Here is a 112,244-nt window from a genome sequence, read left to right as displayed (position 1 = left end):
AGATCTTCGTCTTCTTCATCCTGACGGTCGCGGCGGCCGAGTCGGCCATCGGGCTGGCGCTGCTGGTGCTGCTGTTCCGCAACAAGTCGAACATCAACGTCGACGAGCTGAATGCGCTGAAGGGCTGAAGAAGGTTTACTCATGAGCGCTACTCTTTCCGCATCCACCCTGCTGGCCGTCCCGCTGGCGCCCCTGGTCGGCGCCGTCGTCGCCGGCCTGTTCGGCACGAAGTTCGGCGGCAACCACATCGGCCGCCGCGTCACCCATTCGCTGACCATCCTCGGCGTGCTGGTGTCCTTCATCATCTCGGCGATGACGCTCAACAGCGTGGTCAACGACGGTGCCCGCTTCAACGCCACCATCTACGAATGGATGACGGTCGGCGGCCTCAAGATGGAAGTCGGCTTCCTGATCGACGGCCTGACCGCGATGATGATGTGCGTCGTGACCTTCGTGTCGCTGATGGTCCACATCTACACCATCGGCTACATGCAGGAGGATGACGGCTACAACCGCTTCTTCGCCTACATCTCGCTCTTCACCTTCTCGATGCTGATGCTCGTCATGAGCAACAACATGCTCCAGCTGTTCTTCGGCTGGGAGGCGGTGGGCCTGGTGTCCTACCTGCTGATCGGCTTCTGGTACAACCGGCCGACCGCGATCTTCGCCAACATGAAGGCCTTCGTGGTCAACCGGGTCGGCGACTTCGGCTTCATCCTGGGCATCGGCCTGCTGGCCGCCTACGCCGGTTCGCTGAACTACGGCGAAGTCTTCGCCAAGGCCGACGCGCTCGCCAAGCTGAGCTTCCCGGGCACCGAGTGGATGCTCCTCACGGTGGCCTGCATCTGCCTGTTCATCGGCGCCATGGGCAAGAGCGCGCAGTTCCCGCTGCACGTCTGGCTGCCCGACTCGATGGAAGGCCCGACCCCGATCTCCGCCCTGATCCACGCCGCGACCATGGTCACGGCCGGCATCTTCATGGTGGCGCGGATGTCGCCGCTGTTCGAACTGAGCGACACGGCGCTGAGCTTCATCCTCGTGATCGGCGGCATCACCGCGCTGTTCATGGGTTTCCTGGGCGTCATCCAGAACGACATCAAGCGCGTGGTGGCCTATTCCACGCTGTCGCAGCTCGGCTACATGACCGTGGCACTCGGCGCCTCGGCCTATTCGGTGGCCGTGTTCCACCTGATGACGCACGCCTTCTTCAAGGCGCTGCTGTTCCTCGGCGCCGGCTCGGTGATCATCGGCATGCACCACAACCAGGACATGCGCTGGATGGGCAACGTGCGCAAGTACATGCCGATCACCTGGATCACCTCGCTGGTGGGCTCGCTGGCGCTGATCGGGACGCCGTTCTTCTCGGGCTTCTATTCGAAGGACAGCATCATCGAAGCGGTGCACGAGAGCCACCTGTGGGGGTCGGGCTTCGCCTACTTCGCGGTGCTGGCGAGCGTGTTCGTCACCGCGCTCTATTCGTTCCGCATGTATTTCATGGTGTTCCACGGCAAGGAGCGCTTCGACCAGAACCCGGACGCGCACCACGACGACCACGGTCACGGCCACGACGACCATCACGAGCCGCACGAGTCGCCGTGGGTGGTCTGGGTGCCGCTGGTCGCGCTGGCGATCCCGTCGGTCGTGATCGGCTTCATGACGATCGAGCCGTTGCTTTTCGGCGAGTTCTTCAAGGGTGCGATCTACGTCGACGCAAGCAAGCATGAAGCCATGAAGGAACTGGCCGAGGCTTTCCACGGTCCGGTGGCGATGGCCCTCCACGGCCTGACGGCAGCGCCGTTCTGGCTCGCACTCGCCGGTGTCGTGGTGGCCTGGTACCTGTACCTGGTCAACCCGGCCCTGCCGGCCGCGATCAAGCGCGCCTTCGGCCCGATCTACACCCTGCTCGAGAACAAGTACTACATGGACTGGTTCAACGAGAACGTCATTGCCCGCGCCACCCGCGCCCTCGGCACCGGCCTCTGGAAGGGCGGCGACCAGGGGATCATCGACGGCGGCATCGTCAACGGCTCATGGAAGCTGGTCGGCCGCATCGCAGGTGCGGTGCGCTGGCTGCAGACGGGCTTTATCTATCACTACGCTTTCTCGATGCTGATCGGCATCTTCGTCCTGATGTCGTACTTCGTCTGGTTCAAGCGGTAAGCGGCTCTCTGGAGAAAAACAAAAATGGGTTTGTTGAGCCTTGCCATCTGGATGCCGATCGCCTTCGGCGTCGTGCTGTTGGCCTTCGGTCGGGATGAACACGCCAGGGGCGTGCGCTGGGCCGCGCTGATCGGTTCGGTCGCGAGCTTCCTGGTCACCTTGCCGCTCTGGTCACGATTCCAGAACGGCACCGCAGCGATGCAGTTCGTCGAGAAGGCGCCCTGGATCCAGCGCTTCAATATCAGCTACCACGTCGGCCTGGACGGCATCTCGTTCTGGCTGGTGCTGCTGACCGCCTTCATCACCGTGATCGTCGTGATCTCGGCCTGGGAGGTCATCACCGAGCGCGTGAACCAGTACATGGGCGCCTTCCTGATCCTCTCGGGGCTCATGATCGGCACCTTCTCGGCGCTCGACGGCATCCTGTTCTACACCTTCTTCGAAGCCACCCTGATCCCGATGTACCTGATCATCGGCATCTGGGGCGGTCCGAACAAGATCTACGCGGCCTTCAAGTTCTTCATCTATACCCTCCTCGGCTCGCTGCTGATGCTGGTCGCCCTGATCTACCTGTACAACAAGTCGGGCGGCAGCTTCGACATCCTGACCTGGCACCAGCTGCCGCTGTCGGGCCAGGCGCAGACCTTCCTGTTCTTCGCCTTCTTCTCGGCCTTCGCGGTCAAGGTGCCGATGTGGCCGGTCCACACGTGGTTGCCCGACGTGCACGTCGAGGCGCCCACCGGCGGCTCCGCGGTGCTGGCGGCGATCATGCTGAAGCTCGGCGCCTACGGCTTCCTGCGCTTCTCGATGCCGATCGCACCTGACGCCTCGCACGAATGGGCCTGGCTCATGATCGCGCTGTCGCTGATCGCGGTGATCTACGTCGGGCTGGTGGCGCTGGTGCAGCAGGACATGAAGAAGCTGGTGGCCTATTCGTCGGTGGCCCACATGGGCTTCGTGACGCTCGGCTTCTTCATCTTCAACGAACTCGGCGTGGCCGGCGGCATTGTCCAGATGATTGCCCACGGCTTCGTCTCGGGCGCGATGTTCCTTTGCATCGGCGTGCTCTACGACCGCGTGCATTCGCGCCAGATCGCCGACTACGGCGGCGTGGTCAACACCATGCCCAAGTTCGCCGCCTTCGCGCTGCTGTTCGCGATGGCCAACTGCGGCCTGCCGGCCACCGCTGGTTTCGTCGGCGAGTGGATGGTGATCCTCGGCGCGGTCAAGGCCAACTTCTGGCTCGGCCTCGGTGCCGCGACCGCGCTGATCTTCGGCGCCGCCTACACGCTGTGGATGTACAAGCGGGTCTACCTGGGATCGGTCGGCAACGACCACGTCAAGGAACTCAGCGACATCAACGCGCGTGAATTCCTGATGCTGGCGCTGCTGGCGATCGCCGTGCTGTGGATGGGCCTCTATCCGAAGCCCTTCACCGATGTGATGAATGCCTCCGTGGACGGGCTGCTGCAGCACGTGTCCATCTCCAAGCTGCCCAAGCTGCCGTAAGAAACAAGATGATTGACAAACTCAGCTGGATGACGATCTACCCCGAGGTAGTGCTGCTGATCATGACCTGCGTGATCGCGCTGCTCGATCTCGCCTCGACCAGCCCGCGCCGCACCGGCACCTACATCCTGACCCTGCTCACGCTCGCGATCGTCGCGGTGCTGACCGGCTTCAACGCCTCCCTGGGCAAGACCATCTACGGCTTCGGCGGCATGGTGGTGAGCGACCCGATGGGCAACTGGCTCAAGTGCTTCGCGACCCTGGCGCTGATGGTGACGCTGGTGTACGGCCGGCCCTACGCGGGCGACCGCGGCATGCTGCAGGGCGGCGAGTTGTTCACGATGAGCCTGCTGGCGCTGCTGGGCATGTTCGTCATGATGTCGGGCAGCAACTTCCTGCTGATCTATCTCGGCCTCGAACTGCTGACGCTCTCCAGCTATGCGCTGGTGGCGCTGCGCCGCGACAACGCGGTCGCCAGCGAAGCCGCCATGAAGTACTTCGTGCTCGGTGCAATGGCCAGCGGCTTCCTGCTCTACGGCCTGTCGATGATGTACGGCGCCACCGGCTCGCTCGACATCAACGAGGTGTTCAAGGCGATCGCCAGCCGCCAGGTGAACCACCAGGTGCTGGTGTTCGGCCTGGTCTTCATCGTCGCCGGCCTGGCCTTCAAGGTCGGTGCCGCCCCTTTCCACATGTGGGTGCCCGACGTCTACCAGGGCGCGCCGACCGCGATCACGCTGATGATCGGCGCCGCGCCCGAACTGGCCGCCTTCGCGATCATCATCCGCCTGCTGGTCGAAGGTCTGCTGCCGCTGGCGATCGACTGGCAGCAGATGCTGGCGCTGCTGGCCATCGCGTCGCTGCTGGTCGGCAACCTGGCGGCGATCGCCCAGACCAACCTCAAGCGCATGCTGGCCTACTCGACCATCGCGCAGATGGGCTTCATGCTGCTCGGCCTGGTGGCGGGCGTGGTCAACGGCAACACCTACAACGCCCAGTTCGCCTACAGCGCGGCGATGTTCTACATCATCACCTACGTGCTGACCACGCTGGCGAGCTTCGGCATCATCCTGCTGCTGGCGCGCGAAGGCTTCGAGAGCGAGGAGATCACCGACCTGGCCGGCCTCAACCAGCGCAGTCCGCTGTATGCCGGCGTGATGGCGATCGCCATGTTCTCGCTGGCCGGCATTCCGCCACTGGTCGGCTTCTATGCCAAGCTGGCGGTGCTGCAGGCGCTGATCGCCTCCGGCCAGGGCATCTACATCGGCCTCGCGGTGTTCGCGGTCGTGATGTCGCTGATCGGCGCGTTCTACTACATCCGCGTGGTCAAGGTCATGTACTTCGACGCCCCGGTCACCGCGAGCACCGTCTCGGCGCCGCGCGACGTGCGCACCGTGCTGACGGTCAACGGCGCCCTCATCCTGATCCTCGGCATCCTGCCGGGCGGCCTCATGACGCTGTGCGCGAACGCGATCGTGGCCACGCTGGCCACCTGAGCGCGACGTGTCCCAGAGCGCGTCGGTCTGGATGGTGCTGGGGCTCGCGCTGCTGGCGGCCAACCTGCCGTTCCTGAACGAGCGCCTGCTGGGCCTGGTCCCGCTGGCGGGGCGCACCAAGTCGCTGGCCATCCGGCTGGCCGAACTGGTGCTGCTCTATGCTGTCGTCGGCGCTGTCGGGCTGCTGTTCGAGCGGCGGGTCGGGCAGATCGCGCCGCAGGGCTGGGAGTTCTACGCCGTGACGGCGGCGCTGTTCATCGTGCTGGCCTTTCCCGGCTTCACGTGGCGCTACCTCATGAAGCATCGCCACGCGCACTGAATCAAATGCCCCCACGCTCATCACTTCGTGTATCGCTGCCCTCCGAGGGGGCGCTCAGCGCCCTTCGGGCGGCCGGGCGGGCGCTGCTGACATGACCGACAAGCACCTCAAGGAAGAATGCACCGCCAGCGTAGAGCTGTTCAAGGGCAACTTCCTGCATGCCAAGCGCGACACGGTGCGCCTGCCGGACGGCCATGCCGCGACCCGCGAGTACGTGGTGCATCCGGGCGCGGTGGTCGTGATCCCGCTGCTCGACGACGGCCGGCTGGTGCTCGAGCGCCAGTACCGCTACCCGATCGGCCATGTCATGACCGAATTCCCCGCCGGCAAGCTCGATGCCGGCGAGGACCCGCTGCTGTGCGGCCAGCGCGAGCTGGCCGAGGAGACCGGCTACACGGCCCGCGAATGGGCTCGTGCCGGCGCCATGCACCTGGCGGTCGCCTATTCGACCGAGATCATCCATGTCTATTTCGCGCGCGGCCTGACGCTGGGCGACCGGCAGCTCGACCATGGCGAGTTCCTGGACGTCATCACGGCGACGCCCGAGCAACTGCTGGACTGGTGCCGCGACGGCACGGTGTCGGACGCCAAGACGCTGACCTGCACGCTCTGGCTGCAGAACGTCTTGTCGGGCGCATGGGTGCTCGACTGGCACAGCGCGTCGTCGCCCAACGGCCGATAATCGGCGCATGAAGGTCCTCAACCTCCAGTGTGCCCATGGTCACGGCTTCGAGGGGTGGTTTGCGTCGCAGGACGCGTTCGACACCCAGCTCGCCGACGGCCTGGTGGAATGCCCGATGTGCGGCAACACGGCGATCACCAAGCTGCTGGCTGCGCCGCGGCTGAACCTCGGCAATGCCCGGCCGCCGGCGGAAGCCGCGCCGGCCAGGCTGCCGGCCGCCGATTCGCCCGAGGCGCGCTGGCTGCGCGCGGTGCGCGAGGTGATTTCCCAGACCGAGGATGTCGGCGAGCGTTTCGTCGACGAAGCCCGCAAGATGCACTACGGAGAGGCCGAGGAGCGCGGCATTCGCGGCCAGGCGACGCCCGAACAGGCACGCTCGCTGGCCGACGAAGGCATTCCGGTGTTCACGCTGCCGCTACCGGCAGCCCTCAAGGAGACGCTGCAGTAGCCTGCGGCGCTCAGGCGGGCTGGGGTTCCGCCGCGAATTGCAGCGCTGCCAGCCGCGCGTAGACCCCGTTCTGCGCCACCAGCGCCGCGTGCGTTCCCTGTTCGACGATGCCGCCGTGGTCCAGCACCACGATGCGGTCGGCCTTCTGCACCGTCGCCAGGCGGTGGGCGATGACCAGCGTGGTGCGGCCCGTCATGGCTGATTCGAGGGCAGCCTGCACCATCCGTTCGCTTTCGGCGTCGAGCGCGCTGGTCGCTTCGTCGAGCAGCAGCAGCGGCGGGTTCTTGAGCATCGCGCGGGCGATCGCGATGCGCTGGCGCTGGCCGCCCGACAGCCGCACGCCGCGCTCGCCCAGGAAGGTGTCGTAGCCCTCGGGCAGGGCCCGCAGGAAACCGTCGGCGAAGGCGGCACGGGCGGCGGCGTGGACTTCCTCGACGCTGGCATCGGGCCGGCCGTAGCGGATGTTCTCGAGCGCGCTGGCGGAGAAGATCACCGCATCCTGTGGCACCAGGCCGATGCGGGCGCGCAAGGCCTCCAGAGACAGCGCCGCCAGCGGCGTGCCGTCGAGCGTGATCCGGCCGGACTGGGGGTCGTAGTAGCGCAGCAGCAGTTGGAACACCGTGCTCTTGCCGGCGCCGCTCGATCCGACCAGGGCCACGGTCTCGCCGGGGGCGATCCGCAGGTCGAAGTCGCGCAGCGCCGGGGTCCCGGGCCGGGAAGGGTAGTGGAAGCCGACGCCCTCCAGCGACAAGGCGCTGCCGGCGGCCGGGACCGGCGCCTGGGCCGGCTGGGCTGGCGACACGATCACCGGCCTGGCGTGCAGCAGTTCCATCAGGCGCTCGGTGGCGCCGGCGGCCCGCAGCAGGTCGCCGTAGACCTCGCCGAGCACCGCGGCGGCACTCGCCAGGATGATCACGTAGACCACCGTCTGCCCCAGGTGGCCGGCCGTGATGTCGCCGCGCAGCACCGCCTGCGTGCCTTGGTAGAGGCCCCAGAGCAGCGCCGCCGAGGTGGCGATGATGATGAAGGCCACCAGCACCGAGCGCGCGCGCGTGCGGCGCACGGCGGTGCGGAAGGCGCTGTCGGTGGAGGCGTCGAAGCGGGCCGCCTCGCGGGCCTCGGCGGTGTAGCTCTGCACCACGGGGATCGCGTTCAGCACTTCGGCGGCGATCGCACTGGAGTCGGCCACCCGGTCCTGGCTGGCCCGCGAGAGCTTGCGCACGCGGCGGCCGAACCACATGCTGGGCAGCACCACCAGCACCAGGATGCCCAGCACCTGGACCATCACGTAGGGATTGGTCCAGACCAGGATGGACAGGGCGCCCACGCCCATGACCGCGTTGCGCAGCCCCATGCTGAGCGAGGAGCCGACCACGGTCTGGACCAGTGTCGTGTCGGCGGTCAGGCGCGACAGGACCTCGCCGGTCTGGGTGGTCTCGAAGAACACCGGGCTCTGGCGCAGCACATGGGCATAGACCGCGTTGCGCAGGTCGGCCGTGACACGCTCGCCGAGCCAGCTGACGGTGTAGAAGCGGGCCGCCGAGAACAGCCCCAGCGCCACCGCGACCGCGAACAGGGCGACGAAATGCTCGCGCAGCGCCATCGTCTGCGCACCTTTGTCGGGGTTGGCCAGGCCGCCGTCGATCAGGCTGCGCAGGGCGATCGGGAACACCAGCGTGGTCGCCGCGGCCAGGACCAGGAACACCACCGCCAGGACGATCTGGGTGCGATAGGGGCGCAGGAAGGGCGCCAGGCCCGACAAGGATTTCGGCGATCCTTTGGCGGGCGAAGGGGAAGAGGAGGCCATATCCCGAGCATTCTAGCGAACCGTTGCCCCACCAAAAGCCGCCTTGACAGTAATTGCCGAGGCAATTAATATGCGGGTATGTCCGAATCCCAGACCCCCGAAGCGCGCCCCGCGCTGCCTTCGCCCGGCGAATTGCCGGAGGTCACGGCTTTCTACAAGGCCGAGAACTACCGCGCGGAAGAAAGCATCGGCTACATGATGCGCCGCATCCTGAGCGCGGTGGCCCAGTCGGTGGAGCTTCGCATGTGCGATCCCGGACCGACCTATCCGCAGTGGGTGCCGCTGCACAAGCTGCACATGGGCAAGGTCACGACGGTGGCCGAACTGGCGCGCGAATGCGAACTCGACACCGGCGCCATGACCCGCCTGCTCGACCGCCTGGAGGCCAAGGGCCTGTGCCGCCGGGTGCGCTCGGTGGCAGACCGCCGCGTGGTCCATATCGAACTCACCGACGAAGGCCGCGCGGCGGCCCGCGAGGTGCCCGAAATACTCAGCCATGTGCAGAACGAGCACCTGGCTGGCTTCAGCAACGAGGAGTGGGAGCAACTCAAGGGCTACCTGCGCCGGATCCTCGACAACGCACAGGCCCTGTCGGCCCGTGGGGACAAGAAAAATGACTCGACTCCTTCCTGAGGGCGCCCTGCGCCGTACCAGCGCCATCGCCGCCGCCGTGCTGGCGCTGGCCGTCGCGGGCTGCGCCGACATGGGCGCCACCGCCTCGAGCCCCAAGATGCAGACCGCGGAGAGCCTCGGCCTGACTGCGGCGCCCGCTGCCCAGGCGGCGCCGGCGCTCGACAGCCAATGGTGGCTGGCCTTCGGCGATCCGCAGCTCAATGCGATGGTCGACCAAGCGATCGCGGGCAATCCCAGCCTGCAGGTCGCCCTGGCCCGGCTGGCGCGCGCGCAGGCCTCGGTGACGTACACCGAGGCCGCCGACAAGCCGCAATTCAACGGCGGCCTCGATCTCACGCGCCAGAAGTTCAGCGACAACTACATCTACCCGGCACCGCTGGGCGGCTCGGTGCAGGAGAGCGGCAATCTCCAGTTGAGCGGCAGCTGGGAGATCGATTTCTTCGGCAAGAACCGCACTGCGCTCGACACGGCGCTGGGCACCGCGAACGCCGCGGCCGCCGAAGCCGATGCTGCCCGGGTGCTGCTCGCCAGCAACGTCGCGCGCAGCTACGTGCAATGGGCGCGGCTGAACGACCGGATGGTGGTCGCCCAGCGCGCGCTGGCGCAGCGCGAAGAACTGCTGAAGCTGGTGCGCGACCGCGTGTCGGCCGGGCTCGACACGCGGCTGCAGCTGAAGCAGAGCGAGAGCAGCGTGCCCGAAGCACGCCAGCAGATCGAAGCCCTGAACGAACAGATCGCGATCGCGCAGCACGCGCTCGACGCGCTGGTGGCCAAGCCCGGAGCCACCCAGGCGCTGACACCCCCGCGCCTCGGCAACTTCAAGAACCTGGCGCTGCAGCAGAGCATTCCGGCCGACCTGCTGGGCCGGCGCGCCGACATCGCCGCCGCGCGCTGGCGCGTCGAGGCCGCGACCAGCGACGTCGCCAACGCCAAGACCCAGTTCTATCCGAACGTCAACCTGATCGCCTTCGCCGGCTTCCAGAGCATCGGCTTCGACAGCCTGCTGAAGTCGGGCAGCCAGCAGTGGGGCGTGGGCCCCGCGATCCGGCTGCCGATCTTCGAAGGCGGCCGCCTGCGCGCCAACCTGCGCGGCAAGTCGGCCGACCTCGACGCCGCGATCGACAGCTACAACGTCACTGTCATCGATGCGGTGCGCGATGTCGCCGACCAGCTCTCGAGCGTGCTGTACGTGGCGCGCCAGCAGGCCCAGCAGAAAGAGGCGCAGGATGCGGCCGAGGCGGCCTACGACATCGGCCTGCAGCGCTACAGCGCCGGACTCGGCAACTACCTGGACGTGCTGACGGCCGAAGTCACCGTGCTGGCGCAGCGCCGCGACGGCGTCGACCTCGCTGCCCGTGCGCTCGAGAACCAGGTCGGCCTGGCGCGCGCCCTGGGTGGCGGCTGGCAGCCGTCGGACACCACCACAGCCGCCGCCGCTCCCGCGCCCCGGCATCCCTGAACACTCCCGAACGAACGCTCCGAATCCGAAAGACACTGTCATGGAAAACAGCAACAACACCCCGAACGCTGCGTCTGTCGAACCCGTGGCCCAGGCCCCCGCCGCGAGCAACAAGCGCCGCCGCGCGCTGACCACGCTGGCCTCCGTCGTGGTCGTGGCCGGTGCCGCCTGGGGCGGCTACGAGTGGCTGGTCGCGAGCCACTACGAATCGACCGACAACGCCTACGTGCAGGGCAACGTGATCCAGATCACGCCGCAGATCAGCGGCACCGTGATGGCGATCATGGCCGACGACACCGACCTGGTGAAGGCCGGCCAGCCGCTGGTGCAGCTCGACCCGTCGGATGCCAAGGTGGCGTTCGAGCAGGCCGAGGCGGCGCTGGCCCAGGCGGTGCGCCAGGCGCGCACCCTGTATGGCAACAACGCGTCGCTGGCGGCCCAGGTCACGCTGCGCCAGGCCGACATCGCGCGCGCGCAGAGCGACATCGCCCGCGCCCAGGACGACCTCAAGCGCCGCCAGGCCCTGGCCGGCAACGGGGCGGTGTCGAAAGAAGAACTGAACCACTCCGAGACCGCGCTGGCCAACGCCAAGAGCCAGCTGGCGTCGGCCCAGGCCGCGGTGCTGTCGGCGCGCGAGCAGCTGACCACCAACCAGTCGCTGACCGACGGCACGCCGGTGGAGCGCCATCCGAGCGTGCTCGCGGCGGCGGCCAAGGTGCGCGAGGCCTACCTGGCCACCCAGCGCGTCGCGATGCCGGCGCCGGTCGAAGGCTATGTCGCCAAGCGCACCGTGCAGCTCGGCCAGCGCGTGGCCGCAGGCACGCCGATGATGTCGATCGTGCCGCTGAACCAGGTCTGGGTCGATGCCAACTTCAAGGAAGTGCAGCTGCGCAACATCCGCATCGACCAGCCCGTGAAGCTCACGGCCGACCTGTACGGCAAGAAGGTCGAGTACGACGGCCGCGTGGCCGGCCTCGGCGTCGGCACCGGTTCGGCCTTCGCGCTGCTGCCGGCGCAGAACGCCACCGGCAACTGGATCAAGGTGGTGCAGCGGGTGCCGGTGCGCATCGCGCTCGATGCCGAGCAGCTCAAGGCCAACCCGCTGCGGGTCGGCCTGTCGATGGACGCCGAGATCGACGTCTCGAAGAAGGACGGCAAGTCGCTGGCCGATGCGCCGCGCGGCAGTGCCCTGATCCAGACCCAGGTCTACAGCCAGCTCGACAGCGGCGCCGACGCCGTGGTCCAGCGCATCATCGCCGCCAACCTCGGCCATGAGCCGGCGCCCAAGCCGCCGGCGGCCAGCAGCCTGCCGGTGTCGCCGATCTCCTCGCAGGCTCATCCGGGCTGATCGGGCGACCGCGCGCGATGTCGAACGCCACCGCTTCCACGCCGGTCCAGCCGCTCGAGGGCTCCGCCCGCGTCTGGGGAACCATCGCGCTCTCGGCCGCGACCTTCATGAACGTGCTCGACACGTCGATCGCCAACGTGTCGCTGCCGGCCATCGCCGGCGATCTCGGCGTCAGCTCGACGCAGGGCACCTGGGTCATCACCAGTTTCGCGGTGGCCAACGCCATCGCGGTGCCGCTCACGGGCTGGCTCACGCAGCGCTTCGGCCAGGTGCGCCTGTTCATGGCGAGCGTGCTGCTGTTCATCATCAGCTCCTGGCTCTGCGGCCTGGCGCCCAACATGACGATGCTGATCGCCTTCCGGGCGCTGCAGGGTTTCGTCGCCGGGCCGATGATCCCGCTGTCGCAGACGCTGCTGCTGTCGAGCTATCCGCGGGCCAAGGCTGGCCTGGCTATGGCGATGTGGTCGATGACCACGCTGGTTGCGCCGGTGATGGGGCCGCTGCTCGGTGGCTGGATCACCGACAACATCTCGTGGCCCTGGATCTTCTACATCAACATTCCGGTCGGTCTGGCGGCCGCGGGCATCACCTGGGCCATCTACCGCAAGCGCGAGAGCGCCACGCGCAAGGTGCCGATCGACGGCATCGGGCTGGCATTGCTGGTGGTCTGGGTCGGCGCGATGCAGCTGATGCTCGACAAGGGCAAGGAGCTCGACTGGTTCCACTCGGCGGTGATCCTGACCTTGGCCGTGGTCGCCCTGGTCGGCTTCGCGTTCTTCCTGATCTGGGAGCTGACCGACAAGCACCCGGTGGTCGACCTGTCGCTGTTCAAGCGCCGCAACTTCTGGTCGGGCGCCTTCGCGACGGCGGTGGCCTATGGCCTCTTCTTCGGCAACGTGGTGATCCTGCCCCTTTGGCTGCAGCAGTACATGGGCTACACGGCGACGCAGGCCGGCATGATCATGGCGCCGGTGGGCATGCTGGCGATCATCTTCTCGCCGATCGTCGGGCTCACGGTCGGCAAGGTCGACCCGCGCCGCTATGCGACCTTCTCGTTCCTGGTGTTCGCGCTGGTGCTGTGGATGCGCTCGAACTTCAACACCCAGGCCGACTTCTGGACCATCATGATCCCGACCATCATCCAGGGCGTGGCGATGGCGTTCTTCTTCATCCCGCTGGTGACCATCACCTTGTCGGGCCTGCCGCCCGACCGCATTCCCGCCGCCTCCGGCCTGTCGAACTTCCTGCGCATCACCGCGGGCGCGATCGGCACCTCGGCCGCGACCACGCTGTGGGAGAACCGCGCCGCGCTGCACCACGCGCAGCTGGTGGAGTCGGTCAACACCGGCAGCTCCGCCGCCAACAGCGCGATCGCCAACTTCGCCGCCAGCGGATTCAGTGCCGACCAGGTGTTGGGGCAGATCAATCGCCTGGTCGACCAGCAGTCCTTCATGCTGGCTTCGAACGACGTGTTCTACGGCTCGGCGATGCTGTTCTTGTTCCTGATCCCGCTGGTCTGGCTCGCCAAGCCGGCGAAGGGAACCGGCGCGTCGGACGCGGCGGCAGGCGCCCACTGATTCCGGGCCGGCGCGGCCCGGCCTCAGGTTGCGTTGCAGCATAGGCATTTGCCCCAGTAGGCAAGTTTTGCCGCCGCTGCAAACAATGCGGTCCGCGCAGCCATGGTGGTGCGCTCAGATGGACCGCATGACCGATTTTTTCTGCCAGACAACGGGTGACCGCGCGAGATGAGCGACATCATTCTCGAGACACGCCAGCTCACCAAGGAATTCAAGGGTTTCACCGCGGTCAGCAAGGTCGACCTCCAGGTCGTCAGAGGGTCGATCCACGCGTTGATCGGCCCCAACGGTGCCGGCAAGACCACCTGCTTCAACCTGCTGACCAAGTTCCTGGAGCCGACCTCCGGCACCATCCTGTTCAACGGCCAGGACATCACCAGCGAGCGCCCGGCGCAGATCGCACGGCGCGGCATCATCCGGTCGTTCCAGATCTCGGCTGTGTTCCCGCACCTGACATTGCTCGAGAACGTGCGTCTCGGGCTGCAGCGCGCACTGGGCACTTCCTACCATTTCTGGAAGAGCGAGAGGTCGCTCAAGCCGCTCGATGCCCGGGCTCGCGTGCTGCTGGCCGAAGTCGGCCTCGAGGACATGGCCGACGAGCTGACCGTGAACCTTCCCTATGGCCGCAAGCGTGCGCTCGAGATCGCGACCACGCTGGCGATGGAGCCCGAGCTGATGCTGCTCGACGAACCCACCCAGGGCATGGGCCACGAGGACGTGCACCGCGTCGCCGAGCTCATCAAGCGGGTCTCGGCCGGCCGCACCATCCTGATGGTGGAGCACAACATGAGCGTGGTCTCGACCATCGCCGACACGATCACGGTGCTGCAGCGCGGCGCCGTGCTGGCCGAGGGGCCGTACGCCGAGGTGTCGCGCAACCCGCAGGTGATGGAAGCCTACATGGGCACCACCGACGGCCAACTGCAGGGAGCCCATTGATATGGCCCCTACGCTCCTCACTTCGTGTAGTTCGCTGCCCCCCGAGGGGGCGCGTGCCCCCCTTGGGGCGGCCCGGCGGGAGGCACCATGACAACCCCCGCACTCGAAATCAAGGACCTGCAGGCCTGGTACGGCGAATCGCACGTGCTGCACGGCGTCGACATGGTGGTGCAGCCGGGCGAGGTGGTCACGCTACTGGGCCGCAACGGTGCCGGCCGCACCACCACCATGCGCGCCGTTCTCGGCCTCACCGGCGCCCGCAAGGGCAGCATCAAGGTCAACGGCACCGAGACGATCCACATGCCGACGCACCGCATCGCGCACCAGGGCATCGGCTACTGCCCCGAGGAGCGCGGCATCTTCGCCAGCCTGTCGTGCGAAGAAAACCTGCTCTTGCCGCCGGTGCTCAAGAGCGCCGACAAGGGCATGTCGGTGGACGAGATCTACGCCATGTTCCCGAATCTCGCGGAGCGCCGCCACAGCCAGGGCACGCGGCTGTCGGGCGGCGAGCAGCAGATGCTGGCGGTGGCGCGCATCCTGCGCACCGGCGCCCGGCTGCTGCTGCTCGACGAGATCTCCGAAGGCCTGGCGCCGGTGATCGTGCAGGCGCTGGCCCGCATGATCCACACGTTGCGCGGCAAGGGCTACACGGTGGTCATGGTCGAGCAGAACTTCCGCTTCGCGGCGCCGCTGGCCGATCGCTTCTACGTGATGGAGCACGGTCGCATCGTCGAGAAGTTCGGCGCCTCCGAACTCGAAGCCAAGATGCCGGTGCTCAACGAGCTGCTCGGCGTCTGATCCCACTTTTTTCTCAACCTGTTGATGAACGGAGAACTCTCATGAAGAACCAGTTCAGCGCCATGACCTTGGCCGTCGCCGCGACAGCGCTCGCCTGCGGCGCCGCCCATGCCCAGGACAAGGTCAAGATCGGCTTCGTCACCGACATGTCGAGCCTCTATGCCGATATCGAAGGCAAGAACGGCGCGCTCGCCATCCAGATGGCGATCGACGACTTCGGCGGCAAGGTGCTGGGCCAGCCGATCGAGCTGCTCACCGCTGACCACCAGAACAAGGCCGACATCGCGGCCTCGAAAGCGCGCGAGTGGATCGACACCAACGGCGTGACGATGGTCTTCGGCGGCACCAACTCCGGCACCGCGCTGGCAACCGCCAAGGTGGCGCAGGAAAAGAAGCGAATCTATTTCAACAATGGCGCCGCCACCTCGGCGCTGACCAACGAGCAATGCAGCCCGTATACGGTGCACTACGCCTACGACACGGTGGCGCTGGCCAAGGGCACTGGCGGCGCGGTGGTCGACCGGGGCGGCAAGAGCTGGTTCTTCCTGACTGCCGACTACGCCTTCGGCCATGCGCTCGAAGCCGACACCACGGCTGTGATCAAGGCCAAGGGTGGCAGCGTGGTGGGCGCGGTGCGGGCGCCGCTCAATGCCTCTGACTTCTCGTCCTTCCTGCTGCAGGCGCAGAACTCGAAGGCGCAGATCCTGGGCCTGGCCAATGCCGGTGGCGACACCATCAACTCGATCAAGGCGGCGAAGGAATTCGGCATCGGCAAGACCATGAAGACGGCGGGCCTGCTGATCTTCCTGAGCGACATCCACAGCCTGGGCCTGAAGAACACCGAAGGCCTGCTCCACACCACCAGTTGGTACTGGGACCTGAACGAAGACACGCGCAAGTTCTCGAAGCGCTTCTTCGACAAGACCAAGCGCATGCCGACCGACCTCCAGGCGGCCGACTACTCGGCCACCATGACCTACCTGAAGGCCGTGCAGGCCGCCAAGACCACCGAAGCCGACAAGGTGATGGCCGAACTGAAGAAGACGCCGATCAACGACTTCTACGCCAAGGGCGTGATCCGCGCCGACGGCCGGATGGTGCACGACATGTACCTGGTGGAGGTCAAGGCGCCGGCCGACTCGAAGCAGCCTTGGGACTACCTCAAGGTCATCGCCAAGCTGCCCGGCGACCAAGTTTTCACGACCCAGGCCGATTCCAAGTGCGCGCTCTGGAAGTAGCGCGCGATCTCCACGATTTCCTTCACTCACCCCTTGGTCCCAACATGAAAAAAACCATCGCGCTTTCTGCTGTTTCCGTCGCCATCGCCTTCGCGACCGGGGCCGTTCAGGCACAGGAAAAAGTCAAGATCGGCTTCATCACCGACATGTCCAGCCTGTATGCCGACGTCGAAGGCAAGAACGGCGCCTTGGCGATTCAGATGGCGATCGACGACTTCGGCGGCAAGGTCAACGGCCTGCCGATCGAGCTGGTCACGGCCGACCACCAGAACAAGGCTGACATCGCCGCCTCGAAGGCGCGCGAATGGATCGACACCGACAACCTGACCATGCTGTTCGGCGGCACCAACTCGGGAACCGGTCTGGCACTGGCCAAGGTGGCGCAGGAAAAGAAGCGCGTCTTCATCGTCAACGGTGCCGGCAGCTCGGCGCTCACCAACGAGCAGTGCAGCCCGTACACGGTGCACTACGCCTACGACACGGTGGCGCTGGCCAAGGGCACCGGCAGCGCGGTGGTGGCGCAGGGCGGCAAGAGCTGGTACTTCCTGACGGCCGACTATGCCTTCGGCGCCGCCCTCGAGGCCGACACCGCCAAGGTGGTGAAGGAGAAGGGCGGCACGGTGGTGGGCAGCGTCAAGCATCCGCTCAATGCCTCCGATTTCTCGTCCTTCCTGCTGCAGGCGCAGAACTCGAAGGCCCAGATCCTGGGGCTGGCCAACGCCAGTGGCGACACCATCAACGCGATCAAGGCGGCAAAGGAGTTCGGCATCAACAAGTCGATGAAACTGGCCGGCCTGCTGGTCTTCATCACCGACATCCACAGCCTGGGCCTGAAGAACACCGAAGGCCTGCTGCTCACGACCAGCTGGGACTGGAACCTGAACCAGGAAACCCGCGCCTTCGGCAAGAAGTTCTTCGACAAGACCAAGCGCATGCCGACCGACATCCAGGCGGCCGACTACTCGGCCACGACGACCTACCTGAAGGCCGTGCAGGCGGCCAAGAGCACCGACGCCGACAAGGTGATGGCCGAGCTCAAGAAGATGCCGATCAACGACTTCTACGCCAAGGGCTCGATCCGTGCCGACGGCCGCATGGTGCACGACATGTACCTGATGCAGGTCAAGTCGCCGAGCGAATCGACCCAGCCCTGGGACTACTACAAGGTGGTCGCCAAGCTGCCCGGCGAAGAGGTCTTCACGACCAAGGCCGAGAGCAAGTGCGCCATCTGGAAATAAGTTGAGCTCCTGATCCGTTCATCGTCATCGTCCCGTCATGCAAATATCACTGCCTGCCTTGTTGAGCCAGCTCCTTCTCGGGCTGGTCAACGGGTCGTTCTACGCGATCCTGAGCCTCGGGCTCGCAGTGATCTTCGGCCTGCTCAACGTCATCAACTTCGCACACGGCGCGCTGTTCATGCTGGGCGCGGTGCTGACCTGGATGGCGATGAACTATTTCGACGTCAACTACTGGGTCATGCTGGCGGTGGCGCCGGTCATCGTCGGGCTGTTCGGCATCGTCATCGAGCGGCTGCTGCTGCGCTGGATCTACAAGCTCGACCACCTCTACGGCCTCTTGCTCACGCTCGGCCTCACCCTGCTGATCGAAGGCGTGTTCCGCTCGATCTACGGTGTCTCGGGCCTGGCCTACGACACGCCCGACGCGCTGGCCAGCGCCACCGACCTCGGCTTCATGATCCTGCCCAACTACCGGGCCTGGGTGGTGGTGGCCTCGCTGGTGGTCTGCTTCGCGACCTGGTTCGTGATCGAGAAGACCCGGCTCGGCGCCTACCTGCGCGCCGGCACCGAGAACCCGCGGCTGGTCGAGGCCTTCGGAGTCAACGTGCCGCTGATGATCACGCTGACCTACGGCTTCGGCGTGGCGCTGGCCGCCTTCGCGGGAGTGCTCGCGGCGCCGGTGATCCAGGTCTCGCCGCTGATGGGGCAGAACCTCATCATCGTCGTGTTCGCGGTGGTGGTGATCGGCGGCATGGGCTCGATCATGGGCGCCATCCTGACCGGGCTCGGGCTCGGTGTGATCGAAGGCCTGACCAAAGTGTTCTACCCCGAGGCATCCTCCACCGTGGTCTTCGTGATCATGGTCATCGTGCTGCTCATCCGCCCGGCCGGTCTCTTCGGCAAAGAGAAGTAAGACGGCAGCCCCATGAAAAAGCTCTCCACAGTCATCTACCTGCTGCTGCTCGTCGCCCTCGTTCTCGCACCCTTCGTCGGCGCCTATCCGGTGTTCGTGATGAAGCTGATGTGCTTCGCGCTGTTCGCCTCGGCCTTCAACCTGCTGCTGGGCTACACCGGCCTGCTGTCCTTCGGCCATGCGGCCTTTCTCGGCGGCTCGGCCTACGTGGCCGGCCATGCGATGAAGGTCTGGGGCCTGACGCCCGAACTCGGCCTCGTCGCCGGCACCGCGGCCGGCGCCTTCCTGGGCTGGATCTTCGGCCTGCTGGCGATCCGCCGCCAGGGCATCTACTTTGCGATGATCACGCTGGCGCTGGCGCAGATGGTGTTCTTCGTCGCGCTGCAGGCCAAGTTCACCGGCGGCGAGGACGGCCTGCAGGGCGTGCCGCGCGGCAAGCTCTTCGGTCTGGTCGACCTGCAGAACGACCTCACGATGTACTACGTCACGCTGGTGATCGTGGTGGCCGCCTTCCTGCTGATCGTCCGCACCATCCATTCGCCCTTCGGCCAAGTGCTGAAAGGAATCAAGGAGAACGAGCCGCGCGCGCTCTCGCTGGGCTATGACGTCAGCCGCTTCAAGCTGCTGGCCTTCGTGATCTCGGCCGCGCTGTCGGGGCTCGCCGGTTCGCTCAAGACGCTGGTGCTGGGCTTCGCGACCTTGTCGGACGTGCACTGGAGCGCCTCTGGCCAGGTCATCCTGATGACCTTGGTCGGCGGCCTCGGCACCTTGTCGGGGCCGCTGGTCGGCTCGGCGGTGGTGGTGCTGCTCGAGAACAAGATCGGCGAGCTGGGCCACCTGCTGGCGCGCATCACGACCATCGACTGGTTCAACACGCTGGGCGAGTCGGTGACCATGGTCACGGGCCTGATCTTCGTGATCTGCGTGCTGGCCTTCCGGCGCGGGATCATGGGCGAGATCATCGCCTTCATCGATCGGCGGCGCGGGGTGGCGAAGGGCTGAATCAGACCCCCAGGTGGTCGCGCCAGACCGAGCCCGCCCCAAGCCTTGACAACTCAGAGCCTCAACGCCTGCGCGTACCCGGTGAGTTCCAGGTAGCCGCGCCCCACCGGCTTGCCGTCCGCATCGAGCAGTTCGCTCAGCCCCTCCCAGTACACCGTGCCGGTCGACCCCTGGCCGTCGAGCTCCTGGTCGTCGAGCAGCGCACGCACCGTGAAGACACCGGCCGGCGTGTGGATCCGCCATTGCGTCGGATAGACGGCGCGGGTGCGCGGGCTGGTCCAGCGGTGCAGCGGCTCGAAGCGCAGCGCGTCGGGCCCGAACACCTGCAGCCGTCCGTCGGCCGTGCGCAGCGAGCCGCCGTGCCACAGGGCCGATCCGTCGCGCCGCCGCAGGCGGAATGCGGTCAGCGCGCCGCCGTTGAAAAGATTCATCCCGATCCAGTCCCAGCCCGTGGCCTCGGGATGCATGAGTGCCTCGCTCCATTCATGGTCCAGCCAGGCGCGGCCCTGGACCTCGAAGCGCTTCCCCTGCACCGTCAGGCTGCCCGTGGCCGCGAGTTGCGGCTCGCTGTAGTAGTAGCTCGCCTGCTCCGGCTCAGGCCCCTTGCGCGACAAGCCGGCGCTGCCTTGCAGTAGCACCGGCTGGGTCGGCGCGAAGCGCAGGTCGATCGCAAAGCCGGCGGCTGGCAGCCGCGCCGCATAGCCGCTGCCGTCGCGCTGCAAGTACCAGTCGCGCAGGCGCAGGTCGGTGTCGGCTTCGGATGCGGATGCGATGCCGAAGCCTTTGCGTGCGATGCGCTGGTCGTGCCACAGCTTGCGGCCATCGAGATCGGTGATGGCCGCGTGCGCGAAGATCAACTGCTTCGCCGCGAAGGCGGAACGCATGGCTTGCGTCGCATCGATGCGCGAGCGGAAAAAGGTCAGCTGGAAGCCGAATTCGCGCGCGCCGGCGCGGGCGTGGCCGGTGATGTACCACCACTCCGTGCGCAGCTCGGGGTGGCTGCCGTAGTCGCGCGGGAACTGGAGCGTGCGCGCCGGCAGCGCCCAGGCCACGGGGGCCGCGAGCGCCGAGAGCAGCATCGCACGGCGCGACCATCCGGCGGCGCCGCCCGGACGCATCGGGGGCCGGCTCACCAGTCCTCCTTGACCGCCAGCACCGCATCGCGTCCGGCGGCGGCGCGGCCGGCCAGCCAGGCCGTGACCGTGCCGGCGGCGACCACCGCGGCGCACAGCGCGGCCAGCCGGGCCCAGGGCAGCAGCAGGTCCATGGTCCAGTGGAAGCTCTGCGGGTTGACCACGTGCACCAGCACCACCGATACCGCCAGTCCGAGCAGCAAGCCCGCGACCGCACCGATCGCGGTCCAGGCCGCGCCTTCTCCGGCCACGATCGCCAGCACCTGGGCCCGCGTGAAGCCCAGGTGCACGAGCAGGCCAAACTCCTTGCGCCGCGCCAGCACTTGGGCGCTGAAGCTGGCCGCGATGCCGAACAGGCCGATCGCGATCGCGACCGCCTGCAGCCAGTAGGTGACCGCGAAGCTGCGGTCGAAGATGCGCAGCGAGGTGGCGCGGATCTGGGCCACCGACGAGATCTCGACCGGTTCGGCCGCCGCCGCCTCGCGGGCGGCCAGCGCCTGCACGGCCTGCTGCACCGGGCCCTCGGCCGCGCCGGGCGCCAGCCACAGCGCGACGTCGCTGGCGCCGGCGTCGCCGGTCAGGCGCTCGAAGTCGCGGGCGTCCATGGTGATGGCGCCGAACTGCCGCACGTAGTCGCGCCAGATGCCGGCAACGAAGAAGACCGGTGGCCGGCCGCCGGGCACCGGGCCCCAGGCGCGCGCCAGCGGCTCGAAGGCGGCGCCGGGCCTGGCGCCGTAGAGCTCGACCATCGCCTCGCTGACGTAGATGCCGGTCTGACCAGCGGGCACCGGCAGGGCGGCGCCGAGCAGCGGCATCGAGCGCCCGACATCGGCGTCGAGGCTGCGCGCGATCAGTGTCACCGCGGGCCGCGACGGATCGATCAGCAGGGGCCGCGTGCGCAGCGTGCCGGTGCGGGCCACACCGGGCAACTGCGCCAGCGCCTGAACGAAGGCCTGCGGGAACAGGGCCGGCTCGCCGCCGGGCCCGGCGGCGCTGCGCAGGTACAGGTCGGCCGGCAGCACGACATCGAGCCAGCGCGTGACCGAGTCCCTGAAGCTCGCGACCATCACGGTCAGGGCCACCGCCAGGCTCAGGCTCGCGACCACGCCGCTGACCGCCACCGCGGCGGTGCCGCGCATGCGGCGGGCGCGCTCGATCGCCAGCAGCGGCAGTAAACGATTCGCGGCCAAAGGCGCAAGGCGGTCGTAGACACAAGCGATCAGCCATGGCAGCGCCGTGATGCCGCCGACCAGCAGGAAGCCGACCGACAGATAGGCGGCGATCGGAATGCCGTGGATCGCCGGTGCCATGGCCAGTGCGCCGCCGGCGGCGATCAGCAGCAGGGCGACACGGTGCGTCCCGCCGCCCGCGGTCGCGGTGCCCAGGCCCTTGAGCGTCTGCGCCTCGGGCAGCGCCTGGGCGGCGCGTGCCGGCCACCAGCCGCCGACGCCCGCCGCCAGCACACCCAGCGCGCCGTAGGTCAGCGCCGCGGGCGTGCTCCATCGCAGGGTCGGGGCGACGCCATCGAAATAGCCGCCGCCCAGGTCGCCGCCCAGCAGCCTGAGCGTCAGCTCGGCCAGGGTCGCGCCGAGGGCGATGCCCGCCGCGCTGCCGATCAGCCCGAGCACCAGCGATTCGGCCAGCACCAGCCGCAGCCGCTCGCGCGGCGTCAGGCCCAGCACGCCGAGCAGCGCGAACTGCTGCGCGCGCTTGGCGACGCTGAGCGCCAGCACCGAGAACACCAGGAAGGCGCCGGTGAACAGCGCCACCAGGGCCAGCACCGTGAGGTTGACGCGGTAGGCGCGCGACAGGTTGCTCACGCGTTCGGCGGCATCGCCCGGCTCGGCGACCTGGATGCCGCTCGGCCAGCCCGGCGACTGCTGCAGCGAACGAATGAAGTCTGCGTGCCCGGTGCCAGGCGCCAACCGCAGGTCGATGCGCGTGAGCTGGCCGCCGCGGCCGAACAGGTCCTGCGCGGCGCCGATGTCCATCACGGCCAGCGCGGGGCCGCCGGCCGCAACCTGGCCGGCGATCTGCAGTGGGTGCCATTGGGTGCCGGCGCGCAGCTGCAGCTGGGTGGCCTGGTCGCCGATGGCCTTGCGCGCGGCGGCGTTGAGAAACACCTGGCCGGGCGCGAACAGCGAGAACCGGTCGGCGCCGTCGGCCAGCCTTGGCATCAGGGCCGGTGCGATGGTCGGCAGTGCCAGCGCGTCGATGCCGACGACCCGCAGCGGCAGCCGGCGATCGCCGACCTGGGCGACGCTGGGCAGCTCGAGCACCGGGCTCGCCAGCACGACCTGCGGATACCGCGCGACCTGCCCGAGCAGGGCTTCGTCGAAGCTGCCCTGGGCCGCGCGCAATTCGAGATCGGGCTGGCCGTTGACCGAGCGCACCGCACTCGAGAATTCATCGAGCGCCGAGGCATTGATCAGCTGCACCGAGAAGGCCAGCGCGACGCCCAGCAGCACGGCGACGACCGCGGCCGCGTTGCGCCACGGGTGGTGGCGCAGCTCCTGCCAGGAGAAGGTGAGCAGCAAGGCCTTCATCGCAGCTCATTCTGCGCGATGCGCCGGCAGGACGAAGTCAGAGCCGCTCCGACGCGACGCCCAGCCAGGCCCGCACGGCGGGGCTGGCGCTCAGGCCGGCCGCACGGGCATAGGCCAGGCGCGCCTCGGCGGCCTGGCCGTCGCGGCCCAGCAGGTGGGCGCGCGCGGCCCAGAAGGGCTGGTAGCTCGCGATCTCGGCGGCCGGCATGGCATCGAGCTCGCGCAGGCCCGCGGCCGGCCCCCGGGCCTCGGCCACCGCGCAGGCCCGGCTGACCCGGGCACCGGTGTTGGGGCGCAGGGCGAGCAGGCCGTCGTAGAGCGCCACCAGGGCATCGGGGGGGACCTGCGCACCGAGGCGGCGCGCGCAGTGGGCCGACTGGATCGCGGCCTCGATCTGGTAGGGGCCGAAGGCGCCGAGGGCGGCGGCTTGCCGCAGCGCCTGCTCGGCCTGGTCGCGCAGCGGCAGGTTCCAGCGCCCGACGTCCTGCGCGTCCAGCGGCACGTAGTCGCCGCCGGCGCTGCGCCGGGCGGCGGCCCGGCTTTCGCAGAACAGCATCAGGGCCAACAGGCCCAGCGGTTCGGCTTCGGCCGGCATCAGGCCGCAGAGGATGCGGCCGAGTTCGATCGCCTCGGCCGTGAGGCCGCGCTGCGAGGCATCGGCGCCGTCGACGTCGTCCCAGCCGGTGCCGTAGGCCGCGTAGATGCCGTCGAGCACGTCCTGAAGGCGCTGCGGCAGGTCCGGCGCGCGCGGGAATTCGAAGGGGATGCCGGCCGTCCGGACGCGCGCCTTGGCCCGCACCAGGCGCTGGCCCAGCGTTGCCGGCGCACTGAGGAAGGCGCCCGCCATGCGGACGGCATCGAGCCCGAGCACGGTCTGCAGCATCAGCGGCGCGCGCGCCGCGGCATCGATGGCCGGATGGGCGCAGACGAAGAACAGGCGCAACCGTTCGTCGGGCACCGCGCAGCCGGAGGCCGGGTCGTCGCCGACTTCGTCGGCCAGCAGGAGCAGGGTCTGCGCGGCCCCGTCCTGCACCCGGCTGTGGCGCCAGGCGTCGAGCGTGCGGTGGCGCGCCACCTGCAGCAGCCAGGCCTCCGGCTGCGCCGGCACGCCGTCGACCGGCCAGCGTTCGAGCGCCCGCGCGAAGGCGTCGGCGAGCGCGTCTTCCGAGGCCGCGATGTCGCGGGTCCGCGCCGACAGGATGGCGACCAGCCGGCCATAGGACCGGCGGGCCGCGCCTTCGGCGGCCACGCGGGCTGCGTGCAGCGGATCGTCCGTCACATCGTCGGGGCCATGAACACCGGGCGCACCTCGACGCCGCCGGTGCTCGCGCAGGGCGCGCGCGCGGCCCATTCGAGGGCTGCGTCGAGGTCGGGGACGTCGATCACGAAGTAGCCGCCGAGCTGCTCCTTGCTGTCGGCGAAGGGGCCGTCCTGCACCTGGCGCTTGTCGCCGCGTACGCGCAGCGTGGTGCCGGTCAGCGGCGGCTGCAGGCCGTGGCCGTTCTGCACCACGCCGGCCTGGCGGATCGCGCCCACGTAGTCCATCCAGCCGGCACGGTAGGCCTGGGCCGCTGCCTCGTCGCGCTGGTCGAACTCGGACTGGGGTTGGTAGAACATCAGCATGTATTGCATGGAACCTCCGGGAAGACATACGAGCAGGATCGCTCACTGCAATGACGGCGCAGCCGGGTGCGTTTCGACAGTGTGCGGCAGGCGGCGCGTTTTTTTCCGCCGCCGCCGCAGTAAGCTCGCCGCCATGCACACACTCCCGACCTACGACGACGTGATTGCCGCGGCCGCGCGGCTCGAAGGGCAGGCGCACCGCACGCCGGTGTTGCGCTCCGCCACCGCCGACGCCCGCTGGGGCGCGCAGTTTTTCTTCAAGTGCGAGAACTTCCAGCGCATGGGCGCCTTCAAGTTTCGCGGTGCGTTCAATGCGCTGGCCAAGTTCGATGCGGTGCAGCGCCGCGCCGGCGCCATCGCGTTTTCTTCCGGCAACCATGCGCAGGCGGTGGCGCTGTCGGCCCGCCTGCTTGGCATGCCGGCGGTGATCGTGATGCCGAACGACGCTCCCGCCGCCAAGCTCGCCGCGACCCGCGAGTACGGCGCGGAAGTGGTGCAGTACGACCGCTTCACCGAAGACCGCGAGGCGCTGACCCGGCGGCTGGCCGAGGAGCGCGGCATGACGCTGATCCCGCCCTACGACCACCCCGACGTGATCGCCGGCCAGGGCACGGCGGCCAAGGAGCTGATCGAGGAGGTCGGTGCCCTCGATGCGCTCTACGTCTGCCTGGGCGGCGGCGGCCTGACCAGCGGCTCGGCACTGTCGGCGCGCGCGCTCGCGCCCGGCTGCAAGGTCTACGGCGTCGAGCCCGAGGCCGGGAACGACGGCCAGCAGTCGCTGCGGGCCGGCCACATCGTCCACATCGAGACTCCGAAGACCATCGCCGACGGCGCCCAGACCCAGCACCTGGGCGAATACACCTTCGGCATCATCCGGCGCGACGTCACAGACATCTTCACGGTCAGCGACGCGCAGCTGGTGGACGGCATGCGCTTCTTTGCCGAGCGCATGAAGATGGTGGTGGAGCCGACCGGCTGCCTGGCCTTCGCGGCCGCCTGCGCGGCCGGCGAGGCGATCCGCGGACAGCGGGTCGGTGTGATCGTGAGTGGGGGCAATGTCGACCTGGGCCGCTACGCTGCGTTGCTCGCGGGTAGCTAGAGCTGCGTGATCCGCGACAACATTTTGCAGGGGCGCGTGCCGAGGGATGCTGCCGAGGATCAACCGTCGGCGTGAGCCCGCCCCGACCCAGGAAAGCCGAATCAGACCCGAATCCCTTCAGCGCTCAGGTGCAGCACCCTGTCGGCGCGCGCGGCCGCGGTTTCGGAGTGGGTCACCAGCACCAGCGACGCGCCCTGGGCGCGCGTCTGGGACAGCAGCACGTCCATCACCCGCGCCGCGGTGCCCGGGTCGAGGTTGCCGGTGGGCTCGTCGGCCAGCAGCAGCGCGGGCGCATGGATCAAGGCGCGGGCGATCGCGACGCGCTGCAACTGGCCGCCGCTCAATTGCTGCGGCAGGCGCGGGCCGAGGCCGGCGAGGCCGACGGCGTCGAGCATGCCGGCCACCCGCGGCGGGTCGTTGCGCCCCAGCAGCATCAGCGGCAGCGCGACGTTCTGGGCCACGTCCAGGTGCGGCAGCACATGGAAGGCCTGGAACACGAAGCCGACATGCCGGCGCCGCCAGAGCGCGCGCGCGTCGGCGTCGAGCATGCCGATGTCGGTGCCGTCGTGCACCACGCGGCCGGCGTCCCAGCTGTCCAGGCCGGCCATGCAGTTGAGCAGGGTCGACTTGCCGACGCCCGACTCGCCGACGATCGCCACGAACTCGCCGTCGGCGACCTCGAGCGTGACGTGCTCGAACACCGGCGTCTCTGCATAGCGCTTGCCCAGGTCGGTGATGCGCAGCGTCATGCGATCTCGAGCACCTGGCGGACCACCTGCGCGATCGCATCCGGCGCCTCGGCAGCGATGACATGGCGCCCGGGCATGCTGCGCAGCCAGGTCATCTGGCGCTTGGCGAGCTGGCGGGTGGCGGCGACGCCGCGCTCGCGCAGTTCGGTGATCGGCCACGCACCGTCGAGCGCTTCCCAGGTCTGGCGATAGCCCACGCAGCGCATCGACGGCAGATCGGCCGCCAGGTCGCCGCGGGCACGCAGCGCCTGCACCTCCGCGATGAAGCCTTCGGAGAGCATGGCGTCGAAGCGGGCCTCGATGCGCGCATTCAGCCAGGCGCGCTCGGTGGGCTCGAGCGAGAACAGGGCGGTGGCCGGCGTGCCGCCGCCGGACTGCGCCGCGGCATGGAAGCTAGCGAGCGTCCGGCCGCTCGCATGCCAGACCTCGAGCGCGCGCTGGATGCGCTGGCTGTCGTTGGGGGCCAGCCGCGCTGCCGTGACCGCGTCGACCTCGGCCAGCCGCGCGTGCATCGCGGGCCAGCCCAGCGTCGCGGCCTCGGCCTCGAGCTGCCGGCGCAGCGCCGGGTCGGCCGCGGGCATGGCGTCGAGGCCGTCGGCGAGCGCCTTGAAGTAGAGCATCGTGCCGCCCACCAGCAGCGCCAGCTTGCCGCGCGCCGAGATCTCGGCGATGAGGCGCCGAGCGTCGGCGACGAAGGCGGCCGCGCTGTAGGCTTCGCGCGGGTCGCGGATGTCGATCAGGTGGTGCGGCACCTCGGCCCGCTCGGCCGCGCTGGGCTTGGCGGTGCCGATGTCCATCCCGCGGTAGACCAGCGCCGAGTCGACGCTGACGATCTCGACCGGCCGCCGGCGCGCGATCGCCAGGGCGGCCGCGGTCTTGCCCGCGGCGGTCGGTCCGGCGAGCGCCACGTAGCGCAAGGCACCCGGCGTCGTGTCAGTGGCCACGCGACCCCCCCTGGCGGCGCACCAGGGTCCAGGCGACGGCTGCGATGCAGGCGCTCCAGAACCACATGCCGAGCGCCAGCGGCATCACGGTGCCGTCCATGCGGGTGCCGAGCCAGCCGCCGATCGCGAAGGCGGCGAGCATCATGATGAAGCCGTTGAGCGCCGAGGCGGCGCCCGCGGCCTGCGGGAACGGACCGACCGCGCCGCTCTGGCCGCAGGGCTGGTGGACGCCGTGGCCCAGCATCATGAGCGTCAGCGGCCCGACCAGGGCGGCGACCGAGACCACGCCGGCCAGCGCCAGCAGGCCCATCGCGGTGCCGCCCGCCAGCGTCAGGCCGGCGGCCCGCGCCACGCTGCCGCGCACGCCGTGGCGCGGCAGCCAGCGCCGGCAGATGAAGGTGCCGCAAATGTAGGCCAGCGAGTTCCACAGCATCACCAGCCCGTACTGCGTCTTGCTGAGCCCGAGCACCTGGATGAAGACGAAGGACGACGACGCCAGGAAGGTGAACAACAGCCCGTAGGACGCGGTGGTCAGCGCACTGAAGGCCAGGAACACCGGGTTGCGCAGCACCGTCGCCCAGGTGGCGAGCAAGGTGCCCGGACGCAGCGCATCGGGATTGCGGCGCGGCAGCGTCTCGCCGAAGCGCTGGGCGACCAGGGCCAGCGTGCCGGCGCCGAAGACGGCCGGCACCAGCAGCGCCAGGCGCCAGCCGAACATGTCGGACACCAGTCCGCCGATCGGCGCGCAGAGGCAGGCGATGACACCCAGCCCGGTGAGGGCGCGCGACATCACGCGGGCGCCGTCGGCCGGCTGGTACAGGTCGCGCACGATCGCGCGCGCTGCCATCACCGCCGCACCCATGGCCGCGCCCTGCAGCGTGCGCAAGACGATCAGGATCTCGATCGAAGGGGCCATCACGCCCCCGATGCTCGCGAGCACGTAGCCGCTCAAACCCCACAGCAGCACCGGGCGCCGCCCGAAGCGATCGGACAATGGCCCGAACACCAGCTGCGAGCTGCCGAAGGCCAGCAGCAGGGCGCTCAGCGTGAGCTGCGCGTGTGCCATGCGGGCCCCTAGGTCGGCGGTCAGGGCCGGCAGGGCGGGCAGGTAGAGATCGGTAGTGACCGGCTGGATGCCCAGCAGCAGGGCGAGCGTGAGGACGACCAGGGCCGGCGACATGCCCAAGTCGGACGGAGCGGAGCGGGGAAGGGCCGTGGCGGCAGGAGGCGGCATGCGCCCGAGGTTAACAAACGCGCCGCCGAGGCGGCTCAGATCGCCGGCGTGGGCGTGGGCGGGTGCGGGCGCAGCGCGGTGGTTTCCGCGGGCGTCGGCGTCGGCGGCGACGGCAGCGCCGCCGGCGGCACCGGCGCTTCGCCGTCCTGAACGGCCGTCTCGATCGGCGGCTCCTCCATGCGAAAGAGCTGCGCCAGCGCCGCGCGGTATTGGGCCTGGCCGATCGAATTGGCGTTGTGGTGCGAGCCGCCCTGTACCAGCACGAACATCTTTGGCACGGTCGCGGCGTCATAGAGCTTGCGGCCCAGGGTCGGGTTGATCAGGCTGTCGGCCGCACCGTGCACGACCAGGAGAGGGGCGCCGATGTCCTTGACCTTGCTGATGGCCTCGAAGCGCTGGGTGATGAAGGGCCTGACGGGCAGCCAGCCCCACTTGAAGCTGCTGGCCACGTCGGCGATCGAGGTGAAGGTGCTCTCGACGATGGTGCCGCTCTCGTCGTTCACGCGCGAAGCCAGGTCGATGCCGATGGCGCCGCCGAGCGAGTGGCCGAAGATGTAGCGCCGCTGCTTCGGGTGGCGGGCGGCGAGCCAGGTCCATGCGGCCAGCGCATCCTCGCGCGCCGAGTCCTCCGAGGGCAGGCCGGCCGAACTCTTGCCGAAGCCGCGGTAGTCGATGGCCAGCACCGAGAAGCCCAGTTCGTGCATGCGGCGCATGCGGGGCGCCGAGCCGGCGACGTTGTAGCGGGCGCCGTGAAGGTAGAGCAGCACCGGCGTGTCGGCCGATTCCGGCGCGCCGCCCAGCCACAGGCCATGCAGGCGCGCGGGCTCGCCGGTGAGCGAGGACTTGAAATCGATCCAGACGTCGTCCATGCCCTGGCTCATGGCTTCCGAATTGCCCCAGCTGCGGTCGCTCGGCTGGAAGATCCATTCGCGCTGGCGCTCGTCGAGGGTCGAACAGCCGCCGGCCAGCAGGGCGACCAGGGCAGTGGCGGAGGCGACGAGTGACCAGGATTTCATAGAAGGCTGAAGGACAGGCGGTGAGCCCGAAAGTTCAACAACAGACCCTATGCAACGGTCGTGCCGACCGAGTCGATGACCCGGTAAACCCTAGTATTTGTAACGCTTTTGGCTGCTTTCCGACTTGTTTCCGCGAAATGTAAGCGGAGGAAAAGCCTGCTCAGCGCCCGCGCATGAAGAGCGCGTCGAGCTCGCGGACCGACAACTGGCGCCAGGTCGGCCGGCCGTGGTTGCACTGGTCGGAGCGCTCGGTGGCCTCCATCTGGCGCAGCAGCGCGTTCATTTCGTCGAGCGTCAGCTTGCGGTTGGCGCGCACCGCGCCGTGGCAGGCCATGGTGGACAGCAACTCGTTCTGGGCCCGCTGGACCACGGTGCTGGCGTCGTGGAGTGCCAGTTCGGCCAGCACGCTGCGCGCCAGTTCGACCGGGTCGCCGTCGGCGAGGGTGCCAGGCACGGCGCGCACCGCCAGGGTGCGCGGCGAGAGCGGCGTGATCTCGAGTCCGAGTGCGGGCAGCACCGCCACGCAGGCCTCGGCGGTCGCCACTTCCTGGGGGGTGGCGGCGAAAGTGGCGGGGATGAGCAGCGGCTGGCTGCTGATGGCCGCGCCGTCGAGCTGGGTCTTCAGGCGCTCGTACACGATGCGCTCATGGGCGGCGTGCATGTCGACGATGACCAGCCCCTGGCTGTTCTCGGCCAGGATGTAGATGCCCTGCAACTGGGCCAGGGCGCGGCCCAGGGGCCAGGCTTCGGCGGTGGCGGGTTCGGACCGAGGCTGGGCGCCTGCAGGCTGCGCCGGCAGGTCCGGAGCGCGCTCCGAGGCGACAACGGGTTGCGAGAACGCGGGCGGTGCCTCGCGCCGCTCGGCCGGCCACATCGCCGCCGCGTCGCCCAGCCCGCGTTCGGTACCGAACTGCATGCCGGGCTGCGTCCACGACGCCGAAGCCGGCGCCAGCCGGGGCTTGAAGAACGGCTCGGCCGGCGCCGCCACCGCGTCGCCGGCCCGCGGTGCGGCCAGGGCGTCCTCGATCGCGTGGCGCACCGCCTGGTGCACCTCGCGGCCGTCGCGGAAGCGCACCTCGATCTTGGTCGGGTGGACGTTGACGTCGACCCGCGCCGGGTCGATCTCGAGGTACAGCGCGTAGACCGGCTGGCGCTGGCCGTGCAGCACGTCCTCGTAGGCGCTGCGCACCGCGTGGGCCAGCACCTTGTCGCGGACGAAGCGGCCGTTGACATAGAAGAACTGTTGGTCGGCGCGCGAGCGGGCCGCGTCCGGAATGCCGGCGCGGCCGCTGACCCGCACCGGGCCGCCTTCGCGCTCGACCACGACGCTGTGCGTCACGAAGTCGTCGCCGAGCGTGTCGGCCAGGCGCTGGTCGCGCCCGGTGGCGGCGCGCCACTGCTCGACCAGGCGGCCGTCGTGCCAGATCGAGAAGCCGACCTCCGGGCGTGCCAGCGCGTGGCGACGGACCGCCTCGATGCAGTGGGCCAGTTCGGTGGCATCGGTCTTCAGGAACTTGCGCCGTGCCGGCGTGGCGAAGAACAATTCGCGGACCTCGACCGTGGTGCCCGTGGCGCGTGCTACCGGGCGCAGTTCGCCGGTGCGGCCGTCGAGCGCGAAGGCACCGTCGGCGCCGTTGAAGCGCGACAGCACGCTGAGCTCGGCGATCGCGTTGATGGCGGCCAGCGCCTCGCCGCGAAAGCCCATCGTGCCGACGGTCTCGAGGTCGTTCAGGCTGGCGATCTTGCTGGTGGCGTGGCGGCGCAGCGCCAGCGGCAACTCTTCGCGCGGCAGGCCGAGGCCATCGTCCTCGACCGAGATCAGCCGCACGCCGCCGGCCGAAAGCCGCACCGTGATCTGCCGGGCCCCGGCATCGAGCGCGTTGTCGAGCAGTTCGCGCACCACGGAGGCCGGCCGCTCGACCACTTCACCGGCCGCGATCTGGCTGATCAGTTCGTCGGGGAGTTCGCGGATCGGGCGCCGCTCGGCGGGGGCGAGGGAAGAGGGAAGAGCACTCACGGGGATATTCTAGAAGGGCCTGTCGCGCCGCACCGGGATAATGCGCGCCATGGAAATCATCAGCTTTCTCATCGACTTCATCCTGCATGTCGACAAACATCTCGAAGCCTTCGTCATCGCCTACGGCACCTGGGTCTACGCGCTGCTGTTCCTGATCGTGTTCGTCGAGACCGGGCTGGTGGTGATGCCCTTCCTGCCCGGCGATTCGCTGCTGTTCATCGTCGGTGCGCTGTGCGGCGCGGGCCTGATGAGCTTCGGCTTGGCGGTGCCGATCCTGCTGGCGGCGGCGATCCTGGGCGACCAGTGCAACTTCAGCATCGGTCGCTTCTTCGGGCCCAAGGTGTTCCAGTGGGAGAGCTCGCGCTTCTTCAACCGCCGGGCCTTCGACCAGGCGCACGCGTTCTACGAGCGCTACGGCGGCGTGACCATCATCGCGGCCCGCTTCCTGCCGTTCATCCGCACTTTCGCGCCCTTCGTGGCGGGGGTGGCCGACATGACGCGCACCAAGTTCACCTTGTTCAACATCGCGGGTGCGCTGCTGTGGGTGGTGGGCCTGTGCACCATCGGCTTCTTCTTCGGCAACCTTCCGATCGTCAAGGACAACCTGGAGAAGGTCATCTGGGCGCTGATCCTGGTGCCGGGGCTGATCGCGCTGTTCGGCGCCTGGCGCGCCCGCCGCACTTCGGCCGTCCGCTGAACACCCGCTACGGCCGCTGGCGCGCCGGCACGCGCGCCGACAGCGGCTGCGGCGCGTAGGCCGGATCGATGCGGCAACCCTTGCCGAAGGCCGGCTCGAAGCTCGTGCAGCGGGCCGCGACGTCGGCCGGCGTCGGCTTCGTGCCGTGGTCGATCCAGTCGAGCAGCGCAGCGAACAGCGCCGGGTATTCGGCATCGCCCAGATAGCTGTGCTCCGATTCGCGGCTGAAGGTCTGTACCAGCAAGTCGGCCGTGCCGGCGCGTTCGCGCACCGTGCGGTAGGCCGATTCGAGTTCCACGAACGCCGTCGGGTCGTCGATGGCATGCAGGCTCAAGGTCGGGATGTCGACCCGGCCGGTCGGGTCGCTGTCGGCCGCCAGCCTTGCCACTGCCGCCGGGTCGGCCCGATAGCGCAGCACCGCGGTGTTGAGCAGTGGGTCGTCGCGCGAGCCGCTGTAGACCGCGCCGATGTTGCCGAAGGGATTGCCGCCGTCGAGCCGCTCCTGCACCAGGTCGCGGAACAGGAAGGTCGACCAGTTCATGTTGGCGACCAGCGAGCGCTCCGGGATCTTGACGGTGGAGAGGATCGCCTGCAGGTTGGCACTTTGCTGCGCGCTGCGCTCGATGGCGGGCTTGCGCACGCCGGTGCAGGCGTCGATGCGCCGCGCCAGTTCGGCGCGGCCCAACGTCGAGTCGCGCGGCAGGCCTTGCCAGAGCGGGTAGGCGGGCTCGGTCGGCAACGGATGGTTGTTGCAGACGTATTGATAGACCACGCGCAGGTCGAGCCGGTAGTCGTAGGCCTGGGTGCCGCCGCCCAGCACGCCGCTGGTCAGCAGCAGGCCGTCGTACGGGCCCTTGCCGCTGTCGACCCGGGCATAGAGCTCGGCCGCCTTCGCGGCAACGCCGGCGCCATAGCTCTGGCCGTGGAGAATGGCGCGCCGCGGGGTGCCGAAGTTCTGCACGAACCAGGCGCGCAGGCGCTCGGTGTCCTCGGCCGCCATCGTGACGCCGTAGCCGCCGCGGCGGTAGGTCGAGCCGGCCCAGGCATAGCCGGCCTTGACCGTGACGGCCCAGCGCTGCAGGTCCTCGGTGGCACGCTCCAGCGTCGGTGCGCCGAGCTCGGGGCCGCCATGCGCGTGCATCACGAGCACGCGGTTCCAGTCGGCGGGGATCGCGACCCAGAAGAAGGCACCGGCGCTGTCCTGCCCGCTGTAGCAGCGTGTATTGGCAGGCATGCCGGCAGGGCAGGCGGTGCTCGACGGCGCGGCGATGCCTGAGGTTGCCGGAGCGCGTGCGGGCGATCCGCATGCACCGAGCACGAGCGCCGCGGCGACGCTGAAAAGCGATGTCAGTTGTCTCATGCCGCGTTTATACGTGCCGTTGCACGGCGCATGAAAAAGCGCACCCGTGGGCGCGCCTTTCGTTCACCAGGATCGGGCGGCTCAGTAGCTTGGGCCGTTGTTCGGGTAGTAGCTGTTCTGCGGGTAGTAGCGGCGCTGGTAGTTGCGCTCGTCGACGCTCTTGCCGACCTGGTTGCCGATCAGGCCGCCGACCGCCGCGCCACCGACCGTGGCCGCGGTGTTGCCGCCGATTGCATTGCCGACCAAGGCGCCACCGACCGCGCCGCCCGCGGTGCCGAGTTGCTGGTTGGGGCCGCCGGCGCAGCCGGCCAGGGTCATGATGCCGGTGGCCGCTGCGGCCACGATCCAGAGTCTCGTCTTCATGATGTCCACCTTTCAGTGATTGGGTGGATTCATTGTTCGAGGAAACTGCGCTGCGCATGTAGGAGCCGGCCCCGGTGTCTTGCCCGAATGTGCGGTCGCCACGTGCGCGACAAGCGCCCCTTCAGCCGGGCTTGGGGCCGCCCAGCCGCGCGACGATCAGGTCGTGCAGGGCCTGCGCCGCCACCGAAAGGCTGCCTTCACGCCGCCGCACGATGTGGACCGTGCGCTGCAGCGCCGCATGGACCAGCGGCCGCGTGGCCAGGGTCTCGCGCCGGAAATGGAACAGCGTCAGCGCCGGCACCGCGCTGATGCCCAGGCCGGCCTCGACCAGCCCCATCACGGTCGCGAGATGCTCGACCTCGAAGGTGGCGTTGAGCCGCAGTGGGTGCAGCACCGCGTCGATCGACTGGCGCACGCTGCTGTTGCGCGTCATCTGGATGAAGGGCCAGGGCGCGAGCTTCTTCAGGGTCAGGCGCGGCTCGGTGGCCAGCGGATGGTCGGCGCGGCAGACCAGGTGGAAGCGATCGCTGCAGAGCCGGCGCGCCACCAGGTCGCTGGCCGATGCGGTGCCCGCGTCCGAGGCGGCAAGCGCGAAATCGACCCGGCCGCCGCGCAGCAGCGCGATGCAGGCGTCGGACAGCGCGTCGTCGAGTTCCAGCGTGATGCCGGGCCAGCGCTGCTGGAACTCCTTGAAGATCGCCGGCAGCCAGCCCGCCGCGAGCGAGGGCAGGGCCGCCACCCGCACCCGGCCCGTGCGTCGTTCGACGTGGTCGGCCAGGTCGGCCAGCGCGCTGCCCATGTCGTCCAGCAGGCGCCGCGCCGGGCCTTCGAACAGCCGGCCTTCGGGCGTCAGCTGCACGCTGCGCGTGTCGCGGTCGAACAGCCGGGTGCCCAGCGCCTCTTCGAGCGTGCGGATCAAGGTGCTGAAGGCGGGCTGCGACAAATGGCTGGCCTGGGCGGCACGGGTGAAATTGCGCTGGTCGGCCAGTGTCAGGAAGGCGCGCAGCTGTCGGCTGGAGAGGTCCGGGTGTTTCATTTGAATCTTGGATGAATCTATCCGAACTTTCGATTTCACGGATGATTTTGTCAGGACTAAAGTGCGACCACCATGAACCGCATCGACCACCCCGCGCTCCTGATCGGCTGTGCCGCCGGTTTCTCCGGCGACCGCACCGACGCGGCCGGCCCGGTCGTCGACACGCTGATCGCGCGGCTGGCCCAAGGCCCCGCCGGCCAGCGCGCCTTCCTGATCTTCGAAACCCTGGCCGAGCGCACGCTGGCGCTGGCGCAGCTGCGCCGCCGCGCCGACCCCGAGGCCGGCTACGAGCCCCTGCTCGACGCCATGCTGCGCCCGGTGCTGGCGCGCTGCCTCGCGCATGGCATCCGCATAGTGAGCAATTTCGGCGCCGCCCATCCGCGCGCCGCGGCCCGCCACATCGCCCGGCTGGCGCGCGAGCTCGGCATCGCGCCGCCAAGGATCGCGGTGGTGCAGGGCGACGACCTCTCGGCGCCCGCGCAGCTCGCGCTGCTGCGGCGTGAGTTCGGCGACCGCATGGACGGCATCCGGCTGGTCAGTGCCAACGCCTACATCGGTGCCGAGCCGATCGCCGCCGCGCTCGACGCGGGGGCGCAGGTGGTGGTCTGCGGCCGGGTGGCCGATCCATCGCTCGCGGTCGGTCCGGCGATGTCCCACTTCGGCTGGCGCAGCGACGAGTGGGACAAGCTCGGCCGCGCCACGATGGCGGGCCATCTGCTGGAATGCGGCGCGCAGGTGTGCGGCGGCTACTTCGCCGATCCGGGCTACAAGGACGTGCCGGGCCTGGCGCAGGTCGGCTTCCCGATCGCCGAGATCGATGCCGACGGCCGCTGCGTCATCGGCAAGGCGGGTGGCACCGGCGGCCTCGTGACCGAGGCCACCGTGAAGGAGCAGTTGCTCTACGAGGTGCACGATCCCGCCGGCTACCTGACACCCGACGTCGTGGCCGACATCGCCGAAGCCGAAGTCGAGGCGGTGGGACCCGACCGGGTGGCGCTGCGCGGCGTGCGCGGCCATGCGCGGCCGAGCCACTACAAGGTCAATGTCTGCCATGAGGGCGGCTGGCTGGCTGAGGGCGAGATCTCCTATGCCGGCCCGCGCGCCGAGGCGCGCGCCCGGCTCGCGGCCGATGTGCTGCGGCAGCGGCTCGACGGCCTCGCGTTGCGCGTCGACCTGATCGGCGCGCTCAGCATCCTGGGCGACGACGCCGGCCATGCGCTCGCCGCCACCGCGGATTCGGGCTTGCGCGACATCCGCCTGCGCGTCGCCGCGACCCATGCCGAGCGGGCCCAGGCCGAGCGGCTGGGGCGCGAGGTCATGGCGCTCTACACCTGCGGGCCGGCCGGCGGCGGCGGTGTCCGCACCACGCTCACGCCGCGGCTCAACACGCTCTCGTGCCTGCTGCCGCGCGAGGCGGTGCCGGTGGGTTTTGAAATGCTCGAGGAGCCAGCACAATGAGCCACGACATCACGGTCCCGCTCTACCGGGCCGCCCACGGCCGCACCGGCGACAAGGGCGACCGCTCCAACATCAGCGTCATCGCCTGGCACCCCTCGCTGTATCCGCTGCTGGTGGCGCAGCTGACGCCGGAGCGCGTGGCGGCCTGCTTCCGCCATCGCTCGCCGAGCCAGGTCCAGCGCTTCCTGCTGCCGAAGCTGCAGGCGATGAACTTCGTTCTCGACGGCGTGCTCGACGGCGGCGTCAACGATGCGCTGAACCTCGACACGCACGGCAAGGCGCTGTCCTTCCTGCTGCTCGACATGCCGATCGAGGTGCCGCCGTCGCTGGCCCGGGAGCTTGTCGGCCAGGCGCCGCCCTGAGTGACTGATTCTTCTCGCTTTCGAACCATTCCAACTTCCCGGAGACAGACAATGAAAAGCCTCAAACCAACCGTGCTGGTCGCCGCCGCCCTGGCCCTTGCGCCCATGCTGGGCCAGGCCCAGGCCTTCCCCGACAAGGCCATCACCTTCGTGGTTCCGTTCGCTGCCGGCACCGCGACCGATCAGATCGCGCGCGCGCTGGGCAACGGCATCACGGCAGAGACCAAGCAGCCGGTGGTGATCGACAACAAGGCCGGCGCCAGCGGCTTCATCGCCTCGCAGCAGGTCGCCAAGGCCCCGGCCGACGGCTACACCGTGCTGATCACCACCAACACCACCCACGCGGCCAACGAGCACCTGTTCAAGAAGCTGCCCTACGACCCGGTGAAGGACTACGCGCCGGTCGCCGCGCTCGGCAAGGGCGGGCAGATCATGGTGGTCAATCCCTCGTTTCCGGCCAAGAGCGTCGCCGAGTTCATCGCGCTGGCGAAGAAGGACCCGGGCAAGTACAGCTTCGGCAGCGGCAGTTCGTCGAGCCGCATGGCCGGCGAGCTGCTGCAGCAGATGGCCGGCATCCAGCTGCTGCACGTGCCCTACAAGAGCAACACGCTGGCCGTGACAGACCTGCTGGGCGGCCAGATCCACATGATGATCACCGACACCGCCACCGGCCTGCCGCAGGTCAAGGCCGGCAAGCTGCGCGCGCTCGGCGTCTCGGGCGCCAAGCGTTCGCCGCTGGCGCCCGATGTGCCGACCATCGCCGAGGCCGGCGTGAAGGGCTACGAGATGGGCTATTGGTTCGCGGCCTACGCCCCGGCGAAGACCCCGCCCGCGGTGGTCAAGCGCCTCAATGAAATGCTGGTGAAGGCCGCAAGGAGCGAGGCCGCGAAGACCGCGTTCTACGAACCCACCGGCACCGAGGTCTTCACCAGCTCGCCCGAGGAGCTGGCGAAGTTTCAGGCCGCCGAATCTCAGAAGTGGGGCCGCATCGTCAAGGCGGCCGGGATCGAGGCCGAGTAAGCGCGCCCGCGCTACAGCTGCCGGCTGCGCGCCAGCGGCGGGTTCTGCGCGAAGTAGCGCTGGATGCCGCGCATCAGCGCATCGGCCAGCTCTTCCTGGTAGGCGGTGCTGCGCAGCTTGGCTTCTTCTTCGGGATTGCTGATGAACGCGGTCTCGACCAGCACGCTCGGGATGTCGGGCGCCTTGAGCACCGCGAAGCCGGCCTGCTCGACCTGCCCCTTGTGCAGCCGTGCGCCGATGCCCTTGATCTCGCCGATCATCGCGCCGCCGAGCTTGAGGCTGTCGTTGATCTGCGCCGTGGTGCTCATGTCGAGCAGCGCGCGCTGCACCTGCACCTCGTGGTTGCCGACGTTGACGCCGCCGACCTTGTCGGCCTGGTTCTCCTTGTTGGCGAGCCAGCGCGCGGCGCTGCTCGACGCGCCGCCCTGGCTCAGCGCGAACACGCTGGCGCCGCGCGCGTCGGGCGTGGTGAAGGCATCGGCATGGATGCTGACGAAGAGGTCGGCCTGCACCCGCCGCGCCTTCTGCACGCGCACGCCCAGCGGCACGAAGAAGTCGGCATCGCGGGTGAGGAAGGCGCGCATCGGATTGCCGTTGACGCTGCTGGCGTTGATGCGGGCCCGCAGCCGGTGCGCGATCTGCAGCACGATGTCTTTCTCGCGCGTGCCGTTGGAGCCGATGGCGCCGGGGTCTTCGCCACCGTGGCCCGGATCGAGCGCGACGATGATGATGCGATCGGTCTGGCTGGCGGTCGCGCCCCGGGTCGCTGGCTCGGCCGGCGGCGGCGCGCTGGCCAGGGGCGGCATCGGCATCGGCATCGGGCCGACCGGGGCCGAGGGACGATTGGCCTGCGAGACCGACACCTGCGGCGGCGAACCCTGCGGCGCGCCGCGCGAGGGCGGCCGCGCGGCCTGCTGGGCCATCAGGTCGCCCAGCGGGTCGACCGGGCCGCCGGCGGGCGGCTGCGACGATGCCGTCGCCGCGTCGGGGGGCGCCGCCTTGGGCGCCTCGCGCATGCGTTCGGCGATCAGCGACTCGAGCGGGTCGGTCGCCTGCTGCGGATAGAGGTCGAGCACCAGCCGGTCGCGGTAGGCCGCCACCGGCGCCAGCGAGAACACCTGCGGCGCCACCGCCTGCTTGAGGTCGAAGACGATGCGCACCACGCCGGGCGCGAACTGGCCGACGCGCAGGCCGTTGATGAAGGGGTCGTCGGGCTTGATCTTGCCGACCAGCTCGCGCAGGGCCGGATTGAGCTCGATGCCGGTGATGTCGACCGCCAGCCGCGGCGGGCTGCCGACCACCAGCTGCTGCGAACTGAGGCGGCCGTCGGATTCGATCGTGACGCGGGTGTAGTCGGCCGCGGGCCATACCCGCACCGCCATGATGGTGGCACCGCGGGCGATCTCGTGCAGGCCCAGCAGCAGCGCCACGCTGCCGCCTTGCAGCAGCACGCGCCGCTTCAGTCCGCTCGCCTTCATGCAGTGGCCGCGAGCAGGCGCGTGCCTCGCTCGGTGTGGGCGCGCAGTGTCACGGTGCGGGTGTCGTCGGTCATTGCTTCGATTTTAATAGCGAGGTCCGCAAGAGGAATGCGCCCGGCCGCGTTTTCGGGCCATTCGGCCAGCTTGAGGCCCGGGCCCGCGAAGATGTCACGGAAACCGGCGTCCTCCCATTCGCGCGGATCGCTGAAGCGATAGAAGTCGAAATGGAAGATCGCTAGGCCATCGGGTGCCTCGTGTGGCTCCACCACCGCGTAGGTCGGGCTCTTGATGCGCCCGGCGATGCCGAGCGCGCGCAGCAGGTGGCGCACGAAGGTGGTCTTGCCGGCGCCGAGGTCGCCCTGCAGCGAGACGAAGGCGTCGCGCAGCGCAGGCGAGCGCGCCAGCGCCAGCGCCAGGGCCTCGGTGTCGGCCTCGGTGCGCCAGACCTGGGTCGCGCTGTGCGTTTCTACAATCGGCAGGTGATCGGCAGCCATCAAATCGTCAACAGGATTCAGGCCTTGGCCCGGGAGCTCGGATTCTCCCAAATCGGCATCGCCGGTGTCGACCTGTCGAGCGCCGAGGCCGGATTGATGCAATGGCTGGCCGAAGGCTTCCACGGCGACATGCACTACATGGCCGCCCACGGCACGCGCCGCGCGCGGCCGGCCGAGCTGGTGCCGGGCACGGTCTCGGTCATCACGGCGCGCATGGACTACCTGCCGCGCGCGACGCCGGACGACTGGCAGGCGATCGAATTCGCGCGGCTCGCGCGGCCCGCCGAAGGCATCGTCTCGCTCTATGCCCGCGGCCGCGATTACCACAAGGTGCTGCGCGCGCGGCTGGCGAAGCTGGCCGAGCGCATCGCCGACGAGGTCGGGCCCTTCGGCCACCGCGCCTTCACCGATTCGGCACCGGTGCTCGAGGCCGAGCTGGCCTCGCGCAGCGGCCAGGGCTGGCGCGGCAAGCACACGCTGGTGCTCGACCGCGAGGCCGGCTCGATGTTCTTCCTCGGTGAGATCTACGTCGACATGGCGCTGCCGCCGAGCGAGCCGGTGACGCCGCACTGCGGCAGCTGCAGCGCCTGCATCGACATCTGCCCGACCCGCGCCATCGTCGCGCCGCACCGGCTCGACGCCCGGCGCTGCATCTCCTACCTGACGATCGAGCATGCCGGGCCGATTCCGCTCGAGCTGCGGCCGCTGATCGGCAACCGCATCTACGGCTGCGACGACTGCCAGCTGGCCTGCCCCTGGAACAAGTTCGCAAAGAAGAGCGCCTTGCCCGATTTCGATGCCCGCGACGGCCTCACCGGCCGGCAGCTGGCCGAGCTGTTCGCCTGGACCGAGGCCGATTTCCTGCGCTTCACCGAAGGCAGTCCGATCCGCCGCATCGGCCACGAGCGCTGGCTGCGCAACGTGGCGGTGGCGCTCGGCAACGCATTGCGTGCCGGCGACGCGGGCGCCCGTGCCGCGCTGGCCAGCCGCAGCGATGATGCCAGCGCGCTGGTCCGAGAACACGTGGCGTGGGCGCTGGCGGTCAGTGCCGGATGATGGCCGAGATCTGGGCGGTGCCGGCGTCCAGCGAACGCATCGAGCTGAGCCGGATCGAGGCGTACTTCAGCTGCGGGTTGAGGATCAGCTTGCCGACGAAGTGGCCGTTGAACCGCGCATCGCGGCAGCCGCTCGCCACCAGGTCGATCGAGGCATTGGCCGGCGTGATGTAGTCCATGCTCGAACCCGCCAGGGTGCAGGCCGCGTCGGGCACTGCGCCGCGCACCGCGCCGTCGATCTCGATCTGCAGCGTGCCCGCGAAGACCTCGGGCGATCCCTGGGTGCCGGTGTCCTGCTGCGCCACGTAGAACAGGAAGGGCCCGCTCCAGCTGCCCTGGTAGCGGGTGTACTCCTGCGCCTGGACCGCTATCGTCAGCGACGATGCGGCAAGGACGGCCAGGAGCGGGTAGCGCATCGCTGCATCGTAGCGGGTCCTAGCGGATCAGCCCCAGCGCGAATGGCAGGCTGGCCACGCCCAGCAAGGTGGACAGCGTCACCAGCCCGGCGACGTAGGGGCCGTTGTAGCCCATGCGCGCCGCCAGCACATAGGCGCTCGAGGCGGTCGGCACGGCCGAGAAGGTCAGCAGCACCGCGGCCTGGGCCGGATGAAGCTTGAGCACCACCGCGAGCCACCAGCCGATCAAGGGCAGCAGCAGGTGCCGGATCGTCAGCACCGACAGCGCCAGCACCTTGCCGCGCGCGATCGTCGCGAACTGCATGCCGGCGCCGGCGGCCATCAGGCCCAGCGCCAGCGAGGCCGCGCCGATGCGCGACAGCGTCGGCTCGAGCCAGGTCGGCACGCCCAGCCCCAGCAGGTTGGCGATGAGCCCGGTGACGGTGGCGATGATCAGCGGGTTGCGCAGCAGCTGGCGCGCCAGGCCGGTCTGAGCGTGCCGCGTCATCGGCCAGACCGCCGCGATGTTGAACATCGGCACGCAGACGCCGATCAGCACCGCGATCATCAGCAGGCCCTCGGGCCCCGCGATCCGGTCGGCCAGGGCGAGGCAGATGAAGGAATTGAAGCGGAAGGCGATCTGCGCGCTGGCGGCATGGTCGCGGCGGTCGATATGGGCGCCGATGCCGGGCAGGAAGGGCAGGGCATAAGAAAGCGCGATCCCACACAGGCCGACGCCCACGCCCGCGGTCAGCAGGTTCGAGGTGGCGCCGAAGTCGAGCGGGCTGCGCACGATCGAGTGGAAAAGCAGCACCGGAAAAAGAAAGTAGTAGACCAGGCTTTCGACCTGGTCCCAGACGCGGCGGTCAAGGGGGGTGTAGCGGCACAGCAGCCAGCCACAGGCGATGAGGGAGAAGTCGGGGAAGAGGAGCTGGGCATAGTTCACCGCTTCGAGGATATCCGTGTCGTCCATGGGTTATCCACGGGGTGGGCGGCGGCCGTCACCCGTTAGCATCCGCCTTTTCGTTTCTCGGCCCGAGGAGGCTATTCAATGCAACGTCGTCAATGGAGCGCGCTCGCAGGCGCTGCCGCGCTGTTCGCGCTCGCCGGTTCCAGCTGGGCGCAGGGCTACCCGACCCGGCCGATCGAACTGCAGGTGCCGTTCGCGCCGGGCGGCACCACGGACATCGTGGCGCGCGTCATTTCCGAGCCGCTCGGCAAGGCGCTCGGCCAGAGCGTGATCGTGATCAACAAAGCCGGCGGCGGCGGCATCGTGGGCGCCACCGAAACGGCGCGGGCCGCCCCGGACGGCTACAAGCTCGGCGTGGCCACGGTGTCCAGCACCGCCGCCAACCCGGCCATCAACCCGAAGACGCCTTACGACCCGATCAACGACTTCACGCCGATCGTCAACATCGCGGCGACGCCGAACATCATCGCGGTGCACCCGAGCTTCCCGGCCAAGAACTACGCCGAGTTCGTGGCCGAACTCAAGAAGAATCCCGGCAAGTATTCCTACGCGTCCTCGGGCACGGGCGGCATCGGCCACCTGCTCATGGAGCTCTACAAGAGCCTGACCAACACCTACGTCACGCACATTCCCTACCGCGGCGCCGGCCCGGCGCTGAACGACGTGGTGGCCGGGCAGGTGGCGATCATGTTCGACAACATCCCGTCGGCGCTGCCGTTCATCCAGAGCGGCAAGCTGGTGCCGATCGTGGTGTCGGCACCGCAGCGCCTTGCCGCGCTGCCGAACGTGCCGACCTTCAAGGAAGTCGGCCTGGAGCCGGTCAACCGCATGGCCTACTACGGCATCCTGGGCCCCAAGGGCCTGCCGAAGGAGGTGGTCGACAAGATCAACGCCGGCGTCAAGAAGTCGGTCGAGGACCCGGCCGTGCGCAAGCGCATCGAGGACACCGGCTCGCTGATCGTGGCCAACACGCCCGAGCAGTTCGCGGCCCAGATCAAGGCCGAATACGAGGTCTACAAGCAGGTCGTCGTCAAGCAAAAGCTGCAACTCGACTGATTTCGCTGCATTCAGGCCAAAGCCGCCCGGCATCCGGGCGGCTTTTTCTTTTTTGTTATCTTGCACACCATGAGCGAGGCCATCGAAGCACCCCTGGAGACCCCCGAGATAGACGACTTCGTCGACGCCCTGTGGCTCGAGGACGGCCTGTCGAAGAACACGCTGGCCGCCTACCGGCGCGATCTCGCGCTGTTCGCCCACTGGCTGCATGCCCAGCGCGGCAAGCCGCTGAACGCGGCATTGGAAAGCGACCTGCAGGCCTACATGGGCGCGCGCCTGTCCGACCGCGGCAAGGCGACCTCGGCCAACCGCAGGCTCACGGTGTTCAAGCGCTACTACCGATGGGCTCTGCGCGAGCATCGCATCGCGGCCGACCCGAGCCTGCGGCTGGCGCCGGCCCGGCAGATGCCGCGGGCGATCAAGACCCTGTCGGAGAAGCAGGTCGACGACCTGCTGGCCGCGCCAGATGTCGACACGCCGCTGGGCCTGCGCGACCGCGCGATGCTCGAGCTGATGTATGCGAGCGGCCTGCGGGTCAGCGAACTGGTGTCGCTCAAGGTGTTCGAGCTGAGCCTCAACGACGGCGTGATCCGGGTGCTCGGCAAGGGCAGCAAGGAGCGGCTGGTGCCCTTCGGCGGCGAGGCGCGGCGCTGGATCGAGCGCTACCTGCACGATGCCCGGCCGCCGATCCTCGACGGTCAGCAGACGCCCGACCTGTTCGTGACCGCCCGCGGCGCCGGCATGACGCGCGTGATGTTCTGGATCATCGTCAAGAAGTACACCCTGGCGGCCGGCATCCACGTGCCGCTGTCGCCCCACACGCTGCGGCATGCCTTCGCCACCCACCTGCTGAACCATGGCGCCGACCTGCGCGCGGTCCAGCTGCTGCTGGGCCATGCCGACATCTCGACCACCACCATCTACACCCACGTGGCGCGCGAGCGGCTCAAGCAGATGCACGCCCGGCACCACCCGCGAGGCTGAAACGACAATGCGCAGGATGAATCCAGGAGTTTTCACGATGTCTCTGAAGTTGCGTCCTGCAGCGCTCGTCGCGGCGCTGGGCCTGATGCTGGCCTCGGTCGCCGCGCCGGCTCAGGTGGTTCCCAAGACCATCCGGCTGGTGGTCGCCTATCCCTCGGGCGGCGTCAGCGACGTGGTCGCGCGGGCGCTGGCCGACAAGCTGGCGGCCCAGCTCGGCAGCACGCTGGTGGTCGAGAACAAGGCCGGCGCCAGCGGCACGATCGGCATGGACGCGGTCGCCAAGGCGGCACCCGATGGCGCCACCTTGGGCTTTTCGGCGATCAGCCCGCTGGTGCTGAACCCGCACCTGGGCCGCTCGCCCTTCGACCCGATCAAGGACATCGCGCCGGTCGCCAGCGTGATGTATTCGCCGGTGCTGCTGCTGGCCACGCCGGCGACCGGCATGCGCGACTTGCGCAGCCTGCTCGACGACGCCCGGGCGCGTCCGGGCGCGGTTCGCTGGGCCACGTCCGGACAGGCATCGCTCGGCCACATCGTGCTCGAACAGCTGCGCGCGGCGGCCCAGGTCGACATCACGCACATCCCGTACAAGGGCGGCGGCCAACAGCTCAACGACGCGCTCGGCGGCCAGTTCGAGGTGCTGTCGACCAATGCCGGGCCGACCGTCTCGGCGCAGATCCAGACCGGCAGGCTGCGGCCGCTGGCGGTCGGCGCCCCGGCGCGGCTCGAGACCCTGCCGAAGGTCGCGACGCTGGCCGAACTGGGCTATCCGGCGGCCAACCTGTCGTCGCAGTTCGGTGTCTTCGCGCCGGCCGGTACGCCGGCCATCCTGATCGAGAAGTACAACGTCGAGATCAACAAGGCACTGGCCAGCCCCGACCTGCGCGCCAAGCTGCTGGCGACCGACAACGTGCCGACCGGTGGCCGGGCCGACACCTTCGCCGACGAGATCGCGAGCGAGTACGCGAACAACGGCAAGATCGTGAAGGCGGCGGGCATCCGGTCGGACTGAGCCCTTTCCGGCGCGGCTTGATTTCCTGGATCGCCTACCTTATAGTAGGTAGATGATCGCAGCAAATACTCTGGCCGGTGCCACCACCCGCGAGCAGATCCTGCAGGTCGCGCGGGAGCTGATCCAGACCCGTTCCTACCTCGGCTTCAGCTTCCAGGACGTGGCCGACCAGGTTGGCATCCGCAAGGCGAGCCTGTATCACCACTTCCCGACCAAGGAGGCGCTCGGCGTCGAGGTGCTCCGCACCGCGACCCAGGCCTTCAAGGATTGGACGGCCGCCAAGCCGCGCACGCCGCAGGCTGCGCTGGAGGCCTACTTCCGGATGTACCGCAACGGCCTGCGCGCCGGCGAGAGTGTCTGCCCGGCGGGCGCGTTGGCGCCGGGCTGGGACTGCATCGACGAGGAACTGCGGGGCGCCGTGCGCGACTTGCGCGGCACGCAGATCCTGTGGCTCAGCGGCGTGCTGGGTGCCTTGTCGCCGGGCGGCCGCGCGGCGGCGTCGGCGGCCTACGTGTTCGCCGTCTGCCAGGGCGCGCTGCTCTCGGCGCGCATGACCGGGCGGGTCGACGATTTCGACGAGGCCATCGAGCAACTGAGGGTGTCACTGCTGGCGGCCTGAGCCGCGAGCGTGGGTCGCGGCACGCCAGGCGTGCCTCTTTTTTGTCAATCAAAACTACCTATTGGTTGGTAGTCAATCGGAGAAAAGTCCATGAAAGCCGTCATCGCCGGATATGCCCGTTCCCCCTTTCATTTCGCCCGCAAGGGTGCGCTGGCGGAGGTCCGGCCCGACACCCTGGCCGCGCAGGTGGTGGGCGGCCTGCTCGCGCGCACCGATCTCGACCCGGCGCTGATCGAGGACGTGATCCTCGGCTGTGCCTACCCCGAAGCGGCCCAGGGCAACAACCTGGCGCGCATCGTCGGACTGCTGGCCGGCTTGCCGCACGAAGTCGGCGGCATGACGGTCAACCGCTTCTGCGGCTCGTCGATGCAGGCGGTGCACATCGCGGCCGCGCAGATCGAGGCCGGCATGGGCGACGCCTTCCTGTGCGTCGGGGTCGAATCGATGACGATGGTGCCCCAGGGCGGCTTCAACTTCTCGCCCAACCCCGAACTGCTGGCCGGCAGCGACGCCTATATCTCGATGGGCGAGACCGCCGAGAACGTGGCACAGCGCTGGAACGTGAGCCGTGGCGACCAGGAGGCGCTGGCTGTGCAGTCGCACCGCAAGGCTGCCGAGGCGCGCGAGCAGGGCCGGCTGGCCGGCGAAATCGTCGCCATCGCCCTGCCGAACGGCGACAGCGTCACGGTCGACGGCTGCATCCGGCCCACGACCTCGGCCGAGGCGCTGGCTGCCTTGCGGCCGGCGTTCCGGCCCGACGGCGTGGTCACGGCCGGCACCTCGTCGCCGCTGACCGATGGCGCCGCCGTGGTGCTGGTCACGAGCGACACCTTCGCCGCCCGGCATGGCCTGCAGGCGCTGGCGCGGATCCGGTCGTTCGCGTCGGTCGGCGTCGATCCGGCGGTGATGGGCATCGGCCCCATCCCGGCCACGCGCAAGGCGCTGGCGCGCGCCGGTCTCGCGGTGGCGGACCTCGACGTGATCGAGATCAACGAGGCCTTCTCGTCCCAGGCGCTGGCCTGCATCCGCGATCTCGGGCTCGACCCGGCCAAGGTCAACCTCGACGGCGGCGGCCTCTCGATCGGCCATCCGCTGGGTGCCACCGGCGCCCGGATCACCGGCAAGGCGGCATCGCTGCTGGTGCGTGAAAATGGCCGCTATGCGCTGGCCACCCAGTGCATCGGCGGCGGGCAGGGCATCGCGACCGTGCTCGAACGGGTCTGAACACCGGCCGCTGCAACGACATTGGAGACCGACATGCCCGCCACCGACGCCCCGAAGCTGTACCTCGAAGACCTGAAGCCCGGCGACCGCTTCACCAGCCGCGAGCATGCGCTGGACGAGGCGCAGATCATCGACTTCGCGACCCGCTTCGACCCGCAGCCCTTCCACCTGGACCCCGAGGCGGCCAAGCGCACCTTCTTCCAGGGCTTGGCGGCCAGTGGCTGGCACACGGCGGCGATCACGATGCGGCTGCTGGTCGACAGCGGCATCCCGCTGGCCGACGGCGTGATCGGCTCGGGCGGCGAACTGAGCTGGCCGCGGCCGACCCGGCCGGGTGACGTGCTGCATGTCGAAAGCGAAGTGGTCGAGGTGACGCCATCGCGCTCGAAGCCCGAGCGCGGCATGGTGCAGATGCGCTGCGACACCCTCAACCAGCGGGGCGAGGTGGTGCAGCGCTTCTCGCCCAAGCTGGTGGTGTCGCGGCGGCCGGCCTGAGCGCCTTCAAGGCTGCTGAAGCGCGCCGAGTTCTTCGTCGGTGAAGCCCGCGAGGGCCCGGGCCTCGAGATTGAAGGGTGCCTTCAGGCGCGGCGCCTCGTGCCGGCGATAAAGCACCCGGTAGTGCGCGATCGGATCGAGCCCGTCGCGCTCGCAGAGCCAGCGGTACCAGCGATTGCCGACCGCCACGTGGCCGATCTCGTCGCGCAGGATGATGTCGAGGATGGCGCAGGCCGCCAGCGCGTCGGGTGTGTTCACGCGACGCAGCTTGGCCTGGATCAGCGGCGTGGCATCGAGGCCGCGCGCTTCGAGCGTTCGCGGCACGAGCGCCATCCGGGCCACGATGTCGTCCCTGGTTTTCTCGCACATGGACCACAGCCCGTCGTGGCCGGTGAAGTCGCCGTAGCGGTGGCCTATCGCCTGCAGGTGGTCATGCAGCAGCGTGAAGTGCTGCGCCTCCTCGTCGGCCACGCGCAGCCAGTCGCGGTAGAAATCCTCGGGCATGCCGTCGAAGCGCCAGGCCGCATCGAGCGCCAGGTTGATCGCATTGAATTCGATGTGGCAGATCGAATGGATCAGCGCGGCGCGCCCCTCGGGCGTGAACGGCGAGCGCTTCCCGACTGCGGTGGCCGAGACTCGCAGCGGGCGCTCGGGCCGCCCGGGCACGCCGCTCTCGTCGTTGCCGGTGCGCAGCGCTCGCAGATCCAGCGGCTGCGCGCCGAGGCCGGCGAAGGTCGCGCGCGTGGCTGCCACCTTGGCTTCTGGATCGGTGAGGCGCAGCGCGGCCAGGGCGCCAAGACGGGGATGCATCCCTACAATTCTAGTTTTCGTTCATTTGGAGACACTCGCGATGGCCCTCTACGAACTCGACGGCGTGGCGCCGCAACTGGCCGACGGCGCCTGGGTCGCCGACAGCGCCCAGGTCATCGGCAACGTCAAGCTGGCCGAGAACGCCAGCGTCTGGTTCGGCGCCGTGATACGTGGCGACACCGAGGTGCTCAGCATCGGGCGCAACAGCAACATCCAGGACCTGTCGGTGCTGCATGCCGACGTCGGCTGCCCGCTGACCATCGGCGACAACGTGACGGTGGGGCACCAGGTCATGCTGCACGGCTGCACCGTCGGCGACAACTCGCTGATCGGGATCCAGGCGGTGGTCTTGAATAACGCGAAGATCGGCCGCAATTCGATCGTTGGCGCCGGCAGCGTCGTGACCGAGGGCAAGGAGTTTCCGGACAACTCGCTGATCATCGGCTCGCCGGCCAAGGTGGTTCGCACGCTCGACGATGCGGCCGCCGCCAAGCTGCGGCAGAGCGCCGAGCACTATGTTGAAAACGCCCATCGCTTCGCGAAGGGCCTGAAGAAGATCGCCTGACACGGCGGGAGAGCGAGTTCCCATTGAGCGAGTTGCACAAGTTCCTGTTCGACGGCATGCCGGTGCGCGGCATGATCGTCCGCCTGACCGACGCCTGGCAGGAAATCCTGGCGCGGCGGGCGTCGAACACCACCACCGGCGCCTATCCGCCGCCGGTGGCCGAACTGCTGGGCGAGATGACGGCGGCGGCTGCGCTGATGCAGTCCAACATCAAGTTCAACGGGGCGCTGATCCTGCAGATCTTCGGCGACGGACCGGTCAAGATCGCGGTGGCCGAGGCCAAGCCCGACCTGAGCCTGCGCGCCACCGCCAAGGTGGTCGGCGACCTGCCGGCCGATGCCCGGCTGCCCGAGATGGTGAACGCCAGCAACAAGGGGCGCTGCGCGATCACGCTGGACCCCAAGGACAAGCTGCCGGGCGCCACCCCCTACCAGGGCGTGGTGCCGCTGTTCGGCGACCAGGGCGAGAAGCTCGGGCGCCTGAGCGAGGTGCTGCAGCACTACATGCTGCAAAGCGAGCAGCTCGACACCACGCTGGTGCTGGCCGCTGACGACAAGGTGGCCGCGGGCTTGCTCATCCAGCGCCTGCCGGTCAAGGGCGAGGGCAATCTCGAAGGCACTTCGGCCAGTGACCACGACCAGGCCAACGAGGACCAGATCGGGCGCAACGAGGACTACAACCGGATCTCGATCCTGGCGTCCAGCCTGACCCGCGAAGAACTGCTCACGCTCGATGTCGACACCATCCTGCGGCGGCTGTTCTGGGAAGAAAAACTGCTGCGCTTCGAACCGCAGGCCGGCCTGCTGGGACCGCATTTCGCCTGCACCTGCGGCCGTGGGCGGGTCGCCAACATGATCCGCGGGCTCGGCATCGAGGAGGCCGAGGGCATCCTGGCCGAGCGCGGCGAGATCGAGGTCGGGTGCGACTTCTGCGGCAAGCAGTACCGCTTCGACGCGGTCGATGCGGCGCAGATCTTCACGGCACCGGGCGACCAGATGCCGGGAAGCGCGGTGGTTCAGTAGGGCGCTAGCGGGTGGTCGACAGGACCGTGGCCCGGCACCTTCCCTGCTCGCGCGGGGCCAGCAGGCTGCAGTTGTCCAGCGCGCGCTGCTGCATGTCGCTGAGCCTCGGACGTCCCGCGGACGCCGGCGGATAGTAGGGCTGCGCCGGGCGGTAGTAGGCCGGCGGCGGCGGCGGCTGGTAGTACGCCGGGGGCGCCGGCTGGTAATACACCGGCGGCGCGGGCTGGTAGTACACGGGCGGGGCGGGCTGGTAGTAGACCGGCGGCGGATTCACGTAGACCGGCGCCGGTTGTTCGTAGACGGGGCCGCCGACGCCGATCGAAAAATTGACTTCGGCATGGGCGGCCGCGGCCAGCGACAGGACGGCGGCCACGACGGCGGCCGAAGCGACCCGGTTGGCGAATGCGGCGCGATGAAAGATCAAGGAAGTCTCCGGAAGGGGCGCGAAAACGCCCATGTTAGTCCTAACGTCCCGGCGGCGGCCCCGGTGGACAGCGTTGACATCCTGTCACGTGCGGGAGCGGCTGCAGCGGCCGGTGGCAGCTAGTACGGCGGCGCCTTCTTCGCCCGCTGCGCGCGCGCCGCCTCGGTCCACCACGCCAGGTCGTCGGCGAAACGCACGAACGACCGATCGAGCGCTTCGCCCGCGCCGCCGGTCGGCCTGGCGTCGGCATCGAGCGTCTGCGAGATCGGACCGACCGCGAGGGTGCTCGACACGACGACCATGCCCATCTCGGACAGGATCGAATGCCACACGGTGCCCGAGCGAACGCCCGAGAAGCGCCCGGCCGAATAGCTGGCGACCGCGGCCGGGCGCCAGAACCACTCTTCGAGGAAGTGGTCCGTCAGGTTCTTGAGGCCGGGTTGCGGGCCCCAGTTGTATTCGCCGGTCACGAAGACGAAGGCGTCGGCATTGCGGATCTTTTCGGCCAGGGCCTCCATGGGCGCCGGCGCGCTGCCCTTCGGGTATTCCTTGTACATGCGGTCGAGCATGGGCAGACCGACTTGCATCGCGTCGACCAGTTCGGCCTCGGCGCCCCGCGCCCGAAGGCCGGCGACCAGGTAGTCGGCCAGGCGGATGCCCATCCGGTCCGAACGGTACGAGCCGTAGAACACCAGGATCTTGTCACTCATTGCGTCTTCCCCGTTGTCTTCATGAATCGGTGCCGGCTGCGGCCCGCCGGCGAAGCAGGTCGGTGAACAGCCGATGCTCGCACGCCGGGTCGGAGCACTTGTCGCACGACCAGGCGGCGGCCCGGCGGGGCGGTTCCGCGCCACCCAGGCCGAGCGCCCGAAGGGCGCTGGCGAGGCGCTCGGGCCCGCGGCCGTGAACGACGGCGAACGGCAGCCGGGCCGCGGCCAGCGCGGCGCGCAGCAGCGCGTCCGCCTGCTCCTGTCGCTGCAGGGCTTCGGTGTCGGCCACAGGAAGATCCAGCCCCATCAGCAGCGTGAAGGCGCAAGCGCGCGGCAGCGCCATGGGGATCGACGGGCCGTCGACGACCGCGATGCCTTGCTGTCGCAGCCGTTGCGCGAGCGCACCCGCCAGCGCTGTCTTGCCGGTGCCGTCGGCGCCGATCAGGGCGATCGTGCTGCCTGCGGGAAGGTCGGGCGTCATGCGATCGGCCGCGCCGGCCCTCAGCGCGTGATCTGCACGAAGACTTCGTTGGGCTTGACCATGCCGAGCTCCTGGCGGGCCCGCTCCTCGACCATCTCGAGCCCTTCCTTGAGGTCATTGACCTCGGCGGAGAGCCGCTCGTTGTTGATCGCCGCCTTGGCGTTGGCCTCCTTCTGGTCGGCCAGCTTCTCTTGGAGCTGCGCGACGTCGCGCACGCTGCCGCGCCCGGTCCAGAGCTGCCACTGGAGAATCAGCAGCAACAGGACCAGGATGATCGGGACGATGCGTGAGCGCATGGCGCCGGATCCGCGCGAGGACTAGCGCAGGTTGTAGAAGGCGCCGCGGCCCGGGTAAAAAGCGACGTCGCCGAGGTCTTCCTCGATGCGCAGCAGCTGGTTGTACTTGGCGATGCGGTCCGAGCGCGACAGCGAGCCGGTCTTGATCTGGCCGGCATTGGTGCCGACCGCGATGTCGGCGATGGTGCTGTCCTCGGTCTCGCCCGAGCGGTGGCTGATGACGGCGGTGTAGCCGGCGCGCTTGGCCATCTCGATCGCCGCGAAGGTCTCGGTCAGGGTGCCGATCTGGTTGATCTTGATCAGGATCGAGTTGGCGATGCCCTTGTCGATGCCCTCTTGCAGGATCTTGGTGTTGGTGACGAACAGGTCGTCGCCGACCAGCTGAACGCGCTTGCCGAGGCGCTCGGTCAGGTGCTTCCAGCCGTCCCAGTCGCCTTCGTGCATGCCGTCCTCGATGCTGATGATCGGGTACTTGTCGACCCAGCTCGCCAGCATGTCGGTCCAGCTTTCGGCCGTGAGGCTGAGGTTCTCGCCGGCCAGCACGTACTTGCCGTCCTTGTAGAACTCGCTGGCCGCGCAGTCGAGGCCCAGGGCGATCTGCTCGCCGGCCACATAGCCGGCCTTGTCGATGGCTTCGAGGATCAGCTGGATCGCCGCCTCGTGGCTTTCGACGCTAGGGGCGAAGCCGCCTTCGTCGCCGACCGCCGTGCTGATGCCGCGGTCGCCGAGGATCTTCTTGAGCGCATGGAACACCTCGGCGCCATAGCGCACCGATTCGCGGAAGCTCTTGGCGCCCACGGGGATGATCATGAACTCCTGCAGGTCGAGGCTGTTGTTGGCGTGGGCGCCGCCGTTGATGACGTTCATCATCGGCACCGGCAGCTGCATGCCGCCCATGCCGCCGAAATAGCGGTACAGCGGCAGGCCGGATTCTTCGGCCGCGGCGCGGGCCACGGCCATCGACACCGCGAGGGTGGCGTTGGCGCCCAGGCGGGCCTTGTTCTCGGTGCCGTCGAGGTCGAGCAGCGTGCGGTCCAGGAAGGCCTGCTCGCTGGCGTCGAGGCCGAGCACCGACTCGGAGATCTCGGTGTTGATGTTCTCGACCGCCTTGAGGACGCCCTTGCCCAGGTAGCGGCCCTTGTCGCCGTCGCGCAGCTCGATGGCTTCGCGCGAGCCGGTCGATGCGCCCGAGGGCACGGCCGCGCGGCCCATGGTGCCCGATTCGAGCAGCACGTCGCATTCGACGGTGGGGTTGCCGCGGCTGTCGAGGATTTCGCGCCCGACGATGTCTACGATTGCACTCATCTTTGCTCTTTCTCTAGGTTCAGATACCTTGGACGACGATCATGCGCATGATCGCCGCGCCCTGACGCGCCGCGCGCGCCTTGCCGTACTCGGGCGAGTCGTTGAATTTCTTCGCTTGCTCGACGCTCGGGAACTTGAGGATCACGATGCGCTCGGGATGCCAGTCGCCCTCGAGCACCTCGACTTGGCCGCCGCGCACGCAGACTTCGGCGCCATGGACCTTCATGGCTTCGGAGGACCACTTCTTGTAGTCCTCGTATTGCGTCGGGTTGGTCACCTCGACGTTGGCGATGATGTAAGCACTGCTCATTGTTGGAAGATGTCCTCCAGGAATGCGTTTTTCTTGGTGACGCCGTCGAGCGCCACCAGCGTCTCGAGCAGCGCCTTCATGTGCTTGAGCGGCACGGCGTTGGGGCCGTCGCTCAGCGCCTTGGCGGGATCCGGATGGGTCTCCATGAAGAGTCCCGCGACGCCGACCGCGACCGCGGCCCGCGACAGCACAGGCACCATCTCGCGCTGGCCGCCCGAGCTGGTGCCCTGGCCGCCCGGCAGCTGCACCGAGTGCGTGGCATCGAACACCACCGGGGCGCCGGTCTCGCGCATGATCGCCAGCGAGCGCATGTCCGAGACCAGGTTGTTGTAGCCGAAGCTGGCGCCGCGTTCGCAGGCCATGAAGCTGTCTTCGGGCAGGCCCTTTTCCTTGGCGGCCGCGCGCGCCTTGTCGATGACATTCTTCATGTCGTGCGGCGCAAGGAACTGGCCCTTCTTGATGTTGACCGGCTTGCCCGACTGCGCCACGGCGCGGATGAAGTCGGTCTGGCGGCACAGGAAGGCCGGCGTCTGCAGCACATCGACCACCTTCGCCGCCGCCGTGATGTCTTCTTCGGTGTGGACGTCGGTCAGCACCGGCAGGCCGAGCTCGCGCTTGACCTTGGCCAAGATCTCGAGGCCCTTGTCGCGGCCCGGGCCGCGGAAGCTGGTGCCCGACGAGCGGTTGGCCTTGTCGAAGCTGCTCTTGAAGATGAACGGGATGCCGAGCGCGGCGGTGATCTCCTTGAGCGTGCCGGCCGTATCCATCTGAAGCTGCTCGGACTCGACGACGCAGGGTCCCGCGATCAGGAAGAAGGGCTTGTCCAACCCGATGTCGAATCCGCAGAGATTCATACGACCCCCTCGCTGGTCACTTCGTGTACTGCGCTGCCCCCCGAGGGGGTGCGAGCTTGCTTGGGGCGGCCCTGCGCTGCGCTCATGCGACCACCTTCAGTGCCTTCTTGTCCGCGCCTTGATGCTCGAGCGCCGCGGCGATGAATGCATTGAACAACGGATGACCGCCCCAGGGCGTGGACTTGAACTCGGGGTGGAACTGCACGCCCATGAACCAGGGGTGCACGTCGTTCGGCAGCTCGACGATCTCGGTCAGGTGCTCGCGCTGGGTCAGCGCCGAGATCACCAGGCCGGCGCGACGCAGCTCGTCCAGGTAGTTGACGTTGGCCTCGTAGCGATGGCGGTGGCGCTCGGTCACGACGTCGCCATAGATGCTGTGGGCCAGCGTGCCGGGCGCGACATCGGAGCTCTGCGCGCCCAGGCGCATGGTGCCGCCGAGGTCGGACTTCTCGTCGCGGGTCTTGACCGTGCCGTCGTTGTCCTTCCACTCGGTGATCAGGGCGATCACGGGGGTCGGGGTCTCGGGGTCGAACTCGGTGCTGTTGGCGCCCTTGAGTCCGGCCACGTTGCGTGCGTATTCGATGGTCGCGACCTGCATGCCCAGGCAGATGCCCAGGTAGGGCACCTTGGTCTCGCGGGCGAAGCGGGCGGCAGCGATCTTGCCCTCGACGCCGCGCTGGCCGAAGCCGCCCGGCACCAGGATGGCGTCGTACTTGCCGAGCCGGGCCACGTCTTGCGGCGTGATGGTCTCGGAGTCGATGTAGTCGATCTTGACGCGGGCATGGTTCTTCATGCCGGCGTGGCGCAGCGCCTCGTTGAGCGACTTGTAGCTGTCCGACAGGTCGACGTACTTGCCGACCATCGCGATGGTGACTTCCTTCTTCGGGTGCTCGACCTCGTAGACCAGGTCGTCCCAGCGCTTGAGCTTGGCCGGCGGCGTGTTGATGCGCAGCTTGTCGCAGATGAGCCCGTCGAGGCCCTGCTCGTGCAGCATGCGCGGCACCTTGTAGATGGTGTCGACGTCCCACATCGAGATCACGCCCCATTCGGGCACGTTCGAGAACAGCGAGATCTTGGCCCGCTCGTCGTCGGGGATCGGGCGGTCGGCGCGGCACAGCAGGGCGTCGGCCTGGATGCCGATGGCACGCAGCTCCTTGGCCGTGTGCTGGGTCGGCTTGGTCTTGAGCTCGCCGGCCGCGGCGATCCACGGCACGTAGCTCAGGTGCACGAAGGCCGAGTTGTTCGGGCCCATGCGCAGGCTCATCTGGCGCACCGCCTCGAGGAAGGGCAGCGACTCGATGTCGCCGACCGTGCCGCCGATCTCGACGATCGCGACATCGACCTCGTGGGCGGTGCCGATGCCGGCGCCGCGCTTGACGTATTCCTGGATCTCGTTGGTGATGTGCGGGATCACCTGCACCGTCTTGCCGAGGTAGTCGCCGCGGCGCTCTTTCTCGAGCACGGACTTGTAGATCTGGCCGGTCGTGAAATTGTTGGCACGGCGCATGCGCGTCGTGATGAAGCGCTCGTAGTGGCCGAGGTCGAGGTCGGTCTCGGCACCGTCGTCGGTGACGAACACCTCTCCATGCTGGAACGGCGACATCGTGCCGGGGTCGACATTGATGTACGGATCGAGCTTGATGAGGGTGACTTTGAGGCCGCGGGATTCAAGGATGGCGGCGAGCGAGGCGGAGGCGATTCCCTTGCCCAGGGAAGACACCACACCGCCGGTGACGAAGACGAATTTGGTCATGCCAGTTCCGGACGCAGATCCGGGAAGTGGGAAATGTCGATTATAGGCGGGGGGATTTGCCCCCGGCCGGCGCCGGGCCGCCCCAAGCGGCCGACCCCCTTGGGGGGCGGCGCGTCACGCAGTGACGCAGCCAGGGGGCGACAGATACACTGCCGGCCATGGAAGAACTTGGCGGAAAACACATCGTTCTGGGGCTGACCGGGGGCATCGCCTGCTACAAGTCGGCCGAGTTGTGCCGGCTGCTGGTCAAGGCCGGCGCCACGGTGCAGGTGGTCATGACCGAGGCGGCGGAGCAGTTCATCACGCCGGTCACGATGCAGGCGCTGTCGGGGCGCCCGGTCTACGGCTCGCAGTGGGATGCGCGCGAACCCAACAACATGCCGCACATCAACCTGAGCCGCGAGGCCGATGCGATCCTGCTGGCGCCCGCCAGTGCCGATTTCATCGCCCGCCTGGTGCAGGGGCGCTCGGACGAACTGCTGAGCCTGCTGTGCCTCGCACGGCCGGCCGAGCGGGTGCCGCTCTTGATCGCTCCGGCCATGAACCGGGAGATGTGGGTTCATCCCGCGACCCAGCGCAATCTGCGCCAAGTCGATGCAGACGGCGCGCGCGTGCTCGGCGTCGGCAACGGCTGGCAGGCCTGCGGCGAGACCGGCGACGGCCGCATGCTGGAGGCACAGCAGTTGCTCGAGGAAGTGATCTCGCAATTCCAGCCCAAGGTGCTGGCCGGCCAGCAGGTCGTGGTCACCGCCGGGCCGACCTTCGAGGCGCTCGATCCGATCCGCGGCATCACCAACCATTCGTCCGGGAAGATGGGCTTCGCCATCGCCCGGGCCGCGCACGATGCCGGCGCCGAGGTCACGCTGGTGGCTGGCCCGGTGCACCTGCCGACGCCGCGCGGCGTGCGCCGGGTCGACGTTCAATCGGCCCGCGACATGCTCGACGCCACGCTGCAGGCCACGCAATCGGCTTCGGTCTTCGTCGCCACCGCGGCGGTCGCCGACTGGCGCCCGGCGTCGCACAGCGCGCAGAAGATCAAGAAGGACGGCAGCGGCAAGCCGCCGGTGCTGCATTTCGTCGAGAACGACGACATCCTGCTGACCGTGGCCCAGGGCGCACGCGCCAAGGCCGGCCAGCTGTTCTGCGTCGGCTTCGCCGCCGAGAGCGAGAATCTCGAGGCCCATGCCAAGGCCAAGCGCGAACGCAAGGGCATCCCGCTCTTGGTCGGCAACATCGGCCCGCTCACCTTCGGCCAGGACGACAACAGCCTGCTGCTGGTCGACGCCCAGGGTGTGCGCGAACTGCCGCGCGCCCCCAAGCTGAAGCTGGCGCGCGACCTGGTGGCCGAGATCGCGGCCCGCCTTCCTTCCGCCGGCTCGCGTTGAGCCGGCTCGTTTTCATCTCACGCAACAGGTCACACGAATTGAAAGTCGACGTTCGCATCCTCGATCCCCGCATGCAGGACCAACTGCCCGCCTACGCCACCCCCGGCAGCGCCGGGCTGGACCTGCGGGCCTGCCTCGACGCGCCGGTCACGCTGGAGCCCAATGGCTGGCAACTGGTGGGCACCGGCATCGCCATCCACCTGGCCGACCCGGGTTTCGCGGCGCTGATCCTGCCGCGCTCGGGCCTGGGCCACAAGCACGGCATCGTGCTCGGCAACCTGGTCGGCCTGATCGACAGCGACTACCAGGGCGAGCTGAAGATCAGCGCCTGGAACCGCAGCGACACGCCCTTCGTGCTGCAGCCCATGGAACGGCTGGCGCAACTGGTGATCGTGCCGGTGGTGCAGGCGACGTTCGAGGTGGTGGCCGAGTTCCCGCCCAGCGAGCGGGGCGAGGGCGGCTACGGTTCGACCGGCAAGCATTGACGCCTGCACCGCCTTGTAGGGCGGCGCCTTCAACGATTGGCATTTGTTGCTCACACGTAAAGACCGGAACCGGCCATGGCCGCGGCGCTCCAATCGGCGACGATCGGTTTCAGGTCATCCGGCGCGCCTGTGCCGCGTTGAACAGATAGATTTGCTTGAGGAGCACAACATCATGAAGATCCCATTTCGATTCATTTCCGTCAGCGCTTCGATGCTGGCACTCGCCACCTTGACCGCCTGCGTCGCGCCGGCGCCGGTCTACCAGACCTCCAGCTACCCCTATCAGGCGCCGCAGCCGGTGCAGCAGGGTCCCTATGTGGAATACGGCCGGGTTGCCAACATCGAGGTCGTCCAAAGCCAGAGTGCGGGCGCGGCCCCGAGCGGCGTCGGCGCGGTGGCCGGTGGCGTGGTCGGCGGCGTGCTTGGCCACCAGGTCGGCAGCGGCCGCGGCAACACCGCCGCGACCATTGCCGGTGCCGTGGGCGGTGCCCTGATCGGCAATGCGGTCGAGTCGAACAACAGAGCGCCGCGCGCCTACCAGAGCTATCGTGTCTCGGTCCAGACCGACAACGGCGGCTACCGCGCCTTCGACGTGCCGAGCCCGGGCGACCTGCGCATCGGCGACCGCGTGCGGATCGACAACGGCCAGATCTCCCGCTTCTGAGCGACCGCGCGACCAAGCAGAAAGCCGGGCATGCCCGGCTTTTTGTCGTCCGCAAACAGCTTCAGTGGAGCAGGTCGTTGCCCGGAGCGGAGGGCGGGATCTTGAAGAAGCCGGTGCCTGCGGTGCCGCGGCCGACCTCGTCCTCGGTGGCGTCGCGCACCGATTTCACGGTCATGTCGAGCCGTATCGCGATGCCGGCCAGCGGATGGTTGCCGTCCAGCACCAGGTGCTCGGGGTAGATCTCGCTCACGGTGTAGAGCACGTCCTTGGGCATGTCGGGGTTGACGCCCTTGGGCAGCGCCGCGCCGTCGAAGGTCATGCCTTCTTCGGTTTCGGGCGGGAACAGCGAGCGCGGCTCGAGGAACAGCAACTGGTCGTTGAAGTCCCCGAAGGCCTGTTCGGGTTCGAGCTGCAATTGCACCCGGGCGCCGGGTTCGTGGCCGAGCAGGGCGGCTTCGATGGCATCGAAGAGGTCGCCGCCGCCGACCAGGAACTCCACCGGGTCGTCTAGCACGTCAAGGACTTCGCCCAGCGTATCTTTCAGCGTCCAGGTCAGTCCCACCACGCATTGTTCAGTGATTTCCATTGGACAATTCTCCCATGGAGATTGATCTACCCCTGCCCCTGCTCGGCGGCCTCAGCGCCCGCCAGTTCATGCGACGCCACTGGCAGAAGAAGCCGCTGCTCGTTCGCCAGGCCGTGCCCGGCATGGTGCCACCGATCGCACGGCCCGCGCTGTTCGACCTGGCGGCGCGCGACGAGGTCGAGTCGCGCCTGGTCCGCCATCGCAAGTCCGGCTGGGCCCTGAAACACGGGCCCTTCGCGCGCCGTGCGCTGCCGGGCCTGCACCAACCCGGCTGGACCCTGCTGGTGCAAGGCGTCGACCTGCATGATCAGGGGGTTCACGATCTGTTGCAACAGTTCCGTTTCGTGCCCGACGCCCGGCTCGACGACCTGATGATCAGCTACGCCAGCGACGGCGGTGGCGTCGGTCCGCATTTCGACAGCTACGACGTGTTCCTGCTCCAGGCTCAGGGGCGCCGCCGCTGGTCGATCGGCAAACAGCGCGACTTGAGCCTGCAGCCCGGCGTGCCGCTCAAGATCCTCTCGAACTTCGAGGCCGAGCAGAGCTTCGTGCTCGAGCCCGGCGACATGCTCTACCTGCCGCCGCGCTATGCGCACGACGGCGTGGCGGTCGGCGACGACTGCATGACCTGCTCGATCGGCCTGCGCTCGCCGGCTGCCGCTCCGCTCGGGGCCGACCTGTTGGCGCGCATCGCCGAGGCCCATGCCGACGCGCTCCAGGACGAGCCTGCGAGGGCCGCCGTGCACTACCGCGACCCCGCGCAGGACGCGCTCGCGAACCCGGCCGCGATGCCGCCGGCGCTGCAGGCCTTTGCGCGCGAAGCGGTGCTGGCCGCGGTGCGCGACGGTGAGGTGATCGACCGCGCGCTCGGCGAGTCGATGACCGAGCCGAAGCCCACGGTCTGGTTCGATGCCGGCGAGGCGCCCGGGCAGTGGAATGCCGTCATGCTGGATCGCCGCACCCGCATGCTCTACGACGCGCGCCACCTCTACATCAACGGCGAGAGCTTTCGTGCCGGCGGCCGCGACGCCACGCTGATGCGCAAGCTCGCGGACCAACGTGCACTCGGGCCGCGCGAACTGGCCGGAGCCAGCGAAGATGCGCTGGCGCTGCTGGGCGACTGGTGCGAAGCGGGGTGGCTGCATGCCGGATGACGTGACCGCGGTCGACCTGCCCGACGGCGCTTTCGACGGCCGCCGGGCTTTTCATGACCATCTGCAGGCCGCGCTCGGCGCCGCGGCGCGCCAGAACTGGCGTGAGATCGTGCTGTCCGACCCCGACTTCGTCGACTGGCCGCTGGGCGAGCGCGCCACCGTCGAGGCGCTGCAGGCGTGGTCCGCGGCCGGGCGCAGCATGGTCTTGCTGGCGCAGCGTTTCGACGTCTTCGCGCGCGAACATGCACGCTTCGTGCACTGGCGGCGCATGTGGAGCCACATCGTCGATGCCCGGGCCTGCCAGGGTCCGGGCTTGCCGCCGGTGCCCAGCGCGATCTGGACGCCGGACTGGTTCCTGCATCGCGTCGACCTCGAACACGTGCGTGGCACCTGCGGGCGCACGCCCGAGGCGCAGCGCGCGCTGCGCGAGCGGATCGACGAATGCCTGCGGCATGCGCGGCCGGCCTTTCCGGCGAGCACGCTGGGCTTGTAAGCCAAAGCCGCGAATCGCACCGGATCGGGGCGCGGGACCGGGGCACGGGTCTAGAATTTTTTCCTTGCTGTCTTCATCCAAAGGAGTCCCCAATGAAGAAGTCCCTGTTGATCGCTGCCCTGATGGCTGCCGCCGCGCTGACGGCCTGCGGAAAGAAGGACGAGCCGCCCGCGGTCGTCGCGCCGGCACCCGTCGTGGTGACGCCGCCGGCCGCGCCGGCACCCGCACCCGCACCTGCGCCGGCACCGGCGCCCAATGCGCAGTCCGCGCTGGATGCCGCCAATGCGGCGACCGAGGCTGCGAAGAAAAACGCCGAGACGCCGCCGGCCAAGCCCTGAGGGCAGTCGTCGATTCTGCGGGCCGCCCTCGGGCGGCCTTTTTCATGGGCTCAGAGGTCGAGCCAGGGCGAGCCTTCGGCTGCCGTGGCCGTGAGCATCTCGTCTGCGCTGGCGCCCAGCGCCACCGCCATCGCGTCCCGCACGATGTCGGGCCGGTTGTTCTGCTCGCTCAGGTGCGCCGCCAGCAGGTGGCGCAGGCCACCGTGGTGCACCGCGCGCGCGATGGCGGCAGCGGCGCTGTTCGAAAGATGCCCGTAGTTGCCGCCGACGCGCTGCTTGAGGAAAGGCGGGTAGGCGGAACCGGCCAGCAGGTCGCTGTCGTGGTTGAACTCCAGCAGCAGGGCATCCAGGCCCATCAGGCGGGCCAGTACGTGCGGGGTGGCATGGCCGAGGTCGGTGAGCACGCCGAGGTGGCGCGCGCCGTCGGTGCAGCGCAGCTGGAGCGGTTCGCGTGCATCGTGCGGCACCGTGAAGGGCTGGATGCAGAGGTCGCCGACCTCAATGTCGATGCCGTCTCGCGCCAGATGCAGCCGGCCCTCGTAGTCGTGCCCGCCGGTCGCCAGCCAGGTGCCTTCGCTCATCCACACAGGGATCCGCTCGCGGCGCGACAAGGCCCGCGCGCAGCCGATGTGATCGCCGTGCTCGTGGGTGATGAAGACGGCGTCGATGTCGGCGGCCGCGAGGCCGGCGGCGGCCAGCCGCGTGTCGAGGTGGCGCAGCGCGAAGCCGCAGTCGACCAACAGCCGCGTGACGCGGTCGCCGCTCGTCGCCTCGACCAGCGTGGCGTTGCCGGTGCTGCCGCTGCCAAGACTGCGGAAGCGCAGCATCGGGTCCGGCTTACTTCAGGTCGTCGGCGATGACCTGCACGATGCGCTGCGCATTGGCCGTGCTGTCCGGCGCGCCGGCTTCGTTCAGCACCGAGACCGTGCTGGTTTCGCCCTGGCCCTTGACCAGGATGCGGAACTTGAGCGGCGCCTCGGTCTTGCCCGAGCTGAACAGCTTGGAGAAGAAGCTCGGGTCCGACTTGTTCGGATTCGGCGGCACGTAGCGCACGAAGTAGGTGCCGGCGGTGCGGTCGCGGTCTTCGACCGTGAAGCCGGTGCGGTCGAGCGCCAGGCCGACGCGGCGCCATGCGCGCTCGAAGTTGTCGTTGATCTGCACCATCGGCTGGCCGCCGACATTGGCGACCTTTGCGGTCTGCGGCGCGGCGCCGGCGGCGGCGATGACCTTCGACTGTTCTTGCGAGACGCCGAGCTTGACCATCAGGCGGCGCAGGAATTCGGCCTCGAGTTCGGGGTCGCTGGCGCGCGGCTGCCAGACGGTCTGGTCCTTGCGCGAGCTGCTGTAGACCTCTTCCATGCCGCGGTGGCTGATGAAGATCTCGGTGCCGTTGGGGGTGCGTTCCAGGCGGGTGCGGAAGCGGTCGAGTTCACCGGTCGAGTAGAGCGAGTCCATGAGCTTGCCGATGGTGCCGCGGATGATGTCCTGCGGCAGCTTGGCGCGGTTCTCGGCCCAGTCGGTTTCCATGATGCCGAGATTGCGCTGGTCGGTGGTCAGCAGGAAGCCGCTCTCTTGCCAGAAGTCGCGCACCGGTTCCCAGAGCTGGTCGGCCGGGCGGTTGATGACCAGCCAGCGCTGCGTGCCGGCACGCTCCATCTTGACGTCGCCGACCGAGCTGACCGCGGTCGGCAGGCTGGGCGCATTGGCCAGGCCGGCCTGGTAGGAGTTGGCCGTGACCGCGCCGCCCGGCACCGCATAGCGGTTGTCTCGCGACAGCTGGGTGAGGTCGGGCGGGACTTCGAGCGTCGGGGCCTTGCCGGCGCTCTTGTAGTCGATTTTTTCGCTCTCGAGGGCCGAGCAGGCGGCGAGACCGGCGACCAGGGCCAGCAATGCGAATCGCGAAATTGTTTTCAACGTCTACTTCCTTTTGGAATGTTGAGCTCGATCGGTGGGCACGCGTCCGCTCTCTCTGAGCGGGCTCCGGGCAAAAGGTTGCCGGCGTCCGCGAACGCCGGCTTGTAAATGTGGGGTCAATCCTTGAGCAGGCCGCTGGCGCGCAGCGCGGCTTCGACCGCCGGCCGGCCGCCTTCGGCGAGTTCGGTGAGCGGCAGCCGCAGCGCGCCGCCGCACAGCCCCAGCCGTGCCATCGCCCACTTGACCGGAATCGGATTCGGTTCGACGAACAGGTTGCGGTGCAGCGGCATCAGTTCGAACTGGATCTGCATGGCCCGCCGGACGTCGCCGGCGATCGCCGCGACGCACAGCTCGTGCATCTTGCGCGGCGCGACGTTGGCGGTGACGCTGATGTTGCCCTGGCCGCCGCACAGCATCAGCGCGACCGCGGTCGGATCGTCACCGGAATAGACGGCGAAGGTCTTCGGTAGCTCGCGGATCAGCCACTGGGCGCGCTCGATGTTGCCGGTGGCTTCCTTGATGCCGATGATGCCGGGCACCTGCGCCAGGCGCAGCACGGTGTCGTGCGCCATGTCCGCGACGGTCCGCCCGGGCACGTTGTAGAGCACGGTCGGCAGGTCGCCCACCGCTTCGGCGATCGCCTTGAAGTGCTGGTACTGACCTTCCTGGGTCGGCTTGTTGTAGTAGGGCACGACCTGGAGCTGGCAATCGGCGCCCACGCCGCGGGCGTATTTGGCGAGCTCGATCGCTTCCTTGGTGGAGTTCGCGCCGCAGCCGGCCATCACGGGCACGCGGCCGCGCGCCTGCTCGACCGAGACGCGGATGATCTCGCAGTGCTCTTCGACGTCGACCGTCGGCGATTCGCCGGTGGTACCGACGACGCCGAGACAATCGGTGCCTTCGTCGATGTGCCAGTCGATCAGCCGGCGCAGGGCGGGATAGTCGACACTGCCGTCGTCATGCATCGGCGTGACGAGCGCAACGATGCTACCTGTCAGTTGCTCCAAGGGAATCTCTTTGTGGGTTGCCCGAAAAGCAGCCATTCTACTGACCTGGGCCCGTCCGCCGGTACGGGCGGCCCCGCTAGGGGGCTTGGAGGAGATGTCGGGGGGGCATCGCGGACGTGGCCTGCGGGCGGACGGCGGCGATCCGCTGGACGAAACGCTCGGGATCGCACAGGAAGCCGTCCTCGTACGCCACCACCCGCAGCCCGGCGCAGGCGGCCAGCAATTCGCCGGGCTGGAGCAGGAAATCGGGCCGGGAGGGCTTTCCCACCTGCTCGTTGCCCGCGGCGAAGGTTTCATAAAGCAAAACGCCGCCGGGCGCGACCGCCGCGACGATGTCCGCCAGCCGCGGGCGCCAGAGGTAGTTGGTGACGACCACCGCGCCGAAGCGCTGACCTTCGAAAGGCCAGGGCCCCGTCTCGATGTCGGCCAGCACGGCATGGCCGAAGGACGCCGCGGCATCGACCGCCTCCTGCGACCTGTCGACGCCGGTCACCGCATGGCCCCGTTCGGCGAACCAGCGCATGTGGCGGCCGCTCCCGCAGGCCACGTCGAGCACGCCGGCAACGGGCGCCAGCAGGTGGGACCAGCGGACGATCCAGGGCGAGGGGGTGAGACTGGCGTGATTCAAAAACAGGCCCAGATCTGGTCGACCAGCGTGACCAGGAAGGTCGGGCGCACATAGAGCGCGAAGACGCCGGCCAGCGCCAGCGCAGCGGCGCCCAGCCAGGCGGCATGGACCAGACGATCGCGGGTGGACCTGGACATGGCTCAGGCGGGCTGGAGCCGGGGCCGCGCGATCGCGCTTTCCTTGACCGGCAGGTTGACCAGCGCCGCCATGACGCCGAACGCGATCGCGAGATACCAGACCAGGTTGTAGCTGCCCAGGCGGTCGTACAGGTAGCCGCCGAGCCAGACGCCGAGGAAGGAGCCGACCTGGTGGCTCAGGAAGACGAAGCCGCCCAGCATCGAGAGGTGGGCGACACCGAAGATCTGGGCCACGATGCCGCTGGTCAGCGGCACGGTCGAGAGCCACAGGAAGCCCATCGCCGCGGCGAACACATAGACCGTGAGCGGCGACAGCGGCACCAGCAGGAACAGCGCGATGGCTGCCGCCCGGCTCAGGTAGATGGCCGCCAGCAGCTTGCGCTTGGCCAGCCGGGCGCCGAGCGCGCCGGCGGTGTAGGTGCCGAAGATGTTGAACAGGCCGATCAGGGCCAGCGCGTAGCTGGCGACCTCGGGCGAGAGCCCCTTGTCGCGCAGGTAGCTCGGCATGTGGATGCCGATGAACGCCAGCTGGAAGCCGCAGACGAAGTAGCCCGCCATCAGCAGCACGAAGCTCGGGTATTTGAAGGCTTCCTGGACCGCTTGCAGGATGGTCTGGTCGCGCTTGCCGCTGGCGGCGGCGAGCCGCGGCTCGCGCAGGGAGAAGGCCAGCGGGATGATCAGCAGCGCCAGGGCCGCCAGCGCCAGCAGGGCGGTCTGCCAGCCGAGCCGGGCGATCAGCTGGCCCTCGACCGGCACCATGAGGAACTGGCCGAAGGAGCCGGCCGCGGCCGCGACGCCCATCGCCCAGGAGCGGCGCTCGGCCGGGATCTGGCGCCCGATCACGCCGTAGATCACCGCATAGGTGGTGCCGGCCTGGGCGGCGCCGATCAGCACGCCGGCGGTCAGGGCGAACATCAGCGGCGTGTGGGAGAGCGCCATGCCGGCCAGCCCCAGCGCATAGAAGACGGCACCGGCCACCATGACCTTGAGCGCGCCGAACTTGTCGGCCAGCATGCCGGCGAAGACGCCGACGATGCCCCATGAAAGGTTCTGGATCGCGAGCGCCAGCGAGAAAGCCTGGCGGGTCCAGCCCTGGTCCTGGGTGATCGGTTGCAGCCACAGCCCGAAGCCATGGCGAACGCCCATCGACAGGGTGACGATGAGGGCGCCGCAGATGAGCACCCGCTGGATGCTGAGCGGCTGGTGGGGAGAAGTCATTCGGGAAAATGTACCCAAAAGCCGGCGAACGCGTCGGCGGCCCGCTGGCTGCGATTGTTGATATTTTTGCTTGCCTTTGATGCGTGCGACGCAGGCGGCAGTGGGTGGGCCGAAAACAAGGCCTGGTCCGGCGCCGGGCCGCCCCAAGGCGGACCGCACCCCCTCGGGGGGCAGCGACCCACACGAAGTGGGGGAGCGTGGGGGCCTAGAATCCGCCGCCATGGCAAGCAAGGAACCAGGCAGTTACGGCGAATCCTCGATTCGCGTCCTCAAGGGCCTCGAGCCCGTCAAGCAGCGGCCGGGGATGTACACCCGCACCGACAACCCGCTGCACATCATTCAGGAAGTGCTCGACAACGCGGCCGACGAGGCGCTCGCGGGCTATGGCAAGAAGATCAAGGTCGTGCTCCATGCCGACGGCTCGGTCAGCGTCGAGGACGACGGCCGCGGCATTCCGTTCGGCCTGCATCCGGAAGAAAAGGCGCCGGTGGTCGAGCTGGTTTTCACCCGGCTGCACGCGGGCGGCAAGTTCGACAAGGGATCGGGCGGCGCCTACAGCTTCTCGGGCGGCCTGCACGGCGTCGGCGTGTCGGTGACCAACGCGCTGTCGACCCGGCTCGAAGTGACCTCGTACCGCGAAGGCTCGGTGGCGCAACTCGCGTTCTCGGCCGGCGACGTCGTCGAGCAGCTCAAGGTCCGGCCCCAGGAGAGCGCTTCGGCCTCGAACGGCGAGGGCGCGCGCGACCGCCGCCAGGGCACCACGGTGCGCGCCTGGCCCGATCCGAAGTATTTCGAATCCGCCGCGCTGCCGATCAACGAGCTCACCCACCTGCTGCGCAGCAAGGCGGTGCTGATGCCGGGCGTCACGGTCACTCTGGTAGTCGAGAAGACCAAGGAGACCCAGACCTGGCTCTACAAGGGCGGCCTGCGCGACTACCTGATGCAGACGCTCAACGGCGATCCGGTGATCCCGTTGTTCGAAGGCGCGGGCCATGCCGACAAGAACGCCGACAACTTCGCCGAAGGCGAGGGCGCCGACTGGTGCGTGGCCTTCACGGAGGACGGCCAGCCGGTGCGCGAGAGCTATGTCAACCTGATCCCGACCAGTGCCGGCGGCACCCACGAAAGCGGATTGCGCGACGGCCTGTTCAATGCGGTCAAGAGCTTCATCGAGCTGCATTCGCTGCTGCCCAAGGGCGTCAAGCTGCTGCCCGAGGACGTGTTCGCTCGGGCCTCGTACGTGCTGTCGGCCAAGGTGCTCGACCCGCAGTTCCAGGGCCAGATCAAGGAGCGCCTCAACTCGCGCGACGCGGTGCGGCTGGTGTCGAGCTTCGTGCGCCCGGCGCTCGAGCTGTGGCTCAACCAGCACGTCGACTACGGGCGCAAGCTGGCCGAACTGGCCATCAAGGCCGCGCAGACGCGGCAGAAGGCCGGCCAGAAGGTCGAGAAGCGCAAGGGCTCCGGCGTCGCCGTGCTGCCCGGCAAGCTGACCGACTGCGAAAGCAAGGACACGGCGCACAACGAAGTCTTCCTGGTCGAGGGCGACTCGGCCGGTGGCAGCGCCAAGATGGGCCGCGACAAGGAGAGCCAGGCCATCCTGCCGCTGCGCGGCAAGGTGCTGAACACCTGGGAGGTCGAGCGCGACCGGCTGTTCGCCAACACCGAGATCCACGACATCTCGGTGGCGGTCGGCGTCGATCCGCACGGACCCAACGACACGCCCGACATGTCGGGCCTGCGCTACGGCAAGGTCTGCATCCTGAGCGATGCGGACGTCGACGGCTCGCACATCCAGGTGCTGCTGCTGACCTTGTTCTTCCGCCATTTCCCCAAGCTGATCGAGGCCGGCCACGTGTATGTGGCGAAGCCGCCGCTGTTCCGCGTCGATGCGCCGGCGCGCGGCAAGAAGACGGCCTCCAAGTTCTACGCGCTCGACGAGGGCGAACTCACGGCGATCCTCGACAAGCTGCGCAAGGACGGCGTGCGCGAGGGCGCCTGGAGCATCAGCCGCTTCAAGGGCCTGGGCGAGATGAACGCCGAGCAGTTGTGGGAAACCACGCTCAACCCCGACACGCGGCGGCTGCTGCAGGTGCGGCTCGGGCGCTTCGATGCCCAGGGCACCGAGGGCGAGATCACCAAGCTGATGGGCAAGGGCGAGGCGGCGGCGCGGCGTGAACTGATGGAGCTGCGCGCCGACGACGTCGACATCGACGTGTGACGGCGGCGAACAAATCGTGACACCGCGAATCACCGGGCCAGGCGGCGCCACGGCATAGTGCCGGATGGCGATTCCGATGCTGGCTCCCTTGCTGTCGCTGCTGCTGGCCGGCTCGCTGGCGGTCCTGGCGCCGTTGGCGCGGGCCGCCGACATCTACGGCTACATTGACGAGAAGGGCGGCGCCCACTTCGCGGCCGAGAAGCTCGACGAGCGCTACCAGCTGTTCTTCCGCGGCGGCCAGAGCTTCGACACGGCGAATGGCCTGGCGCCGCTGCGCCGCGGGGGCGCGGCCGACGGCAAGGCGCCGCGCGCCTCGCAGGCCCTGGTGGCGCTGGTCGAGGCTTCGCCGGGCTACAAGGTGGCGAAGTCGGCGCTGCGCGATGCCGCGCGCAGGCACGACATCGACTACGAGCTGCTGCAGGCGCTGATCGCGACCGAATCCGGCTTCGATGCGCAGGCGGTGTCACCCAAGGGCGCGCTCGGCCTGATGCAGGTGATGCCGGCGACCGCCCAGCGCTACGGCGTGGCGGCGGACAAGCGGGCGTCGATCGAAACCAAGCTCTTCGATCCGCGGGTCAACATCGCCACCGGATCGCGCTACCTGCGCGACCTGATCGCGATGTTCCCGGGTCGGATCGAACTCGCGCTGGCGGCCTACAACGCCGGCGAGGGCGCCGTGCAGCGTGCCGGAAACAAGATTCCCAACTACCGCGAAACCCAGAACTACGTGACGACCGTGCTGCAGCTCTACGCGTACCTGAAGCCCTCGGCGGCCTTCGGGCGCGGCGGCAGGTCGGCCGGCCGCATCCACATGGAACTGGCGGTGCCCAAGGGCGGCGCCCTCGGACGTGGCAACATGCCGTCCGACCGGTCGCGCATGCCTCAGATGCCGGAATTGCCCGAACTGCCGCCGCCGGCGGCCGTTGAACCCGGCGCCGCGGTGGCGCCCTGAATCCCGAAAACCTCTTCTCTCCTCGCTTCTTTCTCTCCCATGGATTCCCAACCTTCGCTCGATCTGCAGAGCCCCGAAGACGATGGCGCGCTGACGCTGGCCGACTATGCCCAGACCGCCTATCTCGAATACGCGCTGAGCGTGGTCAAGGGCCGCGCCCTGCCGGATGTCAGCGATGGCCAGAAGCCGGTGCAGCGGCGCATCCTCTATTCGATGTCGCGCATGGGGCTCGGCTTCGGCGGCGCCAACGGCACCGTCGGCGCCAAGCCGGTGAAGAGTGCGCGCGTGGTCGGCGACGTGCTCGGCCGCTTCCATCCGCACAGCGACCAGGCCGCCTACGACGCGCTGGTGCGCATGGCGCAGGATTTCTCGCAGCGCTACCCGCTGGTCGACGGCCAGGGCAACTTCGGCAGCCGCGACGGCGATGGCGCCGCGGCGATGCGCTATACCGAGGCGCGGCTGGCCCGCATCACCAGCCTGCTGCTCGACGAGATCGACGAAGGCACGGTCGACTTCATCCCGAACTACGACGGCTCGACCGAGGAGCCGCGGCTGTTGCCGGCCAGGCTGCCGTTCACCTTGCTGAACGGCGCCAGCGGCATCGCGGTCGGCCTGGCGACCGAGATCCCGAGCCACAACCTGCGCGAGGTCGCCGACGCCTGCGTGGCGCTGATCAAGGCCAACGGCAAGCTGACCGACGACGAGCTGTTCGCCCTGGTGCCGGGGCCGGACTATCCGGGCGGCGCCCAGATCATCAGCAGCGCGGCCGACATCGCCGATGCCTACCGCACCGGGCGGGGCTCGCTCAAGGTGCGGGCCCGCTGGAAGATCGAGGAACTGGCGCGCGGGCAATGGCAGCTGGTGGTCAACGAGCTGCCGCCGGGCGTCAGCTCGCAGAAGGTGCTCGAAGAGATCGAGGAACTCACCAACCCCAAGATCCGCGCCGGCAAGAAGGCGCTGTCGGCCGAACAGACGCAATTGAAGGCCGCGGTGCTGTCGCTGCTGGACGTGGTGCGCGACGAGTCGAGCAAGGACGCGCCGGTGCGGCTGGTGTTCGAACCCAAGACCTCGCGAATCAGCCAGGACGAGTTCACCACGATGCTGCTGTCGCAGACCTCGCTGGAGAGCTCGTCGTCGATCAACCTGACGATGGTCGGTATCGATGGCAAGCCGACCCAGAAGTCGCTGCGCCAGATGCTCAACGAGTGGATCGCCTTCCGCGAGATCACGGTCGAGAAGCGTTCGCGGCATCGGCTGGGCAAGGTGCAGGACCGCATCCACATCCTCGAGGGGCGGCAACTGGTGCTGCTCAACATCGACGAGGTGATCGCGATCATCCGCGCGGCGGAGGACCCGAAGGCGGCGCTGATCGCGCGCTTCAATCTGAGCGACCGGCAGGCCGAGGACATCCTCGAGATCCGGCTGCGCCAACTGGCGCGGCTGGAGGCGATCAAGATCGAGCAGGAGCTCAAGGGCCTGCGCGAGGAACAGAAGAAGCTCGAGGACATCCTCGCCAGCCCGGCGGCGCTGCGCCGCCTGCTGGTGAAGGAGATCGAGGCCGACGCCAAGAGCTTCGAGGATGCGCGCCGCACGTTGATCCAAGCCGAGAAGCGCGCCGTGGCCGAAGTCCGCGTAGTCGACGAGCCCGTGACCGTGATCGTGTCGCAGAAGGGCTGGGTCCGCACGCAGAAGGGCTGGGCCAGCGAGCGCGCCGCCGGCGCCGCGGCGCCCGAGTACAGCTTCAAGTCGGGCGATGCACTGTATGGCGCCTTCGAATGCCGCTCGGTCGACACGCTGCTGGTCTTCGGCACCGCCAAGGACAAGGGCGTGCGGGTCTACAGCGTGCCGGTGGCATCGCTGCCGGGCGGACGCGGCGACGGCCAGCCGGTGACGACCCTGATCGACCTCGACAGCGGCACGCACGTGGCGCACTACTTCGCGGGCCCGCTCGGTGCGAGCCTGCTGCTCGCGAACACCGGCGGCTATGGCTTCATCGCGGCGGTCGAGAACATGGTCTCGCGCCAGCGCGGCGGCAAGGCCTTCATCGACGTCGGCGAGGGCGAGCAGCTGTGCCGGCCTTCGCTGGTCGGCGGGGCCGGCGGCGCCGAGCCGATGCCGGCGGCGACCCACGTGGCCTGCGCCTCGACCGGTGGCCGCATCCTGACCTTCGAGATCGGCGAGCTCAAGGCGCTGCCGAAGGGCGGACGCGGACTGACATTGATCGACCTCGAGGCCAAGGACACGCTCGCCGGTGCCGCGGCCTACACGCGCAGCGTCAAGATCGAGGGCATCGGCCGCGGCGGCAAGGAGCGCGAGGAGACGCTGGAGATCCGCACGCTCAACAACGCCCGCGGCGCCCGCGCGCGCAAGGGCAAGGCCGCCGACCTCGGGTTCAAGCCCTCGTCGGTCGTGCGCGTGCTGTAGCGGAGCCGCTGATGGAAATCGGAATCATCGGGCTGGTGATCGCGCTGCTCAGCGGCCTGGCGAGCTTCGCCCTGGGGCGCTGGCTGTCGAAACGGCGGCGCGAGAAGAAGGCCGACCAGGCGCGCGCGGCGGCCGAGGCCGGGCAGAGCCGGCAGGTGCGTCGGGCGCGCGAGCGGCAGCAGAAGCGCTGAGCCTCGACGGGTTCTACTTCAAGCCGGCCCACCATCGCACGTTGGTGCGCGGCCGGCCGACCGTCAGCACCTCGCCGATCACCGGCGTGGCGAGTGTGATCTTCCTGGCTTCGGACAGGTCGGCGATGCGGTCCAGCGGATCGTGCCAGGTGTGGAACGCGAGGTCGAAGGTGCTGTTGTGGACCGAGAACAGGACCTTGCCGCGCAGGTCCTCGAAGGCCTGCACGCTCTGTTCGGGCGTCATGTGGACCGCGGGCCAGTAGGCGTCGTAGGCGCCGTTCTCCATCATCGCCAGGTCGAAGCCGCCGAAGCGCTCGCCGATCTCGCGGAAGCCCTTGAAATAGCCCGAGTCGCCGCTGTAGAAGATGCGCTGGCCGCCGGTCTGGATCACCCACGATGCCCACAGCGTCCGGTCGCGGTCGTTCAGCGTGCGGCCGGAGAAATGCTGCGCAGGCGTCGCGGTGAGCTCGACGCCGTCGAACTGCGCCTGCTGCCACCAGTCGAGCTCGGTGACCCGGTCGGCGGGCACGCCGAGCTCGACCAGCCGCGCCTTGACGCCCAGCGGCACGAAGTAGCGCTGCACCCGCTGCGCCAGGTAGCCGATGGTGGCGACGTCGAGGTGGTCGTAGTGGTCGTGCGACAGGATCAGCCCGGCGATCGGCGGCAACTGGTCGAGCGCGATCGGCGGCGGGTGGAAGCGGCGCGGGCCGAGCCACTGGAAGGGCGAAGCCCGCTCGCTGAACACCGGATCGATCAGCCAGTACCGGCCCTGCAGCTTGAGCAGGTGCGACGAGTGGCCCAGGCGCACCAGGTGGTTGGCCTGCGGATCGAGCGCCGAGAGCTGCGCGCCGTCGAGTGCCTGCACCGGGATCGGGTCGGTCGGCACGGTGTCGGTCTTGGTCTCGAGGAGGAAGCGCGACCAGATCTTCCAAGCGCCGGCAGAGGGCAGGGCATCCGCGTTCGGCGGGTTGCTGAAACCGCAGTCCTTGAACTGGGGCGAAGCGGCGTAGGGGCTCTCGCAGGCTTGCGCGCTGCTCGCGCAGCCGGCGAACAGGGCGCAAGCCGCCAGTGCCAGGGCGGCGGTCGCGGGGCGGGGGAGCGCAGCGGTCATGGGCGGGATGTGCGGAATGAGCGGCAGGCCGCGGCGCCGCGAGCTTAACCAATGCGGCGCCTTCGTGCCGTCCCCAGGGGCCCGGCATAGGCCGTTCGAGTCATTGATACCCCGCCGCAGGCATGAAATATTGCATCGAACGACGAGGAGCCGAATGGACGAGACCATCCAGAAGCTGGTCGCCGAGCGTCGACGCGCCCTGCATGGCGCCGACGATGGCCGACGGCCCTGGGGCCTGGCACTGTCGGGTGGCGGTATCCGCAGCGCCACCTTCTGCCTGGGCCTGCTGAAGGCGCTGGCGGTGCGGCGTCAACTGCTCAAGTTCGACCTGATGTCGACCGTCTCGGGTGGCGGCTACATCGGCGCGGCGCTCGGGCGGCTGTGCACCAACGCGAAGTCGGCGGACGAGGTGCGCGCGATCGAGAGCGCGCTCGGCGACGTCGACCGCGCCCGCTTCGGCTGGTGGCTGCGCGCCAACGGCCGCTACCTGATCCCGGGCGGCCTGCGCGACACCTTGTTCGCCACCGCGCTGTACCTGCGCAACCTGCTGGCCACCCACATTGAGCTGGCGATCGCCGCCAGCCTGATCGGCATGGTGCTGGCGGCCACCAACCTGCTGCTCTGGGACGCCGTGTTCCGTGCGGTCGACCTCAACAGCGTGCCGCCCGACGCGGTGGTGCGAAGCACCCAGATCGATGCCGTGCAGTTCATGCGCCTGGCGGTCGAGTGGGCCACGCTGTGGCCGACGCTGTGGTTCACGCTGGTCGGGCCCTTCCTCGCCTCGGTGGTGCTGGCCTGCGCCTATTGGTCGGTGCACGACAGGCCATCGACCTCGTCGATGCTGCTGCAGGTCGCGATGTGGCTGGCGCTCGGCATCGGGGCCGCCTTCGTCGCGCCCGAACTGATGCTGCGCTACAGCGGGCCGCCCTGGCTGGCGCCCAGCTTCGAGGCCTTCGCGGCCTGCTGGGTGATCGCGCTGCTGTGGGTGCTGCACCGAAGCCGGAAGCGGTCGCCGGCCGAACTGCGCAACGAGTTGACCGACCGGCTGGCCTCGGTGCTCAATACCGCGCTGCTGATCGTCATGCTGGGCCTGCTCGACCGCAGCGCCTGGTGGCTGGCGGCCGAGGGCCAGCAGCAGCGGGTCTCCTATGGCGCGGTGCTGCTGGTGGCGGCCGCGGCGCTGCGCGGCGTGCTGCCGATGCTGCTGTCGCACCGGCAGGAACTGCCCGGCATCGGCAAGACCGTGATGCTGACCCTGGCCAGCCTGCTCGGGCTGGTGCTGGCCTTCTGCCTCGCGGCCTGGTGGATCGGCGTGGTCTATGCGGCGGTGCTGCTGCCGATCTTCACGCCGGCCGGGCTGGACTTCATGCGCGGCTGGGCCTGGCTCGGCACCATCGCCGTGATCATCGGTGTCTACGCGCTGGCGACCGGGCGCAACTTCGCCTTTCTCAATGCGTCATCGCTGCACATGTTCTACAAGGCGCGGATCGTGCGCGGCTACCTCGGGGCCGCCAATGCGCGGCGGCTCGGCGCGCAGCCGACCGACAAGGTGTCGGGCCTGGAGCCGCCACAGGTGCCGGTGGGCGAGGTCGACTCGCACGACGACATCTCGCAACTGCGCTACGCGCCGCATGCCCAGGGCGGTCCGGTGCACCTGGCGAACGTCTGCATCAACCAGACGCACGACACCAAGGAAAGGCTCTTCAACCGCGACCGCAAGAGCCAGCCGCTGACCATCGGGCCGCTGGGCTGGATGCAGGCCGGCGGCGCGCCCTGGGCGCAGGCGCATGGCGACGGTGCGCTGACGCTCGGGGGCTGGATGGCGATCTCGGGCGCGGCCTTCGCCCCGGGGCTGGGCCGCCTCACCAAGCGCGGCATCTCGGCGCTGTCGCTGTTCGCGGGCCTGCGGCTGGGCTACTGGTGGAACAGCGCCGGGGCCGGGATCGTCCAGCACGGCGCGGTGGTGCATGCGAGCCCGCTCCTCATGAAGACCCGCTTCCTGCTGCTCGAATGCTTCGGCGCCTTTCCGGGCAGCAGTTCGGCCAACTGGTACTTGAGCGACGGCGGCCATTTCGAGAACACCGGCGCCTACGCGCTGCTGCGGCAGGAGGCGGCCTTGATCGTGATCGCCGACTGCGGCGCCGATCCGGACTACCGCTTCTGCGATCTCGAGGTCCTGATCCGGCGCGCCCGCATCGACCTCAACGCCGAGATCACCTTCATGAAGCCGCGCCCGGATGCCGAGTGGACGCACCTGGGCGCCTTCGGCTCGCTCAACGACCTGGCCTCGCCGACCAGCCAGGCCTGCCTGGCGCTGGCGCAGGTGCGCTACGCGAGTGGCCAGACCGGGCAGATCGTGCTGGTCAAGCCAAATGTGTCGGCCTCGCTGCCGGTCGACCTGGTCAACTTCAAGGCCGCAAACCCCTTGTTCCCGCAGCAGCCGACCACCGACCAGTTCTTCGACGAGGCGCAATGGGAGAGCTACTTCCGGCTCGGCTCGGAGATCGGCTTCCGGCTCGACGAGGAGCTGCTCGAGCATGTGGCGCAGGGTGCGCCGGGCCTGTTCATGCTCGATGACGGCCAGCCGGATTCGAGCGCCCGCGGCGCCAAGCCGGGCGACAAGGACAGCGCCGCGGCGGCCGCCGTGGGCTCGATGAGCCGGCTGCAGGCGCGGGTGCTCAAGGCCGGCGCGGTGACGGCGTCGATCGGCATCGGCACGGCCGCCACCTTCGGCGTCGCCGCCTGGCAGGGCATCGACAGCTGGCGCGCCCAGCGCGCCGACCAGGAGAAATCGGAGAACAGCGCCTTCAAGGACCTCACCGAGCGCTGGGCCCGGCTGCACGGCGGCGGCGGGGGCGGCGATGCGCCGGCCCTGCTGGCGGCCGAACTGCTGCGCACCGGGGACCTGCTGTGCCGCGAGGGCAGCGAGAACTTCATGGCCAAGTTCCGGCTCTCGGTGCGGATGGTGGACGACGCCAAGCAGGCCTGCGCGGGCGAGGCCGCGGGCCAGCGCTCGCCGGCGTGCGCGCGGCTGCTCGATCCCGGCAACGGCATCGACTGCCTGCAGCCGGCGCAGGCCCCGCCGTGCGCGCCGCGCTACTGGGCCCGCGACTACAGCGGCCAGACCGGCTCCAAGCAGAACTGCAGCGGCACCCTGCCGCAGCCCTTCCAGCTGGCCGTCTGGCTGCGCGACCGCGTTGCCGGATTCGGGGCGGGCGACCGGGTCGCGAGCGCGCCGCCGCCGACCGCCGCGCCGTCGCCCGACGCCACCCGCGGGCCGGCCACGCCGATCGCGCCGGATGCCTGCGAAGGCACGGTGGTCTACATCCTGACCTACGGCACCGGCCTGCGCGACAAGGCGCGCGCCTGGCGCGGCCCGTGGCGCGAACTCGGCGCTTCGGTGCCTCCGATCGAGGATGTGCTGAGCACCTCACGCCGCGCCGGCCGGGCACCGCCGGTGGGGCATCCGGTGCCGACCGTCGTCATCCGCAACGAGTCCGCACGCGCCTGCGCCGAGGCCCTGACCGAGACCGCCGAATCGCCGACCGGCCAGCCCTGGGCGATCCGGCTGCTGCCGCGCCCGGGCCTGACGGATCCGGCGGCGATCGAAGTCTGGCTGCCGCGGGTCAGGGATGGGGTGGCGAGTACGTCCTAGTCCGAGCCGGGGCGCCAGACCCGCGCCAGCACCCCGAGCTTGTCGCGCAGCGTATTGCGCTCGTCGGACAGCGCATCGATGAAGTCCGACAGCCGCTTCGACTTGACCATGGTGTAGACCGTGAGCCAGGTGGTGAAGCCGAAGACGATGCCGAACCACAGCAGCTTGCGCCACAACGGCGCCTCGGCTTCCGCCAGCAGGTTCATGCCGAGGAAGCCGGTCGTGATGGTGCCGATCAGGCCGAACAGCGTGACCACCGTCAGCCGCACCACCGTGTTGGCCTGCCGGCGCAGGCTGTCGGCCTCGAGGTAGGTGTTCATGTCGGCGATGCGCTCCTTGACCTCGTCATAGAGCGGATCGAGCCCGAGGTGGGTGGTGCACAGGTGGGACAGCGCGCGCACCTGCGCCTGCTCCGAGATCTCGTGGAACCAGTAGCGGTGCGTGAAGCGCAGGAAGCCCTCGAAGCTGGCGCGGATCGCGCGCTTGAATCGCTTGACGCTGGCGACGTCGTGGATGTCGAGATTGCGCAGCGCCTCGACCAGACGGTCGGAGTACATGAGCAGCGCCGCCTTCTGGAAATGGGCGATGAGAAACAGCAGGAAGTGCTGGTGGCGGAACTGCGCCAGCACGCCGCGGTCGCGGCAGCAGAAAAACTCGGATCGGGCATCGCCGATCACGATCAGGGCGCGGCCGTTGCACAGGTAGCGGGTGCGCGGCGCGGCGCCGGCATCGGTCCAGAAGCGGTCGTAGCAGTAGCGCTGCTCGAAGTCGATCACCTGCTCCTCGAGGTAGGGCGATGGGGCGGCCGTGCTTGCCGGCCCCTCGGCGGTGCCGGTCACCATCGCGAGCCGGATGAAATCGCTGCGCGAGAGCCGGCGTGGATCGTCGAGCGCGAGGTAGGCCATCACCGGCATCCGGTAATACTCGATCTGGCGGAAGCGCAGCGCACCGGCTTCGTCCGAATGGTCGCTGACCAGCGGCCGCATGAGCCAGGCCCAGTGCGCGGCCAGCCGCGGCGCGCGATGCTCCGCCACGTGCGCGAGGAAGGGCTCGCGCTGCTGCGCATCGGAAGAGGCCAGTACGCGGCCATCGGCGGCCAGCCATTCGACGCTGTGCATGCAGTGCAGCGCCTGGCCTTGCGCGTCCCAGCCGCCCGGGTACGCGCGGCCGAAGCGATACAGGATCTCCTGCGCCTGCGCGAGGCTCAGGTGGTCGGCGCCGACTTCGACGTTGAGCAGCACCACGTCGACGTCGAAGAAGAAGTAGAGATCGACATGCACCACCTGCAGCGTCATCGGCTCGGCCCCCGGCCGCCCCACCACGCGCACCGCCGCCACGTCGCTGCGGCGGAACACCCGCATCGGCGAATCGCCGCCGCTCGCGCCGCCGGCCGCGCGACCCTTGCGGCCATCGCCGTAGAGGAAGCGCTGCACGTAGGGCAGGAAGCTCACGAACTCGTTGTAGTGGCGCTCGTGGAAACGGTCGCTGGCGCCGGTGTATTCGTCGATCTCCTCGCGCCAGGGGGAGGCGTCGCCGAGGTCGCGCAAGACCTGCCATGGGCCGCGATGCGCATGGCGCGGCTGAGTGGTCGGCATCAAGCGCAGGGGCCAAAGCAGGGTCTGTCGCAGGTGTTTCACGGAAGGTGCTGCAACTGCGCCGGAAGATTCTGCTTCGGCGTCCGCCATTTCGATGAAGGGCATCTCGCCAGTGTAGGCAAGGCGTCGTCCTAGGGAAATCCCTAGGCTGGTGCTGAAACCGGTTTCACATACACTTCAGTGCCCTGCAACGAAGTGCTTTTGTTTGCAAGGCGCACCAATACCGACCTTGTCACCGAACCGACGCCTCCCGTGAACTACCAATTCCAGTTCGATGCCGTCTTCGCCGCCTGGCCCCTGCTGCTGAAAGGCACCTGGATCACGATCCAGCTGTCGCTGGTGGCGACGCTGCTGGGCCTGGTGGTGGCCGTCTTCTGCGCCTGGGGCAAGACCTCCGGGCCGGCCTGGCTGCGCTTCATCGTCAATGCCTACATCGAGGTCATTCGCAACACGCCGTTCCTGGTGCAGTTGTTCTTCTTTTTCTTCGCGCTGCCGGCCATCGGGCTGCGTTGGTCGCCCTACACCGCGGCGCTGACCGCGATGGTGGTGAACCTCGGCGCCTACGCGGCCGAGATCGTGCGGGCCGGCATCGAGTCGATCCCCAAGGGCCAGATCGAGGCCGGCCGGGCGCTCAACCTCAAGCCCTGGGAGATCTTCCGCTTCGTGATCATCAAGCCCGCGCTGAAGGCGATCTACCCGGCGCTCACGAGCCAGTTCATCCTGCTGATGCTGAGCTCGGCCGTGGTGTCGGTCATTTCGGCCGACGACCTGACCTCGGTGGCGGCCAACCTGCAGTCGCAGACCTTCCGCAGCTTCGAGATATACATCGTCGTGGCCTGCATCTACCTGGCGCTGTCGCTGGCGTTCTCGGCGCTGTTCAAGCTGATTTACAAGCGCACCCTCAACTATCCGGATCGGCGCTGAACACCATGCGTACCTTCGGCTTTCCAGAATTCCTGTTCATCCTCGAAGCGGCCCAGTGGACGCTGGCGCTGTCGGCGATCGCCTTCGTCGGCGGCGCGGTCCTGGGCCTCGCGATCGCACTGGCGCGCACCTCCGACAACAAGACGGCACGCGCGCTGTCGACCGGCTTCATCCAGGTGTTCCAGGGCACGCCGCTGCTGCTGCAGCTGTTCCTGATCTTCTTCGGCGCACCGGTGCTGGGGCTGGAGATCAATCCGTGGATCGCGGCCGGCGTGGCGCTGGTCCTCAACAGCGCCGCCTTCCTGGGCGAGATCTGGCGCGGCTGCATTCAGGCGATCCCGCGCGGCCAGTGGGAAGCGGCCGAGGCGCTGAACCTCAACTACGGCGCTCGGATGCGCGACGTGGTGCTGCCGCAGGCCTTCAAGATCGCGCTGCCGCCGACGGTGGGCTACCTGGTGCAGATCATCAAGGGCACCTCGCTGGCGGCCATCATCGGCTTCACCGAGATCACGCGGGCCGGCCAGATCATCAACAACGCCACCTTCCAGCCGCTGCATGTGTTCAGCACCGTGGCGGCGCTTTATTTCGTCATCTGCTGGCCGCTGTCGCTGCTGGCCGCGCGCATGGAGCGCAAGCGCGCCCGCGCTCTGGCTCGCTGAGTTTTTCCGTTCTTCGATTCCAGTCCTCAACCTAGGAGACCTGACATGATCCGTTCCACCACCCGCCGCGCTGCCCTCGCAGCCCTCGGCCTGGGCGCCGCACTGACCGCCTTCGCACCCTTCGCCTCGGCCCAGAGCGTGGCCGACATCAAGAAGAAGGGCGAGATCACGATCGGCATGCTGGTCGACTTCCCGCCCTACGGCACCACCGACGCCAAGAACCAGCCCGACGGCTACGACGCCGACGTCGCCAAGCTGCTGGCCAAGGAGTGGGGCGTCAAGGCCAACATCGTGCCGGTCACCGGCCCGAACCGCATTCCCTTCCTGCTGACCAACAAGGTCGACCTGCTGGTCGCCTCGCTGGCGATCACGCCCGAGCGCGCCAAGCAGGTCCAGTTCTCGCAGCCCTACGCGGCCGCGACCATCGTCCTCTACGGCAAGACCGGCACGCCGATCAAGAGCGCGGCCGACCTGAAGGGCCTGCGCGTCGGCGTCGCCCGCGCCAGCACGCAGGACGTCGCCGTGACCAAGGCTGCGCCCGAGGGCACCGAGATCCGCCGCTTCGACGACGACGCCTCGGCCATGCAGGCCCTCATGTCCGGCCAGGTCGACGCCATCGGCGCCTCGACCACGGTCGCCGCGCAGATCGCCAAGCGCGTGCCGCCCAACACCTTCGAGAACAAGTTCAACCTGGTGCAGCAGAACATGGGCATCGCGATGCGCCCGGGTCAGGACGACTTGCTGAAGAACGTCAACGACTTCGTGGCCAAGAACTCGGCCAACGGCGAGCTGAACAAGCTCTACCAGAAGTGGCTGCAGACCGACCTGCCGAAGCTGCAGTAAACCGGACAACTCCAGGGAACATCCATGACTGACGCAGTCGCGACCGCCGCCGACCCCATCATCCGCATGGAGGCGGTCAACAAGTGGTACGGCAGCTTCCAGGTGCTGACCGGCATCGACCTGTCGGTGCGCACCGGCGAGCGCATCGTGATCTGCGGGCCCTCGGGCTCGGGCAAGTCGACGCTGATCCGCTGCATCAACCGGCTCGAGACCGTGCAGAAGGGCAGGATCGTGGTCGACGGCATCGACCTCACGGCCGGCGGCAAGAACGTCGACGCGGTGCGGGCCGAGGTCGGCATGGTGTTCCAGCAGTTCAACCTGTTCCCGCACCTCACGATCCTGCAGAACTGCACGCTGGCGCCGATGCGCTCGCGCGGCATGAGCAAGACCGAGGCCGAGGAGGTGGCGATGAAGTACCTGACGCGGGTGCGCATCCCGGAGCAGGCCCACAAGTACCCGAGCCAGCTCTCGGGCGGCCAGCAGCAGCGGGTGGCGATCGCGCGCGCGCTGTGCATGGCACCCAAGATCATGCTGTTCGACGAGCCCACCTCGGCGCTCGACCCCGAGATGGTCAAGGAAGTGCTCGACACCATGATCGGCCTGGCCGAAGACGGCATGACCATGCTGTGCGTGACGCACGAGATGGGCTTCGCCCGCAGCGTGGCCGACCGCGTGATCTTCATGGCCGACGGCAAGATCGTCGAGCAGGCGCCGCCGGAAGAATTCTTCGGCAACCCGAAGAACGAGAAGACCCGCCAGTTCCTGGGCCAGATCCTCAGCTCCCATCAGGCGCATTGAAGCGCCCGCCATCATCGCCATGCCGCCGCCCGTCCTGATTTCCCTTTCCTCCTTCGGCGCCGCAGAGACCGGGCGCCATGGCCAGCTCTGGTGCGCGCAGCTGGCGCGTGCCGCCGGCGCCGACAGCGTCGAGGTGCGCGGCGAACTGCTGCGCGACCCGGCCTCCGAACTGCCCGCGATGGCAGGCCTGGCCTCGGTCTATTCCAGCCCCGAGGGCCTCTGGGCCGAGGGCGGATGGCTCGACAGCGCTGCGCTCGGCCGCGGCATCGCCGCCGCCACGACGCTCGGCGCCCGCCGGCTCAAGATGTCGATCGGCGACTTCGGCCCGGGCTCGCACGGTTCGCTGTGGGGCCTCAAGGTGCAGCTGGCCGAGACCCGGATCGAGCTCGTGATCGAGAACGACCAGACCGTCTCGGCCGGGTCCCTGCCCGCGTTGCAGGCCTTCTTCGACGCCGCCGACCGCGCCGGCCTCGACCTCGGCATGACCTTCGACATGGGCAACTGGCACTGGGTGGGCGAATGCCCCCTGCAAGCGGCCCAGGCCCTGGGCCGGCGCGTGCGCTACGTGCATTGCAAGGGCGCGCAGCGCCTGTCCGCCAAGTGGGTCGCCGTGCCGCTGGCCGATTCGGTGGCGCCCTGGCGCGCCGTGCTGCGGGCGCTGCCGGCCGACGTGCCGCGTGCCATCGAATATCCGCTGATCGGCGACGACCTGCTGGCCGTCACGCGCGACCAGGTCGCCCACATCCGCTCCCTGTGACCACTGCCATGACCTCATCCGCCTTCGATGTCGCACTGTTCGGCGAAGCCATGCTGCTGCTGGTGGCCGACCGGCCCGGCCCGCTCGAAAACGCCACCGCCTTCCACAAGCGCACCGCGGGCGCCGAGACCAACGTCGCGATCGGCCTGTCGCGCCTCGGCCTGAAGGTCGGCTGGGCCAGCCGGCTCGGCACCGACTCGATGGGCCGCGCGCTGCTGGCGACCATGCAGGGCGAGGGCATCGACTGCTCTCACGTGATCTGCGATGCGACGCAGCGCACCGGCTTCCAGTTCAAGGGCCGCGTGACCGACGGCAGCGATCCGCCGGTCGAATACCACCGCAAGGGCTCGGCCGCCAGCCACATGGGGCCGGCCGACGTCGACGAAGCCTGGCTGCGCTCGGCGCGCCACCTGCACGCCACCGGCGTGTTCGCAGCCATCTCCGACACCAGCCTGCAGGCCGCGATCAAGAGCATGGACGTGATGCGCCACGCTGGCCACACGATCTCTTTCGACCCCAACCTGCGGCCGACCCTGTGGGCGTCGCCCGAGACCATGCGGCACTGGATCAACGACCTGGCGTCGCGCGCCGACTGGGTGCTGCCCGGCATGGAGGAGGGCCTGATCCTCACCGGCGAAAGCACGCCCGAGGGCGTGGCGCGCTTCTATCGCCAACGCGGCGCGAAGCTGGTGGTCGTGAAGCTTGGTGCCGAAGGCGCCTACTACGACAGCGAGGTGGCCGGCACGGGACGCGTCGACGGTTTCCCGGTCAAGGAGATCGTCGACACCGTGGGCGCCGGCGACGGCTTCGCGGCCGGCGTGGTCAGTGCGTTGCTAGAAGGCCGGACGGTGCCCGAGGCGGTGCGCCGCGGTGCCTGGATCGGCGCCCGCGCGGTGCAGGTGCTCGGCGACACCGAAGGCCTGCCGACGCGCGCCCAACTTGAGGAGACCGGCCTGTGACACGCAAGAACATCCTCGTTTTTCGGGAGTTGCCCGACGATCAACTGGCGCGGCTGCAGGCCGTCCATGAGGTCACGGTCGCCGATCCACGCTCGCAGCGCGCCGCCTTCGACGCGGCGCTGCCGCTGGCCCATGGCCTCATCGGCTCCAGCTTTCCGGTCGACGATGCGTTGCTGGCGCGTGCGCCGCGGCTCGAAGTCGTGTCCAGCGTCTCGGTCGGAGTCGACAACTACGCGCTGGCCTCGCTGCATGCGCGCGGGATCCTGCTTTGCCACACGCCGGGCGTGCTCGACGAGACCGTGGCCGATACCGTGTTCGCGCTCCTGATGGCCACCAGCCGCCGGGTCGTCGAACTCTCCAATCTGGTGCGCGACGGCGCCTGGACGAAGAACATCGGCGAGGACCTGTTCGGCTTCGACGTCCATGGCAAGACGCTGGGCCTGCTGGGTTTCGGCCGCATCGGGCAGGCCATCGCCCGCCGCGCTGCGCTGGGCTTCGGCATGCCCGTGCTGTACCACGCACGCCGGCCGGTCGACCTCGCGGCGCAGGCGCCCGAGCTGCAGGGCCGGGCCGTCCACACACCGCTCGCCGAACTGCTGGCGGGCGCCGATTTCGTGGTCGCGATGCTGCCGCTTTCGGACAGCACGCGCGGGATGATCGATGCGAGCTTCTTTGCTGCGATGAAACCGGGCGCGGTCTTCATCAACGGCGGGCGGGGTGCCACCGTGCAGGAAGACGCGCTGCTGGCGGCGCTCGATCACGGCACGTTGCGGGCCGCCGGCCTCGATGTCTTCGCGACCGAGCCGCTGCCGGCGGCGTCGCCGCTGCGCACCCATCCGCGCGTGACGCCGCTGCCGCACATCGGCTCGGCGACGCACGAGACCCGGCACGCCATGGCCGAGCTGGCGACCACCAACCTGCTGCAGGCGCTCGCCGGCGAACGCCCCGCGGCGGTCTTCGACACCGCTTCCGCGTGAGCGCCGCCGCCCCAGCGCCGCGGCCGGCGCGCGCCACCATCGCCGACGTGGCCAAGGCGGCCGGCGTCTCGAAGGCCACGGTGTCGCGTTTCCTGAATCACCGCGAGCGGCTGCTGAGCCCTGACATCGCGGCCCGTGTCGAGGCCGCGGTGACCCAGCTGGCCTACACGCCGAGCCCGATGGCGCAGGCCCTGAGCCATGGCCGTTCGCGCCTGATCGGCCTGATCGTGGCCGACATCACCAATCCCTATTCGGTGGCCGTGCTGCGTGGCGCCGAGAAGGCCTGCCAGGATGCCGGCTACCTGGTGATGCTTTTCAACCTCGGCAACGACATCGACCGCGAGCGCGAGGCGATCAATGCGCTGGCCGGCTACCAGGTCGATGGCTTCATCCTCAACACGCTCGGGCGCGGCGCCGGCCTGATCGACGCCGACGCGCTGCACGGCAAGCCGGCGGTGCTGGTCGACCGCCGCCATGCGGGCATGCACACCGATTTCGTCTCGCTGGACAACGCCGCCGCCATGAAGGCGGCCTGCGGCCATCTGGTCGACGGCGGCTATCGCGAGCTGCTCTACATCACCGAGCCGCTGAAAGGCGTGAGCTCGCGGCGCGAGCGGACCGCGGCCTTCGGCGACTGCGTGGCGGCGCACGAGCCGCGCGTGGCCGGCGAGGTGTACGAATCCACGGGTGACGACGGCGATGGCCTCGACGCGGCGCTGCGCGCCCTGCACAAGCGTGCGAAGCGCGGCAGGCGCGCGGCGGTGCTGGCGGGCAACGCGGTCGTGACCCTGCGCGTGGCCGCCGCGATGGCGCGGCTGGGCTTGCGCTTCGGCGAGGACATCGGTTTCGTGGGTTTCGACGATCCCGAATGGGCGCCGCTGATCGGGCCCGGCCTGAGTGCCATCGCGCAGCCGACCGAGGCCATCGGCCGGACCGCGGCGACCTGCCTGCTGGAGCGGCTGCAAGGGCTGGAGGGGCCGGCGCGGCAGCTGCTGCTGCCGGGGGAACTGGTGGTGCGGGGGTCGTCGGGCGGGGGGTGAGGCCGGGCGACATGCGCATTCGGGCGGGCGCCGCGGCTCGCTCAACCCTCGACCAGCGCCAACACCCGCAGCGGACTCCCCGACCCCTCCTGGATCTTCAGCGGCGCCGACACGATCAGTGCCCCGGTCGGGGGCAGCTGGTCGAGGTTCTTCAGGCATTGCAGCCCGTAGCGGTTCGCGCCGTGCATCAGCGTGTGGCAAGGGTAGGCCATCGGCCATCCATGCGACTGTCCCGCGTCGGTGTTGATCGTCTCGACGCCGAAGCCGTGCACCCTGCGTTGGCCGATCAGCCACTCGACCGCCTCCTGCGTCGGCCCCGGCGTGTGGGCGCCGTCCTCGCGCATGTTGACGAAGGCGGCCGGGTCGGCGATGCGCTTGGACCAGTCGGTGCGCAGCAGCACCCAGGCGTCTTCGGGGATGCGGCCGTGGCGCGCCTCCCAGGCCCGCAGGAAATCAACCGTCAGCAGCCAATCGGCATCCTCTGCCACCTCGGTGCTGGCATCGATCACCACCGCCGGCGCGATGAAGTTGCCGGCGTCGATGGTGTCGACCGTGTTGCCCGGATGGTCCTTGCCGGTCACCCAGTGGGCGGGGGCGTCGAAGTGCGTGCCGGTGTGCTCGCCGCAAGTGAAGTTGTTCCAGTACCAGCCGGGACCGGCTTCGTCGTAGCGAGAGATGCGCTCCATCTTGAATGCCGCGACCTGGCCGAATTGCGGCGGCAGCTGCAGCGGCGGGAATTCTTCGCTCAGGGTGTGGGTCAGGTCGATCGTGCGGATCGATCGATCGCGCAAGGCCGCGGCCAGGTGGGTCAGGATGCTCATCGGGGTTTCCTATCCGTGGGAGAAAGTTGCTCGTTCATGCCCGGCGCCGGGCGGTGACCTCGATCTCGACCTTGGCGCCTTCGACCGCCAGTGCGCTGCACAGGGTCGTGTTGGCGGGCCGGTTGTCGCCCAGCCGACGCTTGAGCACGCCGCTGACCGCGATCACGTTGGCGCGATCGGGCACGTAGACCCGCACCCGCACCACGTCTGCGAGGCTGGCCTGTGCCTGCGACAGTGCGCCTTCGATGGTGTCCAGCGCCAGTTCGCATTGCCGCTCGGCCGTGTCCGGGAACTCGCCGCTGGCGAAGTCCTGCCCGACGGTGCCGGAGACGAAGATCCAGTCGCCGTCGACGACGGCGCGCGAATAGCCGGCCAGCTCTTCCCAGCGTGAACCGCTCTGGATGAAAGTGCGTGGGGCGGCGCTCATAGCGCAACCTCCGTACTGCGCACTCCGGTGCGAGCGCCTTCGGGCGGCCGGGCGGCGCTCATTGCGCCTTGAACCCCGAATCGCGAATGACCTTGCCCCAGCTGCGCGAGGCATCGACCACCCACTGCTCGACCTCCTTCGACGGCGCCGCCGTGACCTCGTTGCCCATCTTGGCCAGCTTCTCCTGCAGGTCGGGCTGCGCCAGGACGCTTTTCATCGCGCGGTCGAACTGCTCGACGAATTCGACCGGCAGGCCCTTCGGACCGAAGAAGGCCAGCCAGGGGTTCTTGTCGATGCCGCTGTAGCCGAGTTCGAGAAAGGTCGGGATCTCGGGCGCGGTCTTGCTGCGCTCCTGGCCCGAGCTCGCGAGGATGCGGACCTTGCCGGCGCGGTGGTACTCGATCAGCTCGGTCATCGACGCGATGCCGATCGGGATCTGCCCGGCAAGCAGGTCCTGCACCATCGGCGCGCCGCCCTTGTAGGGCACCGAGTTCATCGTGACGCCGAGGGACTTGCCGATGATGTGGCCGATGAACTGCGGGACGCTTCCGGCCGCAGGGATGCCGTAGTTGGCCTCGTTGGGATGGGCCTTGACCCAGGCGCCGAGCTCGGCCATGGTCTTGATGCCGGTGGCGGCGCTGACCGCCAGCACGTTGTAGTACGAGGCCACGCCCGCCAGCGCGGTGAAGTCGTTCACCGGGTCGTAGCCGGCCGCGGCGATGGTCAGCGGGATGATGACCTGCGTGTGGTCGATCGACAGCATGATCGTCGAGCCGTCGGCCGGCGCCGCCTTGAGGAGCTGGGCGGCGATCTGGCCGCCGGCGCCGGCCTTGTTGTCGATCACGAACACCTGGCCGTTCATGGCCTTGCCGAGCTTGTCGACCACGGCCCGCGCCACCACGTCGGTGGCCCCGCCCGGCGGGAAGCCCACCAGGACGCGGATCGGACCGCTGTAGGCCTTGGTGTTCGCGTGGGCGATCCAGGGCGACGAGAGTGCGGGTGCGAGCAGCGCGGCCGTGAATGCCTGGCCGAGTCGGCGTCGGTTCATGATCATCTCTTCCTCATCGTGGTTTCAGAATCTGGGCCGTGTCCGCGGCAGCGCTGCGTTCCAGGCGGGCCTGGATCAGCAGCACCTCGAGCTCGTGGCAGCGCACCAGCCGCAGCCAGCGGGCGTCGTCCATGTCGGCGCCGCGCGATGCATGCAGGGCGATGCGGCAGCCGCCGGTGGCCGCATCGGGCTCGACCGTGGCGTGGATGCGGGGGGCGAGCGCATCGGGCGCGCCGCCCACGTGGTAGGTCACGGTCAGGCGCGCGCCGTCGACGACCGGGCGCACCCAGCTCGGCGTGTCGTCGAACAGCGAGTGGCCGCGCACCACGCCGCCGCCGACCGCCTCGGTCTGCCAGCAGCCCAGGGCCCACTGGCCGAGGGTCAGGCCATCGCCGAGGAAGTCCAGGGCCTGCTGCGGGCTCGCGCGGCAAAGCACCGAGGCGATGTGGTTGGCCGTCATCGCGTCAGGCGAGCCAGCTCGCGCAGGGCGCCCACCACGTCGTCGGCCGTGTTGTAGAAGTGCGGCGCGATCCGGATCACGTCGTTGCGTGCCGAGACCACGTAGCCCGACTGCAGCATCCGCGCTTCGATCGCGGCGGCGTCGGCGATGCGGATCGCGGTGTTCGCGCCCTTGGCGGCGGGGTCCAGGGGACTCGCGACCTCGAGGTCCAGGCTCGCCGCCTCCTCGATGGCCACGGCCGACAGCTGCTGCAGGTAGGCCTCGATCGCGGGAACCCCGATCTCGTTGAGCAGGGCCATGCTGGCGCGCGCGACGCTGGCGCACATCATCGGCGGCGTGCCGGTGTTGAAGCGCGTGGCGCTGTCGGCGAAGTCGAGTTGCGCGGGATCGAAGGCGAAGGGGTTGACGCGGCCGAACCAGCCGGTGACCGTAGGCACGAGCTGCCGCGCCAGCGCCGGTCGCACGTAGAGAAACGCGATGCCCGGAATGCCCAGCAGGTACTTCTGGGCACCGGCCGCCAGGATGTCGACCTCCTGGGCCCGGACGTCGATCGCGATCGAGCCGGCCGACTGGTAGGCATCGACGAACTGGATCGCGCCTTGCGCGCGCGCCGCCCGCCCGGTGGCTGCGATGTCGACGATCTGGCCATCGTAGAAGCAGGCCTGCGACACCGACACCAGCGCCGTGCGGTCGTCGATCGCCGCCGCGATCCGTTGCGTGGTGTCGGTGCGGCCCGCCTCGGCTTGGACGAGGCGCACCTGCGCGCCGCGCGGCTGCTGCGCCAGCCAGACGTGGCAGATCGAGGGAAAGTCGAGCATGCTCGTCACGACCTCGGGGCGTCCGTCGTCGAAGCGCAGCGCCGACGCGATCGCCGACGCGGCATCCGACACGCTGCCCAGCACCGCGATGTCCTCGGCATTGGCGTGGATCATGCGAGCGAACTCGGCGCGGGCCAGGGCCACCTGGTCCATCCAGTAGCCCCAGTCGGCGCCGCGGCGCACCCAGACGTCGAGGTACTCGTCGATGGCCTGCCGCACTGGCAGGCTCAGCGCGCTTTGCGAGCAGCTGGACAGCTGAACCGCGTTGTCCAGGATGGGAAAGAGCTTTCGGTATGAGGAGAATGGATGTTTCATGAAACTGCCCGCCGGAACGACCGGGCTTCGAGGCGATGAACAAGAACGCAGAGACGACGGCTTCCCCTTCGGCGTGGATCGAGGTGCCGCACTTCCGCTGGGAGATGCTGATGGCGCAGGGCGCGCCGCGGGTGGAGTTCCGCAAGGGCCAGACCCTGTTCTCGCAGGGCGACGCCGTGACCCATGTCCACGTGGTCGAGCAGGGCCGTGTCCGGCTGGTGCTGCTGTCGGAGGCCGGCCACGAGAAACACATGGCCATCGTCGGAACGCAGGGGATGGTCGGCGAATGCAGCGCATTCCTGGATGGCCGGCATTCGGTCACCGCGGTGGCCTCGTCGGACGTGGTCACGCGGCAGGTTGGGCTGACGCTGCTGCAGCAGGGGATGGCGCGCGACGAAGCGTGCATGCGCCAGGTGCTCTGGCTCATGAACGTCAAGCTGCGCGTGCTGGCGCACCAGAACCTGCTGCTGAGCCAGGCGACGGCGACGCAGCGGGTGGTCCATCACCTGGTGCAGCTGGCGGGCACCTACGGCGAGGCACAGGGGCAGGGCGTCGCGATCCGGATCTCGTTCACCCACCAGGAGATGGCCAATCTCGCCGGCCTGAGCCGGGTCATGACCTCCAACGTTCTGATGCAGCTGCAGGCGCAGGGCGTGATCGAGATGGTCAAGTCGCATTGCGTGATTCGAGAGATGCAGGCGCTGAGGCAGCGGGCCGTGGTCTTGTGATTGAACCCGGGTCGATGGCGGCCCAGTGTAGGAACCGGTCGGCGCGCCGTATGTCAACGGCTTTACAAGCCGCCATCTTTTTCTCTGACCTTCCGATCGTCCGGGCCGTCGTTTCGTCGGCGCGGGGCGCTCCGTCGACGCAATGGCGGCTTCCGCCCGACCGCGAGGACTCCTAGAGTCGGTTCATCCGATGCCGCAAGGGAGGACCCGATGATCTCGATTCGCAACGTGCTGGTGCTGGGGGCCGGCAAGGTGGGTGGCACGGTGGCCGACATGCTGGCCGACTACCACCGGATTCCCGTCACGCTCGCCGACCGCGATCCGCCGCGACGCGCGCTGGACGACCCGCTGGTTCGGCGCACCGTGCTCGACGTCGAGGACACAGCCGCGCTGGCGGCCGCGTTGGCCGGGCACCAGCTGCTGATCAACGCGCTGCCGTTCCAGCAGGCCGGGCGCGTCGCCGCCGCCGCACGCGCGCTCGGCGTGCACTACCTCGACCTGACCGAGGATGTCGCGGCCACCCGCGCCATCCGTGGCCTGGCCGACGGCGCGGAGACCGTGCTGATGCCGCAGTGCGGCCTGGCGCCCGGCGTGATCGGCATGCTGGGCGCGCACCTCGCCGGCCGCTTCGACGATCTGCACGACCTGCACTTGCGCGTCGGTGCGCTCTCGCGCCACGCCACCAACGGCCTGCGCTACAACTTCACCTGGAGCATCGACGGCCTGATCAACGAGTACTGCCATCCGTGCGCGGCCATCGTGCAGGGCCAGCCGGTGTCGGCGCAGCCGCTCGAAGGGTACGAGACCCTTGTGCTCGACGGCGACACCTACGAAGCCTTCAACACCTCGGGCGGGCTCGGCACTTTGTGCGAGACGCTGGCGGGCCGCGTGCGCAACCTCGACTACAAGACGCTGCGCTACCCGGGCCACCGCGATGCGATGGCGCTGCTGCTGCGCGATCTGCGGCTGGGCGAGCGGCGCGACCTGCTGCGGCAGGTGCTGGAACACGCCGTCCCGCACAGCCGGGAAGACGTGGTGATCGTGTTTGCCTCGGCCTCCGGCCTGCGTGCCGGGCGCCTCGAACAGGAGACACGCATGGCCCGCATCCAGGGTGGCCGCCTGCGCGGCGTGGACCGCACCGCGATCGAGCTCGCCACCGCGGCGGGCGTGGTCGGCGTGTTCGAGCTGCTGCGCACGGGCCGGCTGCCGGCGCGGGGTTTCGTGGGGCAGGAGCAGGCGGCGCTCGAGGACTTCCTGGCCACGCGCGTCGGCAGCTGCTATGCGGCACTCGGCGAACCGGGCAGCGGCGCTGCGCCGGCCAGCCCGCTTCGCGGCGCCGCCTTCGCCCATACCTGGCCGCCTCAGCCGCGACGTCGCGCACGCCAGCAGCCACAGCCATGAACGCGAGCCGCTCAGGCCGCCAGCCGCACCGGGATGCGGCGGCGGCCGAAGGCGCGCGCGACGGTGCCGAAGCGGCCGGCGACCCGTGTGCCGCAATGCGGGCAGGCGCCATGTTCGTCGAGCCGGCAATCCAGCACCTCGTACCAGTCGCGCCGCAGCAGTGCCGCGTGGCATTGCGCACAGAAGGTGGTGCCGCCCTCGATGTCGTGCACGTTGCCGGTGTAGACGTGGTGCAGGCCGTTGGCCAGGGCGATGCTGCGGGCGCGCCTGAGCGTGGTGGGCGGCGTCGGCGGCAGGTCGAGCATCCGGTAGTCGGGATGGAAGGCCGTGAAATGCAGCGGCACGTCGAGGCCGAGCCGATCGGCGATCCAGCGTGTCATGGCGTCGATCTCCGCATCGCTGTCGTTGAGTCCGGGAATCAGCAGCGTCGTGATCTCGAGCCAGCAGCCGGTGTCGTGCCGCAGGTAGAGCAGGGTGTCGAGCACCGGCGCGAGGTGGGCACCGGTCTGCCGGAAGTAGAAGTTTTCGGTGAAGCCCTTCAGGTCGACATTGGCCGCATCCATCCGGGCGTAGAAGTCGCGCCGCGGCTCGGCATGCATGTAGCCCGCCGTGACCGCGACGCTGTGCAGGCCCAAGGCGTGGCAGGCGTCGGCCGTGTCCATCGCGTACTCCGCGAAGACCACCGGGTCGTTGTAGGTGAAGGCCACGCTCGAGGCGCCGTTCGCGCGCGCCGCTTCGGCGATCCGCTGCGGCGAGGCGCTGTCCGTCAGCCGGTCCTGCTCGCGGCTCTTGGAGATGTCCCAGTTTTGGCAGAACTTGCACGCGAGGTTGCAGCCCGCGGTGCCGAAACTCAGCACGCTGCTGCCGGGAAGGAAGTGATTGAGCGGCTTCTTCTCGATCGGGTCGATGCAGAAGCCGGAGCTGCGGCCATGGGTCGTGAGCACCATCGCGTCGCCGACACGCTGGCGTACGAAGCACAGTCCGCGCTGGCCCTCGTGCAGGCGGCAGTCGCGCGGGCACAGGTCGCACTGGACGCGGCCGTCGTCGAGGCGGTGCCACCAGCGGGCAGGGGCCGAACCGGCCGTCCGTGCGTCGAGGTTGGTCATGACGCTTGCTCGAAGGCGAAGGCTGCGTAGCCCACCACCCGGCTGCGATCGCCCGCCGTATCGCCGGAGCTGCACAGGTCGAGCAGTCGCGGCGCCAGCCCATGCGCCTGGGCCGCCCGCAGGGCGCCGTTGATCGCCGCCGCTCCGCAGGCCTGCTGCGGCGTGATGCCGGCATCGAGGTCCAGGATGCGCTGCACGGTCGCGCGGTCCGCGGCCTGCGCCTGCGCGTAGGGCAGATAGTGCGACAGGTCCGAGCTGATCACGATCAGGGTTTCCGGCCCGCCCCAGAGCCGATCCAGGACCCGTGCCACCGCCTCCGGGTCGGCGTCGCCGACGACCAGCGGTACCAGCGAGAAGGCGCCGAGCACGCTCTGCAGGAAGGGCAGCTGGACCTCGATCGAATGCTCTTGCGCGTGCGCCCGGTCGCTGCGGAGCACCTGCGGCAGGCCGTCGATCTTCGCGAGCGCTTCGGTATCGATCGCCGTGCGCCCGAGCGGGGTCTCGAACTCGGCGCAGTCGGGCGCGGCCAGGCCGTCCACCCAGACGCGATGCCCGGGCCCGAGCAGCACGACACGGGTGACCGCCGCATGGCGCCCGCGTCCGAGCAGGGCATAGGCCGCGGCGGCCACCGCGCCGGAGTAGGCGTAGCCGGCGTGGGGTGCGATCAGGAGCTTCGGCGGCCCGCCAGCACGATGGTGGTTGTCGTCAGCGGCCTCGCCCAGGCAGCGTTCGACCTGCTGGCGCAGCGCCGAGGGCGCGGCCGGGTAGAACAGGCCGTCGACAGCGGCGCGGCGAACGGCAGGCATGGGCGAGACTCCTGCCGCTGAATTTGAACCTTCCGCTGCGGAAAATCAATCCCGTTCGCCCTGGGCCTGCCCCGGCGGGACCGCGCTGCGCCGGTCGATCTTGCGGCTCAGCACCACCGAGGTGTGCGTGTGCTGGATGCCTTCGATCAGGCCGATGCGGTCGAGCAGCGCGTCGAGCTGCTCGTTGGTCTCGCAGCGCAGGGCCAGCATGTAGTCGTATTGGCCGCTGACTGCCGAGAGCTCTTCGACCTCGGGCAGCCGTTCGAGCGCGCGGACCACCGAGGCGCCGGCCTTCGGCGCCACGCTGAGGCCGCAGTACGCGCGCACCGCGGCGTGCTCGAGGCGTTGGCCGAGCCGCACGCCATAGCCGGCGATCACGCCGTCGCGCTCCAGCCGCGCGATGCGGGCGACCACCGTGGTGCGCGCCACGCCGAGCTTGCGCGCCAGCGTCGCGGCGGGCTCGCGGGCGTCGGCCTGGAGCAGGCTCAGCAGGTGGCGGTCGGTGTCGTCCAATGAATCACTTATTCAGTTTCGGCGATCAGTTCGATCTCGACGCAGGCGCCGAAGGGGATCTGCGCGACGCCGAAGGCGCTGCGCGCATGGGCGCCTTTCTCGATGCCGAAGACCTCGGCCATCAGCTCGCTGGCGCCGTTGGTCACCAGGTGCTGCTCGGTGAAGGTGGGCGTGGAATTGACCAGGCTCATCAGCTTGACGATGCGCTTGACCTTGTTCAGGTCGCCGACCGCCGCGTGCAGGGTGCCGAGCAGGTCGATCGCGATCGCGCGCGCGGCCTGCTTGCCTTCGTCGGTGCCGAGTGCGCCGCCGAGCTGGCCGACCCAGGGCTTGCCGTCCTTGCGGGCGATGTGGCCGGAGAGGAAGACCAGGTTGCCGGTGCGCGCGAAGGGCACGTAGGCCGCGGCGGGCGTGGCCACCGGGGGCAGGGTGATGCCGAGGGCGGTGAGTTTGTCGTAGACGCTCATGAGGATTCCTTGTTCTGAGATTGGGACTGCGATTGGGATTGCGATTGCGATTGCGATTGGGACTGCGACGCCGCCACGGCCGCCGCCTGCTCCTTCAGCTCTTCGAGCGGCCGCACCGTGACGCTGACCGCGAGCGTGTGGCGTGCACCGCCATGCAGCACGCCGCGCATCGGCGAGACATCGGAGTAGTCGCGGCCGATGGCCAGCGTCACGTAGTCCTCGCCGGGCTGGCGGCCGTTGGTCGGATCGAAGTCGGCCCAGTCGCCGGGGCCGTCGGCGCCCGGCAGGTAGACCGAGACCCAGGCATGCGAGGCGTCGGCGCCGACCAGGCGCGGCCGGCCCGGCGGCGGCTGGGTCAGCAGGTAGCCGCTCACGTAGCGGGCCGGCAGCCCGAGGGTGCGCAGGCAGGCGATCATGATGTGGGCGAAGTCCTGGCAGACGCCCTTGCGCTGGGCCAGCGCCTCGATCGCCGGCGTGCTGATCTCGGTGCTGCCGGCGTCGTATTCGAGATCGCGGTACATGCGCAGCGTCAGGTCCATCGCGGCGTCGAAGGCCGGCCGGCCGGGCGCGAAGCTGGGCCGTGCGTAGGCGGCGAAGTCGTCATGGCGGGGCACGTAGCGCGACGGAAAGACGAAATCCGAGGCCGGGTCGTAGCTCGAATCCTTGACATAGCGGAAGCGCTCGCGCACCTCTTCCCAGGGCAGCTCCCGGGCGATCGCCGGCGACAGCACCGGCGGGGCGGTGTCGACCACGCTCTCGGCGGTGACCACCAGCTCCTCGTGGGTGGCTTCGAGCGCGAAGAAGGCGCGGGTGTTGCCGTAGACGTCCGGCGATTCGCCATGCTGGGCCGGGGTCGGGCTGATCGTCAGCGCGTGGCTCACCAGCCGCTGGGAGGCCGTGTTCATCGGCTTCAGGTGCGCCAGGTGCTGCGCCGTCTCGACCGGCGGCGCGTAGTCGTAGCGGGTGGCGTGGGTGACGTGAAGCAGCATGGACGGGACTTTACTCGCCCCCGGGCGCGCGGCCTCAGGCGCCCACGGAACGCAGCGATTCGGAGGTCAGCGTGAAGTAGCGGGTGCCGATGGCATCCGACACATGGTAGGCGGCGGTTTCGCTGGCGGCGAACAGCTGCACCAGGGCCGGGTATTGGGCCTCCGGACCGGCCTCGCAAAGCCCTTCGAGGGTCCAGGTGTCGGGGTCGGGCAGGTCGTACGACAGCGCGGTGAGCTTGTCGGGCGCGCTGCCCGCCAGCTTGGCGATGCGCTTGCGCAGGGTGTGCGTGACCCACGCCAGCGAGCGCGGGTTGTCGCCGTCCTGCACCAGCAAGTCGACCAGGGTGGCGACGTCGCGCCGCTGCTGGTAGCGCGCATGGAAGGTGATGGTGCTGTCGAACAGCGCCACCATCGCCTCGAAGCCGCTGACCTCGTGCACCGAGCCATGCTCGAAGCCGGCGGCCAGCGCGCTCGACAGAAAGCCGAGCCGCTCGATGTGGCGGCCGATGGAGAGCAGCCGCCAGGCGTCGTCGCGCGTCATGCGGTCGGTCTGGGCACCGGTCATGGCCGACAGCGAGGTGCTGGCCGCTTCGAGCAGGCGCAGCGCGATGCCGGTGGCGTAGCCGCCCTCGGCTTTCTCGCCGGCCTGTTCGGCGCTGCGGCGCAGGAAGTCGGACTCGGCGCGCACGATCTGGTTCCAGTGGTCCTGCGACAGGCGTTCGCGCACCGCGGCGGCCGACTGGCGGATGCAGCGCAGGCTCCAGCCCACGCTGCCCCCGGTGTCGACGTTGCCGAGCTCGGCGATCAGCGCCCGCTCGAAGACGCGCCGCGACTTGGGCAGACTCGGTACTTCGGGCGGCACCAGCGCATTGCGCTGGGCCAGCTGATGCAGCCAGACCAGCAGGGCGCGCGAGGACTGATCTTCGCCGCTCAGCAGGTCGAGCGTGAGCCGGGCCAGCCGCACCGCGTTCTCGGCCCGCTCGGTGTAGCGCCCGAGCCAGAACATGTTCTCGGCCGCGCGGCTGGTGACCGGGGCGCGGTGCCGCGCCAGCGAGGCCGGCGTGGCGTGCGGCTGCAGCAGCGTGGTGCGGTCGACCTCGCCGTCGGTGCGCACCCACACGTCGGCGCTGCTGCCGCCGCGCTGCATCGAGGCGATCTGCGCGTCGCGTCCGGCCAGCCGCGCCAGCCCGCCCGGCAGCACGCGCCAGGAGCGCGGGCCGTCGCTGACCGCGAACACCCGCAGCAGCACCGAGCGCTGCGCGATGTGGCCGCGGCCGAGGTCCTGGGTCCAGGTCGGCATCTGCGACAGCGGCAGGTAGCTTTGCACCGTGTGGGCCTCGCCCTGGCGCACGATGCGGCCCGCCCATTCGTCGAGTTCGCGGCGACCCATGTGGCGCCCCAGCACGGCATCGAAGCTGGTGTGGGCGTCGACATCGGGGTAGGTCGCCTTGATGGCGCAGTCGGCCAGCTGCGGCAGCACGGCTTCCATCGCCGCGCGCTCGCCGCACCACCAGGTCGGCAGCGCGGGCAGCTGCAGCTTCTCGCCGATCAGGCGTCGCGCCAGTGCCGGCAGGAAGCCCAGCAGCGCCGGCGATTCGAGGAAGGCCGATCCGGGCATGTTGGCCACCAGCACGTTGCCGGCGCGGATCGCCTGCAGCAGGCCCGGCACGCCGAGCGTGGAGTCGGGCCGCAGTTCGAGCGGGTCGAGGAATTGGTCGTCGAGCCGCTTGACCAGGCCGTGCACCGGCCGCAGGCCCTGCAGCGTCTTGAGATAGAGGCGCTGGTCGCGCACCGTGAGGTCATTGCCCTCGACCAGCGTGATGCCGAGGTAGCGCGCCAGGTAGGCGTGCTCGAAGTAGGTCTCGTTGTAGGGGCCGGGCGTCAGCAGCGCGATGTGCGGCGGCTGGCCGGCCGGGCACATGCGCTGCAGGCCTTCCATCATCGCGTTGTAGGTGGCGGCCAGGCGCTGCACCTGCAGGTTCTCGAAGGCCTGCGGAAACTGGCGCGCGATGGCGAGCCGGTTCTCGAGCAGGTAGCCCAGGCCCGAAGGCGCCTGGGTGCGCTGCGAGACCACCCACCAGTTGCCGTCGGGCCCGCGCGCCAGGTCGAAGGCGGCGATGTGCAGCCAGGTGTCGCCCGGCGGGCGCACGCCGTGCAGCGCCCGCAGGTAGCCCGGATGGCCCTGCACCAGCGCCGGCGGCAGCAGGCCTTCGGCGAGCAGCTGCTGGGGACCGTAGACGTCGGCCATCACGTGATCGAGCACCCGCACGCGCTGCTGCACGCCGGCTTCGATCTGGGCCCAGCTGTCCGCCGAGACGATCAGCGGAAAGAGGTCGAGCGACCACGGGCGCTGCGGACCGTCGGCATCTGCGTAGACGTTGTAGGTGACGCCGTTGTCGCGGATCTGGCGCTCGAGGCTGATCGCGCGCCGCGGCAGGTCGTCGAAGCCGCCCGGACCGAGGTTCTCGAAGAAGCCGCTCCAGGCGGGCGCCAGCGGTGTTTGGTCGCCGGCCTCTTCGTCCGCCTGCGCGGGCGGCGTCTCGGGACGGGGGGCGGCGGCATCGTAGAGCGGCGCCGGCTGCGACGGGACAGCCTGGCGCGCTTCGTCCTCAGGCGTGGCGCCGCCGCGCAGTTCGTCGAAATGGCCCGGCGCGGCCGGGGGGGCGAGCGCGGCCGCGAGCGCCGCAGGCGCTTCCAGGGCCTGGGCGTCGAAGAGGGATTCGTTCAGTGGGTCCACGGTGCGCCGATTGTCACACTGCGGTCACGGTTGCCGAGGGCGTGCGCGTGAGAAAAGGCCGAATCCCGCGCGGCCTCGGCACTTGCGCTCACCGCCGCAGGTCGAGCGTGAACGGGAACTCGCGGCTGCCGGCCAGCTCGATGGTCGCCGGCGGCGTGCTCATCAGGCCCGGCGTGTGGCCCATGCGCGTGAAGCGCGAGTGGCGCCGGCTCTCGGCCTCGTAGGCGTTGACCGGGAAGGTGTCGTAGTTGCGCCCGCCCGGATGGGCGACGAAGTACTGGCAGCCGCCGAGGGAGCGCTTCATCCAGGTGTCGACGATGTCGAAGGTCAGCGGCGCATGGGCGCCGATGCTCGGATGCAGCGACGACGGCGGGTTCCAGGCCTTGTAGCGCACGCCGGCCACGAACTCGCCGACCGTGCCGGTGGGCTGCAGCGGCAGCACCTTGCCGTTGACCGTGACGACGTGGCGGCTCTCGTTGAGGCCGGTGACGCGCACCTCGATGCGTTCGAGCGACGAGTCGACATAGCGCACGGTGCCGCCGGCCGAGCCTTCCTCGCCCATCACGTGCCAGGGCTCGAGGGCATTGCGCAGCGACAGCTCGACGCCCATCGCCTGCACCTGCCCGACCAGCGGGAAGCGGAACTCGAAGTGCGGTGCGAACCAGTTGGGGTCGAAGGCGAAGCCGGCCTGCCGCATCTCGCTGATGACGTCGTCGAAGTCCATCTTGACGAAGGTCGGCAGCAGGAAGCGGTCGTGCAGTTCGGTGCCCCAGCGCGTGGCCGGCGCCTGGTACGGCGCGTCCCAGAAGCGGGCGATGAAGGCGCGCAGCAGCAGTTGCTGGGCGATGCTCATGCGCGCATGCGGCGGCATCTCGAAGGCGCGCAGCTCGAGCAGGCCCAGGCGGCCGGTGCTGGAATCGGGCGAATAGAGCTTGTCGATGCAGAACTCGCTGCGGTGGGTGTTGCCCGTGACGTCGACCAGGATGTTGCGCAGGGTGCGGTCGACCAGCCAGGCCGGCATGTTCTGACCGTAGATCTCGCGGTTGCGGGCGATCTCCTTGAGCGCGATCTCGAGCTCGTAGAGCTGGTCGTTGCGGGCCTCGTCGACCCGTGGCGCCTGGCTGGTCGGGCCGATGAACATGCCCGAGAACAGGTAGCTCAGCGACGGATGGTTGTGCCAGTACAGCAGCAGGCTGGCGAGCAGCTCGGGCCGGCGCAGGAAGGGGCTGTCGGTGGGCACCGCGCCGCCCATCACGAAGTGGTTGCCGCCGCCGGTGCCGGTGTGGCGGCCGTCGGTCATGAACTTCTCGGCCGACAGGCGGGTCTCGAAGGCCGCGTTGTAGAGGAACTCGGTGTGGTCCACGAGCTCACGCCAGTTGTGCGCGGGGTGGATGTTGACCTCGATCACGCCCGGGTCCGGCGTGACCTGCAGCAGCTTCAGGCGCGGATCGCGCGGCGGCGGGTAGCCTTCCATGACGATCTTCACGCCGAGCTGCTCGGCCGTGGCCTCGACCGCGGCGACCAGGTCGAGGTAGTCCTCGAGCCGTGCCAGCGGCGGCATGAAGACATACAGCACGCCCGAGGCGCTGCCGAGCTTCTCGGCCGCGGGGCCATTGGCGCGGCGCGGGTCGCGGACCTCGACGCAGAGCGCGCTGCGCGTGATCCAGTGCGCCGACTCGCCGCGCCGAGGCTGGCGCGGCGTGGTCGGGTCGATGGTGTCGTCCGTCGTGCGGGCAGGGCCGTCGCCCGGCGACTGCATGCGCAGCGCCGCCGGCGTGGCTTCGGGCGCACCGAAGGCATAGGGCACGGCGCCCCGGTCGCCACTCGCGCCACTCGGCGCGAGGGCGCTGTAGCGGGCTCGGTAGTCGGCCGCGCTCGGCAGGCTGCCGAGCGGCGCGGTCGGGTCGCGCTCGACCAGGTAGGGGTAGTCGCCCTTGCTGGTCCAGGGCTGGGAGTCGAGCGGCAGCCGGTAACCCATTGGCGAGTCGCCGGGAATCAGGTACATGCGGTCGTCGCGCAGGAACCAGGGCCCGGTCTTCCAGCCCGGGCCGGCCAGCGCCGGCGCGTCGGGGTCGGCGTTGCCGGCCTCGATCGGCAGCATGTAGCCGATCACCGCATCGAGCTTCTGCGTGAACACCCGTCGCAAGCGGACACGCTCCATCTCGTCGTCGAGCTTGGAGTCGAAGGGATCGACGTTGACCGGCAGCCGGCGCTCGCGCCACAGGTAGTAGTAGACATCCTCGTAGCCGGGCTGGATGTAGCGCTCGGTGAGGCCCAGGCGATGCGCCAGCACGGTGGTGAAGCGGCGCGCGTCCTCGCTGGTGTAGTGCGTGGGATGGCGCTCGTCGGCGAACAGCTCGGGGTTGTGCCAGAGCGTCTGGCCGTCGGCGCGCCAGTAGATCGACAGCGCCCAGCGCGGCAGCTGCTCGCCCGGGTACCACTTGCCCTGGCCGAAATGCAGGAAGCCGCCCTGGCCGTATTCGGCCCGCAGCTTGTGCACCAGTTCGGTGGCATAGCCGCGCTTGGTCGGACCCAGCGCATCGGTGTTCCATTCGGGCGCGTCGCGGTCGCTGGTGGCGACGTAGGTCGGCTCGCCGCCCATCGTGAGCCGCACGTCACCGGCCTTCAGGCGCTTGTCGACCGCATCGCCCAGGGCCACGATCTCGGCCCACTGCTCGTCGGTGTAGGGCTTGGTGACGCGCGGCGACTCGTAGATGCGCGTGACCTTCATCTCGTGGCCGAACTCGACCTCGGCATCGTCGACCACGCCTTCGATCGGTGCGGCGCTCGAAGGCGTCGGCGTGCAGGCCAACGGGATGTGGCCTTCGCCGGCCAGCAGGCCGGAGGTGGCGTCGAGCCCGATCCAGCCGGCGCCCGGCAGGTAGACCTCGCACCAGGCGTGCAGGTCGGTGAAGTCGACTTCGGTGCCGCTCGGGCCGTCGAGCGCCTTGACGTCGGGCGTGAGCTGGATCAGGTAGCCCGACACGAAACGCGCAGCCAGCCCGCAGTGGCGCAGCAGCTGCACCAGCAGCCAGCCCGAGTCGCGGCAGGAGCCGGAGGCATTCGCGAGCGTTTCTTCCGGCGTCTGCACGCCGGGCTCCATGCGGATCAGGTAGTTGACGTCCTGCTGCACCTGCTGGTTGAGGCCGACCAGGAAGTCGATGGTGCGCTGTTCCTTGCGGTCGATCTTCTCGAGATAGGCCTTGACCAGCGGCGTCGCCTCGTCGGCCACCAGGTAGGGTGCGAGTTCCTGGGCCTGCGACTCGGTGTACTTGAAAGGGAAGTTCTCCGCCTGCGGCTCGAGGAAGAAGTCGAAGGGGTTGTAGACCGCCATCTCGACCACGAGGTCGACCGTGACCTTGAACTCGCGCGTCTTCTCGGGAAACACCAACCGCGCCTGGTAGTTCGCGAACGGGTCCTGCTGCCAGTTGACGAAATGCTCGGCGGGCTCGACCTGCAGCGAATACGAGATGACGTTGCTGCGGCAATGCGGCGCCGGGCGCAGCCGGACCACCTGGGGGCCGAGTTGCACCGGACGGTCGTACTTGTAGTGGGTGACGTGGTGGAGTGCGGCGTGGATGGACATTGTTTCTCGGTGCGTCGAGGGTGCCTCGGGGTGAGACGCATACTAGCCGACACAGAAAGCAATTTGCGCGCCAAAGAAGTGCGCAGGGAGTGAATTGCACATGAAGTCTGGAGTCGGGTCGTGAGGGCCGGCCGGGATCGGCACGCCCTGGCCGCCTTCGCCGCGATGGCGGGGTCGGTGCTGGGCGCTGCGCTGCAACTGCAGCAGGGCGCGTTGTGGCATGGCGCTGTCTATGCCGGGCTGCTCGGCGTCGGGGTGGCCGGCTGGTTCGCGCTGCGCGGGCAGAGCCGGTGGCTACCGGCCGGGCTGCAACTGTCGGTGGCCCTGTGGGTCGGTGCGATGGCGGGGGGCGGCCTGGCGGGCTGGCGCGCGGTGGCGTACGCGGCTGGTGCCCTGCCTGCGGCGGTCGAGGGTCGCGACCTGTGGGTCGAGGGGCGGGTCGCGGGCATGCCCCAGCATGGCGCGGGCGTGACGCGGTTCACCTTCGAGGTGGCGTCGGCGCGCTGGGTCGCCGGATCGATGGACGGCGAAGAAGCGCCGCGCGTGCCGGCGCGGATTTCGCTCGCCTGGTACGCGCAGGGCGGTGGGCTGTGGGGCCGGTCCGAAACCGACGCGGCACCGCCCGCGGCCCCAGCCGCATCGGTCCGCGCGGGCGAGCGCTGGCGCCTGGCGGTTCGGCTCAGGGCGCCGCACGGCAGCCTGAACCCCCACGGCTTCGATCGCGAGCTGTGGATGTGGGAGCGGGGCGAGCAGGCCAGCGGCCAGGTGCGCAACGGCGCCCGCGATCCGCACCCCGAACGGCTGGCATCGACCTGGCGCCATCCCGTGGAGCGCCTGCGCGAGACGGTGCGCGATGCCATCTTCGAGCAGGTCGACGAGCCACGCCAGGCCGGCGTGATCGCGGCGCTGGTCACCGGCGACCAGAACGCCATCGAGCGCAGCGACTGGGATGTCTTCCGCGCCACCGGCGTGGCCCACCTGGTGTCGATCTCGGGGCTCCACATCACGATGTTCGCCTGGCTTGCCACGCTGGGCGTTGGCGTGCTGTGGCGCCGCAGCACGCGCCTGATGCTGCGCTGGCCGGCGCCGCATGCCGCCCTGGTCGGCGGCGTGCTGCTCGCCACCCTCTACGCGGTGTTCAGCGGCTGGGGCGTGCCTTCGCAGCGCACGGTGCTGATGCTCGCGGCCATCGGGGTCCTGCGTCTCACCGGCCGGCGCTGGCCCTGGCCCTTCGTCTGGCTGCTGGCCTGCGCGGTGGTGGTCGCGGCCGACCCCTGGGCCCTGATGCAGGCCGGTTTCTGGCTCAGCTTCGTCGCCGTCGGCGTGCTGTTCGCGGCCGACGGCGCGGCGGCCGGCGACGCACCCTCGGGCATCGGCGCCCGCCTGCTGCGAATGCTGCGCGAACAGTGGGTCGTGACGCTGGCGCTGACGCCGCTCACACTGCTGCTGTTCCAGCAAGTCTCGGTCGTCGGCCTGCTGGCGAATGCGATCGCGATCCCCTGGGTCACGCTGGTGGTGACGCCACTGGCGATGCTGGGCGTCGTCGTGCCATCGCTCTGGCACCTGGCAGCCGGGTCGGTCCAGGCGCTGCTGGCCGTGCTGGAGTGGCTGGCGGGCCTGCCTTTCGCGACCCTGTCGATGGCGGCGCCGCCGCTCTGGACCGCCATCGCCGGTGTGGCCGGTGGCGTCCTTCTGGCGATGCGGCTGCCCTGGTCGATGCGCATGCTGGGGCTGCCGCTGCTCCTGCCGGCCCTGGTGTGGCAGGCGCCGCGCCCGGCGCCGGGAGAGTTCGAACTGCTGGCCGCCGACATCGGGCAGGGCAATGCGGTGCTGGTGCGCACCGCCTCGCACAGCCTGCTCTACGACACGGGCCCGCGCTACAGCCTCGAAAGCGATGCCGGGCAGCGGGTGCTGGTGCCGCTGCTGCGCGCGCTCGGCGAGCGGCTCGATGCGATGGTGGTGAGCCACCGCGACAGCGACCACAGCGGCGGTGCCGCCGCGGTGCTCGCCGCGCAGCCGCAGACGACGCTGCTGAGCTCGATCGAACCCGGGCATCCGCTGCAGGCGGTGCGTGCCGCGCAGCGCTGCGAGGCCGGCCAGCGCTGGACCTGGGACGGCGTGGAGTTCGAAGTGCTGCATCCCCGGGCCGACGACTACACCGTGTTCGCGCCGCCGAAGCCGAACGCCATCTCGTGCGTGCTGCGCATCGGCAATGGCCGGGTCGCCGCCCTGCTGGCCGGCGACATCGAGCGGCTGCAGGAGGCGGCGCTGGTGGCCCGCACGCCCGGGCTGCGGGCCGACCTGCTGCTGGTCCCGCACCATGGCAGCAAGACCTCGTCGAGCGGGCTGCTGCTCGACGCCGTGCAGCCGCGTATCGCGCTGGTCCAGGCCGGCTGGCGCAATCGTTTCGGGCATCCGGCCGCGGAGGTGGTCGCGCGCTACCGGGCGCGGGATATCTCGCTGGTGGAGTCGGCGCGCTGCGGTGCCGCCACCTGGGCGAGCACTGCCCCGGAACAGCTCCGGTGCGAGCGTGTGCAGGGTCGGCGCTACTGGCATCACCTTCCGCCCTGAACGCCCCGCGGGCGCAAATTCCATCATTCGCCGCCCGGGTTTGGCCTTGAACTTGCTAAGCTATGGTCAAGGAGATTGGTCGTCCCATGCACAAATTCGATGAGATGTACGAACAGCTGCCCTACAACGGCGCGGCGGTCCGGAGCCACTACAAGCGCTACGACCAATGGCTCGCCAGGCAACCCGGCGAGGTGATGCGGTCGCGGCGCGAGGAAGCCGAATTGATCTTTCGGCGGGTGGGCATCACCTTTGCCGTCTACGGCGCGAAAGACGAGGACGGTTCGGGCACCGAGCGCCTGATCCCGTTCGACCTGCTGCCGCGGATCATCCCGGCGCACGAATGGGCCTCGATGGAAAAAGGCCTGGTCCAGCGGGTCACGGCGCTCAACCGCTTCATCCACGACGTCTATCACGGGCAGGAGATCATCAAGGCCGGCGTGATCCCGGCCGAGCAGATCCTGAACAACGCCCAGTACCGGCCCGAAATGGTGGGGGTCAAGGTACCGAACGACATCTATTCGCACATCTCGGGCATCGACATCGTCCGCGCCCCCGATGCCCAGGGCAATGGCGAGTACTACGTGCTCGAGGACAACCTGCGCGTTCCCAGCGGCGTGAGCTACATGCTCGAGAACCGCAAGATGATGATGCGGCTGTTCCCCGAGTTGTTCAGCCAGAACCGGATCGCGCCGGTCGCGCACTATCCCGACCTGCTGCTCGAGACCCTGCGCGCCTCGGCGCCGCCGGCCACCGCCGAGCCGACGGTGGTGGTGCTGACGCCCGGCATGTACAACAGCGCCTACTTCGAGCACGCCTTCCTGGCGCAGCAGATGGGCGTCGAGCTGGTCGAGGGGCAGGACCTGTTCGTCAAGGACGACTTCGTCTACATGCGCACCACGCGCGGCCCGCGCCGGGTCGACGTGATCTATCGCCGGGTCGACGACGACTTCCTCGACCCCGAGGTGTTCCGCCCGACCTCGACCCTGGGCTGCGCCGGCCTGATGCAGGCCTACCGCGAAGGCAACGTCGTGATCTGCAACGCGGTCGGCACCGGCGTGGCGGACGACAAGTCGATCTATCCCTACGTGCCGAAGATGATCGAGTTCTATCTCGGCGAGAAGCCGATCCTGAAGAACGTGCCGACCTACATGTGCCGCAACAAGGACGAGCTCGCCTACACGCTCGAGAACATGAAGGACCTGGTCGTCAAGGAGGTGCACGGCGCCGGCGGCTACGGCATGCTGATTGGTCCGGCCGCGACCCAGGCCGAGATCGAGGACTTCAAGAAGGCCGTGCTCGCCAAGCCCGACGGCTACATCGCGCAGCCGACCTTGAGCCTGTCGACCTCGCCGACCTTCGTCGACGCCGGCATCGCGCCGCGCCACATCGACCTGCGACCCTTCGTTCTGTCCGGCAAGGAGGTGCAGATGGTGCCCGGCGGCCTCACGCGCGTGGCGCTCAAGGAGGGCTCGCTGGTGGTCAACTCATCGCAGGGCGGCGGCACCAAGGACACCTGGATCCTCGAGGCCGATCGCAGCGCCCGGCCGCGCGCGCCGGCGCAGTCGCAAAGCCAGTCCTGATCAGAAGAAGAGAGCACACGGAAGCACACCCATGATGTTGTCACGCACCGCCGATCACCTCTACTGGATGTCGCGCTACACCGAGCGGGCCGAGAACACCGCGCGCATGCTCGACGTCAACTACCAGACCTCGATGCTGCCGCAGTCGGCCGAGGTCGCGCAGTACGGCTGGCAGGGCCTGCTGTCGATCAGCGAGCTGCTGCCGCTCTACAACGAGGAGCACCAGGGCTTCAAGCCCGACGAGGTGATGGAGTTCATGGTCAAGGACGAGTCGAACCCGTCGTCGATCCTGTCCTGCCTGCGCGCGGCGCGCGAGAACGCGCGGGCCGTGCGCGGCTCGCTGCCGACCGAAGCCTGGGAGACCCAGAACACGACCTGGCTGGAAGTCAACCGGATGCTGCGCGCTGGCGATTTCGAGCGCGACCCGGGCCAGTTCTTCGAGTGGGTCAAGTTCCGCTCGCACCTGTCGCGCGGCGTGACGCTGGGCACCATGCTGCAGGACGAGGCCTTCTACTTCTCGCGCCTGGGCACCTTCCTCGAGCGGGCCGACAACACGGCGCGGCTGGTCGACGTCAAGTTCCATGCGCTCAACAGCGAGTTCTTCGGCACCGCGACCGAGGAAGACCAAGAGTACGACTTCTATCACTGGAGCGCGATCCTGCGCAGCGTCTCGGCCTTCGAGGTCTACCGCAAGGTGTACCGCGACGTGATCAAGCCCGAGCGCGTGGCCGAACTGCTGATCCTGCGCGCCGACATGCCGCGCTCGCTGCACGCCAGCCTGCGCGAGGTGGTGAGCAACCTCGACATGGTCAAGAACGAGCAGAGCGCCGAGACGCAGCGCCGCGCCGGCAAGCTGCTGGCCGACCTGCAGTACGCGCGGGTCGACGAGATCCTCGCGACCGGGCTGCATGCCTACCTGACGCAGTTCCTCGACCGGGTGAACGAGCTGGGGTGGCGGATCAGCCAGGACTTTCTGGTGCCGGGGCACTGAGCGGGCTTTGGATCGTGCCCCAGACGAGTCAGCCCTGAAGACAGTTCTGGCTCATACGGGAAGCGCTTCGGCCAGCACCTGTTCGCGGAATTTGGGTGGAAGGTCGGCGGGCGTCTTCAGGTCGACCTGGATGCCGAGCAAGTGTTCCAGCTCATCCTGCAGTCCCCCCAGGTCGAACAGCGTTGCACCCGGAAGCGCATCCACCAGCAGATCCAGGTCACTGCCGTCTTCGTCGGTGCCGTGGAGCGTCGATCCGAACACGCGCGGATTGGCGACGCGATAGCGGGCAGCGGCTTCGCGAATGGCACCGCGTTGGCGTTCCAGGGCAAGCGACGGCTTCATGGGGTTGCATCTTAGCGAACAGGCCCCGACTCACACCAGCGTGGCCCTGCGCACCGCCAGCTCCCACCGCCCCATCGCCTCTTCGGCCTTGGCCCGGCTCAAGGTCGGCATGAAGCGCCGCTCGACCCGCCACAGTTTCGACAGCTGTCCGACGTCGGCATAGACCCCGGTCGACAGCCCAGCGAGATAGGCAGCCCCGAGCGCCGTGGTCTCGGTCACCTCGGGTCGCACCACCGGAATCCCCAGCAGATCCGCCTGGAACTGCATCAGCAGGTCGTTCACGCAGGCCCCGCCATCCACCCGCAACTCCGCCACCGGCATGCCGCCCGCGGCGACCGCGTCGCGGCTCATGGCCTGCAGCAGCGCGGCGCTCTGGTAGGCGATGCTCTCGAGCGCCGCACGCGCGATGTGGGCGACCGTGGTGCCACGCGTCAGGCCGGTGATGGTGCCCCGCGCGTCGGCGTCCCAGTAGGGCGCGCCGAGCCCGGTGAAGGCCGGCACCATCATCACGCCGCCGGCATCCGGCACGCTCTCGGCCAGCGCCTGCACCTGGGCGCTGCCCTGGATCGCCTTGAGCCCGTCGCGCAGCCATTGCACCACCGCGCCGCCGACGAAGACGCTGCCCTCCATCGCGAACTGCGGCGTCGCACTGGTCTGCGCCGCGCTGGTCACCAGCAGGCCGTTGTGCGAGGGCTGGAAGGCGCCGCCCGTGTGCATCAGCATGAAGCAGCCGGTGCCGTAGGTGTTCTTGGCCATCCCGGCCTCGAAGCAGGCCTGGCCGAAGAGGGCGCTCTGCTGGTCGCCCGCGACACCGCCGATCGGCAGGCCGCAGCCGAGCAGGGCGGCGTCGATGTCGGCGAAATGCGCGCTCGACGGCTTGACCTCGGGCATCAGCGAGGCCGGGATGTCGAGCGCCTTCAGCAACTCGGCATCCCATTGGTTGGCGTGGACGTCGAACAGCATCGTGCGCGAGGCATTGCTGACGTCGGTCACGTGCACCTTGCCGCCGGTCAGCTGCCACATGAGCCAGCTGTCGACCGTGCCGAAGGCCAGCTCCCCGCGCCCGGCCGCGGCGCGCGCGCCCGGCACGTTGTCGAGCAGCCAGCGCAGCTTGGTGCCCGAGAAGTAGGCGTCGATCACCAGGCCGGTCTTCTCGCGGATCGTCTCGGCCTTGCCGTCGGCGCGCAGCTGGGCGCACAGCGGCTCGGCGCGACGGTCCTGCCAGACGATCGCGTGATGCACCGGCTGGCCGGTCTTGCGGTCCCACAGCAGCGTGGTCTCGCGCTGGTTCGTGATGCCGACGGCATGGATGTCGGCGGGCTGCAGCCCGGCCTTGTCCAGCACTTCGCGTACGGTGGCGAGCTGGCCGTTCCAGATCTCCATCGGATCGTGCTCGACCCAGCCGGGACGTGGGTAGATCTGGGTCAGCTCGCGCTGCGCGACGGCGACGATGCGGCCTTCGGCGTCGAACACGATGCTGCGTGAACTGGAAGTGCCCTGGTCGAGGGCCAGCAGGTAGGTCATGGCAAGAGTCCTTCAGGTGTCGCGTGCGATCTCGCAGCGCACCTGGGCACGCTCAAGGAGTTCGGGGAAGGGCGGCGGCGGCGCGGCATCGGTGAACAGGCAGTCGATCTGCGACAGCTTCGCCAGCTCGATCATCGCCGGCCGGTTGAACTTGCTGGCGTCGGCCGCCAGCCAGACTTCGCGCGCCTGGGCGATGATGGTCTGCGCGACCTTCACCTCGCGCAGGTCGAAGTCGCGCAAGGTGCCGTCGTCCTCGATGCTGGAGACGCCGATCAGCGCGATGTCGACCTTGAACTGGCGGATGAAGTCGACCGTCGCCTCGCCCACGATGGCGCGATCGCGCAGCCGCACCGAGCCGCCCGCCACGATCACCTCGCAGGCCGGGTTGTCGCTCAGGATGCTGGCCACGTTGAGGTTGTTGGTGATCACCCGCAAGCCGGTATGGCGCAGCAGCGCCTTGGCGATCGCCTCGGTGGTGGTGCCGATGTTGAGGATCAGCGAGCAGTCGTTGGGCACCCGGGCCGCCACCGCGCGCGCGATCCGCGCCTTGCCTTCGGCGTGCAGCGTCTCGCGCTGCCGGTAGCCGATGTTCTCGGTGGTCGAGCTCGGCACGCGCACGCCGCCGTGGAAGCGCGCCAACAGGCCTTCGTCGGCCAGCCGCTGGACGTCGCGGCGCACCGTCTGCAGCGTGACGCCGAGCATGTCGGCGAGTTGCTCGACCGAGATCGAGCCGCGCGAGCGGACGGTGTTGAGGAGCTTGAGCTGGCGCGGGTTGGAATTCACGGGGGGAAAGGGAGAAGCGGCGCGTTCAACTTTAGAACGAACAAAAACGAATGGACTTCAGGGTTAACGACTAGGAAAATCGCATCGTAAGGAACCAAAATGAAAAGATTCGAAAGCGAAAAGCCCCTTGATCGTGAACCAAGTCACATCGGATCGGAACCTATCGCCGTGAGCGCCATTGCCTCGCCACAGCAGCCGTCGGCCACCGACTTCGACGTGCTCATCGTCGGCGGCGGCATCAACGGCTGCGGCATCGCGCGCGACCTCGCGGGTCGCGGCTGGCGCGTGCTGCTTTGCGAGAAGGACGACCTCGCGGCCCACACCTCGTCCTCGTCGACCAAGCTCATCCACGGCGGCCTGCGCTACCTCGAGTACTACGAGTTCTCGCTGGTGCGCAAGGCGCTGCAGGAGCGCGAGGTGCTGCTCAAGAGCGCGCCTCACATCATGTGGCCGCTGCGTTTCGTGATGCCGCACGACCCCTCCATGCGGCCGGCCTGGATGATCCGCATCGGCCTGTTCCTGTACGACCACCTGGCCAGGCGCGAAGTGCTGCCGGGCTCGCGCACCGTCGACCTGCGCCGCCACGAAGCCGGTGCGGCGCTCAAGCCGGCGTTCAAGCGCGGCTTCGTCTATTCGGATGGCTGGGTCGACGATGCGCGCCTGGTGGTGCTGAACGCGCTCGACGCCCGCGCCCGCGGCGCCGAGGTGCTGACCCGCACCCGTTGCGCGAGCGCGCAGCGCAGTGCCGACGGCTGGACCGCGGTGCTCGAGGGGCCCGAGGGACGGCGCACGGTGCGTGCCCGCGCCGTGGTGAACGCCGCCGGCCCCTGGGCCGAGGCCTTCCTGCGCGGCGTGGCGCATTCGGCGCAGGGCGAGGCGCTGGCGACGCGGCACCTGCGGCTGGTCAAGGGCAGCCACATCGTGGTGCCGCGCGTCTTCGGCCACGACCACGCCTACATCTTCCAGAACCCCGACAAGCGGATCATCTTCGCGATTCCCTACCAGGACGACTTCACGCTGATCGGCACCACCGACATCGAGCTGCAAGGCGACGACCCGGGCGCGGCGCGCATCGGCGCCGACGAGATCGATTACCTGTGCGAGCAGGCCAGCCGCTATTTCGCACAGCCCGTGAAGCCGTCGGACGTGGTCTGGACCTATTCCGGCGTGCGGCCGCTGCTCGACGACGCCTCGGGCGACCCCGCTGCCGTGACGCGCGACTACATGCTCGAGTCGAACACCGCGGCGGCGCCGCTGCTGTCGGTCTGGGGCGGCAAGATCACCACCTTCCGCAAGCTGGCCGAGGACGCCGCCGACGAGGTGGGACGGATGCTGGGCGAAACCCGCAGCGCCTGGACCGACGGCGCCTTCATGGCGGGCGGCGACCTTGCCGACTGGATCGGCGCCACCACCCGCAGCACGCGCCCCGACGACGACTTCGAACGCTTCGTGGCCGCCGTGCAGGTGCGGCACCCCTGGCTCGAGCCCGCGCTGGCGCACCGCCTGGCACGGGCCTACGGCGCCCGGATCTCCGAAGTGCTGGGCGACGCCGCGTCGATGGCCGAGCTCGGGCCGGCCGTGGCCCCCGGCCTGCACGAACGCGAGCTGCACTACCTTCAAGACCAGGAGTGGGCCTGCAGCGGCGACGACGTGCTCTGGCGCCGCTCGAAGCTCGGCCTGCGCTTCACGCCGCAGCAGCGCGACCAGGTGGGCGCCTGGATGCAGCGCCACGCCCGCTCGAAGGAAGGAGCCCCATGCAGCTGAGCCTCGAACGCGTCACCAAGAAGTCGGGTCCGCAGACCTGGCTCTACCCGCAGAGCATCGCGCCCCACAGCGGCGCGGTGACGGTGCTGCTGGGCGCGACGCAGGCCGGCAAGACCAGCCTGATGCGCCTGATGGCCGGGCTCGACGCGCCGACCGAAGGCAAGGTCCTGGTCGACGGGCAGGACGTGACCGGCGTGCCCGTGCGCCAGCGCAACGTGGCGATGGTCTACCAGCAATTCATCAACTACCCCTCGCTCAGGGTGGCCGACAACATCGGCTCGCCGCTCAAGCTGCGCGGCGAGAAGAACGTCGAGGCGCGGGTGCGCGAACTGGCCGACAAGCTGCATATCGGCATGTTCCTCGACCGCTATCCGGCCGAGCTGTCGGGCGGCCAGCAGCAGCGCGTGGCGCTGGCGCGCGCACTGGCCAAGAACGCCCCGCTGATGCTGCTCGACGAGCCCCTGGTCAACCTCGACTACAAGCTGCGCGAGGGCCTGCGCGAAGAACTCACGCAGCTCTTCGCGAGCGGCGATTCGACCGTCATCTACGCCACCACCGAGCCCGGCGAGGCGCTGCTGCTCGGCGGCTACACGGCCGTGATGGATGCCGGCGAGCTGCTGCAGTACGGCCCGACCGCCGAGGTCTTCCATGCGCCGCAATCGCTGCGGGTGGCACGCGCCTTCAGCGATCCGCCGATGAACCTGATGGCCGGCCGCGTGGTCGCCGAAGGCGTCCAGATCGAGGGCGGCCCGCTGCTTCCGATCACACTGCCGGCCGGTGTCGACGGCGCGGTCACGGTCGGCGTGCGCGCCAGCGCGCT

At 69.2% G+C, this 112,244-nt stretch carries 107 protein-coding genes (2 of these 107 cut by a window edge); 57 read left to right on the top strand and 50 right to left on the bottom strand.

The window, feature by feature from the left end:
- From nuoK to QZH52_RS12070, 7 genes are all read left to right on the top strand, one after another.
- On the top strand, positions 1-128 hold the final stretch of the coding sequence (gene nuoK, locus QZH52_RS12100) for an NADH-quinone oxidoreductase subunit NuoK (protein WP_286371385.1). 181 nt of this gene lie to the left of the window's left edge; only the last 128 of its 309 coding nucleotides appear in the window; its start codon lies beyond the left edge, outside the window; its stop codon occupies positions 126-128.
- Between the two features lie 13 nt (positions 129-141).
- Positions 142-2,160: an NADH-quinone oxidoreductase subunit L gene (nuoL, locus tag QZH52_RS12095; RefSeq protein WP_301808597.1), complete on the top strand. Its 2,019-nt coding sequence runs from the start codon at positions 142-144 to the stop codon at positions 2,158-2,160.
- A 24-nt stretch (positions 2,161-2,184) separates the two neighbouring features.
- Positions 2,185-3,669 carry an NADH-quinone oxidoreductase subunit M gene (locus tag QZH52_RS12090; protein ID WP_301808594.1) on the top strand — a complete coding sequence of 495 codons (1,485 nt, stop codon included), beginning with the start codon at positions 2,185-2,187 and terminating at the stop codon, positions 3,667-3,669.
- 8 nt (positions 3,670-3,677) lie between these two features.
- A complete protein-coding gene (gene nuoN, locus QZH52_RS12085) occupies positions 3,678-5,165 on the top strand; it encodes an NADH-quinone oxidoreductase subunit NuoN (RefSeq protein WP_301808591.1) in 1,488 nt (495 codons plus the stop codon).
- A gap of 7 nt (positions 5,166-5,172) precedes the next feature.
- On the top strand, positions 5,173-5,484 hold the full coding sequence (locus tag QZH52_RS12080) for a DUF2818 family protein (RefSeq protein ID WP_301808589.1): 312 nt from the start codon (positions 5,173-5,175) through the stop codon (positions 5,482-5,484).
- A 91-nt stretch (positions 5,485-5,575) separates the two neighbouring features.
- Positions 5,576-6,166: an NUDIX domain-containing protein gene (locus QZH52_RS12075; RefSeq protein WP_301808585.1), complete on the top strand. Its 591-nt coding sequence runs from the start codon at positions 5,576-5,578 to the stop codon at positions 6,164-6,166.
- Positions 6,167-6,173: 7 nt separating this feature from the next.
- Positions 6,174-6,614, top strand: coding sequence for a DUF1178 family protein (locus QZH52_RS12070; RefSeq protein ID WP_301808583.1), 441 nt, complete (start codon positions 6,174-6,176; stop codon positions 6,612-6,614).
- Between the two features lie 10 nt (positions 6,615-6,624).
- Here QZH52_RS12070 and QZH52_RS12065 read toward each other — a convergent pair whose 3' ends face one another.
- On the bottom strand, positions 6,625-8,421 hold the full coding sequence (locus tag QZH52_RS12065; RefSeq protein WP_301808581.1) for an ABC transporter transmembrane domain-containing protein: 1,797 nt from the start codon (positions 8,419-8,421) through the stop codon (positions 6,625-6,627).
- Positions 8,422-8,499: 78 nt separating this feature from the next.
- On the opposite strand from QZH52_RS12065, the gene QZH52_RS12060 reads away from it, so the two are divergent.
- From QZH52_RS12060 to QZH52_RS12015, 10 genes are all read left to right on the top strand, one after another.
- Positions 8,500-9,054 (top strand): MarR family winged helix-turn-helix transcriptional regulator, encoded by a 555-nt coding sequence (locus QZH52_RS12060; protein ID WP_301808579.1) that lies wholly within the window; start codon positions 8,500-8,502, stop codon positions 9,052-9,054.
- Entirely contained in the window at positions 9,035-10,513 is a 1,479-nt protein-coding gene (locus tag QZH52_RS12055; protein WP_301808576.1) for an efflux transporter outer membrane subunit, read from the top strand. Before QZH52_RS12060 ends, QZH52_RS12055 begins: the two co-directional genes overlap by 20 nt.
- A 40-nt stretch (positions 10,514-10,553) precedes the next feature.
- The gene (locus tag QZH52_RS12050; protein WP_301808574.1) at positions 10,554-11,861 is read left to right on the top strand and encodes an HlyD family secretion protein; all 1,308 of its coding nucleotides are present in this window, start codon (positions 10,554-10,556) and stop codon (positions 11,859-11,861) included.
- 17 nt (positions 11,862-11,878) lie between these two features.
- Positions 11,879-13,438 (top strand): DHA2 family efflux MFS transporter permease subunit, encoded by a 1,560-nt coding sequence (locus QZH52_RS12045; protein ID WP_301808571.1) that lies wholly within the window; start codon positions 11,879-11,881, stop codon positions 13,436-13,438.
- A 168-nt stretch (positions 13,439-13,606) separates the two neighbouring features.
- Entirely contained in the window at positions 13,607-14,377 is a 771-nt protein-coding gene (locus QZH52_RS12040) for an ABC transporter ATP-binding protein (RefSeq protein ID WP_301808568.1), read from the top strand.
- Positions 14,378-14,464: 87 nt separating this feature from the next.
- Positions 14,465-15,175 carry an ABC transporter ATP-binding protein gene (locus QZH52_RS12035; RefSeq protein WP_301808567.1) on the top strand — a complete coding sequence of 237 codons (711 nt, stop codon included), beginning with the start codon at positions 14,465-14,467 and terminating at the stop codon, positions 15,173-15,175.
- A gap of 41 nt (positions 15,176-15,216) precedes the next feature.
- Positions 15,217-16,413, top strand: coding sequence for an ABC transporter substrate-binding protein (locus QZH52_RS12030; RefSeq protein WP_301808566.1), 1,197 nt, complete (start codon positions 15,217-15,219; stop codon positions 16,411-16,413).
- A gap of 44 nt (positions 16,414-16,457) precedes the next feature.
- Positions 16,458-17,651, top strand: coding sequence for an ABC transporter substrate-binding protein (locus tag QZH52_RS12025; protein WP_301808565.1), 1,194 nt, complete (start codon positions 16,458-16,460; stop codon positions 17,649-17,651).
- Positions 17,652-17,688: 37 nt separating this feature from the next.
- Positions 17,689-18,564, top strand: coding sequence for a branched-chain amino acid ABC transporter permease (locus tag QZH52_RS12020; RefSeq protein WP_301808563.1), 876 nt, complete (start codon positions 17,689-17,691; stop codon positions 18,562-18,564).
- A gap of 12 nt (positions 18,565-18,576) precedes the next feature.
- The gene (locus QZH52_RS12015; RefSeq protein ID WP_301808561.1) at positions 18,577-19,566 is read left to right on the top strand and encodes a branched-chain amino acid ABC transporter permease; all 990 of its coding nucleotides are present in this window, start codon (positions 18,577-18,579) and stop codon (positions 19,564-19,566) included.
- Positions 19,567-19,619: 53 nt separating this feature from the next.
- On the opposite strand, the gene QZH52_RS12010 is transcribed toward QZH52_RS12015, so the two are convergent.
- The 4 genes from QZH52_RS12010 to QZH52_RS11995 are packed head-to-tail and all read right to left on the bottom strand — an operon-like array spanning position 19,620 to position 24,877.
- Positions 19,620-20,684 (bottom strand): lipocalin-like domain-containing protein, encoded by a 1,065-nt coding sequence (locus QZH52_RS12010; protein ID WP_436411571.1) that lies wholly within the window; start codon positions 20,682-20,684, stop codon positions 19,620-19,622.
- Between the two features lie 11 nt (positions 20,685-20,695).
- Entirely contained in the window at positions 20,696-23,245 is a 2,550-nt protein-coding gene (locus tag QZH52_RS12005) for an FtsX-like permease family protein (RefSeq protein WP_301808558.1), read from the bottom strand.
- Between the two features lie 37 nt (positions 23,246-23,282).
- Positions 23,283-24,524: an RNA polymerase sigma factor gene (locus tag QZH52_RS12000; protein WP_301808556.1), complete on the bottom strand. Its 1,242-nt coding sequence runs from the start codon at positions 24,522-24,524 to the stop codon at positions 23,283-23,285.
- A complete protein-coding gene (locus QZH52_RS11995; protein ID WP_286529925.1) occupies positions 24,521-24,877 on the bottom strand; it encodes a YciI family protein in 357 nt (118 codons plus the stop codon). The genes QZH52_RS12000 and QZH52_RS11995 overlap by 4 nt, the downstream gene beginning before the upstream one ends.
- A 124-nt stretch (positions 24,878-25,001) precedes the next feature.
- Between QZH52_RS11995 and QZH52_RS11990 the strand changes: the two genes are divergently transcribed.
- Positions 25,002-25,967, top strand: a complete 966-nt coding sequence (locus tag QZH52_RS11990) for a threo-3-hydroxy-L-aspartate ammonia-lyase (protein WP_301808549.1) — start codon at positions 25,002-25,004, stop codon at positions 25,965-25,967.
- A 101-nt stretch (positions 25,968-26,068) separates the two neighbouring features.
- Here the strand turns inward: QZH52_RS11990 and QZH52_RS11985 are convergent, their stop codons facing one another.
- From QZH52_RS11985 to mutL, 5 genes are all read right to left on the bottom strand, one after another.
- The gene (locus QZH52_RS11985) at positions 26,069-26,716 is read right to left on the bottom strand and encodes an ABC transporter ATP-binding protein (protein WP_301808546.1); all 648 of its coding nucleotides are present in this window, start codon (positions 26,714-26,716) and stop codon (positions 26,069-26,071) included.
- Entirely contained in the window at positions 26,713-27,660 is a 948-nt protein-coding gene (miaA, locus tag QZH52_RS11980; protein WP_301808544.1) for a tRNA (adenosine(37)-N6)-dimethylallyltransferase MiaA, read from the bottom strand. The genes QZH52_RS11985 and miaA overlap by 4 nt, the downstream gene beginning before the upstream one ends.
- Positions 27,650-28,894 carry a multidrug effflux MFS transporter gene (locus QZH52_RS11975; RefSeq protein ID WP_301808541.1) on the bottom strand — a complete coding sequence of 415 codons (1,245 nt, stop codon included), beginning with the start codon at positions 28,892-28,894 and terminating at the stop codon, positions 27,650-27,652. Before QZH52_RS11975 ends, miaA begins: the two co-directional genes overlap by 11 nt.
- 35 nt (positions 28,895-28,929) lie before the next feature.
- On the bottom strand, positions 28,930-29,910 hold the full coding sequence (locus tag QZH52_RS11970) for an alpha/beta hydrolase (RefSeq protein WP_301808538.1): 981 nt from the start codon (positions 29,908-29,910) through the stop codon (positions 28,930-28,932).
- 160 nt (positions 29,911-30,070) lie between these two features.
- Complete coding sequence (mutL, locus tag QZH52_RS11965) at positions 30,071-31,927, bottom strand: DNA mismatch repair endonuclease MutL (protein ID WP_301808534.1); 1,857 nt, start codon at positions 31,925-31,927, stop codon at positions 30,071-30,073.
- A gap of 49 nt (positions 31,928-31,976) precedes the next feature.
- On the opposite strand from mutL, the gene QZH52_RS11960 reads away from it, so the two are divergent.
- Complete coding sequence (locus tag QZH52_RS11960) at positions 31,977-32,624, top strand: DedA family protein (RefSeq protein ID WP_286532296.1); 648 nt, start codon at positions 31,977-31,979, stop codon at positions 32,622-32,624.
- Positions 32,625-32,631: 7 nt separating this feature from the next.
- Here QZH52_RS11960 and QZH52_RS11955 read toward each other — a convergent pair whose 3' ends face one another.
- From QZH52_RS11955 to QZH52_RS11945, 3 genes are all read right to left on the bottom strand, one after another.
- Complete coding sequence (locus QZH52_RS11955) at positions 32,632-33,984, bottom strand: alpha/beta hydrolase (protein WP_301808530.1); 1,353 nt, start codon at positions 33,982-33,984, stop codon at positions 32,632-32,634.
- A gap of 81 nt (positions 33,985-34,065) precedes the next feature.
- Positions 34,066-34,347 (bottom strand): YMGG-like glycine zipper-containing protein, encoded by a 282-nt coding sequence (locus QZH52_RS11950; RefSeq protein WP_286524841.1) that lies wholly within the window; start codon positions 34,345-34,347, stop codon positions 34,066-34,068.
- A 121-nt stretch (positions 34,348-34,468) separates the two neighbouring features.
- On the bottom strand, positions 34,469-35,383 hold the full coding sequence (locus QZH52_RS11945) for a LysR family transcriptional regulator (RefSeq protein ID WP_301808527.1): 915 nt from the start codon (positions 35,381-35,383) through the stop codon (positions 34,469-34,471).
- A 72-nt stretch (positions 35,384-35,455) separates the two neighbouring features.
- Between QZH52_RS11945 and QZH52_RS11940 the strand changes: the two genes are divergently transcribed.
- The 3 genes from QZH52_RS11940 to QZH52_RS11930 are packed head-to-tail and all read left to right on the top strand — an operon-like array spanning position 35,456 to position 38,223.
- Complete coding sequence (locus QZH52_RS11940) at positions 35,456-36,841, top strand: acyclic terpene utilization AtuA family protein (RefSeq protein ID WP_286532306.1); 1,386 nt, start codon at positions 35,456-35,458, stop codon at positions 36,839-36,841.
- Positions 36,838-37,203, top strand: a complete 366-nt coding sequence (locus QZH52_RS11935) for an AtuA-related protein (RefSeq protein ID WP_301808525.1) — start codon at positions 36,838-36,840, stop codon at positions 37,201-37,203. The genes QZH52_RS11940 and QZH52_RS11935 overlap by 4 nt, the downstream gene beginning before the upstream one ends.
- Before the next feature lie 51 nt (positions 37,204-37,254).
- Positions 37,255-38,223, top strand: a complete 969-nt coding sequence (locus tag QZH52_RS11930; protein WP_301808522.1) for a Bug family tripartite tricarboxylate transporter substrate binding protein — start codon at positions 37,255-37,257, stop codon at positions 38,221-38,223.
- 11 nt (positions 38,224-38,234) lie between these two features.
- On the opposite strand, the gene QZH52_RS11925 is transcribed toward QZH52_RS11930, so the two are convergent.
- Together QZH52_RS11925 and tsaE are read right to left on the bottom strand one after the other, a co-directional pair.
- Positions 38,235-39,701: an N-acetylmuramoyl-L-alanine amidase gene (locus QZH52_RS11925; RefSeq protein WP_301808519.1), complete on the bottom strand. Its 1,467-nt coding sequence runs from the start codon at positions 39,699-39,701 to the stop codon at positions 38,235-38,237.
- Positions 39,698-40,195, bottom strand: coding sequence for a tRNA (adenosine(37)-N6)-threonylcarbamoyltransferase complex ATPase subunit type 1 TsaE (gene tsaE / locus QZH52_RS11920; RefSeq protein WP_286532313.1), 498 nt, complete (start codon positions 40,193-40,195; stop codon positions 39,698-39,700). Before tsaE ends, QZH52_RS11925 begins: the two co-directional genes overlap by 4 nt.
- Between tsaE and queG the strand changes: the two genes are divergently transcribed.
- Positions 40,181-41,251: a tRNA epoxyqueuosine(34) reductase QueG gene (gene queG, locus QZH52_RS11915; protein ID WP_301808511.1), complete on the top strand. Its 1,071-nt coding sequence runs from the start codon at positions 40,181-40,183 to the stop codon at positions 41,249-41,251. The two genes, tsaE and queG, sit on opposite strands and share 15 nt — an antisense overlap.
- On the opposite strand, the gene QZH52_RS11910 is transcribed toward queG, so the two are convergent.
- Both QZH52_RS11910 and QZH52_RS11905 read right to left on the bottom strand, forming a co-directional pair.
- Entirely contained in the window at positions 41,238-41,666 is a 429-nt protein-coding gene (locus tag QZH52_RS11910) for a hypothetical protein (protein WP_286532317.1), read from the bottom strand. The genes queG and QZH52_RS11910 overlap by 14 nt on opposite strands.
- A gap of 19 nt (positions 41,667-41,685) precedes the next feature.
- Positions 41,686-42,603, bottom strand: coding sequence for an AEC family transporter (locus tag QZH52_RS11905; RefSeq protein WP_286533102.1), 918 nt, complete (start codon positions 42,601-42,603; stop codon positions 41,686-41,688).
- Between the two features lie 93 nt (positions 42,604-42,696).
- Here QZH52_RS11905 and QZH52_RS11900 point away from each other — a divergent pair, with 93 nt between their 5' ends.
- The 6 genes from QZH52_RS11900 (at position 42,697) to QZH52_RS11875 (ending at position 48,005) form a co-directional block, all read left to right on the top strand.
- Positions 42,697-43,671, top strand: coding sequence for a tripartite tricarboxylate transporter substrate binding protein BugE (locus QZH52_RS11900; RefSeq protein ID WP_286524819.1), 975 nt, complete (start codon positions 42,697-42,699; stop codon positions 43,669-43,671).
- Positions 43,672-43,740: 69 nt separating this feature from the next.
- A complete protein-coding gene (gene xerD / locus QZH52_RS11895) occupies positions 43,741-44,655 on the top strand; it encodes a site-specific tyrosine recombinase XerD (protein ID WP_301808506.1) in 915 nt (304 codons plus the stop codon).
- 37 nt (positions 44,656-44,692) lie between these two features.
- Positions 44,693-45,667 carry a Bug family tripartite tricarboxylate transporter substrate binding protein gene (locus tag QZH52_RS11890; RefSeq protein ID WP_436411569.1) on the top strand — a complete coding sequence of 325 codons (975 nt, stop codon included), beginning with the start codon at positions 44,693-44,695 and terminating at the stop codon, positions 45,665-45,667.
- Positions 45,668-45,719: 52 nt separating this feature from the next.
- On the top strand, positions 45,720-46,286 hold the full coding sequence (locus tag QZH52_RS11885; protein ID WP_286532322.1) for a TetR/AcrR family transcriptional regulator: 567 nt from the start codon (positions 45,720-45,722) through the stop codon (positions 46,284-46,286).
- A gap of 90 nt (positions 46,287-46,376) precedes the next feature.
- The gene (locus tag QZH52_RS11880; protein WP_286532324.1) at positions 46,377-47,510 is read left to right on the top strand and encodes a thiolase family protein; all 1,134 of its coding nucleotides are present in this window, start codon (positions 46,377-46,379) and stop codon (positions 47,508-47,510) included.
- Between the two features lie 33 nt (positions 47,511-47,543).
- Positions 47,544-48,005: a MaoC family dehydratase gene (locus QZH52_RS11875; protein WP_301808504.1), complete on the top strand. Its 462-nt coding sequence runs from the start codon at positions 47,544-47,546 to the stop codon at positions 48,003-48,005.
- 6 nt (positions 48,006-48,011) lie between these two features.
- Here the strand turns inward: QZH52_RS11875 and QZH52_RS11870 are convergent, their stop codons facing one another.
- Entirely contained in the window at positions 48,012-48,815 is an 804-nt protein-coding gene (locus QZH52_RS11870) for a ferritin-like domain-containing protein (protein ID WP_301808503.1), read from the bottom strand.
- Positions 48,816-48,855: 40 nt separating this feature from the next.
- Here QZH52_RS11870 and QZH52_RS11865 point away from each other — a divergent pair, with 40 nt between their 5' ends.
- Positions 48,856-49,380, top strand: coding sequence for a gamma carbonic anhydrase family protein (locus tag QZH52_RS11865; protein ID WP_286532328.1), 525 nt, complete (start codon positions 48,856-48,858; stop codon positions 49,378-49,380).
- Positions 49,381-49,403: 23 nt separating this feature from the next.
- Complete coding sequence (gene hslO, locus QZH52_RS11860) at positions 49,404-50,402, top strand: Hsp33 family molecular chaperone HslO (RefSeq protein ID WP_286532330.1); 999 nt, start codon at positions 49,404-49,406, stop codon at positions 50,400-50,402.
- Between the two features lie 4 nt (positions 50,403-50,406).
- Here hslO and QZH52_RS11855 read toward each other — a convergent pair whose 3' ends face one another.
- The 8 genes from QZH52_RS11855 to pyrG all read right to left on the bottom strand — a co-directional run bounded on the left by QZH52_RS11855 (position 50,407) and on the right by pyrG (position 56,535).
- Positions 50,407-50,826: a hypothetical protein gene (locus QZH52_RS11855; protein ID WP_301808501.1), complete on the bottom strand. Its 420-nt coding sequence runs from the start codon at positions 50,824-50,826 to the stop codon at positions 50,407-50,409.
- Positions 50,827-50,945: 119 nt separating this feature from the next.
- Positions 50,946-51,536 (bottom strand): NADPH-dependent FMN reductase, encoded by a 591-nt coding sequence (locus QZH52_RS11850; RefSeq protein WP_286532332.1) that lies wholly within the window; start codon positions 51,534-51,536, stop codon positions 50,946-50,948.
- A gap of 19 nt (positions 51,537-51,555) precedes the next feature.
- Entirely contained in the window at positions 51,556-52,017 is a 462-nt protein-coding gene (locus QZH52_RS11845) for a nucleoside/nucleotide kinase family protein (RefSeq protein WP_301808498.1), read from the bottom strand.
- A 20-nt stretch (positions 52,018-52,037) separates the two neighbouring features.
- Complete coding sequence (gene ftsB / locus QZH52_RS11840) at positions 52,038-52,313, bottom strand: cell division protein FtsB (RefSeq protein WP_301808496.1); 276 nt, start codon at positions 52,311-52,313, stop codon at positions 52,038-52,040.
- 21 nt (positions 52,314-52,334) lie between these two features.
- On the bottom strand, positions 52,335-53,618 hold the full coding sequence (eno, locus tag QZH52_RS11835; protein ID WP_301808492.1) for a phosphopyruvate hydratase: 1,284 nt from the start codon (positions 53,616-53,618) through the stop codon (positions 52,335-52,337).
- Between the two features lie 19 nt (positions 53,619-53,637).
- Positions 53,638-53,928, bottom strand: a complete 291-nt coding sequence (locus QZH52_RS11830) for a DUF1330 domain-containing protein (protein ID WP_301808491.1) — start codon at positions 53,926-53,928, stop codon at positions 53,638-53,640.
- Positions 53,925-54,782, bottom strand: a complete 858-nt coding sequence (gene kdsA, locus QZH52_RS11825) for a 3-deoxy-8-phosphooctulonate synthase (protein WP_301808488.1) — start codon at positions 54,780-54,782, stop codon at positions 53,925-53,927. The genes QZH52_RS11830 and kdsA overlap by 4 nt, the downstream gene beginning before the upstream one ends.
- A gap of 82 nt (positions 54,783-54,864) precedes the next feature.
- Positions 54,865-56,535 carry a CTP synthase gene (gene pyrG / locus QZH52_RS11820; RefSeq protein WP_286532339.1) on the bottom strand — a complete coding sequence of 557 codons (1,671 nt, stop codon included), beginning with the start codon at positions 56,533-56,535 and terminating at the stop codon, positions 54,865-54,867.
- A gap of 158 nt (positions 56,536-56,693) precedes the next feature.
- On the opposite strand from pyrG, the gene coaBC reads away from it, so the two are divergent.
- The 3 genes from coaBC to QZH52_RS11805 all read left to right on the top strand — a co-directional run bounded on the left by coaBC (position 56,694) and on the right by QZH52_RS11805 (position 59,069).
- Positions 56,694-57,920 (top strand): bifunctional phosphopantothenoylcysteine decarboxylase/phosphopantothenate--cysteine ligase CoaBC, encoded by a 1,227-nt coding sequence (gene coaBC / locus QZH52_RS11815; protein ID WP_301808484.1) that lies wholly within the window; start codon positions 56,694-56,696, stop codon positions 57,918-57,920.
- A 38-nt stretch (positions 57,921-57,958) separates the two neighbouring features.
- Positions 57,959-58,405, top strand: a complete 447-nt coding sequence (gene dut / locus QZH52_RS11810; RefSeq protein WP_286532343.1) for a dUTP diphosphatase — start codon at positions 57,959-57,961, stop codon at positions 58,403-58,405.
- Positions 58,406-58,577: 172 nt separating this feature from the next.
- Positions 58,578-59,069 carry an outer membrane lipoprotein gene (locus QZH52_RS11805; protein ID WP_286532345.1) on the top strand — a complete coding sequence of 164 codons (492 nt, stop codon included), beginning with the start codon at positions 58,578-58,580 and terminating at the stop codon, positions 59,067-59,069.
- 61 nt (positions 59,070-59,130) lie between these two features.
- Here the strand turns inward: QZH52_RS11805 and QZH52_RS11800 are convergent, their stop codons facing one another.
- Complete coding sequence (locus tag QZH52_RS11800) at positions 59,131-59,655, bottom strand: FKBP-type peptidyl-prolyl cis-trans isomerase (RefSeq protein ID WP_286524790.1); 525 nt, start codon at positions 59,653-59,655, stop codon at positions 59,131-59,133.
- Positions 59,656-59,669: 14 nt separating this feature from the next.
- Here QZH52_RS11800 and QZH52_RS11795 point away from each other — a divergent pair, with 14 nt between their 5' ends.
- The 3 genes from QZH52_RS11795 (at position 59,670) to QZH52_RS11785 (ending at position 61,640) form a co-directional block, all read left to right on the top strand.
- Entirely contained in the window at positions 59,670-60,809 is a 1,140-nt protein-coding gene (locus QZH52_RS11795; RefSeq protein ID WP_301808478.1) for a JmjC domain-containing protein, read from the top strand.
- Positions 60,799-61,302, top strand: coding sequence for a hypothetical protein (locus QZH52_RS11790; RefSeq protein ID WP_301808476.1), 504 nt, complete (start codon positions 60,799-60,801; stop codon positions 61,300-61,302). Before QZH52_RS11795 ends, QZH52_RS11790 begins: the two co-directional genes overlap by 11 nt.
- Before the next feature lie 92 nt (positions 61,303-61,394).
- Positions 61,395-61,640: a hypothetical protein gene (locus QZH52_RS11785; protein WP_301808474.1), complete on the top strand. Its 246-nt coding sequence runs from the start codon at positions 61,395-61,397 to the stop codon at positions 61,638-61,640.
- Between the two features lie 50 nt (positions 61,641-61,690).
- Here the strand turns inward: QZH52_RS11785 and QZH52_RS11780 are convergent, their stop codons facing one another.
- The 6 genes from QZH52_RS11780 to QZH52_RS11755 form a co-directional block, all read right to left on the bottom strand.
- Positions 61,691-62,467: an MBL fold metallo-hydrolase gene (locus QZH52_RS11780; protein ID WP_301808471.1), complete on the bottom strand. Its 777-nt coding sequence runs from the start codon at positions 62,465-62,467 to the stop codon at positions 61,691-61,693.
- A gap of 10 nt (positions 62,468-62,477) precedes the next feature.
- A complete protein-coding gene (gene bamC, locus QZH52_RS11775; protein ID WP_286524784.1) occupies positions 62,478-63,554 on the bottom strand; it encodes an NlpB/DapX family lipoprotein in 1,077 nt (358 codons plus the stop codon).
- 116 nt (positions 63,555-63,670) lie between these two features.
- The gene (gene dapA, locus QZH52_RS11770) at positions 63,671-64,597 is read right to left on the bottom strand and encodes a 4-hydroxy-tetrahydrodipicolinate synthase (RefSeq protein WP_301808466.1); all 927 of its coding nucleotides are present in this window, start codon (positions 64,595-64,597) and stop codon (positions 63,671-63,673) included.
- 40 nt (positions 64,598-64,637) lie between these two features.
- On the bottom strand, positions 64,638-65,189 hold the full coding sequence (locus QZH52_RS11765) for a class I SAM-dependent methyltransferase (RefSeq protein ID WP_301808464.1): 552 nt from the start codon (positions 65,187-65,189) through the stop codon (positions 64,638-64,640).
- Positions 65,186-65,326, bottom strand: a complete 141-nt coding sequence (locus QZH52_RS11760) for a hypothetical protein (RefSeq protein ID WP_286532360.1) — start codon at positions 65,324-65,326, stop codon at positions 65,186-65,188. Before QZH52_RS11760 ends, QZH52_RS11765 begins: the two co-directional genes overlap by 4 nt.
- 3 nt (positions 65,327-65,329) lie before the next feature.
- The gene (locus tag QZH52_RS11755) at positions 65,330-66,544 is read right to left on the bottom strand and encodes an MFS transporter (RefSeq protein ID WP_301808461.1); all 1,215 of its coding nucleotides are present in this window, start codon (positions 66,542-66,544) and stop codon (positions 65,330-65,332) included.
- Positions 66,545-66,764: 220 nt separating this feature from the next.
- Here QZH52_RS11755 and QZH52_RS11750 point away from each other — a divergent pair, with 220 nt between their 5' ends.
- From QZH52_RS11750 to QZH52_RS11735, 4 genes are all read left to right on the top strand, one after another.
- Complete coding sequence (locus QZH52_RS11750; RefSeq protein WP_301808460.1) at positions 66,765-68,762, top strand: DNA topoisomerase IV subunit B; 1,998 nt, start codon at positions 66,765-66,767, stop codon at positions 68,760-68,762.
- Positions 68,763-68,838: 76 nt separating this feature from the next.
- Complete coding sequence (locus tag QZH52_RS11745; RefSeq protein WP_301808457.1) at positions 68,839-69,714, top strand: lytic transglycosylase domain-containing protein; 876 nt, start codon at positions 68,839-68,841, stop codon at positions 69,712-69,714.
- A 39-nt stretch (positions 69,715-69,753) separates the two neighbouring features.
- Complete coding sequence (parC, locus tag QZH52_RS11740) at positions 69,754-72,138, top strand: DNA topoisomerase IV subunit A (RefSeq protein ID WP_301808456.1); 2,385 nt, start codon at positions 69,754-69,756, stop codon at positions 72,136-72,138.
- An 11-nt stretch (positions 72,139-72,149) separates the two neighbouring features.
- On the top strand, positions 72,150-72,329 hold the full coding sequence (locus QZH52_RS11735) for a hypothetical protein (RefSeq protein ID WP_301808454.1): 180 nt from the start codon (positions 72,150-72,152) through the stop codon (positions 72,327-72,329).
- A 13-nt stretch (positions 72,330-72,342) separates the two neighbouring features.
- Here QZH52_RS11735 and QZH52_RS11730 read toward each other — a convergent pair whose 3' ends face one another.
- Complete coding sequence (locus tag QZH52_RS11730; protein ID WP_301808451.1) at positions 72,343-73,440, bottom strand: MBL fold metallo-hydrolase; 1,098 nt, start codon at positions 73,438-73,440, stop codon at positions 72,343-72,345.
- Between the two features lie 154 nt (positions 73,441-73,594).
- Here QZH52_RS11730 and QZH52_RS11725 point away from each other — a divergent pair, with 154 nt between their 5' ends.
- Positions 73,595-77,095 carry a patatin-like phospholipase family protein gene (locus QZH52_RS11725; RefSeq protein ID WP_301808447.1) on the top strand — a complete coding sequence of 1,167 codons (3,501 nt, stop codon included), beginning with the start codon at positions 73,595-73,597 and terminating at the stop codon, positions 77,093-77,095.
- Here the strand turns inward: QZH52_RS11725 and QZH52_RS11720 are convergent.
- Positions 77,092-78,780: a magnesium transporter CorA family protein gene (locus tag QZH52_RS11720; protein WP_301809278.1), complete on the bottom strand. Its 1,689-nt coding sequence runs from the start codon at positions 78,778-78,780 to the stop codon at positions 77,092-77,094. The two genes, QZH52_RS11725 and QZH52_RS11720, sit on opposite strands and share 4 nt — an antisense overlap.
- Positions 78,781-78,942: 162 nt before the next feature.
- Between QZH52_RS11720 and QZH52_RS11715 the strand changes: the two genes are divergently transcribed.
- Genes QZH52_RS11715 through QZH52_RS11680 form a run of 8 tightly spaced genes read left to right on the top strand, consistent with a single transcriptional unit; the run spans position 78,943 to position 85,647 of the window.
- Positions 78,943-79,614, top strand: coding sequence for an amino acid ABC transporter permease (locus tag QZH52_RS11715; protein WP_286367134.1), 672 nt, complete (start codon positions 78,943-78,945; stop codon positions 79,612-79,614).
- Positions 79,615-79,619: 5 nt separating this feature from the next.
- Positions 79,620-80,273 (top strand): amino acid ABC transporter permease, encoded by a 654-nt coding sequence (locus QZH52_RS11710; RefSeq protein WP_301808439.1) that lies wholly within the window; start codon positions 79,620-79,622, stop codon positions 80,271-80,273.
- Between the two features lie 45 nt (positions 80,274-80,318).
- Complete coding sequence (locus tag QZH52_RS11705) at positions 80,319-81,116, top strand: transporter substrate-binding domain-containing protein (RefSeq protein WP_286524766.1); 798 nt, start codon at positions 80,319-80,321, stop codon at positions 81,114-81,116.
- Positions 81,117-81,140: 24 nt separating this feature from the next.
- A complete protein-coding gene (locus tag QZH52_RS11700; protein WP_301808434.1) occupies positions 81,141-81,914 on the top strand; it encodes an amino acid ABC transporter ATP-binding protein in 774 nt (257 codons plus the stop codon).
- 19 nt (positions 81,915-81,933) lie between these two features.
- Complete coding sequence (locus QZH52_RS11695) at positions 81,934-82,671, top strand: sugar phosphate isomerase/epimerase family protein (RefSeq protein WP_301808430.1); 738 nt, start codon at positions 81,934-81,936, stop codon at positions 82,669-82,671.
- 8 nt (positions 82,672-82,679) lie between these two features.
- Complete coding sequence (locus QZH52_RS11690) at positions 82,680-83,630, top strand: sugar kinase (protein ID WP_301808427.1); 951 nt, start codon at positions 82,680-82,682, stop codon at positions 83,628-83,630.
- Positions 83,627-84,607 carry a 2-hydroxyacid dehydrogenase gene (locus QZH52_RS11685; protein ID WP_301808424.1) on the top strand — a complete coding sequence of 327 codons (981 nt, stop codon included), beginning with the start codon at positions 83,627-83,629 and terminating at the stop codon, positions 84,605-84,607. Before QZH52_RS11690 ends, QZH52_RS11685 begins: the two co-directional genes overlap by 4 nt.
- Entirely contained in the window at positions 84,604-85,647 is a 1,044-nt protein-coding gene (locus tag QZH52_RS11680) for a LacI family DNA-binding transcriptional regulator (RefSeq protein ID WP_301808423.1), read from the top strand. The genes QZH52_RS11685 and QZH52_RS11680 overlap by 4 nt, the downstream gene beginning before the upstream one ends.
- 41 nt (positions 85,648-85,688) lie before the next feature.
- On the opposite strand, the gene QZH52_RS11675 is transcribed toward QZH52_RS11680, so the two are convergent.
- Genes QZH52_RS11675 through QZH52_RS11655 form a run of 5 tightly spaced genes read right to left on the bottom strand, consistent with a single transcriptional unit; the run spans position 85,689 to position 89,536 of the window.
- Positions 85,689-86,468, bottom strand: coding sequence for a cyclase family protein (locus QZH52_RS11675; RefSeq protein ID WP_301808420.1), 780 nt, complete (start codon positions 86,466-86,468; stop codon positions 85,689-85,691).
- 34 nt (positions 86,469-86,502) lie between these two features.
- The gene (locus tag QZH52_RS11670) at positions 86,503-86,895 is read right to left on the bottom strand and encodes a RidA family protein (RefSeq protein WP_301808418.1); all 393 of its coding nucleotides are present in this window, start codon (positions 86,893-86,895) and stop codon (positions 86,503-86,505) included.
- 58 nt (positions 86,896-86,953) lie between these two features.
- Positions 86,954-87,943, bottom strand: a complete 990-nt coding sequence (locus tag QZH52_RS11665) for a Bug family tripartite tricarboxylate transporter substrate binding protein (protein WP_301808415.1) — start codon at positions 87,941-87,943, stop codon at positions 86,954-86,956.
- Positions 87,944-87,956: 13 nt separating this feature from the next.
- A complete protein-coding gene (locus QZH52_RS11660; RefSeq protein ID WP_301808412.1) occupies positions 87,957-88,403 on the bottom strand; it encodes a hypothetical protein in 447 nt (148 codons plus the stop codon).
- Positions 88,400-89,536 carry an aminotransferase class V-fold PLP-dependent enzyme gene (locus tag QZH52_RS11655; RefSeq protein WP_301808409.1) on the bottom strand — a complete coding sequence of 379 codons (1,137 nt, stop codon included), beginning with the start codon at positions 89,534-89,536 and terminating at the stop codon, positions 88,400-88,402. Before QZH52_RS11655 ends, QZH52_RS11660 begins: the two co-directional genes overlap by 4 nt.
- Before the next feature lie 35 nt (positions 89,537-89,571).
- Between QZH52_RS11655 and QZH52_RS11650 the strand changes: the two genes are divergently transcribed.
- Together QZH52_RS11650 and QZH52_RS11645 are read left to right on the top strand one after the other, a co-directional pair.
- Entirely contained in the window at positions 89,572-90,264 is a 693-nt protein-coding gene (locus QZH52_RS11650; RefSeq protein ID WP_301808406.1) for a Crp/Fnr family transcriptional regulator, read from the top strand.
- Between the two features lie 210 nt (positions 90,265-90,474).
- Positions 90,475-91,665 (top strand): saccharopine dehydrogenase family protein, encoded by a 1,191-nt coding sequence (locus QZH52_RS11645; protein WP_301808404.1) that lies wholly within the window; start codon positions 90,475-90,477, stop codon positions 91,663-91,665.
- An 11-nt stretch (positions 91,666-91,676) separates the two neighbouring features.
- Here the strand turns inward: QZH52_RS11645 and amrS are convergent, their stop codons facing one another.
- The 7 genes from amrS to QZH52_RS11610 all read right to left on the bottom strand — a co-directional run bounded on the left by amrS (position 91,677) and on the right by QZH52_RS11610 (position 101,869).
- On the bottom strand, positions 91,677-92,771 hold the full coding sequence (gene amrS, locus QZH52_RS11640; RefSeq protein ID WP_301808402.1) for an AmmeMemoRadiSam system radical SAM enzyme: 1,095 nt from the start codon (positions 92,769-92,771) through the stop codon (positions 91,677-91,679).
- Positions 92,768-93,577: an AmmeMemoRadiSam system protein B gene (gene amrB / locus QZH52_RS11635; RefSeq protein WP_301808400.1), complete on the bottom strand. Its 810-nt coding sequence runs from the start codon at positions 93,575-93,577 to the stop codon at positions 92,768-92,770. The genes amrS and amrB overlap by 4 nt, the downstream gene beginning before the upstream one ends.
- Positions 93,578-93,622: 45 nt before the next feature.
- A complete protein-coding gene (locus QZH52_RS11630) occupies positions 93,623-94,102 on the bottom strand; it encodes an Lrp/AsnC family transcriptional regulator (protein ID WP_301809275.1) in 480 nt (159 codons plus the stop codon).
- On the bottom strand, positions 94,099-94,557 hold the full coding sequence (locus QZH52_RS11625) for a RidA family protein (protein WP_301808394.1): 459 nt from the start codon (positions 94,555-94,557) through the stop codon (positions 94,099-94,101). Before QZH52_RS11625 ends, QZH52_RS11630 begins: the two co-directional genes overlap by 4 nt.
- Entirely contained in the window at positions 94,554-95,546 is a 993-nt protein-coding gene (locus QZH52_RS11620; RefSeq protein WP_301808392.1) for a transglutaminase family protein, read from the bottom strand. Before QZH52_RS11620 ends, QZH52_RS11625 begins: the two co-directional genes overlap by 4 nt.
- 34 nt (positions 95,547-95,580) lie before the next feature.
- Positions 95,581-98,283 carry a circularly permuted type 2 ATP-grasp protein gene (locus tag QZH52_RS11615; protein ID WP_301808390.1) on the bottom strand — a complete coding sequence of 901 codons (2,703 nt, stop codon included), beginning with the start codon at positions 98,281-98,283 and terminating at the stop codon, positions 95,581-95,583.
- Positions 98,284-98,371: 88 nt separating this feature from the next.
- Positions 98,372-101,869 (bottom strand): transglutaminase family protein, encoded by a 3,498-nt coding sequence (locus tag QZH52_RS11610; protein WP_301808387.1) that lies wholly within the window; start codon positions 101,867-101,869, stop codon positions 98,372-98,374.
- 165 nt (positions 101,870-102,034) lie between these two features.
- Here QZH52_RS11610 and QZH52_RS11605 point away from each other — a divergent pair, with 165 nt between their 5' ends.
- From QZH52_RS11605 to QZH52_RS11595, 3 genes are all read left to right on the top strand, one after another.
- Positions 102,035-104,440: a DNA internalization-related competence protein ComEC/Rec2 gene (locus tag QZH52_RS11605; RefSeq protein WP_301809273.1), complete on the top strand. Its 2,406-nt coding sequence runs from the start codon at positions 102,035-102,037 to the stop codon at positions 104,438-104,440.
- Positions 104,441-104,526: 86 nt separating this feature from the next.
- The gene (locus tag QZH52_RS11600; protein ID WP_286532413.1) at positions 104,527-106,020 is read left to right on the top strand and encodes a circularly permuted type 2 ATP-grasp protein; all 1,494 of its coding nucleotides are present in this window, start codon (positions 104,527-104,529) and stop codon (positions 106,018-106,020) included.
- A gap of 34 nt (positions 106,021-106,054) precedes the next feature.
- Positions 106,055-107,011: an alpha-E domain-containing protein gene (locus QZH52_RS11595; RefSeq protein WP_286524877.1), complete on the top strand. Its 957-nt coding sequence runs from the start codon at positions 106,055-106,057 to the stop codon at positions 107,009-107,011.
- A 51-nt stretch (positions 107,012-107,062) separates the two neighbouring features.
- On the opposite strand, the gene QZH52_RS11590 is transcribed toward QZH52_RS11595, so the two are convergent.
- From QZH52_RS11590 to QZH52_RS11580, 3 genes are read right to left on the bottom strand one after another with little or no spacing between them, the layout of a single operon-like run.
- Entirely contained in the window at positions 107,063-107,353 is a 291-nt protein-coding gene (locus tag QZH52_RS11590) for a nucleotidyltransferase family protein (RefSeq protein ID WP_286532415.1), read from the bottom strand.
- Positions 107,354-107,383: 30 nt separating this feature from the next.
- Positions 107,384-108,877, bottom strand: coding sequence for a glycerol kinase GlpK (glpK, locus tag QZH52_RS11585; protein WP_301808381.1), 1,494 nt, complete (start codon positions 108,875-108,877; stop codon positions 107,384-107,386).
- 12 nt (positions 108,878-108,889) lie between these two features.
- On the bottom strand, positions 108,890-109,660 hold the full coding sequence (locus tag QZH52_RS11580) for a DeoR/GlpR family DNA-binding transcription regulator (protein WP_301808378.1): 771 nt from the start codon (positions 109,658-109,660) through the stop codon (positions 108,890-108,892).
- Positions 109,661-109,759: 99 nt separating this feature from the next.
- Here QZH52_RS11580 and glpD point away from each other — a divergent pair, with 99 nt between their 5' ends.
- Together glpD and QZH52_RS11570 are read left to right on the top strand one after the other, a co-directional pair.
- Positions 109,760-111,424, top strand: a complete 1,665-nt coding sequence (gene glpD / locus QZH52_RS11575; protein WP_301808376.1) for a glycerol-3-phosphate dehydrogenase — start codon at positions 109,760-109,762, stop codon at positions 111,422-111,424.
- Positions 111,415-112,244, top strand: partial view of an ABC transporter ATP-binding protein gene (locus QZH52_RS11570; protein ID WP_301808374.1) — the 5' portion only. Its footprint extends 247 nt past the window's final position; the window shows 830 of its 1,077 coding nt (coding positions 1-830); its start codon is at positions 111,415-111,417; its stop codon lies beyond the right edge, outside the window. Before glpD ends, QZH52_RS11570 begins: the two co-directional genes overlap by 10 nt.

It is taken from the genome of Variovorax ginsengisoli (assembly GCF_030486595.1).
In the GTDB taxonomy this organism is placed as follows: Bacteria; Pseudomonadota; Gammaproteobacteria; order Burkholderiales; family Burkholderiaceae_C; genus Variovorax; species Variovorax ginsengisoli_B.
This window is presented reverse-complemented; position numbering and strand designations above follow the sequence as displayed.

Coding starts and splice junctions, on each gene's coding strand:
- QZH52_RS12070 (WP_301808583.1), top strand. CDS start 6,174: ATGAAGGTCCTCAACCTCCAGTGTGCCCATGGTCACGGCTTCGAGGGG.
- QZH52_RS12030 (WP_301808566.1), top strand. CDS start 15,217: ATGAAGAACCAGTTCAGCGCCATGACCTTGGCCGTCGCCGCGACAGCG.
- ftsB (WP_301808496.1), bottom strand. CDS start 52,313: ATGCGCTCACGCATCGTCCCGATCATCCTGGTCCTGTTGCTGCTGATT.
- QZH52_RS11595 (WP_286524877.1), top strand. CDS start 106,055: ATGTTGTCACGCACCGCCGATCACCTCTACTGGATGTCGCGCTACACC.
- coaBC (WP_301808484.1), top strand. CDS start 56,694: ATGGAAGAACTTGGCGGAAAACACATCGTTCTGGGGCTGACCGGGGGC.
- QZH52_RS11760 (WP_286532360.1), bottom strand. CDS start 65,326: ATGTCCAGGTCCACCCGCGATCGTCTGGTCCATGCCGCCTGGCTGGGC.
- QZH52_RS11930 (WP_301808522.1), top strand. CDS start 37,255: ATGAAAAGCCTCAAACCAACCGTGCTGGTCGCCGCCGCCCTGGCCCTT.
- QZH52_RS11870 (WP_301808503.1), bottom strand. CDS start 48,815: ATGCATCCCCGTCTTGGCGCCCTGGCCGCGCTGCGCCTCACCGATCCA.
- QZH52_RS11935 (WP_301808525.1), top strand. CDS start 36,838: ATGAGCCACGACATCACGGTCCCGCTCTACCGGGCCGCCCACGGCCGC.
- QZH52_RS11625 (WP_301808394.1), bottom strand. CDS start 94,557: ATGAGCGTCTACGACAAACTCACCGCCCTCGGCATCACCCTGCCCCCG.
- QZH52_RS12065 (WP_301808581.1), bottom strand. CDS start 8,421: ATGGCCTCCTCTTCCCCTTCGCCCGCCAAAGGATCGCCGAAATCCTTG.
- QZH52_RS11785 (WP_301808474.1), top strand. CDS start 61,395: ATGAAGAAGTCCCTGTTGATCGCTGCCCTGATGGCTGCCGCCGCGCTG.
- QZH52_RS11945 (WP_301808527.1), bottom strand. CDS start 35,383: ATGAAACACCCGGACCTCTCCAGCCGACAGCTGCGCGCCTTCCTGACA.
- QZH52_RS12050 (WP_301808574.1), top strand. CDS start 10,554: ATGGAAAACAGCAACAACACCCCGAACGCTGCGTCTGTCGAACCCGTG.
- pyrG (WP_286532339.1), bottom strand. CDS start 56,535: ATGACCAAATTCGTCTTCGTCACCGGCGGTGTGGTGTCTTCCCTGGGC.
- QZH52_RS12060 (WP_301808579.1), top strand. CDS start 8,500: ATGTCCGAATCCCAGACCCCCGAAGCGCGCCCCGCGCTGCCTTCGCCC.
- QZH52_RS12010 (WP_436411571.1), bottom strand. CDS start 20,684: ATGCGTCCGGGCGGCGCCGCCGGATGGTCGCGCCGTGCGATGCTGCTC.
- QZH52_RS11940 (WP_286532306.1), top strand. CDS start 35,456: ATGAACCGCATCGACCACCCCGCGCTCCTGATCGGCTGTGCCGCCGGT.
- xerD (WP_301808506.1), top strand. CDS start 43,741: ATGAGCGAGGCCATCGAAGCACCCCTGGAGACCCCCGAGATAGACGAC.
- QZH52_RS11750 (WP_301808460.1), top strand. CDS start 66,765: ATGGCAAGCAAGGAACCAGGCAGTTACGGCGAATCCTCGATTCGCGTC.
- QZH52_RS11675 (WP_301808420.1), bottom strand. CDS start 86,468: ATGAGCATCCTGACCCACCTGGCCGCGGCCTTGCGCGATCGATCGATC.
- QZH52_RS11745 (WP_301808457.1), top strand. CDS start 68,839: ATGCTGGCTCCCTTGCTGTCGCTGCTGCTGGCCGGCTCGCTGGCGGTC.
- QZH52_RS11795 (WP_301808478.1), top strand. CDS start 59,670: ATGGAGATTGATCTACCCCTGCCCCTGCTCGGCGGCCTCAGCGCCCGC.
- QZH52_RS11995 (WP_286529925.1), bottom strand. CDS start 24,877: ATGCAATACATGCTGATGTTCTACCAACCCCAGTCCGAGTTCGACCAG.
- tsaE (WP_286532313.1), bottom strand. CDS start 40,195: ATGGCTGCCGATCACCTGCCGATTGTAGAAACGCACAGCGCGACCCAG.
- amrB (WP_301808400.1), bottom strand. CDS start 93,577: ATGCCTGCCGTTCGCCGCGCCGCTGTCGACGGCCTGTTCTACCCGGCC.
- QZH52_RS11850 (WP_286532332.1), bottom strand. CDS start 51,536: ATGAGTGACAAGATCCTGGTGTTCTACGGCTCGTACCGTTCGGACCGG.
- QZH52_RS11610 (WP_301808387.1), bottom strand. CDS start 101,869: ATGTCCATCCACGCCGCACTCCACCACGTCACCCACTACAAGTACGAC.
- kdsA (WP_301808488.1), bottom strand. CDS start 54,782: ATGAATCTCTGCGGATTCGACATCGGGTTGGACAAGCCCTTCTTCCTG.
- QZH52_RS11925 (WP_301808519.1), bottom strand. CDS start 39,701: ATGAAGGCGAGCGGACTGAAGCGGCGCGTGCTGCTGCAAGGCGGCAGC.
- nuoL (WP_301808597.1), top strand. CDS start 142: ATGAGCGCTACTCTTTCCGCATCCACCCTGCTGGCCGTCCCGCTGGCG.
- QZH52_RS11805 (WP_286532345.1), top strand. CDS start 58,578: ATGAAGATCCCATTTCGATTCATTTCCGTCAGCGCTTCGATGCTGGCA.
- QZH52_RS11875 (WP_301808504.1), top strand. CDS start 47,544: ATGCCCGCCACCGACGCCCCGAAGCTGTACCTCGAAGACCTGAAGCCC.
- QZH52_RS11665 (WP_301808415.1), bottom strand. CDS start 87,943: ATGAACCGACGCCGACTCGGCCAGGCATTCACGGCCGCGCTGCTCGCA.
- QZH52_RS11725 (WP_301808447.1), top strand. CDS start 73,595: ATGGACGAGACCATCCAGAAGCTGGTCGCCGAGCGTCGACGCGCCCTG.
- QZH52_RS12025 (WP_301808565.1), top strand. CDS start 16,458: ATGAAAAAAACCATCGCGCTTTCTGCTGTTTCCGTCGCCATCGCCTTC.
- QZH52_RS12055 (WP_301808576.1), top strand. CDS start 9,035: ATGACTCGACTCCTTCCTGAGGGCGCCCTGCGCCGTACCAGCGCCATC.
- glpK (WP_301808381.1), bottom strand. CDS start 108,877: ATGACCTACCTGCTGGCCCTCGACCAGGGCACTTCCAGTTCACGCAGC.
- QZH52_RS11690 (WP_301808427.1), top strand. CDS start 82,680: ATGACCTCATCCGCCTTCGATGTCGCACTGTTCGGCGAAGCCATGCTG.
- QZH52_RS11960 (WP_286532296.1), top strand. CDS start 31,977: ATGGAAATCATCAGCTTTCTCATCGACTTCATCCTGCATGTCGACAAA.
- QZH52_RS11645 (WP_301808404.1), top strand. CDS start 90,475: ATGATCTCGATTCGCAACGTGCTGGTGCTGGGGGCCGGCAAGGTGGGT.
- QZH52_RS11620 (WP_301808392.1), bottom strand. CDS start 95,546: ATGCTGCTTCACGTCACCCACGCCACCCGCTACGACTACGCGCCGCCG.
- eno (WP_301808492.1), bottom strand. CDS start 53,618: ATGAGTGCAATCGTAGACATCGTCGGGCGCGAAATCCTCGACAGCCGC.
- QZH52_RS12075 (WP_301808585.1), top strand. CDS start 5,576: ATGACCGACAAGCACCTCAAGGAAGAATGCACCGCCAGCGTAGAGCTG.
- QZH52_RS11845 (WP_301808498.1), bottom strand. CDS start 52,017: ATGACGCCCGACCTTCCCGCAGGCAGCACGATCGCCCTGATCGGCGCC.
- QZH52_RS11800 (WP_286524790.1), bottom strand. CDS start 59,655: ATGGAAATCACTGAACAATGCGTGGTGGGACTGACCTGGACGCTGAAA.
- parC (WP_301808456.1), top strand. CDS start 69,754: ATGGATTCCCAACCTTCGCTCGATCTGCAGAGCCCCGAAGACGATGGC.
- QZH52_RS11710 (WP_301808439.1), top strand. CDS start 79,620: ATGCGTACCTTCGGCTTTCCAGAATTCCTGTTCATCCTCGAAGCGGCC.
- QZH52_RS12005 (WP_301808558.1), bottom strand. CDS start 23,245: ATGAAGGCCTTGCTGCTCACCTTCTCCTGGCAGGAGCTGCGCCACCAC.
- QZH52_RS11700 (WP_301808434.1), top strand. CDS start 81,141: ATGACTGACGCAGTCGCGACCGCCGCCGACCCCATCATCCGCATGGAG.
- nuoN (WP_301808591.1), top strand. CDS start 3,678: ATGATTGACAAACTCAGCTGGATGACGATCTACCCCGAGGTAGTGCTG.
- QZH52_RS11605 (WP_301809273.1), top strand. CDS start 102,035: ATGGCGGGGTCGGTGCTGGGCGCTGCGCTGCAACTGCAGCAGGGCGCG.
- QZH52_RS12020 (WP_301808563.1), top strand. CDS start 17,689: ATGCAAATATCACTGCCTGCCTTGTTGAGCCAGCTCCTTCTCGGGCTG.
- QZH52_RS11990 (WP_301808549.1), top strand. CDS start 25,002: ATGCACACACTCCCGACCTACGACGACGTGATTGCCGCGGCCGCGCGG.
- QZH52_RS11670 (WP_301808418.1), bottom strand. CDS start 86,895: ATGAGCGCCGCCCCACGCACTTTCATCCAGAGCGGTTCACGCTGGGAA.
- QZH52_RS11830 (WP_301808491.1), bottom strand. CDS start 53,928: ATGAGCAGTGCTTACATCATCGCCAACGTCGAGGTGACCAACCCGACG.
- dapA (WP_301808466.1), bottom strand. CDS start 64,597: ATGGCTGCTTTTCGGGCAACCCACAAAGAGATTCCCTTGGAGCAACTG.
- QZH52_RS11600 (WP_286532413.1), top strand. CDS start 104,527: ATGCACAAATTCGATGAGATGTACGAACAGCTGCCCTACAACGGCGCG.
- QZH52_RS11730 (WP_301808451.1), bottom strand. CDS start 73,440: ATGACCGCTGCGCTCCCCCGCCCCGCGACCGCCGCCCTGGCACTGGCG.
- QZH52_RS11950 (WP_286524841.1), bottom strand. CDS start 34,347: ATGAAGACGAGACTCTGGATCGTGGCCGCAGCGGCCACCGGCATCATG.
- QZH52_RS11865 (WP_286532328.1), top strand. CDS start 48,856: ATGGCCCTCTACGAACTCGACGGCGTGGCGCCGCAACTGGCCGACGGC.
- QZH52_RS11660 (WP_301808412.1), bottom strand. CDS start 88,403: ATGACGGCCAACCACATCGCCTCGGTGCTTTGCCGCGCGAGCCCGCAG.
- QZH52_RS12040 (WP_301808568.1), top strand. CDS start 13,607: ATGAGCGACATCATTCTCGAGACACGCCAGCTCACCAAGGAATTCAAG.
- QZH52_RS12045 (WP_301808571.1), top strand. CDS start 11,879: ATGTCGAACGCCACCGCTTCCACGCCGGTCCAGCCGCTCGAGGGCTCC.
- QZH52_RS11885 (WP_286532322.1), top strand. CDS start 45,720: ATGATCGCAGCAAATACTCTGGCCGGTGCCACCACCCGCGAGCAGATC.
- QZH52_RS11695 (WP_301808430.1), top strand. CDS start 81,934: ATGCCGCCGCCCGTCCTGATTTCCCTTTCCTCCTTCGGCGCCGCAGAG.
- QZH52_RS12090 (WP_301808594.1), top strand. CDS start 2,185: ATGGGTTTGTTGAGCCTTGCCATCTGGATGCCGATCGCCTTCGGCGTC.
- QZH52_RS11900 (WP_286524819.1), top strand. CDS start 42,697: ATGCAACGTCGTCAATGGAGCGCGCTCGCAGGCGCTGCCGCGCTGTTC.
- QZH52_RS11790 (WP_301808476.1), top strand. CDS start 60,799: ATGCCGGATGACGTGACCGCGGTCGACCTGCCCGACGGCGCTTTCGAC.
- QZH52_RS11880 (WP_286532324.1), top strand. CDS start 46,377: ATGAAAGCCGTCATCGCCGGATATGCCCGTTCCCCCTTTCATTTCGCC.
- QZH52_RS12035 (WP_301808567.1), top strand. CDS start 14,465: ATGACAACCCCCGCACTCGAAATCAAGGACCTGCAGGCCTGGTACGGC.
- QZH52_RS11735 (WP_301808454.1), top strand. CDS start 72,150: ATGGAAATCGGAATCATCGGGCTGGTGATCGCGCTGCTCAGCGGCCTG.
- amrS (WP_301808402.1), bottom strand. CDS start 92,771: ATGACCAACCTCGACGCACGGACGGCCGGTTCGGCCCCTGCCCGCTGG.
- QZH52_RS11970 (WP_301808538.1), bottom strand. CDS start 29,910: ATGAAATCCTGGTCACTCGTCGCCTCCGCCACTGCCCTGGTCGCCCTG.
- QZH52_RS12015 (WP_301808561.1), top strand. CDS start 18,577: ATGAAAAAGCTCTCCACAGTCATCTACCTGCTGCTGCTCGTCGCCCTC.
- QZH52_RS11720 (WP_301809278.1), bottom strand. CDS start 78,780: ATGGCGGACGCCGAAGCAGAATCTTCCGGCGCAGTTGCAGCACCTTCC.
- QZH52_RS11985 (WP_301808546.1), bottom strand. CDS start 26,716: ATGACGCTGCGCATCACCGACCTGGGCAAGCGCTATGCAGAGACGCCG.
- QZH52_RS11705 (WP_286524766.1), top strand. CDS start 80,319: ATGATCCGTTCCACCACCCGCCGCGCTGCCCTCGCAGCCCTCGGCCTG.
- glpD (WP_301808376.1), top strand. CDS start 109,760: ATGAAAAGATTCGAAAGCGAAAAGCCCCTTGATCGTGAACCAAGTCAC.
- QZH52_RS11975 (WP_301808541.1), bottom strand. CDS start 28,894: ATGCCGCCTCCTGCCGCCACGGCCCTTCCCCGCTCCGCTCCGTCCGAC.
- QZH52_RS11955 (WP_301808530.1), bottom strand. CDS start 33,984: ATGAGACAACTGACATCGCTTTTCAGCGTCGCCGCGGCGCTCGTGCTC.
- QZH52_RS11755 (WP_301808461.1), bottom strand. CDS start 66,544: ATGACTTCTCCCCACCAGCCGCTCAGCATCCAGCGGGTGCTCATCTGC.
- QZH52_RS11890 (WP_436411569.1), top strand. CDS start 44,693: ATGTCTCTGAAGTTGCGTCCTGCAGCGCTCGTCGCGGCGCTGGGCCTG.
- QZH52_RS11780 (WP_301808471.1), bottom strand. CDS start 62,467: ATGCTGCGCTTCCGCAGTCTTGGCAGCGGCAGCACCGGCAACGCCACG.
- QZH52_RS11910 (WP_286532317.1), bottom strand. CDS start 41,666: ATGCGCTACCCGCTCCTGGCCGTCCTTGCCGCATCGTCGCTGACGATA.
- QZH52_RS11655 (WP_301808409.1), bottom strand. CDS start 89,536: ATGAAACATCCATTCTCCTCATACCGAAAGCTCTTTCCCATCCTGGAC.
- QZH52_RS11590 (WP_286532415.1), bottom strand. CDS start 107,353: ATGAAGCCGTCGCTTGCCCTGGAACGCCAACGCGGTGCCATTCGCGAA.
- QZH52_RS11650 (WP_301808406.1), top strand. CDS start 89,572: ATGAACAAGAACGCAGAGACGACGGCTTCCCCTTCGGCGTGGATCGAG.